We start from the raw sequence: 112,936 nt of genomic DNA, 5'->3' as shown, positions 1-112,936 counted from the left end.
CCGGCGGGCAGCAGGGCCATCTCCTCGGCCAGCAGGGCACGGTCGAGGTAGGGGGTGCCCACCTCCACCAGCTCCATGCCGCATTCGCGCTGCAGGAAGCGGGCCAGGGAGAGCTCGAGCTGGGAATCGGGCAGCAGGAACAGGCGCTTGCCCTCCAGGATCCGCCGGTGCGGCTCCACGGCCCGGCGGCCCCGCTCGATCAGGGGCTCGAGCACCGCGGTGACGTTCGCCTCCGGAATGGCGAAGGCCTCGGCGGCGGCGCGCATCCAGGCGGCACTGCCCTCCACCCCAAGGGGGTAGGGGGCGGCGATCAGCTGGGCGCCGCGGGCCATCAGGGCCCGGGCCGTGGCCGAGAGGAACGGCTGGGCCAGCAGCAGCCGGGTGCCAGGCCCCACGGCCGGCAGGTCGCGGGAGCTGCGGGGCGGCAGGCTGCGCACCCGCTCGATGCCCATGCGGGCAAAGAGGCTCACCAGGCGGTCTTCCACCGCGTCGGCCAGGGTGCCCACGATCAGGAGCTCAGAGGCGGGCGCGTCTGCCGGGTCGCCCGGGGTGCTGGCTGGGGCAGAGGGCATGAGCGGCACCATCGCCAGCAGGGCCTGGTCCTCGCCCTGGGTGAAGGTGGTTTCGATGCCGCTGCCGCTGTAGTTGAGCACCCGCACCTGGCCCGCCAGGCGGGTGTTGAGGCGCTCGGCCGCCTTGGCCAGATCGAGCTTGATCACCTCGCTGGGGCAGGAGCCCACCAGGAAGAGGGTGCGGATCTCGGGGCGGCGCTCCAGCAGGTCGGCCACGAGGCGGTCGAGCTCCTCGTTGGCATCGGCCAGCCCGGCCAGATCCCTCTCCCCCAGGATCGCGGTGCCGAAGCGCGGCTCGGCGAAGATCATCACGCCGGCGGCGCTCTGGATCAGGTGGGCGCAGGTGCGCGACCCCACCACCAGGAAGAAGGCGTCGGGCATGCGCCGGTGCAGCCACACGATCGAGGTGAGGCCGCAGAACACCTCGCGCTGGCCGCTCTCCTTGCGCAGCGGCAGCGCCGGCGGCGATGGCTTCGGCTCCATCTCCCGCTTCACCTCCTGCGCCACCTCCCGCGCCACCTCCCGCGCCGCTGAGGCGGTGGCCGCCGCCACCGATGCCGATCCACCCATGCGCAGCTCCGCTGCAGCGTTACTCACCACTGCTAAGGGAGAACGGTGCGCTTGGCAGTGCTCAGGCCGCGAAATGGGCGGGATCGGTGCGCTTTGTCATGGCGGCGCCTCCCGCGTCGCCCTCACGGCCCGGCCAGGCGCAGGTCGACGGTGCAGGGCCGCTCCGGCTGGGCCTGCCACGGGGACGCCAGAGGGAGGCTCACCGGCTCAACGGGTTCCGGGGTGAAGGCCCTGGCCCCGGCCTCGAGCCGCCACTGGGCCAGGGGCATGCGCGCTCCGCCCGTGCTGGCGCCGTCTGTTGGCTCCAGGGGCAGCAGTTGCAGCACCAGGGGCATGTGGGGCTCGATGCCGGGATGGAAGCAGGGGTAGAGGCGGCTGGCCCGGTAGCGCACCGCCAGGGGCTGGCCGGCCCGCAGCGGCAGCGGCCGGCCGTTCAGCACCAGCTGGTGATCCCTGCACAGGGCCGGATCGGTGATCAGCTCGAAGCGGCGCAGGGAGCTGTCCACGAAGCGGCTGGTGAAGCCCCCCTCCCGCGGTGTGTCGCAGATCAGGGGCCAGGGCTCGAGCGCCGGCCGCAGCTCCAGCCGTGCCGGCGCGGCCGCGGCTGGAGCTGCGGCTGGGGCCTGCCACTGCAGCAGGGCCGGGAAGCGCCAGTCCCACACCGCCCGGTAGGGCTCCGGATCCAGGGGCAGGCCGGCAGCGGCCAGGTCGGCGAGGATCGCCTCGAGGTCGGCCCAGAGCTGGCTGGGCAGCAGCATCCGGTCGTGCAGGGCGAGCCCCCAGGGCTTCAGCTGGCGGGGGCGCCGCGCCGGATCGAGCAGCAGGGCGGCCAGGTGGCTCCAGAGCAGGGCGATGGCGGCCATCCACGGGGCCCGGGGCAGCGACTCGAGCGCCCGGAACTCGATCAGTCCCAGGCATCCCGCCGGCGCCCCGGGATTCCAGAACTTGTCGAGACTGATCTCGCTGCGGTGGTTGTTGCCGGAGCGATCGGCATGGAGGTGGCGCAGGGTCTCCCCGATCAGCTGGCGCTGCTCGCCCTCGCTGGCCTCCAGCACCCGGTAGGCCAGCTCCAGATCGAACAGATCGCCCAGGGCCTCATCCGGGCGCGGCGCCTGGGATGCCGGCCCCACGCTGGAGCCGCTGAACAGGTAGGCCAGGCTCGGGTGGTGCTGGAAATAGCGCAGGATCCCCACCAGCCAGGCCGGCCTGGGGAAGAAGGGGTGATCCTCAAGATCCCGGCTGCCCCAGAGCAGGTGGTTGCCACCGCCGGTGCCCTCCTCTCCTCCCCCCGGGGTGCGCTTCCAGCTGCGCATGCCCACGGATGCCGCGGCCTCCTCCAGCAGCAGCAACCAGTCGCGGTAGTCGCTCCAGCTGTCGCACACCGGCAGGTTCACCTCCAGCACGCCGGGATCGGCGGTGAGACCCAGCACCTCCCAGCCCTCGGCCGCATCCACCGGCAGCAGCCCGCTCAGATCCGGCTGGCACAACGGCGTGCCGGTGCGGGGGCAGTGGGCCAGGGCGCTGACGGCGCGCAGCAGGGTTTCGGTGGGCTCCCGTTCCAGGGGAGGTAGGAACAGACCCCAGCCCGCGGCGCCGAAGCTGCCGCCGATCTCCAGGGTGAGCAGCTGGCAGGGCAGCGCCTCGGGGAAGTGCTCCAGGGGCAGGCGCAGCCCGGCCGGACCGGGGGCTCCGGTGAGACGGCGCTCCCCGGGGGGCAGATCCCAGTGGCCGCTGCGCCATTCCCCCAGCTCGCAGGTGAGGGGCACGGCCCAGACCGTCGCCTCGGGATGCTGGGCGTCCTCGAAGCGCAGGGGGTGCAGGGCCGCGCCCAGCCGCTCGCCCAGCCGGGCCAGCCAGGCTTCGGCGGCCGCGGCGTCGAGGGGATCCCCAACCTCGGACGGCCGCGGCCAGGGGGCGATGGGCCTGGCCTCCCGGCCGGTGACCAGCCGCAGGGCCCAGCGGGGGTTCACTTCGCCCTCATAGCGCTTGCCGCTGCAATAGAGGAGGGTGCTGCCGGGCCAGGTGCGCTGCTGGATCGCCCGGGCCAGGGCCCGCGCCATCGGCAGCTTGGTGGGGCCATCGGCCGCCACCGACCACTCCAGCCCCTCGGGCTGGTTGGGCACCAGGGTTGGTTCCCCCCCCAGGGTGAGCTGGATCCCCGCCGCCTGGAGCCGCGCCTCCGCACGCCGTGCGGCTTCATCCATCCAGGGCATCGTGGCTGCGGGGAGGGGAAGAGAGGAGAAGGTTCGGGTGAGGAGCCGGCCGACGCCCGCTCCAGCCGATGCCCGCCCCATTGTTCTGCCCAGGGATGCGGGCAGGCAAGGACCTTGGTTTAATGACGCAGCGATCCGGGACTGCGGATCCGGATCCCCATGGCCAGCTCCAGCTGGCGCCCCTGGCGCCGACGCCGCCCTCCCTCCACGCGGATCCGCCGGCCCTGGCGGGCTCCGCTGGCGCTGGTGCTGCTCGTGAACCTCGCCGCCATCGGCTACCGCCTCACCGAGGGCTGGAGCTGGGCCGACTGCTACTGGATGGTGGCGATCACGATCAGCACGATCGGCTACGGCGAGGTGCAGCCCCTCTCCCCCGCTGGCCGGGTGGTCACGGCGCTGCTGATCCTCGGTGGCGTCGTGGTGGTGCAGATCAGCATCCAGGGGGTGCTGGGGCTGTCTGAATCGGGCTATTTCCGGCGCCTGCGCGAGCGCCGCTTCCGCCGCTGGCTCAAGACCATGCAGAACCATGTGATTCTCTGCGGCTACGGCCGCATCGGCCGTGAGATCGCCGAGCAGCTCACCCGGGAGCGGGTGCCGCTGCTGGTGGTGGAGATGGACCAGGAGCGCCGGGACGCTGCGGAGGACCGCGGCCTGCCGGTGCTCGTGGCCGACGCCACCCTCGACGAGACCCTGCTGGAGGCCGGCATCCACCATTGCCGCTCCCTGGTGGCGGCCCTGCCCAGCAATGCCGCCAACCTCTACGTGGTGCTGAGTGCGCGGGGCCTGGCCCCCAACTGCCGCCTGATCGCCCGCTCCGACAGCGACGAGGCCGAACGCAAGCTGCGGCTGGCCGGGGCCGACCAGGTGGTGAGCCCCTACGTGAGCGGCGGCCGCATGATGGCGGCCACCGCCCTGCGGCCCCTGGCGGTGACCTTCATGGATCTGCTGGCGGGCAGTGACTGCGAGGTGGAGGAGTTCCGGCTCAGCAGCGATCCCCAGGCGCTGGGGCGGCTGCTCGGCATGAGCCTGGGAGAGCTGCAACTCGGCCGCCGCACCGGCGCCCTGGTGCTGGCGGTGCAGCCCGCCCCGCTCGCCAGCGAAGCCATGCGCCAGTACCGCGGCGCCAGCTACGTGCGCGAACAGCAGACCCTGATCGCCAACCCCGGCAGCGAGCACCGCCTGGCCCCGGGCCAGATGCTGGTGGTGATGGGCAGCAAGGGGCAGCTGGAGGGCGTGACCAGCCTGCTGGGGGAGGCCCTCAGCAGCGTGGACCACATGGCCGGCTGAGGGCGCGGTCCGATTCCCGGCTCAGCTCTGGGCTCAGCTCTCAGCTTCCTCGAGGATCTGGCGCTGCAGCTCGATCTGGTAGCCCTCCACCATCGCTTCGAGGGCGGCCTCCTCCTCCTCATCCACCTGCAGGGCCTCGGCGAGGGTGAGATCCGGCACCTGGGCGGTGCCGATCGCCGTGAGGGCGATGCCGAGGGAGGCGCTGTCCCGGTGCCAGATCGAGGCCGCTTCCGCCAGCTTGCTGAGCACCTCGTCGTCCACGGCCTCGCCGCTGCGCTGGGCCAGGGCCACGGCGAGCCGCCGGTCATCGAACACCGCGGCGGCGGCCAGATGGGCGGCATGCAGGGCGCCGAGGCTGTACACGGCTTCCGAGCGCAGGGTGAGCAGGCTCTTGCTCAGGGCCCGCTCCCGCACCCCCTGCCAGGGCACCGAGGGGGTGGTGTCCAGGCCAGCCGCCGGACCGTCGTCCTGGCTGTCGATCGCCGGCAGCTTGGGGTTGCCGGCGGGCAGCGCGGCGCCGGTTGTCTCAGGCCTGGCGGCGACGTTCTCCGGGTCCAGCCGCTCCCCGATCTGCCGCAACCACCGTCCCACCCGTGCGCGCATGCCCATGGCCGTCTTGCCTGCCGCTGGGCCCACTGTGGCGCCTTCCGCCGTGGCCTGCCGCGCCACAGGCGGAGACCCGCACCCCCACACCGGACCAGGTTTTGTAACGTGATGTGAACACACCGCAGCCACCCCCTTGGACTCCCTCTCCCTCAGCCGCCAGTTCGCCATCGAGTCCCATGCCCGGGCGATCGACTCCTGCGACGACATCGACGACTTGCGTGCCGTGGCCAAGAGCCTGCTGCAGGCCTGGCAGCTGCAGGCCTCGATGAGCGAGGACCTGGTGGGTCAGCTGATGGGCCTCCAGCCCCGCGTGCCCGGTCACTGACCGTGCCCGACGGGCTCACCCCGGTCGCCGCGTCTGCGGCTGACGGCCCACGGCCGCTGCCCCGCACCGGCGCCCTCAGCGGTGTTCTCGAAGCCCTGGCCTTCTTCCGCGATCCAGGTTTTGCCGAGCGCCGGTTCGATCGGCTGGGCAATGTGTTCGAGACCGTGCTGCTCGGCCAGCCGCTGGTGTTCATCCGCGGCGAGCGCGCCCTGGTGGATCTTTTCGCCCAGCCGGACGCCCTGGAGGGCTGGTGGCCCGCCAGCGTGAAGCAGCTGCTGGGCTCGCGCTCGCTGGCGAACCGCAACGGAGCGGACCACCGCGCCCGCCGCCGGGTGGTGGGCCAGCTCTTCTCGGCGTCCGCTCTGCAGCGCTACACCCCGGCGATCACGGCCCTGGTGGAGGAGCTGCGCGATGAGCTGCTGGTCTCTGGCCACCCGGTGCCCCTGGCTGCCCGGCTTCGGCGCTTCGCCTTTGCGGTAATCGCCGGCGTTGTGCTTGGGCTGGAGGGGGAGGATCGCGAAGCCCTCTTCCAGGATTTCGAGATCTGGACCCGGGGGCTGTTCTCCTTCCCCGTGGCCCTCCCCGCCAGCCCCTTCGCCAGGGCGCTGGCTGCCCGCGAGCGCCTGCTCGGGCGTCTGACGCTGGTGCTGCGCCGGGCCCGGGATCCGGGCCGGCCCGCCAGCGGCGGCCTGGATCTGCTGGCCGGAGGGGTGGATGAGGCCGGCGTTCCCCTCAGCGATCCCGATCTGGTGGAACAGCTGCTCCTGCTGCTGTTCGCGGGCTACGAGACCACCGCCTCCTCGCTGAGCTGTCTGATGCTGGCCCTGCTGCAGCATCCGGCCCAGCGGGCCTGGCTGCTGGAGGAGATCGACACGCTTCCCTGGCCGCCGGAGGACGGCAGCGGCTCCAGGGCCGTGGGCGGTCCGCGGCTCGATGCGGTGGTGCGGGAGGTGATGCGGCTGATGCCACCGGTGGGCGGATTCTTCCGTCGCGCCCGCCAGCCGCTCGTGCTCGATGGGGTGGCGGTGCCGGCCGGCCGGGTGATCCAGGTGGCCCTGGCCTCCTCCAACCGCTATGGAGCCTGCGGCCAGGAGAGTGCGCCGGAGGCGTTCCGGCCTGAGCGCCACTGCGATGGCAGCTGGACCTCCACCCTCTGGCCCTTCGGCGGCGGCGAGCGGGTGTGCCTGGGCAAGGCCCTGGCGGAACTGGAGATCCGCCTGCTCACCACCGGCCTGCTGCGCGGCGTGGAGTTCGACCTGCTGCCGGATCAGGACCTCGGCCTCGCGGTGATTCCCAGCCCGATGCCCCGTGACGGGCTGCTGGTGCGGGCCCGGCTGCGCTCAGCCCAGGGCGCCCCAGAGCACGGTGGCGGCCCCGATCAGCATCAGAGCGGCGGCCCCTAGCCGTCGCAGCGCCTCCGGTTCGCCCAGCGCCAGCACGCCGGCGCCACTGCCCAGCAGGGTGCTCAGCCGCTTGAGCGCGATCACGTGCACCACCGCCGTGCGGCTGATCGCCTCCATCTGCCACACGGTGCCCACCGCGCCCGCGAGGCCGGCCAGCAGCAGGCCCACAACAAGCACCGGGCCCGCCCGGGATGGCTGGCCCAGCGGCCGCCCTCCGGAGCGGGAGGGCAGGGAGAGGCCCAGGAGGGTGCCGCCGATCGTGAGCTGCAGTGCCATCACCCAGAGCAGGCTCCCCCCGGCCCGCACCCCGAGCTTGTCGATGCTGGCGCCCACGCCCCAGAGCAGGGCCACCAGCAGCATCCAGCGGCAGCCGGCGCTGGTCCACAGCCGCCGCAGGCCAATGGCGCCGGGCTCCTGTCGGCTCTGGCCCAGCAGCATGGCCCCCAGCACCAGCAGCCCCACCCCCAGGGCGGCCGCGGCGCTCGGATGCTCCCCGAGCACCCACCAGCCCGCCAGCAGCAGCACCAGGGGGGAGAGGTTGATCAGGGGCAGCACCAGGCTGAGGTCCTCCAGGGCCAGGGCGCGGCCATAGCCCCAGAAGGCCAGGGCGTTGAGGCTTCCCCCCAGCAGCAGCGCCGCCGCGAAGGGGGGCCAGTGCACCCCTGACCCGCCTGTCAGCATCACGGGCCCCACCAGCAGCAGGGCCGCCAGGGCGCTGCTGCTGCCGATCACCCGCAGCGTGCTCCACCCCGACCGGCGCAGAACCATGCGCAGGGCCAGGTCGCGCACGGTTTCGCCCAGGGCGGTGCCGAGGGCAAGCAGCACCCAGGAGGTGGGTCCGGCGATGGCGGTGATCGGCGAACCGGCCCCCATTGAACCAACGTCACCGGCTCGGCGTCATGGGCCGCCGCGGCCCAGGCGCTGCAATTCGGCCGCCGCTTCCGGCCCCAGGGTCACCCGGGCGGGGGCCAACGGCTGCCCTGCCCCATCCTCCAGGGGGATGCGCAGTTCCAGGGGCCAGGCCTCCCGTGGCGCGGGCCGCAGGGGCTTCCCCCGGAACTGGGCGGCTGAGGCGGGCAACGGCTGTGACGCGCCCGCCACCAGCTCGCCGCTGCTGTTGGCCAGCGTCCACACCTGTCCCTGGGCATCGGCCAGTGTCAGGGGCTCCTGGTGATCGGGCCGGAGGCCTGCCGAGCGGGCGGTGAGGCGCAGACGCCAGTCCTGGCCAGCCCCAGCCTCTCTAGCTGGGGCGTCCCCCACCGGCAGCAAGGTCAGCCCCCAGAGCTGGCCATCCCGGTCGCGCACTCTCCAGGTTTGGGGCAGGCCGTCGCCAGAGTCCAGCGCGCCAGCAGGCAGGCCCGCTCCCAGCAGCAGCAGACAGACGACGACCAGGCAGCACGACCGCCTGAGGATTTGAGTACAAAAGCGCATAGCAGCCGATGCGTCATAGACGCGTAAAACGCTAGCGTTATGGACGGAGGCGTTTCCTCGGGACGCCCACCCCACGGCGCCCACCCGTGGCTCCGGTCCCCGCGGCAGGGCCTCCCGATCCACTTCCCTGTGAATCCGATGACCACAACTCCTCTGGCGCCCCCGCGGCGCCAACCCTGGACAGCCTTCAAGGACTGGATCACCAGCACCGACAACCGCCTCTACATCGGTTGGTTCGGCGTTCTGATGATCCCCACCCTGCTGGTGGCGGCGCTCTGCTTCGTGATCGCCTTCATCGCCGCTCCCCCGGTCGACATCGACGGCATCCGTGAACCCGTGGCCGGCTCGCTGCTGAGCGGTAACAACATCATCACCGCGGCGGTGGTGCCCACCACGAATGCCATCGGTCTGCACTTCTATCCGATCTGGGAAGCCACCAGCCTTTCGGAGTGGCTGTACAACGGCGGCCCCTACCAGCTGATCGTGTTCCATTTCCTGATCGGCATCTTCTGCTGGATGGGCCGGGAATGGGAGCTGAGCTACCGGCTCGGCATGCGTCCCTGGATCGCCGTGGCCTACTCGGCGCCCGTGGCTGCGGCCACGGCCGTGCTGCTGGTGTATGCCGTCGGCCAGGGCTCCTTCTCGGATGCGATGCCCCTCGGCATCTCCGGCACCTTCAATTTCATGCTGGTGCTGCAGGCCGAGCACAACGTGCTGATGCATCCCTTCCACATGCTGGGCGTGGCCGGGGTGTTCGGCGGGGCCCTGTTCTCCGCCATGCACGGCTCCCTGGTCACCAGCTCCCTGGTGCGCGAGACCACCGAAACCGAGAGCCAGAACCGGGGCTACAAGTTCGGCCAGGAGGAGGAGACCTACAACATCGTGGCCGCCCATGGCTATTTCGGCCGGCTCATCTTCCAGTACGCCAGCTTCAACAACAGCCGCAGCCTGCACTTCCTCCTGGCCGCCTGGCCGGTGGTGGGCATCTGGTTCGCCGCCCTGGCGGTGGCCAGCTTCTCCTTCAACCTCAACGGCCTCAACTTCAACCACTCGGTGCTCGACAACCAGGGCCATGTGGTGGACACCTGGGCCGACGTGCTCAACCGGGCCGGCCTGGGCATCGAGGCGATGCACGAGCGCAATGTGCACAACTTCCCGCTCGATCTGGCCCTGGTGGAAACAGCTCCGGTGCCGTTCACGGCCCCGGCGATCGGTTAGTGGGACTTTGACCCCCACCCAGCCGAAGCTCGCTCCCAGGCCCGGATCCCGCCGGGCCTTTCTCCCTTTCCCCGCCAACTCCCCCACTGCCCTCGCCATGAACCCCGTGCTGTCCACCCTGCGGAGGGTGGGGCCGCTGATGGCCACCTCCGCCGCCCTCGCCCTGCTGGGAGCCTTTCTGTTCTGCCTGGCTCCCTCCGCCGCCCAGGCGGTGCCGGCGGAAGCCCCGGTGAACCCTGAGGTGCTCGCCAGGGCCGTGGACCAGATGGAGCAGCTCGACCGGCTGCGCATCGGCCTGGCCGCCACGCTCGAGGGCAGCACCGAGGAGCCCACCCTGGACACCATGAAGGAGGTGTGCATGCCGGTGGGCCGCCGCGCCGCTGCCATCGGCAAGGAGAACGGCTGGACCGTGCGCCAGGTGGCCACCAAGTACCGCAATCCCGACCATGCCCCCGCCAACGCCCAGGAGCGGGAGGTGATCGATCTGTTCTCCCGCCATCCCCAGATCCAGGGCCTGTGGCAACCCAGCGCCGAAGGCCAGCCCGCCGGGGTGAGCTACTACCGCCGCATCGCTGTGCAGCCCAGCTGCCTGGCCTGCCACGGCAGCAAGGACAGCCGGCCGGCCTTCGTGAAGGAGCGCTACCCCCAGGACCGGGCCTTCGACTTCAAGCCGGGGGATCTGCGCGGCATGTACGCCGTGTTCATTCCGGAGGTGGCCGAGGCCCTGGAGTCCGCCACCGGTGGCTGAGCTCCATGCCCGGGTGCTGATCGCCGGCGGGGGTACCGGCGGCATCACCCTGGCCAGCTGGCTGCGGCGGCTGCGGCCCGACCTTGAGGTGGCGGTGATCGAACCGTCGCCCTTCCACGACTACCAGTCTGGCTGGGTGCTGGTGGCCGGTGGCTTCGTGGATGTCGCCAGTACCCGGCGGCCCGAGGGCGAGGTGATCCCCGAGGGCGTTCGCTGGATCCAGGCCGCCGTGGCCGCGTTCGAACCGGATCAGAACCGGGTGCGGCTCGCTGATGGCCAGTGCGTGGGCTACGACGTTCTGGTGGTGGCCCTGGGCCTCGAACTCCAGTGGAGTGCGGTGCCGGGCCTGGCCGAGAGCCTCGGCCGCCACAGTGTGACCAGCATCTACCGCCGCGACCTGGCGGCCCACACCCGCCGCGTCCTGGAGAGCTTCAAGGGCGGAACGGCGATCTTCACCCACCCCGCCACGGCCATCAAGTGCGGTGGGGCGCCTCAGAAGATCATGCACCTCGCGGATCAGCAGTTCAAGGCGCGAAGTGGCGTAGGGGTCCGGTCACGGCTGCTCTTCTGCACAGCTCAGCCGGCCCTCTTCCCCGTGGCGGCCTACAGCGAACGGATGGTGGCCATCGCCGCCGAGCGTGGCGAGGAGGTGCGTTACCACCACGATCTTGTGGCTGTGAACGGAGCGGAGCGTACCGCCACGTTCTGCGTCAAGGAGCCGGGGAAGGTCTCGCGGGAGGCCGTCCTTCCATTTGACCTGTTGCATGTGGTGCCGCCGATGGCAGCGCCGGCGGTGGTGGCCCGCAGCCCCCTGGCCGTGAACCCCGGGGAAGGCTGGGTGGCCGTGGATCCCCGCACCGCCCAGCATCGCCGTTACGGCAATGTGTTCGCCATCGGCGATGTGGGCTCCTTCCCGACCGCCAAAACGGCCGCGGCGGTGCGCCAGCAGGCTCCTGTGGTGGCGGCCAATGTGGTGGCCGTGCTCGAAGGCCGCTCCCCGGAGTCCGCCTACGACGGCTACAGCGCCTGTCCCCTGATCACCAGCGACCACTCGGTGATGTTGCTGGAGTTCGATTACCGCCAGCAGCCGGTGAGCAGCTTTCTGGTGAATCCGGTGAAGGAGCGATGGTTCACCTGGCTGCTGGAGCGCTTCGGCTTCCCCTGGATCTACTGGAACCGCATGCTCACCGGCCAGCCCCACGAAGCCGCCTACCTGAAGCCTCTGGAGGGGATCGCTCGTCGGCTGGGTCTGATGCGCTGGCAGCGGAGCCAGCGCCCTTGAGGGCGAACAGCCCTCTTCACACCGCCGTGCCGAACAGCCGCCCCACGGCCGCGGTGAGGCCCATGGCCAGGGCTCCCCACACCACCATCCGCAGGGCTCCCTGCCGCAGCGGCGCCCCGCCGGCCCAGGCGGCCAGGGCCCCCAGCCCCGCCAGCGCCAGCAGGGCCGTGAGGGTGGTGGCGGCGGCGATCCGCGCCGCCGGGGCCAGCAGGATCGCCAGGATCGGCACCAGGGAGCCCAGGATGAAGCTGGCGGCGGAGGAGAGGGCCGCCTGCACCGGCCGGGCCCGCAGGGTCTCGGTGAGCCCGAGTTCGTCGCGGGCGTGGGCGCCCAGGGGGTCGTGCTGGCTCAGCTGGGTCGCCACCCGGAGCGCCAGTTCGCGATCGAGGCCCCGCTGCACGTAGATCTCGGTGAGCTCGGCCAGCTCCCCGGCCGGATCTTCGCGGAGCTCGGTCCGCTCGCGGGCCAGGTCGGCCTGTTCGGTGTCGGCCTGCGACTGCACCGACACGTACTCGCCGGCGGCCATCGACAGGGCCCCTGCCACGGTGGCGGCCACCCCCGAAAGCAGGATCTCGCTGCGGCCGGCGCCGGCGGCGGCGATGCCCACCACCAGGCTGGCCACGGAGATCGTGCCGTCGTTGGCGCCGAGCACCATCGCCCGCATCCAGCCCACCCGGTCGGAGCGGTGGTGCTCGCTGTGGTGGCGCCGCGCCCGGGGATGCCGTTGGGCCATGCCGCTGTCCTCAGAGGATCTGGTCGAGGAAGCGCCGGGTGCGCTGGTGGCTGGGGTTCGAGAAGAACTGCTGCGGCGGCGCCACCTCCACCACCTCACCCGCGTCCATCAGCACCACCCGGTGGGCCACCTGCTGGGCGAACCGCACCTCGTGGGTCACCACCACCATGGTCATGCCGTCGGCCGCCAGGGCCTGCATCACCTCCAGCACCTCCCGCACCATCTCGGGGTCGAGGGCGCTGGTGGGCTCATCGAACAGCATCAGCTGGGGATCCATGCACAGCGAGCGGGCGATGGCCACCCGCTGCTGCTGGCCGCCGGAGAGCTGGCCGGGAAACTTGCCGGCCTGCTCGGCGATGCCCACCCGCTCCAGCAGCTCCCGCGCCCGCCGCTCCGCCTCGGCCCGGCTGCGGCGGCGCACCAGCACCGGCGCCAGGGTGAGGTTCTCCAGCACGGTGAGGTGCGGAAAGAGGTTGAACTGCTGGAACACCATCCCCACCTCGCGGCGGATCGCGTCGATGTCGCGCAGATCGGCCGAGAGGGGGCGGCCGTCGATGTGGATGCTGCCCTGCTGGAAGTCCTCCAGGGCGTTGAAGGTGCGGATGAAGGTGCTCTTGCCCGAGCCCGACGGCCCCATGATCACCACCACCTCCCCCCGCTCCACCGTGAGGCTGGCCCCCTTGAGGGCCTGGAAGCCGTTGGGGTACCACTTGTGCACGGCCTCGGCCTGCAGGATCGGGCCGGTGGGCCCGGCAGAAGAGGGGGTGGTCATCGGGTGGAGGCGGTGTGACGGGGATCGAGGCGGTGTTCGAGGGCGCGGCTGCCCAGGCCCAGGGCGGTGCAGCAGCCCCAGAACAGCACCGCCAGGGTGAGGTACACCTCGCCGTAGTCGCCCAGGAAGGCCGGGTTGGCCATCACGGCCCGGGCGGTGCCGAGCAGCTCGAGCAGCCCGATCAGCGACAGCAGGGTGGTGTCCTGCAGCAGGGAGATGAACTGGCTCACCATCACCGGCAGGGCCACCCGCAGGGCCTGGGGCAGCACCACGTGCTGCAGGGTCTGCCGGGGGCCGAGTCCGAGGGAGCGGGCGGCCTCGTGCTGCCCCTTGGGCACGGCCGCCAGGCCGGAGCGCACCGCCTCGGCCAGGTAGGCGGCGGCGAAGAAGGTGAGCACCCAGGCGGCGCGCCACACCCGCTCGGGGGCGAGCCCTCCCGGCAGCAGGAAGCCGAGGATGTTCTGCCCCAGAAAGAGCAGGGTGATCAGCGGCGCCCCGCGCACGAACTCGATGTAGAGCACCGAGCCCCAGCGCAGCAGGGGCAGGTTGCTGCGCCGCCCCAGGGCCAGCAGCACGCCCAGGGGAAAGCAGAGCAGGATCGCGAAGCTGGCCTGCAGCAGGGTGAGCAGCAGCCCGCCCCACTCGGCGCTCGGCACCGCCCCCAGGCCGAGGCCGCCGCTGATCAGCACCATGCCGATCAGGTAAAGGGCCGGCCAGAGCAGGGCCAGGCTGCGCAGGGCCCGGGAACCCTGGCGCTGACTCAGCCCCTGCCCCAGCCGCCCGCTCAGCCAGCGCAGGGCCAGCAGCAGGGCGGCCAGGCCCGCCCAGCGCAGGCTGATGGCGGCGGAGAGCTGCAGGGCCCAGGGGGTCCAGAGGGCCAGGCCGGCGATCAGCCCGCAGGCCCAGCGGTCGGCGGCCGGCCACAGCCTGCCGCTCCGGTCGGGCCGGGGCTGGCTGCGCAGCAGGCCCCAGGTGAGGCCGGCCGCGGCGCTGAGCAGGGCCAGCAGCCACCAGAGCCGCCACTGCTGCTCCAGGGGGTAGCGCCCCACGGCGAAGAGGGTGCTGTTCAGCCGGATCACGGCCCAGTCGGTCTGGGTGAGGGCCCAGCGCAGCAGGCCCGTGAGGCCGCCGCCGATCACGCCGAGCAGCACCAGGGTGATCAGGCCATCGACGGGGGTGGCGAACAGCTCGCGGCGCAGCCGGCCGGCCAGCCCTCGCAGGGGGGAAGCCGATGGGGGGGAAGATGGTGCCATCTCAGCGCTCCCGGATCTGCACCAGCCGGTTGAGGCCGTTCATCACCGCCGAGATCAGCAGATCCAGCACCAGGTAGGCCGCCAGCAGCAGGATCACCACCTCCACCGCCCGGCCGGTCTGGTTGAGGGTGGTCTCGGCCACGGCGTAGAGGTCTGGGTAGCCCACGGCCACCGCCAGCGAGGAGTTCTTGGCCAGGGAGATGTACTGGGTGTTGAGGCCCGGCACGATCACCCGCAGCGCCTGGGGCAGCACCACGTGCCGCACGGTGGCCAGCCAGCCCAGGCCCAGGGAGGAGGCCGCTTCCCACTGGCCCGCAGGCACCGCGGCGATACCGGCCCGCACCACCTCGGCGATGTAGGCCCCCGAGTACACCACCAGCCCGCACAGCAGGGCGCCGAACTCCACGCTCAGCCGCAGGGGGGCCTGCCACACCCCGTTCACCAGGGTGGGCCCCGTCCAGCCGCCCTGGGCGAACCCGGCCAGGTAGAGCCCGGACTTGGCCAGGGTGAGCCCCGGCAACTGGAAGGCGGCGGCGCCGTTGGGCAGCGCGAGGAACACCACGAAATACCAGAACACCAGCTGCAGCAGCAGGGGGATGTTGCGCACCACCTCCACGTAGCCCCGCACCAGGCCCCGCAGCAGCCCGTTGCTGCTGAAGTTGGCCATGCCCGCCAGGGTGCCCAGCACGGTGGCGCCGATCAGGCCGCTCACCACGGCCCGCAGGGTGTTGGCCAGGCCGGCCAGCAGGGCCCGCCAGTAGGGGAGGGCGGCGTTGAAGGGAAGGGTGGTTTCGCTGATGTCGAAGCTGGCGGGCTGGCCCAGCCAGCGCCAGGTGAGCAGCAGCCCCGCCGCCGTGAGGTTGCGGATCAGGTTGCCCAGAAGGAAGGCGATCAGCACCAGCACCACCAGGGCCACCGCCGCCTGCAGCAGCCAGGGCAGCAGGCGCCGGTTCCGCCACCAGGGGATCGGGAGCGGTTGCGGGGGCAGCGCCATCAGCGGAAGGGCTGGGCGTAGATCAGGCCGCCCTGGGTCCACAGCCGGTTGAGGCCCCGCTCGAGCTTGAGCCGCGAGGTGGTGCCCACGTTGCGCTCGAAGATCTCGCCGTAGTTGCCCACGGCCCGGATCGCCCGCACCGTGAAGTCGGCGGGCAGGCCGAGCTGGCGGCCGAAGTCGCCCTCCACGCCGAAGAAGCGTCGCAGGTCGGCCAGGTTGGTGTTGGCCTTGGCCTCGGCCAGCTTGCTGTCGAGGTTGGCCTGGGTGATGCCCCACTCCTCGGCCTGCATCAGGCTGAACACGATCCAGCGCAGGGCATCGGCCCAGGCCGGATCGGCGTTGGTGGTGGCCGGTGACAGCGGCTCCTTGCTGAGCACATCCGGCAGCAGCTGGTGGTCGTCGGGGGTGGGGAAGCTGCTGCGCTTGCCGGCCAGCTGGGAGCGGTCGCTGGTGACGGCGGCGCAGCGGCCGCCCAGGTAGGCGGCGTAGGTCTGGTCGCTGGTCTGGAACTTCAGCGGCGTGTAGGGCACGTTGATCTCGCGCATCCGATCGGCCAGGTTGAGCTCGGTGGTGGTGCCGCTCTCCACGCAGATCGCCTTGCCGGCCAGGCCCTTGAGGCTGGTGATGCCGCTCTTCACCGGCGCCATCACCCCCTGGCCGTCATAGAAGGTGGTGGGGGCGAAGCTGAGGCCGTTGCCGCCGGCGGCGTCGCGGCTGAGGGTGGCGGTGGTGTTGCGGGCCAGCATGTCCACCTCGCCGCTGGCCAGGGCCGCGAAGCGCTCGCTGGAGTTGAGGTTGCGGTATTCCACCTTCTCGGGATCGCCGAGCACCACGGCGGCCACCGCCTTGCAGGTGTCCACATCGAGGCCGGAATAGCGGCCGTCGGGCTCCACGAAGCTGAAGCCCGGCAGGGTGCCCTCCACGCCGCACACCAGCTTGCCGCGGCCGGTGATGCCACTGAGTTTCGGGCTCTGCAGGCCGGAGCCGTCCTGGGGAGCGCAGGCGGCCAGGGGAATCAGCCCGAGCAGGGCCACCAGGGCAGCCCGCCGCCTGGGGCGCGCCGGCGGTTGCCAGCCGCGCGCAGCGGCGGGGACGGGGAGCGGACGGGTGGAGCCGCGCAGGGCTTCAGGCATGGCGCCGAACCTGGAGAGGGCCAGAGGTGGCGCGATCCTGTCATGGTCTGCCCTGGTGTGCTGTCTGGTGTGCTGTCAGTGGCGGCAGCCCCACGCGGGTTGGGGTGGGGGCAGGGAGGGCGGCCCGGGCCGGCTTCAGGCGGCCCCGAGCTGCTGCAGCTGGGCCTCCAGGCGCTGGCGCAGGCGGGTCTGCACCAGGGTGCAGAGGTCGTCCACCAGCTCGCTGTCGGCGTGCCAGATGGTGCGGACCCCATCGCGTTCGCAGCGCACCAGGCCGGCCCGCTGCAACTGGCCCAGCTGGCGGCTGATGTGCGACTGGGAGAAGCCCGTGGCCTCGATCAGGGCGGCCACGTCCAGCGGCCCCTGCTTGAGCTGGCAGAGCAACTGCAGCCGGGCCGGCTCGCTCAGGATCCGGAAGAAGTGGCAGTACTCCTCCAGCAGCTGGGGAGAGGGCATGGAGCCCGGGCCGGCCATGGTGATTCTCTATGAGTCTAGAAGCATTCTGCCATGGCCTTCCGCCTGCCGCCGGGGAGCGGGGCAGGCGTGCCCCGGCGAGGGCGATTGCGTTATTCCCCTCTATGCGGCTATCGTCATAGCAGTCTGCAGGGATGCCGCATGGCCGCCTCCTCCCCCGGTGCTTTCGCTCCCGCCCCCGCCCTCCTGGCTGCCGCCGCCGGTGGCGGCCCGCTGCTCTTCCGCCAGCTCTTCGATGCCGCCACCGGCACCTTCACCTATCTGCTGGCCGACGTGCCGAGCCGGCAGGGCGTGATCATCGATCCGGTGTTCGAGCAGCACGGGCGCGACCTCTCCCTGGTGCAGGAGCTGGGCATCGCGCTGGTGGCCTCGCTCGACACCCACGCCCATGCCGACCATGTCACCGGCAGCTGGCTGCTGCACGAGGCCACCGGCTGCGCCATCGGCCTGGCCGCGGCCGCCGGCGCTGAGAACGTCACCCTGCCCCTGGCCCATGGCGACCGGGTGGGCTTCGGTCAGCGCGTCCTGGAGGTGCGCAGCACACCGGGCCACACCAACGGCTGCGTCACCTATGTGCTCGACGACCACAGCCTGGCCTTCACCGGCGATGCCCTGCTGGTGCGGGGCTGCGGCCGCTGTGATTTCCAGCAGGGCGATGCCCACACCCTGTGGACCTCCATCACCCGGCAGATCTTCACCCTGCCGGAGGCCTGCCAGCTCTATCCGTGCCACGACTACACAGGGCGCGGCGTCACCTCGGTGGCGGAGGAGAAGGCCTACAACGCCCGGCTGGGCGGCAGCGCCACCGAACGGGACTTCGTGGGCCACATGGAGGCCATGAAGCTGCCCCATCCCCACCGCATCGCCGAGGCCCTGCCGGGCAACCTGCGCTCCGGCAGACCGCGGCAGCCGCAGCCGGCCGTGAGCTGGGCGCCGCTGCAGCGCAGCTATGCCGGCCTGCCGGAACTCACGCCGGCCTGGCTGGCCGCCCACCGCGCCGATGTCGCCGTGGTGGATGTGCGCACCCCCGAGGAATATCACGGTCCCGACGGCCGCATCCCCGCCAGCCAGCTGCTGCCGCTGCCGCAGCTGGAGGCCCGTGCGGCCGAACTCCCCGCCGACCGGCCCCTGGTGCTGGTCTGCCATTCCGGCAGTCGCTCGGCCCTCGCCACCCAGCAGCTGCTCAAGGCCGGGCGCCCGCAGGTGGCCAACCTGCGCGGCGGCCTGCGCCGCTGGACCGACGAGGGCTACCCGATCGAAGCCGAGGCCCCGCTGCCCGAAGCCTGAGCACCCGGGTCTGAGCACCTCTGGCCCCAGCGCCCCAGGGCCGCTGGGCCCCGATCTCTCCCCCGATCCACCCCCCTGCCTGCCTGAACCATGACCACCACCACAGCCCACACCAGCCCTTCCGGCCCCACCCCCGCCCCGGCCGCCCGTCTCTCGCCCCGGGAGCTGGCCGACCGCCTTGCCGCCAAGGCGGTGCATGTGATCGATGTGCGCGAGCCGGTGGAATACGCCAGCGGCCACATCGCCGGCAGTGTGAACGTGCCCCTCGCCCAGCTCACCCGCACGGAGCTGCCCGGCGGACCGCTGGTGCTGGTGTGCCACAGCGGCAACCGCAGCTCCCGGGGCCTGGGCCAGCTGCTGGAGCAGGGCCATCCCGCTCCGGTGATGGATCTGGAGGGGGGCATCCCCGCCTGGCAGCAGGCCGGCTTTCCCCTGCAGAGGCGGGCGGGAGCCCCGCTGCCGCTGATGCGGCAGGTGCAGATCGCCGCCGGCTCCCTGGTGCTGCTGGGAGTGATCCTCAGCCAGACGCTGGCACCGGGCTGGATCTGGCTGTCCGGCTTCGTGGGGGCGGGCCTGGTGTTCGCCGGCATCAGCGGCTTCTGCGGCATGGCGCGTCTGCTGGCGGCCATGCCCTGGAACCGGGTGAGCCTGTGAGCGAGGCCACGGGTCTGCTGCTGCTGGCCGGCGGCGGGCTGATCGGCTTCCTGCTGGCGGTGCTGGGGGCGGGGGGCTCGATCCTGCTGCTGCCCCTGCTGGTGAGCGGCGCCTCCCTGCCCACCCGCCAGGCGGTGCCGCTCTCGCTGATCGTGGTGGCCCTGCTGGCCCTGGGCAACGTGGGGCCCTACCTGCGCCGCCGCCAGGTGGTGCTCCGCCCCGGCCTGATCCTCGGGGTGCCCGCCCTGGCCGGCAGCTGGATCGGCGGCAGCCTGGTGAAGGCCGGCCTGATTCCCGAATCCGTCCAGCTGGGGCTGTTCACCCTGGCGGCGCTGGTGGCCTCCTGGCTGCTCACCCGCCGCGGGGCGACCGACCCTGACGCCCCTGCGCCGGGCGGTGCCGCCGGCGTGCTCGCCCTGGCCGCCCAGGGGGTGGTGGTGGGGCTGCTCACCGGCATCGCCGGCGTGGGCGGCGGCTTCGCGATCGTGCCGGCCCTGGTGCTGATCGCCGGCCTGCCGATGGCCCAGGCCAGCGGCACCAGCCTGGTGCTGATCGCGCTGAATGCGGGGGTGGCCCTGCTGGCCCTCGGCCACTGGCCCGCCAGTGCGGTGCCGCTGCTGCTGCCCCTGCTGGTGGGTGGTGCCGCCGGGGCCTTCGCGGGCCAGTGGCTGGCCCCCCACCTGAATGACCAGCGGCTGCGGCAGGGCTTCTCGGCCCTGCTGATCGGCTCGGCCCTGCTCACCGGCGCCGAGGCCTGGCGCCGCCATGGCCCCGTGCCCCCTGCCGCCGTTTCCGCTGCCCCATTGCCCCTTCCTGATGGACGAACGCCTGTTTCAGTTCCGGCTGCGCAGCAGCCACCCCGCTCCGGAGCGCGCCACCCGTGACCTGGTGGTGGAGTTCCTCACCCCGGACGGGACGTGGGAACCCCAGCAGCTCAGCCTCACGATGCCCGGGTTCCGCCTCAATCTGATCTCCCTGCTGCTCTGCCAGCACACCTACCTGGTGGCCAATGCCCGCGAGCGCCAACTTCCGCTGCAGCGGGTGGAGGCCAGCTTCGAAGTGGCCACCAGCAGCAGCTTGATCGTGGAGCGCGTGGCGGGCGACTTCCGCATGGCCCTCGACCCCACTGCCGGTGCCGAAGACCGCGCGCGGGTCGATGCCGAAGCGATCGCCTGGATGCAGGAGCGGATGACCCACTGCCCGATCTCGCGCAACCTGCCCGAGGGGGTGTCCAAGCGGATCGGTCTGCGGCTCGTCGAGGCCTGAGCCGGATGCCGGCCTCAGGCGTCTGACGGGGCTCAGTAGCCCGAGGAGCCCGGCGGCGGCGCGCTGGCGGGTGAGCGCTGCAGGAAGGCCGTCACCGGGATGCGCTGGCTCTGGTCGTAGCCCACCGGCAGCCAGAGGTCACCGGCGGCGGTGCCGAAGTGGATCTCCCAGTGGTAGAGGCCGAGGTAGGCCCGCGGATCCTCCTTGATCAGGGAGGCGTAGTGGAGCACGGCCCGGCCGTAGTGGTCGCTGTTGTTGTAGCCCCAGAGGCCCTTGCGGATGTCCTGCAGTCCGCCGCGGCGCACCAGGTAGCGGGCGGCCGCCTGAATGGCGTCGTGGGGGTCGCGGATGTCGCCCTTGCCGATGCCGCGCTCGCTCCAGGTGGTGGGCAGGAACTGCATCGGCCCCTGGGCATTGGCCACCGACACGCCGTCGATGCGGCCCATGCCGGTTTCCACCAGATTCACCGCCGCCAGCACCTCCCAGGCGATGCCCGTGGCCGCTTCGGCCTTTTTGTAGTGGCCGATCAGGACCTCGGGGGGCTCGGGCGCGATGATCCGCCAGGCCGGCAGGGAGGTGGGCTTGCGGCCGCCCCTGTGCATGGCCAGGAATTCCCGCCGGGCGGCGAGATGGCGATCGAAGACGCTCTGCCAGCGCGGCGGCAGCTCCCGGCGCACCTGGGCCGAGAGCTGCGGCTTGTGGGAGAGCACCCGGTAGATCACCTGCTGCTGGTGGCCCAGATCCGGCAGCTCCGCCGCGGGGGTGCCCGGGGAGCGGATGGCGGCCTCCACCCGGGCCAGCAGGGCGGCCAGCTCGCCGGGGTCGGCGGGCACCAGCGGGTAGTGGCGGCCGTCGGCGGTGCGGCTCAGCCCCGGAGCACTCGGCAGCAGGGCCGTGGTGGTGGGCGGGGCAGCCTGGGCGGGCTGGAGGTTCGGGGTTGACTCCCCAGAGGGCAGGGTGGCCGCCAGGTAGGGGTGCAGCCACGCCCCCAGCCCCCCCAGGGCCAGGGACACGCCGAGGACGATGCCGGGACGGCGATGGGCGGGCCGGGGCATGGCTGGGCTGCTGCGTGGGCCAGGCCAGGCTATGGCCCCCGGCCGGCAGGGTCTCCGGCCATCGGCCGCAGAGCAGGCGTCAGTGGAGGTCGAAGCGGTCGAGCTCCATCACCTTGCACCAGGCCGCCACGAAGTCGGCCACGAACTTCTCCGCGCCATCGCTCTGGGCGTACACCTCGGCGATGGCCCGCAGCTGGGAATTGGAGCCGAACACCAGATCCACCCGGCTGGCGCTCCAGCGCAGGGCGCCGCTGGCGCGGTCGCGCCCCTCGAAGCTGCTGGCCGCCTCGCTGGTGGGCGTCCACACCGTGCCCATGTCCAGCAGGTGCACGAAGAAGTCGTTGCTGAGGCTGCCGGGCCGCTCGGTGAACACCCCATGGCTGGAGCCGCCGGTGTTGGCGCCCAGCACCCGCAGGCCGCCCACCAGCACGGTCATCTCCGGAGCGCTGAGGCTGAGCAGCTGGGCCCGATCCAGCAGCAGCTCCTCGGCCGGCACGGCGAAGGAGCGCTTCTGGAAATTGCGGAAGCCGTCGGCCTGGGGTTCCAGCACCGCGAACGCCTCCACATCGGTGAGCTCCTGGCTGGCGTCGGTGCGGCCGGGGGTGAAGGGCACCGCCACGGCGTGACCGCCGGCGCGGGCGGCGGCCTCCACGGCGGCCGCGCCCGCCAGCACGATCAGATCGGCGAGGGACACCCGGGTGCCGTCGCCCTGGCCGGCGTTGAAGCGCTGCTGGATGCCCTCCAGCACCGCCAGCACCCGGGCCAGCTGCTCGGGCTGGTTCACCTCCCAGCCGTTCTGGGGCGCCAGGCGGATCCGAGCGCCGTTGGCGCCGCCGCGCTTGTCGGAGCCGCGGAAGGTGGAGGCGGAGGCCCAGGCGGTGGCCACCAGCTCGGGCACCGTGAGCCCTGAGGCCAGCACCTCGGCCTTGAGCGCCGCAATGGCGGCTTCCTGGATCAGGGGATGGTCCACCGGCGGGATCGGGTCCTGCCAGAGCAGCTCCTCGGCGGGCACCTCGGGGCCGAGGTAGAGGGCCTTGGGACCCATATCCCGGTGGGTGAGCTTGAACCAGGCGCGGGCGAAGGCATCGGCGAAGGCCTGCTGGTCCTGGTGGAAGCGGCGGGCGATCGGCTCGTAGAGCGGATCGAAGCGCAGCGAGAGATCGGCGGTGGTCATGATCGGCGGGTGCCGCTTCGCCGGGTTGTGGGCGTCGGGGATGAGGTGCTCCTCGCGCACGTGCAGCGCCTGCCATTGCCAGGCCCCGGCCGGACTCTTCACCAGCTCCCAGTCGTAGCCGAACAGCATCTCGAAATAGCCCCGGTCCCAGGTGGTGGGGTTGGGCTTCCAGGCCCCTTCGATGCCGCTGGTGATCGCATCGGCTCCCTTGCCGCTGCCGTGGCGGCTCCGCCAGCCCAGGCCCTGCTCCTCGAGGGAGGCGCCCTCGGGGCCCGGCCCCAGCAGATCCGGATCGCCGGCGCCATGGGCCTTGCCGAAGGTGTGGCCGCCGGCCACCAGGGCCACGGTCTCCTCGTCGTTCATCGCCATGCGGGCGAAGGTCTCGCGCACATCGCGGCCGGAGGCCACCGGATCGGGCTGGCCGTTGGGGCCTTCCGGGTTCACGTAGATCAGCCCCATCTGCACCGCCGCCAGGGGACTTTCGAGCTCGTGGGTCTCGCTGTGGCGCTCATCGCCCATCCAGCTGGTCTCGCGGCCCCAGTAGATGTCCTCCTCCGGCTGCCACACGTCCACCCGGCCGCCGCCGAAGCCGAAGGGGGTGAAGCCCATCGACTCGAGGGCGACGTTGCCCGCCAGGATGATCAGGTCGGCCCAGGAGATGCGGTTGCCGTAGGTCTGCTTGATCGGCCAGAGCAGCCGCCGGGCCTTGTCGAGGTTGCCGTTGTCGGGCCAGCTGTTCACCGGAGCGAAGCGCTGGTTGCCGGTGCCGCCGCCGCCGCGGCCGTCGCCGGTGCGGTAGGTGCCGGCGCTGTGCCAGGCCATGCGGATGAACAGGCCGCCGTAGTGGCCCCAGTCGGCCGGCCACCAGTCCTGGGAGTCGGTCATCAGGGCGTAGAGATCGCGCTTGAGGGCGGCGAAATCCAGCTGACCGAAGGCCTCGGCGTAGTCGAAATCGGCCCCCAGGGGATTGGAGGCCGGCGCGTGCTGGTGAAGGATGCCCAGGTTGAGCTGCTGGGGCCACCAGCGGCGGTTGGGGGCATCGGCGTGGGCCGTGGCGGCCCCGCCCCGTGCCGCGAAGGGGCAGCTGCTGATGGCGGTCATGCGGAAGCGGTCATGCTGGGTGGTTCAGGGGGTGGCGGTCCTGCGGATCTCTGCCCTGCGGGGGCGGTTCCCTGCTCCTCCTGGACCGTAATCAGCCCCCGCGGGACCGGGATCAGGGCGTCACATCCCTTCAGGGCGCCAGATTGGTCTGCCGCGGTGTGCCCAGCCGGATTCCGGCCTGGCGCAGGTTCTGCAGCAGGCGCAGGCGGAACTCGCGGCTCACGTCCCACTGGCGGCCGGGGGCGGTGTCGATCCAGGTGGTGATCGCCACCCCGGCGTGGCTGATGGCATCGATCCCGAGCACGGCCGGGGGCGCCAGGATGCTGGCCGCCCAGTCCGGATCCCGGTGCAGCGCGTCGCCGGTGGCACGGGTCACGGCCAGGGCCTGCACGGGGTCGGCGTCGCAGTCCACCTCCACGCTCACGTTCACCCGCGACCAGTTGCGGGTGAGGTTGTTCACCTGGGTGATGGCGCTGTTGGGAATGGTGATGAACTCCCCGGCGGGGCTGCGCAGCTGGGTGACCCGCAGGTTGAGGCTCTCCACCAGACCCACGGCGCCGGCGGCGCTGATCACATCGCCGATGGCGAACTGATCCTCCGCCAGGATCAGGAAGCCGTTCACCAGGTCGCGGATCAGGTTCTGGGCGCCGAAGCTGATCGCCAGGCCGAGCAGGCCGCCGATGGCCAGGATCGAGCTGCTGGGCACCCCCAGCACCCCCAGGCCCGACAGCACCCCCACCAGGGCGATGAGCACCACCAGCATGCCCTTGGTGGCATCGGTGATGGTGGAGAAGCGCAGCCGCAGCCTGCGGCTCTGGTCGGCGGCACCGCCCTGCACCGGATGGCGGGCCTCCCAGCGCGCCTCGAAGCGATCCAGCAGGCGTGAACAGAAGCGCATCGCCAGGGTGGTGCAGAACCACACCACCAGCAGCTTCAGCGGCAGGCCGGCGAAGTCGCGGCTGAACATGGCCAGCCCCGGAAACTGCCGCAGCAGCAGGTAGGTGCCCACGTACCAGAGCAGCAGCACCGCCCAGAACAGCAGCCACTGCAGCAGGCCCCAGCCGTTCAGACGCCGCTTGATCGGCAGGCGGTCCAGGGTGGCCTCCACGAACTGGTGGCGGCCGCGGAACAGCGCGTCGGGGCCATCGTTCCCGCCCTCCTGCGGCGGCGAGGGGGCCTCCTGCTCGGCCTGCTCCCGCATGGCCTGCAGCCTGTTCTGGAGCACCAGCTGCCGCCGGGCGATGCGCCGCTTCAGCAGAAGGATCACCCAGGTGGCCGCCACCATCGCCAGCAGGATCCGCACGAAACGCCAGAGGCTGCGCCTGAGGTTCTCCGGCTGCAGGCTGATGTCGTAGTCGCGGACTTCCTTCTCCAGTTCCCCGCGCCAGCGCTTGGCCAGCTCCTCCACCGCCACGCCATGGAAGGTGGCATCGGCGCCGGTCACAGAGGCCAGCACCATGGGGCGGGGGTGCTCCTCATCCCGCACCGTGATCACGGTGACGTTGTTGAGCCTGGCCGTCTCCACCCGCAGGCTGTCGTCCCCCATGCGCCGCTCCAGCGCCGCCAGCTCCAGCCGCGCATGGATCTCCCGGGCCCGCTGCTCCACCGGAACGGCTCCGTCCGGCGGCTGGTTGCGGTCGTAGACGGTGGGGGAGGCGATCTTGAACAGCTGCCGGCCGTCGATCGGGGAGGTCACGGCGGACACCTCGATGTCGCCGAACCGGTTCACCCCGTCCGGGATCACCCGGCCGTTGGAGCCGGTGAGGTTCTCGCCCAGGCTGATCTGGCCGTGGGCCGGCGCGACCGGCGGCAGGGCCGGCGCGAGGGCGAGCAGCAGGGTGAGCAGCGCGGCCAGGGCCAGGCTCACCACCGTTCTGGATCCGGGGAAGCAGTTCCGTCGGTGGATCGGGCGGGTCTGCACCATGCTCCGGACGCTGTTGCGGGGATGGTTGCACAGGTGGCCAGGGCGGTTGGGCAGGCTGGGGCGGTGCGCGCGCGGTTGCCATGGCGATTCGAACGGTGCTCCGCCTCGGCGATCCCCGCCTGCGCCGGGTGGCGGCCGCGGTGCCTGCCGAGGCCTTCGGCACTGCGGAGCTCGGCGCCCTGCTCGCTGACCTGCGCGACACCATGGCCGCCCGCGACGGGGCCGGTCTGGCGGCGCCCCAGATCGGGGTGCCGCTGCGGCTGGTGATCTTCGGGGTCACGGCCAACCCCCGCTATCCCGAGGCGCCGCCGATCCCGCAGACGGTGCTGATCAATCCGCTGATCACCCCGCTGGGCCCAGACCGCAGCAACGGCTGGGAGGGCTGCCTGAGCGTGCCCGGCCTGCGCGGTTCGGTGCCCCGCTGGAGCCGCATCCGCTACGAGGGGCTCGATGCCGAAGGGCGCTCCCTGAGCCGGGAGGTGGCGGGATTCCATGCCCGGGTGGTGCAGCACGAGTGCGACCACCTCGACGGGGTGCTGTTCCCCGACCGGATCGAGGACCGCACCGCCTTCGGTTTCACTGACGAGCTGGCGGCGGCGGGGCTGCTGGCGGCAGGGCTCTCTCCGCCAGAGCAATGATGGGGCCGCGCTCAGGCAGCCGGGGCCGCGGCCGCAGCGCCGCCGCCGTCGACGAAGCGGCGCAGGTTCACACCGGCGTCGAAGGCGGCGCGGTTGAGGTTGGCCTGCTGCTCCGGGCTCAACCCGTCCCAGAAGGCGTGGAACAGATCGAGCGAGGCCTTGCCCAGGCCCACCGCTCCCACCAGGGTGAGCGGCAGGGTCATCCAGGGGAACACCAGCAGCACCACCCCCAGAGCCGCACTCACCACGGCGCCCTGCTTGCTCGATTCCCACACCGTGGTGGCGATGGACTGGAGCTGGGTGGCCCGGTCGATCTCGCCGCGGCGGCGCATCGCCTCGGTGCGCATGGCGCTGAGCAGGGCCTGGTAGATCGCGTAGACCGCGATGCCGCCAAGGGTGGATTCGGTGACGAACTCGCCGCCGCCCAGGGCGGTTCCGCTGCCGTTGAGATCGAGCGAAGCCAGGCCTGCCGCCGGGGCGACTTCCCAGCCGGCGCGGGGAATGCGGAAGGGGTCCCGTTCGCGGCCCATCGGGGTGGGATGCAACTGGGCTTCAGTCTGCCCGGTTTTTCCCGCGGCGGGCCTGGCAGCAGAAAGCCCCCGGCGGGAACCGGGGGCGGGATGCTCTCATGACCTGGACCCTGCAGACGGCTTCAGCCCTCCACCTTCACCTTCACCGTGGTGTGGGTCTGGGCCTTGGGAGCCGTCACGGTGAGCAGGCCGTCGCGGTAGACGGCGTTGAGGTGCTGGGCCTCGATCGGGGTGGGGAAGCGGAAGCTGCGGCTCCAGGTGCCGTAGCGGAACTCACTGAGCAGCGGCTCCGGGCTGGCGGGCCGCTCGGATTGGGCGGGGTCGCCGCTGGAGGCCTGCCGCTGGGAGCGGCGTTCGGCGCTGATCGCCAGGGTGCGGTCGGTGGCCTTCACATCGAGGCCGTCACGATCCACCCCCGGCAGTTCGAGGATCACGGTGTAGGCGTCGGCGCTTTCGTGCACTTCAGCGGCCGGCACCCGCTCGCTGCCGTGCAGTTGCTGGGTGAGCTGGTGCTCCAGGCGGTCGAACAGGTCGAAGGGTGTGGTGGTGCGCAGGCTCAGCATGGTTCTGGTGGCGAAGGTTGGGGTTGTGGCGGGGTCGCATCGCCCCCGTGGCACAACCTTCGCCGCTGGAACATTTCTGCGGTAGCGGGTGAACCGAACGCAAGGATTCGGCCCTCACACCCATGGCCGGCATACCCGAATCTGTGGTGGTGAGAACCGATCTTCCCCGAAACAGAGCCGCCCCACAACAGAGCTTTGCCAAAACGCTTTGCCAAAACAGAGCCCGGAGCGTGGGCCCCGGGCTCTTGTCTGCTCAGCCGTGGTGCCCGTTACGGGAACGGGGCGCAGCTGCGCGGTCGGTGGATCGTCAGATCGCTGTGGATATTGGAGTTGTGGGGGCGGAGCTGCTGGCGCTGGCACCTGGGGCCATGGGTCCAGGAGGACGTTCCGTTGGAATCCGGGGCACCTGGGAGCAAGGTCGAGGACTTGCCCGTGAACGGCGCAGTGGACGGCGAAGGCTGGAGAAAAAGAGAGCGGAACTGCTCAGACAGCCTGCGACAGGCCAGGAACGTCAGTGATCCGTTGAGAGTGTTGGAGCAGGGGCCGGATCGTCAGCGCGCTCCTGCTGTCTGCTGCGGGGGGGTGTCATCCATCCGTGGAGCCTCCGAATCCCGATGTGTCCACCCTCGTTGAAGAGGCCTGGCGGGGCAATGGGTGTTTCTGCCTGTTCCCGCAGCACTCCCAGCCAGCCCCCTGATGGCCGGCAACCCGCTGCGGCAGGATGGCGGTCCGGTGCCGGGCTGTGATGTGCTGGGCCTGACGGCACTTCCAGTTGCGGCCCTGATCCAGCTCCGTGGCCCGGCCCTTCAGCCCGGCGTGTTCTCCGGCGCGGGGATCCTGCCCTTGGAGCGGGCCTTGGGCGGCGATACCCCGGTGCTCAGTTTTCACACGCTCGGCCAGGGCCAGGGCCAGGGCGGGTCGGCGGGGATGCCCGTGCGCCTCCTGCTCGACACCGGCGCCTCGTCCAGCCTGGTGTCGCCCGCCCTGGTGGAACGGCTTGGACTGGCCAGCACGGCCATTCCCCCGGCTGCCTTCGGTCTGGCCGGGGCCGGCGTGGGGTGCGGGAGCCTGATGCCGCGCCGCAGCCGGCTGCCTCCGCTGCGGCTCGACAGCCCGGGGGGCGGACACCCCAGCGCTCTGCCCACCCTGCGTGGCGCCGACGTGCTCGTGCTGCCGGTGGGCGGCCTGCCGGCCGATGTGGACGGGGTTCTCGGTGCGCCCCAGTTGCGGCAGCTGCCGTTCTGGGTGGATCCCCAGGGCGGCCGGCTGGCCTTCGGGCCAGCGGCCCTGCAGCTGGCCGCTGCAGCCTCCGGCCGCGGTGAGGCGCAGCCCACCACCCACACCCTGCGCTGGCAGCGGGGCGTGCCGCTGATGGCCCTGCCCCTCCGCCAGGTCCCGGGGCAGGGGCCAGGGCAAGCGCCAGGGCAAGGCAGCGTGCCGGCCCTGGCCGACACGGGGGCCGAGGGGCTCTTCATGACCCCCCGGCTGACGGCGACCCTGCCGGCCGTGGGGGAGAGCCGGCCCTTGCGGGTGGCGGGGTTCTGCGGCGAACAGCCGGCCAGCTGGACCCTGCTGCTCGGCCCCCACCTGATCCCTCCGGAGCGGAGCGGCGGGCACCCCCCGGCGGTGGTGGAGGCCATCACCACCACCAATCCGGTGTTCGAGACCCTCGGCGTGGAGGCGATCGTGGGGCAGTCCCTGCTGCGATTCCACCGCCAGCTCTGGCGCCTGGATGCCACGCCTCCGTCGCTGAGCCTGTGGCCCTTGCTGCCGCCGCAGCGCCGTGCCGCTGCCGTGCTTCAGCCGATCGGCATCAGCACCCGGGCGAAGCCGAGGGCGAGCACGATCTGGCGGATCGGGACCCCGAACACGGTGGAGACAAGGTCGATCGCCAGGGTTCTGAGCACGGCCGTGGAGTGTACGTCTGTGAAGCGTTGCTAAGAAACGTAACACGTCTTCTCAGGCTTGCCTCCCCTGGCTTCGCCGGGGCCGAGTCTTCAGGGCCGGCCCTGGAGGCTGCGCATGGCCACCACCTGCGGTTGTGGGAGCGACGGGGCCGAGCGCCTCGAGCGCGGCACGCTCCAGTGGCTGCTGGCGATCAACGGGGCGATGTTCCTCGTGGAGCTGGTGTTGGGCCTGTGGGGCCAGTCCACCGGCTTGATCGCCGATGCCCTCGACATGCTGGCCGATGCCGCGGTGTATGCCCTCAGCCTGCTGGCCGTGGGCCCGGGAGCCGGGCGCCAGCGCAGGGCGGCCCGCCTGAGCGGCTGGCTGCAGCTGGGGCTGGCGGTTCTGGTGCTGCTCGATGGGCTGCGGCGCTTTCTGCAGGGCAGCGAACCGATGGGGGTGCTGATGGCGGCCGTGGCCGGCCTGGCCCTGGCTGCGAACCTGGTCTGTCTGGCGCTGTTGCAGCGCCACCGCCATGGCGGGCTGCACATGCGGGCCTCCCTGATCTTCTCCACCAACGACACGATCGCCAATGCCGGGGTGATCGTGGCCGGGCTGCTGGTGGCCCTGCTGGGCAGTCCGCTGCCGGACCTGCTGATCGGCCTGGCCATCAGCCTGCTGGTGCTGCGCGGCGGCATCCGGATCCTGCGGCAGACCGCTGCTAGCACGTGAAGGCCAGCAGCCCCCTGTCCGTGACCACCACCAAGCGGATCACCATCACCGGCATCGCCATCGAGGTGCCGACCGAGCCCCCCTCGCCGGACCAGTGTCCCGTGCAGAGCAGGATCGAGTGCAGCTACGGGCTGTGGAGCATCGATGTGTGGCAGGGGGGTGAGCGCTGCGCCAGTTACGGGCCCGAGTCGTTCACCACTGCGCTGGTGCGCGCCCTGCTGCGGGAGGATCTGGGTGAGGTGACCCCCGACCAGGTGGTGCTGCGCTGGGTGGACTGAGGGTCTGCCCGACCCCGCGTCGATCTGCAAGAGTCGGCGCGGATGCGACCTTGCGGATGGCCACCAGCATGGAGGTGCTGAGCCTCTTCCCCCGCCACCTGCTCAAGGGGGTGCTGGCGCCGGAGCAGCTGGGCGGGCTGCAGGCCCTGGCCCGCACCGTGCTGGCGGAGCCCGCCCTGGCGCCCGATGCCTCGGCGAAGCTGGCCGGCCAGCTCTCGCTGCAGCGGGAGCTCGGGCCCCAGTACCCCGAGGTGGTGAGCCTCTGCGCCGACGTGCTGCTGCCGGCCTGCGAGCGCTGGATCCGCCACGTGATCGATCAGCAGCCCCCGGAGGCCCACGGCCCCTGGGCGCGGGGCCGCTACCGGCTGCAGATGATCGACATCTGGCTGAACGTGCAACGCGCCGGCGACTACAACCCCACCCACACCCACGGCGGCGCCTTCTCCGGGGTGGTGTTCCTGGAGGTGCCCCCGCAGATCACGGCGGAGCGTTTCGACGGCCAGCTCTGTTTCTACGGCCCCGAGGACTGGCACATCCAGAGCTTCCGCACCGGCATGGTCCATTACGTGGTGCCCGTGCCCGGGGAGTTCTACGTGTTTCCGGCCTGGCAGCCGCACTCGGTGGCGCCGTTCCGGGGGGAGGGCGAGCGCCTCTCGCTGGCCTTCAACGTGGTGGCGGTGCCGCCCCAGCCCGCCCCAGCCACGCCAGCGCCCGGGGGCAATGTGTCCCTGTCCACCAGCCGCCGCAAGCCGGGCGGCTTCCGCTGATCCCGGGAGCTCCGCTCAGGAGCCCAGCAGGGCCGTGCACTCCAGCCGCTCGTGGCGGATGTCGGTGAGCTGCAGCCGCAGCCGGATCGTTTCGGCCAGGTGGTCGGCATCCTCGGCCACGCCGCCGAAGCGGCCGGAGCCCCAGGTGTGCAGCCAGGGCAGACCCAGGAAATAGAGGCCCGGGCTGGGGCTCACGCCCCGGTCATGGGCGGGGTGGCCGCTGCCATCGAACACCGGCACCTCGATCCAGCTGAAATCGGAGCGGTAGCCGGTGCACCAGATCACGGCCGCAAGGGGTTCCCCGCCCAGATCGAGCTCGTCCCCGGCGCCGGCGGGGGGATGCCAGCAGGGCTCGTAGGGCGGCTCCTCCGGTGCCTCCAGCCCTGCCCGCTCGATGTAGCTGTCGATGCTGGCCCGGATGCGGGCGTACACGGCATCGGCCTGGTCGAGGCTGGCCGCCAGGTCGCCGCCGAAGCGGATGCGCTGGGGGCCGAGCTCCTGCAGCCGCCCGTGCAGCACCATGCCGTTGCTGGCATGGCGGCGCAGGTCGATCTCCCGGCCCCCGTCGCGGCCGGTGAGGTAGTGGTTGGTCTTGCCGCGCACCACCCGCGGGTCGGGGTGCTCGCTGATCGGCATGGAGTAGTAGCCCATGCGATCGAGCCAGTCCACCACGTCCTTGCCGCGGTAGCGGCGCGGCGAGCGGGGGGCCGACCCCACGCTCAGGTGCACGCGCCGCCCGGCCAGGAAGAGATCCTCGGCGATCTGGCAGCCGGACTGGCCGCTGCCTACCACCAGCACCGCTCCGGCCGGCAGCTGGTCGGGGCGCCGGTAGTCGCGGGCATCGAGCTGCAGCACCGAGGCCGGCAGGCGCTGCGCCTGGGGATGGCGCCGCGGGGTGTGGTAGCCGCCGGTGGCGACGATCACGTGGGCCGCCTCGATCGTGCCGTCGCTGGTGCTGAGCACGTAGCTGCCGCCCTGCTGGGCCAGCCGCTCCACCTGCACCCCTTCGCGCACATCGGCGCCGATGGCGGCGGCGAAACGGCGCACGTAGGCCACGATCTCGTCGCGGCCCATGAACCCATCGGGGTCCTCGCCGTCGTAGGGGAAGTCGGGCAGGCGGCACTGCCAGTTGGGCGTGACCAGGCAGAAGGAATCCCAGCGCTGCTGCTCCCAGGCGTGGGCCACGCGGTGGCGCTCCAGCACCAGGGGGCGGATGCCGCGGCGCTGCAGGCAGGCCGCCGCCGCCAGGCCGGCCTGGCCGCCGCCCACCACCACCACAGCACGCTGTTCGACCTCGTGCTGGTCGGCGGCCTGCGACTCGGGCGAAACCTGCACGGGCGGAACCAACACATCCAGGCCACCACCTTCGTTCCATCCGGAGTTGGGGCTGGTAGCCGATGCCACCGGGGGCTGGCCTGGATTTTCGTCACATCGGTCACATAAATTAAACGTGAAGCTGTGGGACGGTCGGCGCTGATCTAGCCTTGCGGCCGCCACCCTCCATGCCTGAAGTCACCCGTCCCGCCAACCAGCCGGGAGAGTTTCTCGTTGACTACGAGGAGAAGGTCTTTCCCGATGTCAAAGCGGAGCCCGGTGAGAAAGCCCTGGTCACCTTCCACACCGTGGCCTTCGAAGGTTCGATCGGCCTGGTGAACCTGCTCCAGGCCAGCCGCCTGATCACCAAGGGCTTCGAAACCTCCATCCTGCTCTATGGCCCCGGCGTGACCCTGGGCGTGCAGCGGGGCTTCCCCAAGCTCGGCGATGCGGCCTTCGACGGCCATCTCAACTTCAACGCCCGCCTGCAGAAGTTCATGGGGCAGGGGGGCAAGGTGTACGCCTGCCGCTTCGCGCTGCAGGCGCTCTACGGCCACGGCGAAGGCGCGCTGATCCCGGGCATCACGCCGATCAACCCGCTCGATGTGCTCGACATCGTGCTGATGCATCGCAAGGAAGGGGCCTTCATTCTCGACACCTGGACCCTGTGACGTCCGTTCCCTCCCGATGATGTCCATGGCCCGATCCATCACCGTTGCCGCGGCGCAGATCCGTCCGGTTCTGTTCAGCCTCTCCGGGTCCGTGGCGCGGGTGCTGGCGGCCATGGCCGAGGCGGCCGAGGCCGGGGTGGAGCTGATCGTCTTCCCCGAAACCTTCCTGCCCTATTACCCCTACTTCTCGTTCGTGGAGCCGCCGGTGCGGATGGGGGCCTCCCATTTGCGCCTCTACGAGCAGGCGGTGGTGATTCCGGGCCCGGAGATCGGGCAGATCGCCGCCGCGGCCAGCCGCCACCGCCTGCACGTGTTGCTCGGGGTGAATGAGCGGGAGGGCGGCAGCCTCTACAACACCCAGCTACTGATCGACGCTTCGGGCGCCGTGGTGCTCAAGCGCCGCAAGATCACCCCCACCTATCACGAGCGGATGGTGTGGGGCCAGGGCGATGGTGCCGGCCTGCAGGTGGTGCCCACGGCCCTGGGTCGCATCGGGGCCCTGGCCTGCTGGGAGCACTACAACCCCCTGGCCCGCTTCGCCCTGATGACCCAGGGGGAGGAGATCCACTGCGCCCAGTTCCCCGGCTCCCTGGTGGGGCCCATCTTCTCGGAGCAGACCGCCGTGACCCTGCGCCACCACGCCCTCGAGGCCGGCTGCTTCGTGGTGAGCTCCACCGCCTGGCTGGATCCGGCCGACCATGCCGCCATCACCCCGGACACCACCCTGCACAGGGCCTTCCAGGGGGGCTGCCACACGGCGGTGATCAGTCCGGAGGGCCGCTACCTGGCCGGGCCGCTGCCGGAGGGGGAGGGCCTGGCCATCGCCACCCTCGACCCCACCCTGATCACCAAACGCAAGCGGATGATGGACAGCGTGGGCCACTACAGCCGGCCCGACCTGCTGGGTCTGCGGCTGAACGCCACCCCGGCCACCCAGGTGGAGCCGACGGCGCCCGTCCTTTCGGCGGCGGTGCCCCCCCCGCTGTCCCCCCCGGACTCCCTGCCGGACGCTCTGCCGGATTCCTTTCCGCCGAGCCCTCCCGCGGCTGCGGAACCCGCGGCGGCGGCCCGGGGGAGGCAGCTCCATGGCTGAGCGCTCCGGCAGCGAGGCCTCCAGCCCGCCCCTGAGCGGCGAGCAGCTGGGCCGCTTCCTCACCGACCTGCAGGTGCAGGGGGTGGTGGACCCCGCCGTGGCCGGCAATCCGGGGCGCCGCGGCGGGGCCGGCCCGTCCGACCACCGGGCCCTCACGATCGCGGGCACCACCGTGATGGTGCCTGTGTACAACGCGGCATCCCAGGACTCCCCTTTCCAGCTGGTCGAGGCGGCCGATGGAGCCGTGGCACTCCAGGACAGGGCCGGCGGCGCCGCCAGCGCGGTGCAGCCGCCGCCGCTGCCGCGCTTCTATGACCTCAGCACCGCCGAGGGGATCCCCTACAGCGCCATCGCCCTGCTGCACGGCCGTGACGTGCTGGCCACCACCCTGCTGCAGACCTGCATCCGCTTCCGCGACCGCAGCCAGTCGTGCCAGTTCTGCGCCATCGAGCAGTCGCTCGAGGACGGCCGCACCGTGGTGCGCAAGACGCCCCAGCAGGTGGCCGAAGTGGCGGAGGCGGCCGTCCGCCTCGACGGGGTGCGCCAGCTGGTGATGACCACCGGCACCCCCAACAGCGACGACCGCGGCGCCCGCCTGATGGCCGAGACGGCCGCGGCGGTGAAGGCCCGGGTGGCGCTGCCGATCCAGGGCCAGTGCGAGCCGCCGGAGGATCCCAGCTGGTACGCCCGCATGAAGCAGGCCGGCATCGACAGCCTCGGCATGCACCTGGAGGTGGTGGAGCCCCAGGTGCGCCGGCGCATCCTGCCGGGCAAGAGCGAGCTCACGCTGGAGCGCTACTACGAGGCCTTCGCCCAGGCGGTGGCGGTGTTTGGCCGCGGCCAGGTGAGCACCTACCTGCTGGCGGGGCTGGGGGACAGCGCCGAGGCGCTGATCGCCTGCAGCGCGAGGCTGATCGACCTGGGCGTGTACCCGTTCGTGGTGCCCTTCGTGCCGATCGCCGGCACGCCGCTGCAGCACCATCCCGCCCCCAGCACCGACTTCATGGTGCAGGTCTACGGGGCGGTGGGCCGGCTTCTCGCTGCCTCCGACATCCGCGCCGAGCGGATGGCGGCCGGCTGCGCCAAGTGCGGCGCCTGCTCCGCCCTCTCCCTGTTCGAAACCGCCGCCTCCTGAGGGTCTGCGCCGCCCCCCTTGTGCCGCCCCCCTGTACTGCCCATGTTCTTCATCGATCCCAGCAGCCACGACATCGGCCGCAGCCCCAGCTCCGCCCCGGCCGCCTTCACCCCCTCGGTGCGCTGGGGCATCCCGCTGGAGGCGGAGGACTTCGAGCTCTCCCCCACGGCCAGCTCCCAGGACTTCTCCTTCCACGTGCTCGGCCCCGACTCCCGCCTGCTGCCGAGCTACTGGGACCTGCGCAGCCGCATCTTCTGCGAGGAGCAGCACCTGTTCGAGGACTCGGACCGGGACGAGCTCGATGGCCGGGCCCACCCGATCGTGGCCCTCTCCCACCACAGCGCCCGGGCCGGCGAGGCAGTGGGGGTGGTGCGGATCGTGGAGCTCAGCCCGCGGGTGTGGCAGGGCGGCCGGCTGGGGGTGGATGCCGACTTCCGCCGGCTCAACCAGATCGGCAAGGGCCTGATCTGGAAGGCGGTCACCACCGCCCACGGCTGGGGCTGTGACCGCTTCCTCGCCACCGTGCAGCGCCAGAACGTGCCCTTCTTCCGGCGGCTCCACTGGCGCGCGATCGAGGCGCTCGAGATCCGTGGCCTGCCCCACCAGCTGATGGAGGCCGACCTCAGCTACTACCGGCCGTCCCGGGAACGCCGGCCGCTCGCCCCGGCCGCATGACCCCCGATGAGCTGGAGGCCCTGCGCCTGCGGCTGAGCCGGCATCCCGGCCTGTGCGGCAAGGAGGAGATCCAGCTGCCGGCGGGCATGTTTCCGGCCCTGCCCTTTCCCGCCCTGGGGCCGGCGGCCGCCCTCGGCGACGACGCCGCCCTGCTGCCCGGCCTCAGCGGGGCGCTGCTGCTGGCCTCGGAGGGGATGGATCCGGCCCTGGTGGCGGAGGATCCCTGGTTCGCCGGCTGGTGCGGGGTGCTGGTGAACCTCAGCGACATCGCGGCCATGGGCGGCCGGCCCGTCGCTCTGGTGAACAGCCTCTGGGCCCGCGGCGAGCCCCAGGCGCGGCAGCTGCTGGCGGGGATGCGCCAGGCGGCCGACACCTTCGCGGTGCCGGTGGTGGGGGGGCACACCAACCTGCACAGCCCCTACGACGCCCTGGCGGTGGCGGTGCTGGGGGTGGCGCCCGGCCCGGTGCTCTCGGCGCGGGCGGCCCGGCCGGGCGATCGCTGCCACCTGCTGGTGAACACCCGGGGGCGGCTGTACCGCCACTACCCCTTCTGGGATGCCGCCACCCAGGCCGAGCCCGCCCTGCTGCGGCGCCACCTGGCCCTGCCGGTGCAGCTGGCGGCGGCGGGGCTGGTGCGGGCCGCCAAGGACATCAGCATGGGCGGCCTGGTGGGCACGGCGGAGATGTTCGCCGAGGCGGCGGGCTGCGGGCTGGAGCTCCAGCTGGAGGCGCTGGAGCCGCCCGCCGGGCTCAGCCTGGAGGCCTGGCTCACCTGCTTTCCGAGCTTCGGCTTTCTGCTGGCGGTGCCGCCGGAGCGGGCGGAGGAGCTGCGGCGCCGCTCGGCCTCGCACCCGGAGCTGCTCTGCGCCGACATCGGCGGCTTCCAGGCCGGCGACCCCGGCGTGGTGCTGCGGGCCGCCGGGGCGCGCTGCCCGCTGCGGCCGCCGCGGCAGCCGCTCACCGGCTTCGGGGCCCTGGCCGATCTGTGACGGTCGCCACGGCGATGCCGTCGGGATCCTGGAACGATGCCCGGCAGCTCACCGCCCCCGCTCCGTGCCCGAAGTCCAGCTCACCCTGCAGTGGCCGGATGGCTCCCGCTCCCGGCTCTATTCCCCCTCCACCGTGATCCTCGAGCACCTGCCCCCTGGGCAGCAGCTCACCGTGGCGGAGCTGGAGGCCCGTGGCCTGGCCGCCCTGGCGCAGGCCTCCGAGCGGGTGCGGGCCCGCTACGGCTTTGCCTGCACCCGCACCGACGAGGAGGCCCGCAAGCTGCAGCAGAGCGTGGCCGGCTTCAGCGCCGAGCAGCTGGTGCGGATCCAGGCGGCCTGAGCGCCGCCTAGCCACCGCCCCCATTCACCGCCCACAACCACCGCCCCACAACCGCCGCCCCACCGCTTTCCCCAACCCCCGCATGACCCCGAAGCCGCCCCTGCCCCCGTTCGATCGCGACAGCGCCATCCTCAAGGCCCGCATGGCCGAGAACGCCTGGAATTCCCGCGATCCGGCCCGGGTGGCGCTGGCCTACAGCGAAGACAGCGTGTGGCGCAACCGGGCTGAATTTATCCGCGGCCGCGACGAGATCGAGGCCTTCCTGCAGCGCAAGTGGGCCAGGGAGCTCGACTACCGCCTGATCAAGGAGGTGTGGGCCTGGCAGGGCAACCGCATCGCCGTGCGCTTCCAGTACGAGTGGCATGACGATGCCGGCAACTGGTTCCGCGCCCACGGCAACGAGAACTGGGAGTTCGATGAGGAGGGCCTGATGCGCCGCCGCGAGGCCAGCATCAACGACGTGCCGATCCAGGAGAGCGAGCGCCGCTTCCACTGGCCCCAGGGGCCCAGGCCGGATGACCACCCCGGCCTCACCGAGCTGGGGCTCTGAGGCGGGTGGCCCCGCCCCCATCCAGGTAGCGTTCTGGGTTCCCATGCTCTCTGGGCCATGCGCGGCCAGTCAGTTCCGACCACGGTCCTCCCAACTTCGAGGCGGCCTGGCGCGCCCCGCTTCCGGCGGATGGATCGGGCCATCGGTGCTGTGCTGCTGGGCCTGCCGGTGCTGCTGGCGGGCGGAGCAGTCCAGGCCCAGAGCCAGCCGGAACCCCATCAGGGCTGCCGCTTCCTGCTGCCGATCGGCGGCAGCGGCGGGCCGGTGGTGGAGAAGCGCATCAGCCCGGATGGCCTGATCCGCCGCACCAACTGGAACACCGACTTCGCCGTGGACCGGGCCTTCACCAGCTACCGGATCACCCTGCAGTCGGCCTCCAGCGATCCGGGCGTGTTTCCCACCGCGGCCTTCCTGCGCTTCACCGACAACAGCGACCTGCGCCTGGTGAACGAGAACCTCAACCTCCAGCCCCGGGAGGAGCGCCAGTTCGGGCCCTTCCCGGCGGTGCCCGGCAAGCGCACCAGCCAGGTGAATGTGCGGGTGGGATCGAGCGCGATGCCGGGCTCCACGGGCTTCAGCTACCGCGTTTCCGTCCAGGGCTGCGGCGCCTAGGCGCTGTGTTGCCCAGGCCGGCCGGGCGTTGAATGGAGGAGTGACAGCGACCTCCGCTCCCCCCCTGGTGCTCGTGCACGGCCTGCTGGACACGCCCGCCGTGTTCCGGGGCCTGAAGCGGGAGCTGGCCGGGCGGCGGGAGCCGCTGCTGATCCCGGCCCTGCCGCTGCGGCTGGGCCGCACGCCGGTGCTGGAGGCCGCCGAGCTGCTCGGCAGCCACATCGAGGCCGCCTTCGGGCGTCAGCAGCCGATCGACCTGCTGGGTTTCTCGATCGGCGGGGTGATCGCCCGCTGCTGGATCCAGCTGCTCGGCGGCCACGGGCGCCTGCGCCGCTTCATCAGCGTGGGCAGCCCCCAGCAGGGCACGCTCACGGCCCAGCCCTGGCCGGCGCGGCTGTTCCGCGGCATCGGCGATCTGCAGTGGGGCAGCGCCCTGCTGGAACGGCTCAACCGGGATCTCGACCCCCTGCGCCGGATCGAGTGCCACAGCTTCTACTCCGGCCTCGATCTGGTGGTACTGCCGGGCTGGCGGGCGGTGCTGCCGGTGGGGGCGCGCACGATGCTGCCGGTGCTCACCCATCCCCAGCTGCTGCGCGACCGGGCGGCGCTGCGGCCGCTGGCGAAGGAGCTGCTGCGGCCCTGAGCCCCGCCCGGGGGGAGTTCCTAGGCTGAGAGCCCCCAGGAGGGCAGGCCGCGATGGGATGGCTGGGAGTCTCCCTGGTGGTGCGCTGGCTGCTGGGCTGGGGCCTTGCCCTGCGGCTGCCGCAGCTGCCCGCCGCGGTGCAGGAGCCGGAGGGGCGGCAGGTGTCGCTGCTGATCCCGGCCCGCAACGAGCAGGCCACCCTGCCTCACCTGCTCACGGCCCTGGCGGGCCAGACGATCACCCCCCTGGAGGTGATCGTGGTGGACGACCACTCCAGCGATGCCACCGCCGCCATCGCCCGGCAGGCCGGGGCCGAGCACACCGGATCCCTGTCGGTCCGGGTGCTGCAGCCGCCGCCGCTGCCCGAGGGCTGGTGCGGCAAGACCTGGGCCCTCCACCACGGCGTGCTCGCCAGCCGCGGCGCGGTGCTGGTGTTCCTCGATGCCGACACCGAGCCGGAGCCCGGGTTCCTGGCCCGGCTGCTGGAGCGGCACCGCGAACTCGGCGGTCTGGTGTCGGTGCAGCCGTACCACCGCACCGAACGCCCCTACGAGCAGCTCTCGCTGCTGTTCAACCTGGTGGGACTGATGGCGGTGCCGCTCGGGCCCGGCTGCGGCGTGGCCTTCGGGCCGGCGATGGCGTGCAGCCGGGCCGACTACGACCGCGCCGGCGGCCATGCGGCCGTGGCCGGCCGGGTGGTGGAGGACTGGTTCCTGGCCCACCGCTTCGAGGCGGTGGGGCTGCCGGTGAGCGCCTTCATCGGTGCGGACCAGATCGCCTACCGCATGTACCCCGGCGGGCTGGGGGAGATGGTGATCGGCTTCGACAAGAACTTCGCCACCGCCGCCGGCGAGGTGCGCTGGCCCTGGATGCTGGCGGTGCTGCTCTGGCTCTCGGGCCTGTTCTGGGCCGCCTGGTGCCTGCCGGCGGCCCTGCTGGGCTGGCCCCTGGTGGGCGATCGCTCCCTGCTGCTGAACGGGTTGATCTACGCCGCCTTTGCCCTGCAGCTGCTGGTGCTCACCCGCCGGGTGGGCCGGTTCCGCTGGATCAACCTGGTGTTCCCCATCCCGGTGCTCTTCTTCCTGGGGGTGTTCGTGCTGGCGATCCTCAACCTGGAGCGGGGCCGGGTGCAGTGGAAGGGCCGGGTGTTCAGCACCCGCTCGCCATGACCGCTGCCCCTGCCCTGATGCCCCTGCTCAGCTCGGTGGGCTACTGGCTGCTGCTCTCGCTGCTGGTGGGGGGTGTGGCCAACCGGCTGCCGCCCGCCTGGCTGGCCTGTCCGCCCCTGCGCCGTGCCGGCCCCGCCGTGCCGGGCATCCGCCGCTGGAAGCGCTGGATCCCGGATGCCGGCCCGGCCCTGCCGGGGGGCGTGCGCAAGGCCAGCCTGGTGCAGCGGGATCCGCAGGCGCTGGAGCGGCTGGCCCTGGAATGCCGCCGGGCCGAGTGGGTGCACTGGCTGCTGTGGGCGGGCTGGATTCCCACCCTGTTCTGGTTGCCGCTGGCGGGGGTGGTGGTGAATCTGCTGTTCGCCACTGCCGCCAACCTGCCCTGCCTGCTGCTGCAGCGCCACAGCCGCCGCCGCGTGCAGGCGACGCGGGAGCGGCTCAGTCGGGGATGAGGGTCTCCTCCAGCTCGAGGGCCACCGCCTGGCCCGGGTCGTCGGCATGGCGGGCCACCACCAGCCGGTGGCGGCCGGCTTCCACCACGAAGGCATCCCGGGCGGCATCGAAGCAGGCGAGCTGGCGCAGGGGGATCACCAGCGCCACGCTGCGCTCCTCCCCCGCCTCCAGCGGCACCCGCGCGAAGGCCACCAGGGTGCGGGCCGGCCGCTCCATCAGCTCCCCCGGGGGCTCCAGGTACACCTGCACCACCTCGGCCGCGGACCTGGCCCCCTCGTTGCGCACCTGCAGGCGCAGCTCCACCCGCAGGCCCGGCTCCGTGCCTCTGCGGAGCACGGCCTCCGGAGCGCCCAGGTGGAAGCGGCCGTAGCTGAGCCCGAAGCCGAAGGGGTAGGCCGCGGGCCGGCCGAGCCGCTGCAGCAGCCGGTAGCCGTGCCAGAGGTCGTAGCGCACCCTGGGTGCCCGCGGCTCGAACGAGGGCAGATCCGCCCCCTCGCGGGGCAGGCTGAAGGGCAACCGACCGGAGGGCGACACCGCGCCGAACAGCACGTCCGCCAGGGCATGGCCCCCCTGCTCGCCCGGATACCAGAGCAGCAGCAGCCCCGGCACCAGGTGCCGCCAGGCCTCGCAGAGGATGGCGCCGCCGCCCATCAGCACCACCACGGTGCGCGGATTGGCGGCCGCCACGGCTCGGATCAGGGCCACCTGATCGGCGGGCAGGCACAGGTCGGTGCGATCGCCGGCAGCGAAGTCGCCCCGCACGGAGGGGGTGGCATGGCTGGTGAGCCAGGCGAGCAGATCCGCCACGGGCTGCCACAGCCGGCGCCGCAGGCGGGGGCCGAGCCGGCGCTCCAGCCACTGCGGCGGCGGGATCAGCCGCAGGATCGGGGCGATGTCGCCCGGGTGGATGTGCTCCCCCTCCAGGCTGCTGTCCAGCCCCACCACCACCACGGCCGCCTCACAGCGGGCCGCCAGGCCGGCAGCCGCCGCCGGGTTGCGGCCGTCGCCATGGTGGAGTGCCAGATCCGGCCGGGCCGCCCGCAGGCCCTGCAGCGGCGTCACCACCGCGCCGGCGGGCGGCCGGGTGTCGGAGGAGCCCCGATCGCCCAGGTTTTCGTCCTGGGCGAGGCGGCCCAGCACCGCCAGGGAGCCGAGCTCGCCGAACGGCAGCACGGGTTGGCCGCCGGCCACGGGCTCGTTGCGCAGCAGCACGAAGGATTTCTGAGCCGCCTCCCGGGCCAGGGCCCGATGGGCGTCGCAGCGGCGCAGGGCGGCGGGATAGGAGCCGCTGGGGAGACGCAGTTGCAGGCGCAGCTGCCGCGCCACCGCGTCGTCGAGGCGCTCCAGGGGCACGGCCCCGCTGGCCAGGGCCTCGGCAACGCAGCCGTGCAGCACCATCTGGAACGGCATCTCCAGGTCGAGACCCGCCTGCAGGCCGGCCACGCCGTCGCGCAGACCGAAGATAAAGTCGGTCACCACCAGCCCCTGGAAGCCCCAGCGGCGCTTGAGGATGGCCGTGAGCAGCTCCGCGTGTTCGCCGCACCAGATCCCGTTCACCCGGTTGTAGGCGCTCATCACCGAACCGGCGCCGGCGGCCACGCAGTCGCGGAACTGGGGCAGGTAGAGCTCGTGCAGCACCCGGGGGCTGGCCTCCACATCCACCAGGAAGCGGGAGCTGTCGATCGAGTTCAGCGCCAGGTGCTTGACGCAGGCGATGGTGTGCCGCTCCAGGCCGCGGGTCATGGCCGCGCCCAGGGCGCCCACGTGCTGCGGGTCTTCGCCGTAGGTCTCCTGGGCCCGGCCCCAGCCGGGGTGGCGCAGCAGGTTCACGCACACCGCCGCCACCCAGTTGGCGCCGAAGGAGCGGGCCTCGCGGGCGATCGCCTCGCCGATCCGCTCCTCGAGATCGGCATCCCAGCTGGCACCGCGGGCGATCGCCACCGGGAAGGTGGTGGCGCCGCCCTGGAGCACCACCCCGCGCGGACCATCCACGAACTGCAGCCCCGCCAGCCCCAGCCGCGGCACCACGCCCGCCGGCCAGGGGTGGCGGTGGGAGGCGTCGTGGAGGGCGATGTCGGCCATGCCCGACCAGAAGGGCGTGGAGCCGCTCAGCAGATCGAGCTTCTCGGCGGGGGTGAGCTGGGCCAGCAGCTGCTCCACCCGGGCCTCCAACTGGGCCTTCCCCCGGGCTTCCACCGGGTCCGGTCTGGGGTCCGGAGTGGGGTCGGGGCCCCGGGGTTGCGTGGTGGTGTCCATGCTGGGGCGGCGATGGCTGGGCCCTGAGCGGCCAGGAAGGAAGGCGCCCCGTGGGGGGCGCCTTTGCACCGGTTGCGGAGGGTCACCCGGGCGAACGGGTGTGCTCCGGTCGGGTGTCTGCAGGTGAGGGTCAACCTGTCGGGGGCCTGGCAGGCAAGGACATGCAGGAGTTACGGCGCTGGGGAGAGATGCTCGAGGCTTGACCTCCGCAGCTGTCAACTCCGCCCGGGTGATACAGCCCGGGGGTTCAAGGAACGGGAGACAACAGTGGCGTCTGGCTGATCAACAACGGTGCGATGGCGTTCGCGCTGCGCCAGCGGCACCTGCGCTGGTGGGTTTCATCCAATCGCACCTCCATGGCGGGCACCGGCTCGGGCAGAACCTGGCCGGACTCTCAAGGAGGAAGAGGGCGGCCCGGAGGCCGTGCCTCCCCTCAACTTCAACGTACGCCTCCCGGCTGCCAGCGGCGCACTCCAGGCGTTCCTGTTTCCGTACCGCCAGGCGATGGAGCAGCTCAGGCATAAAGGCCTATTGCCCTCGCCGGGCCGGCGGACGATGCTGTGCACATCGGGATTCGGAGGTTCCAGTCCATGGAAGACACCCCCCCTGAGCAGCTGAAAGGAGCGAACTGACGTTCGGACCCTGCTCCAACAATCTCACCTGATTTCCGGTTTCCCCGGCGCCTGTCCTCGTCGCCGTCCATTGCACCGTTCACGAGCAGTTTGTACAACGAGAACGCGCCCGCGCCCGTTCTCGAGCCACGCTCCCAGGTGCCCCGGACCCAGCGGGAAGCCCCACTCGAGCCATGGCCCCAGGTGCCATCGCCAGGCAGCTCCGCCAACAACTGAAGACTCCGCAGATCTGGCCATCAAGATCTGACGATCCGATCGATCGCCAAGGCAGCCATCCCAGGGGCCGACCCCGCTGATGACCTGTACCGCGAAGCAAAGCCCGGGGCCTGCGCCTCGGGTTTTGTTCTGTCTGGGTTTCTCTCTGGGATTTTCTCTGGTTTCCGTCTGGGAATCGGTCCGGGTGTCGTGATCATGCAGCGCGTGCATTGCTTCCGAAAGTTCCTGCCGAATCGCGCAGAATGACCCCGCCCAAGGTCGAGGCGACGGCGACCTCACGTCTAGCCTTGCTGCCAGCATTTCTGCCGTGGTTGGGAGATGGCCACGTTTGATTTCTCGCGGGTTCGCAGTAGCGGTGTGTCCACAGCTGGGCGTGTGTCTGCCCTGCCGCGCGTGTCTGATCTTGTGGTGAGGTCTGTATCCAGATCCCGGGTTGTGGCTTCTGCCAGGGTCGGGCTGCCGGGCTTCTCCTCCATCAGGGCCCTGATCACGATCTCCGGGCGCTTCCAGTACTCCGGAGGGGATCTCAGCGGCGGTGTCGTGTCCGCTCTGGGCTACAGGCTCGATCGCCTGGGCAGCTTCTCGATCCGCGGGCTGCAGCTGGGTGTAGCGGAGCTGGCTCGCCTGGGTGGCTCGGTGTCCGGTGTCCAGGCCCTCTGGCGCCGGATGATTGAGGGCGACGACACCATCATCGGCTCCCGCCAGAGTGACTGGCTGCTCGGCTCCGCCGGCGACGACCTCATCCTCGGCGGCCCCGGCAATGACCTCATCAACGCCGGCACCGGCTTCAACCGCGTCACGGGCGGCCTCGGCGCCGACACCTTCGCTTTTCAGATGGGCGCGGGCTTCACGGAGGTCACCGATTTCCGCCCCGGGGTCGACCGGCTTTCCCTGGCCGGCCTGGGCCGTGTGACCTCGAGGCGGCAGGGCAGCACCTGGCAGCTGTTCTCCGGCGCAGACCTGGTGGCCGAATTCAGGGGCACGCCCACGGATCCGCTGGCGGCCTGAAGGCAGCCGCTTGGGGGGTCAGCCCGGATTCCAGAGCCGCAGGCCGTGGTGCCGCCGGCGAACCTCCACCACCTCGCCCCAGGTGCGGAAGGGAGGCGGGGGCAAATAACACCCCTGCTGGGGGTCGTAGGCCCCCGCCATGCCAGTGATCACCGCCATGGCATCGGTGGCGGCGGCCTTGACGCCGTCGTCGGTGCAGCGGGCGCCGCCGTAGAAGTCGTTGCCTGGCCAGGACACGTGATCCCAGGCCACCAGGCTGTAGAGGCGGCAGGCGCTGAAGTCTTCCGCGCTGACCTCAGCCTCGGGCCCGGCGTAGGCGGAGGGGGCGCAGAGCTGCGGGATCGGCTGGTTGCCCGCTGCCTTCGAGGGCCGCACCTGATAGAGGAGGCCGTGAATCCACTCCCGGCTGTTGGCGCATGCGCTCCAGGGATCGAAGTGGATGGCCCGGATGTGGGGCAGCTCCTGGCCGGCCTCCTGCAGCAGGGTCCGCAGCACCCGCTCCAGCAGCGGTCCCAGCTGGCCGCGGAAGGGGCCCGCGAACTGGCCGCAGCCCAGCCCCGGCACGGTGATCAGCGCCGAGCGCGGCGCGGCGGCATCGGCGTTGATCCAGCGCAGCAACGGCAGCAGGCGGCGGCGGTAGAGCCCCAGCAGGCCTGCGGGCGAGAGGTCGCCGCGCCCATCCACCACCTCGCGCCAGTCGGCGGGCTCCTGGCCCTGATCGTTGCGCAGCAGGGCACCGGCCACGAACACGAGCGTGGCCGGGAAGGGCCGGGGGTGGGCCACCGGAGCGGTGTGGTCGCCGTTGTCGAACACCGTCACCGGCAGCGCCATCGAGCAGTCGCCCAGCAGGCCCAGCTCGGCGAGGGTCCAGTCGGAACCATCGCCGGCCACCTCGCTCTCCGCGAAGATCCGCGGCCGGCGGGTGTCGCAGAGCAGGCCGAGCAGCTCCAGGGGGGTGAGCTGGTCCAGCTGCCGCGCCTGCCCCTGCCCCAGCCCCTGCAGTTGTTCGGCCAGCAGCACCCCGGGCTCGGCGGCGCCGGCGATCAGCGCCTCGCGGTACCTGGCCGCGCGCTCGAGAGTGTCGGCGGGGATGATCGGGGTGCAGCCGCTGGAGCTGCTGCGGCGGTGGGCTGCCATCAACCTTCAGTGCAGCTCCAGCCAGCCGCGCAGCGCCAGATCCAGCTCGTGCAGCGGCTGGAGCTCCAGTTGGCCCACCAGCTCGCCCACGGCCTGGATCGGCACCGTGAACAGCTTGTCCACCATCAGCTGCGAGGGCTTGCGCAGGCCATTGTGCGGCGTCGGTGCCACGGGGATCCGCACCAGCGGGGCATCGATCAGGGTGCTGGTGAGGGGGCAGAGCGTGACGCTGGGATGGGCCTGCAGCCAGCGGTCGGCCTGCACCACCAGCGCCGGCCGGGGCCTGCCGGAGTAGGCGCCGGGGCTGGCCACGGTGACCACGGTGCCGCGGCGCAGGGCGAGGCGGGTCATGCCGTCCAGTCGCTCCAGTCGGGCAGCTGCTCACTCCAATGCCGGTGCCCCTGCGCCGCCAGCTGCTGCGATTGCCTGCGGGCCTCGTCGCCATCGTCGTGGCGCATCAGGTACTGGCTGATGGCCTCGCGGATGCAAGCACTGCGGCTCTTGCCCAGTTGGCGCGCCAGCTGGTCGAGTCGCCGCTCCACCTCGGGGTCGACGCGCACACCGATCACCATGGCGGCGTACGTACAACGATTTGTGCAACAGCCTAGGAGGGGAGGCTGGTCAACGGGAGCTCAGGGCGTGCTCAGGGCGTGCTGCCCGGCTTGTGGATGCCGTCGAGGCGCATCACCACGGGCGGCTGCAGAGGCTGGAGCTGGCCGGCGGTGGCCTCGAGCAGGGCCACCAGGAGGGTGATCAGCAGGATGTAGTCGCGCAGGTGGGGATCCAGCACGCCCTGGGGGGAGGGGTGGGGTTCCCCCTTGGCGTTGGTCACCTCCCCGAGCAGCGGGATCTGGTACGCCTCACCACCGATCAGGACAGGTTCGGGCTTGGGGGCGTAGGGGTACCCCAGGGCCTCGCATAGCGGTTGGAAGAACAGCTCACGCTGAAGCCGCAGGCGCTCGGCGGGATCCGCCGTGATGCCCAGCTCCGCCTCTCGCAGCTTCTGCCAGGGTTTGCGCAGAGCCTTGAACAGCGCCTCTGGTGTGGAGACATCGGCAAGGGGATCGGCCTGGAGTTGAGCCGTGGCCTCCTCCGCCCAGCGTTCACGCACCTTCTTGATGTCGTTCGTCAGCACACTCTCGAGGTAGTGGGCGGAATAGAACTCGTTGGCGTTGCTGATGCCGGGGAGGGCCATGGTCAGGGTTTGCGAAGCGTGAGCAGGGATGTGATCGGGTCGTTGATGAAGGTTTCGATCGCTGTGGCATGGGCCAACAGAATCCGTACCATCTCCGCCGTACTGGTGTTACCCACCACCAGCCAGACCACCTTTGGTGGAGCACCTCGCAGGAGGCTCATGCCGCGAAAGTCATCGTCTTTGGTGACGATGGTGTAGCCGTTCTCGGCAGCGAATGTCCAGATCTGCTGATCGCTCTGGCCTTTCAGCTGGACGTCGCGAACATGCACGCTGCTTGGAAACACCTCAGAGAGCGCAGGGGCCAGTCGAGGGCTCAGATTCTCATCCAGCAGGAAACGGCTGCTCACCGCGATGGTCAAGCCACGGTGAGCTCACTGAGCCGCTTCTCGCGCTCAGCGGCGTAACGCAGCACGGCTTGGATGTGCTCAGCTTGCAGATCGGGAAAGTCCGCCAGGATCTCCTCCTGGCTCATGCCGCTGGCGAGGTACTCGAGCACATCGGAAACGCTGATGCGCGTTCCCGCTACGCAGGCTTTGCCGCTGCGCACGCCTGGGGTGCAGGTGATCAGGGGAGTGGGGGAGCTCATCGTGTCACGGCTGGGGAGGAGGGTGTCAGAACGCTATGCAGGGTGAGGGGCGAGGCATGGTCAACTGCTGTTGCGGTGCAGCACGGCCACCACCTTCAGATAAGGGGCGGGTTCAATGGTCATCACATCATTCACAAAGCGTTCGTGATCGTCGAAACGCACGTCGATCGCCTTCTGCTGGGCCAGGCGCTGCTTCTCCTTGATCTGCTGCGGTCGCTGATCCGCCGCGAAGCTCAGCTGCAGCTGCTCCTCCTGGCGGCCTCGCAATCGCTTCAGACGCTCGCGCTGGGCCTGCAGCTCCGGTTGCATGCGGGCGGTCCAGCTGTCCCCGCAATCGCGCAGGTATGCATTGGCCCGCTGCACCGCAAACGGAAGCTGCTTGGCCAAGTGAATCGGGATGGCCGCCTTGGGGTTGGCGTAGGCCTTGCGACCCAGCTGCAACCGTTCGGCCACCGCCGCGAACGGCTCCACGGCCACCACATTCAGCCCCGATCCTGCGAAGCGCACCGCCACCCACTCCTGCACCACCGGCATTCCTTTCTGGTTGGGGATCGTGCCCTGAAACACCATCAGCACCTCTCCAGGGTCCAGGCCATCGCTGAGCTGGAGCACCGGTGCGCAGTGGCGTGGATAGGCGATCTGGCCCCGGTCCGCCAGCCAGTCCACCACCGGGTGCAGATCCCACAGGTATTCCAGCTCGGGCCGGGTGGCGTCCTGCCGGCGGCTCTGCTCGAGAGCCCGCTGCAGGGCCGCCACCTCGGTGGAGAGGACCAGGCGTTGGCCGGGGGGCGGCTGCAGTTCATGGGGGTAGCGGCCGTAGCGGCGTTGCAGGTCGCTCGGCGGCGTGATCTCCAGCCGCTGGTGCTCCTGATCCGCTTGCAGATCGAGCTTCTCGCCGCGGCGCTCCATCTGCTCGGCCACCGCCTCCAGGGCCGACTCCACGTAGCTCCAGAGGCTGGGGAAGAGGCTGAAAGGTGCACGTTGCTGCACCTGCGGCGGCGGTGGGGCAGCGGCGTCACCGTGAACGGATGAGCCGCTGCCGAACAGCTCCTCGAACAGGTTGTCGCCCCTGCCCTGCTCCAGATAGGGCCTGGCGTTGGCCTCCATCCGCTGCTCCAGCACGTCCACCATGCCGCTCTCCCATGCCCGGCTGATCTCCTCTTCCTCGCTGGCTGCGTCATAGACACCCAGGAACACGGCCGGATCGCCGATGTTCTGCTGGGCCTGTTCGTCCTTGCGCTTCAGCAGCCGCAGCACCTTCTCGGCATCGCCCATCCCCTCGCTGCGGGAGCAGCTCAGCAGGTAGCGGATCTGGGGCTGCTGGCTCTGGCCGTAGCGATCGATGAGCCCGTTGCGCTGCTGCAGCGTCATCAGCGACCAGGGGATATCCACATGCACCAGCCGGTGGCTGAGGTAGTGGAGGTTCAGGCCTTCGGAGGCCACCTCCGTAGCCACCAGGATCCGCACCGCCTTGTTCTCCTGGGCGAACTGCTCCACCACCTTGGTCTGCTCCACATCCGGCATGGCGCCATCAAGCCCCACCACCGCGCCCTCGGGCAGGCCCAGATCCGCGGCCAGGTGCTGCAGCAGGAAGCGCTGGGTTTCGCGCCGGCCGGTGAACAGCACGATCCGGTCCCTGGGATCCTGGCCGCTCCAGCCCCAGTCGGCACGGATCAGCTGCAGCAGGCGCTGGTATTTGGAGAAGTCGGCCGGGCCGATGGCGGCCAGCAGGGGTTCGAGCTCCTGCAGAATCGCTGCGTCGGCGGGGGCCGGTGTGGGAGCCACCGCCAGCCGCTTGAGCCGGTTGCGCACGGTTTCCAGCGCCGCCATCGGGCTGGAGAGCAGGCTCTTGATCAGGGTGGTCTTGAACAGCTGGCCCGCCTTGGCCTTGGCGTCGCTGTCGGGGAGCTTGAGGTCTTTGAGCAGGGCGAACACCCGCTCCTCCCTCCCGCTGGCCGGGCACTCCACATCGGCGCTCTCCCGTTCCTTCACGCTGCTGCGCAGGTCGGCAATCACGTCCTTGCGGAAGCGCCGCACGTAGAGGTCCTTGATGTCGTCTTTGGTGTAGTGGCTCGGATCGGCGATGGCCGTGGGATCGAGCATGTTCATCAGGCTCGCGAAGCTCTCCGGCTTGCCGTCGTGCGGCGTCGCCGACAGCAGGATCAAGGTTTCCGACCGGGTGGCCAGGCGTTCGGCCAGCCGCGCCCTCTGGCTTTTCTGAGCGCCGCGGGCCCGCTCTGCCACGTTCTGGCACTCATCAATCACGATGATGTCCCAGCCGGCGTTATCGAGATAGAAGCGGTAATCGCGGTCGTTCTTGAGCGTATCCACCGACACGATCGCCTTGTCGTAGTAATGAAAAGGGTTCTGATTGGTAGGGATCTGCTCGCGGATCCGCTGGATGCCCACCGAATCCAGCCGCACCAGCGGGATCGAAAAACGGGTCCAGAACTCCTTCTGAAACTGCACCAGCATGCTCTTGGTGGTGACCACCAGCAGGCGCTTCCCCCGCCCGCGCCGGATCAGCTCGCTGCAGAGAATGCCGCACTCCAGCGTTTTCCCCAGACCCACCGCATCGGCGATCAGCAGCCGCTGGCGCGGCATCGCCAGCGCCTTGGCCGCCGGTTCGAGCTGGTAGGGCAAGGCATCCATGGCCGCCCGATGCCCCACCACCAGGGCGCCATCGGTGGGCACCGTCCGGCGCAGATGGGCCTCCAGGAACAGCAGGCTGTCGCGGTAGCGGGGCGACGGGTCGCTCACCAGGGCCGTGTCTTCCGGCTGCAGCACCTTGAAGCTGCCAGCGGCCTTCTCCACCTCCACCAGGAAGCGGGCCTCCTTCTCCCGCAGGAACGGCGACACGCCCACCACATCCACCACCTGCTGGCCGTCGGAGCTGCGGCCCAGGCTGCGCACCAGCCATTCGGCGCTGCGGCACTCGATGCGGGCCCCGGGGGCGAGAACGGATTCGGGCATCAGCCTCTGGCCTGTGTGCCTGGGGGCGTGGCCTTGCAAGGCATCGTCCGGGCAGTGCAAGCAACTCACCCCACTTTGGGGCTGCTGCCCACCCTTGGGAAGCACACCCCCTGCGGGCAGCCGGGAAATCACGACTCCGATGCACCAGGCGCATGGCCCTGGGCACCGTTGCGCACCAACCCCGCCTGCTCCGCCACCAGCCTCGCCAGCTCCGCCAGCACCCCCTGCCCCCGCCACCCCGCCGGCAGCACCAGCAGCACCGGCAGGCTGAGCGGATGGGGCAGCGGCAGCCGCTGCAGGGTCTGCCACCAGCCGGGGGGTTCCAGGGCGGGCAGGGGCATGGCCAGGGCTGAGGCCTCCAGCTGGCGGCGCCACTGCTCCGGGCTGTGGCTGGTGTTGCCGGCGGTGATCAGGCGCAGGCCCCGCTCCTGCAGGGCGCGCTGCAGGCCCCGCGCCACCCCCCGGTGGGGCACCAGCACCGGCGGCGGCTTGGCGTGGTTGCCGGCCGGCGCGGCGGTGGCCAGGCTGAGCGGCAGCGCGCCCAGGGGCAGCAGCTCCAGCTCGCGGCGGTCGACCCCATGGCCGTCGAGCTCCGCCGCGGCCGGCAGCTCCAGGCCGGAGACCAGGGCCCCATCCAGCACCCCCTGGCGCACCAGCTCCAGCCAGGTGTCGGCGGCGCGGAAGCGGGGCGGGGCGGGCAGCAGCTCGGCGCAGCCCGCCAGCAGCGGCTGCAGGAACAGATCCGCCCCAAAGCGGGCCACGCCGGCCTCCAGGCGGTGGGCGCGGCAGCCCAGCCGCAGCAGCCGCATCGCCGTGGAGGTGCCGTAGCAGCAGCCCACGCGGCGGCGGCGCTGGGGCACGAAGGCGAAGTCCGCCGCCAGGGCGCGGTAGCGGCGGCTCACGGTGGGCTGGCTCAGCCCCACGTGGCGGGCGGCCTCGGTGGTGGTGCCGCTCAGCTCCAGCAGATCCAGCAGGCGGATGTCCTGCAGCAGGGCCGGCAGGCGGTAGGCGGCGGCGGGCGGGGGCTCGTCGGGAACGGAGAGGGGCACCGGAGGAGGGTGGGCGCTGCTGACAGCTTCCGGCCGGCGCGGCGTTTCCGGGCGACAGCTCGTGCGAACGAGCACGACCCGCCGCGGCCATCGGCGCTGCGTCTGGCGCCCTGGCTGCTCCTTCGCATGAGAATTCGCCAGACAGCAAGCGGCCCCCTGGCCCGGTGAGCAGACTGCGCCGATGCCCTCCCCTTCTCCTGCCGGCGCAGCGGCGTCCCCGCCCTCGCGGGCAGTGGCTCCCCTGCGCTGCCATCTGCTGATCGGGCCGCCCGCCAGTGGCAAGACCACCCTGGCCCGGGCGCTCGCGCCCCTGCTCAGCGGCCCCGGTGACCCAGCGGCGCTCGTCCTCTCCACCGATGCGATCCGCGCCGAGGTGTTCGGCGATGCGGCCGTGCAGGGCCCCTGGCTCGACATCCAGCAGCGGCTGCATCAGCGCCTCCGTGAGGCGGTGGCCGCCGGCATTCCGGTGATCGTGGATGCCACCCATGCCCGCCGCCCCTGGCGGCTGGCGATTACCCAGGCCCTGGCGCTGCCCGCGCCGGTGGAGTGGATCGGCTGGTGGCTCTACACCCCCATGGCCACCTGCCTGGAGTGGAACACAACACGCCGGCGCCGGGTGCCCGAGCCGGTGATCCGCGAGATGGCGGCGGCCCTCGCCGATCCGGTGTTCGGGCCCTCCCGCGCCGAGGGCTTCGCGGCGGTGGTGGCGGTGGTGCCCACCCATCAGCACGCGCTGGAGCCGCTGCTGCGCGATGAGCTGGCCCGGCTGGACCGGCGCATCCGCTCCGCCCGCAACCGGGAGCGCCATCTCGAGCTGCACGGCTACTCGCGCCTGCTCGATCTGGAGCGCCTGCTGCATCTGCTGCGCCTGCTCAGCACCCACCCCGGCCTCGAGGCCGCCGATCCGGCCAGCCGCGGCGCGCTGGAGGCGATCGTGAGCCCCTTGCCTGAGGGGGATCTGGCCGACCGGGCCGCGGTGTTCCTGCGCCGGCTGCACGGCGAGTGCTACGGCGATGCCGCCGCGATCCGCAACGATCTCGCCTGGCTGGCGGCCAACGGCCTCTGCGACGCCGGGCCCGGGCGCAGCCCGATCCGGCTGGCACCGCCGCCCGATCCCCGCCATGCGGCCAGCGGCGCCCTCGGCGGCGTGAACGGCGGCTACCCCACCCCGGGCGACGGGCCGGTGTTCCAGCGGCTGTTCACCCTGCTGCGCCACCTGCTGCAGCAGCCCTTCGACCATCAGGCCGGCCGGCCCCTGCCCGAGCACCTGATCGAGCGCACCGGCGCCATCCCCGGCGCCTATCTGTCCGGCGAGGCGGCCACCCTGCGCAAGGACCTTGAGAAGCTGCTCACCCCCTACGGCTTCCGCTCCCGCAACGACAACGTGCGCCACGGCTATGCCCTCGGCACCGCCCTGCTCTCGGCCCACCGGCTGCGGGAGGTGCACGCCGTGGTGAGCCAGGCGGCCGGGCGGCTTGAGGATCCCAGCGCCCAGGACCTGCTGGCCGAGCTGGAGCAGCGGCTGCAGTGGGGCGGCATCGGCCTGGATCGGCAGGCGCCGGTGCGGGCCTTCGCCAACCGCTCGATCGTGAGCGGCGCCCTGGTGCGGCCCGACTGCCTCGCCGCCGAGCGCCAGGCCGAGCGGCTCGAAACCGCCATCGTGGAGCGTCGGCGGGTGGTGCTGGAGCGCTACAGCGCCGCCGGCACCTTCGCCGACAGCCCCAGCGGCCTTCTGCTGGTGTGGCCCCTGCAGATCCTCTTCCACAACATCGGCTGGTACCTGGTGTACGAGGACGACAGCGTGGGCCGGGAGGAGGGTCTGATCCGCACCGAGCGGCTCGACCGGCTGGCCCTGCGCCGCAGCGAGGGGGGCAATCGCCGCGAGGACGGGCCCCACCATCGGGCGCTGGCGCGGCTGGCCGCGTTGCTGCACCACTGCGGCGGCATCTACTTCGGCGACAACCTCGAGGCCCAGCTGCGGCTCTGCAGCGCCAGTGCGTCCGTGCGGGCCCGGCAGCTCACCACCCTGCGCTTCTGCTGCCAGGGCTGGAGCTTCGCCTTCATCCGCGAGGGGCTGCAGCGCTACCCGATCGAGCACACCCGCTTCTCGCGGCCGCTGCCGGGCGACAGCTGGTGGCACCACCCCAACGCGCCGCACCGGCTCGATCCCGGCCCCGCCACAGACACCCACCCCTACCCGGTGGAGCTGGACCTGCCCAGCTGGACCGTGGAGCGCGACATCGACCTGCGCAACTGGCTGTTCGGCTTCGGGGCCGGCATCCGCATCGAGAGCCCGGCGGCGCTGCGGCAGGAGCACATCACCCGGCTCCGGGAGGCGCTGGCGGTGTATGGGGAGCAGGGCTGAGCAGCGCCTGTGTTTCACAGGCAGTACTTCTCCACAACCCAGCGCACCTTGCCGGGCTTGGTTTCCATCCACAGCGCCTCGTGTTCCATGGGCTGGCCTGAGCGGCCTGAAGACCGCAGGCTGTTCCTCAACGACTCCATCTGCACAGGCCCCAGGGGCATAGCGCTCTTGGCGATGCCAAGGGGTTGCCCCTCGCCGTTGTTGTGCTTGCAGTCCTGAGCCGCATGCACGAGCTCGTGCCAGAAGGTTTCTTCGATGGCGTGGTGCGGCTGGGGGCGCGAGATGATCCTCTCCGTGCTGATCGAGAGCTCAGACTTCGGGAAGTCATACCAGCCGTAAATCTCCTTCTGGCGGCAGATCGGTGCGTCTTCCCGGATGCGGATGTGCCGCGCCATCCGGCGGTAGAAGGCCACCGTGTCGTCGGAGAGGACTTCGAGAAACACCATCGTCGTCAGCGGTCTGCGTCCTGCTGAAGCCATGGTGCCGGGCTGCGGCACCTGGATCAGGGAGCTGGTGCGAATGACCAGATGCAGCTCTCAGTCTTGCGGAATCCGGCCCTCTCAGCGGCGCCCGTGGTTGGGGCTGTGCAGGTGGCCGCCGCAATGGCCGATCACCACCTGGCCAAGCTCGTCATCCCAGGCGAAGTGAATGCGCAGGGTGCGGTTTGTTGAATCCTTGATGCCGATCTTCAGGTGCTGCCACATCACCACCTCCTTGCCGTTGTAGGTGAAGGTGCGGCTGCGCCGGCCTCTCCAGTTGCGCTCGATCGTGCTCGACTCCCGCGCCGCATAGCTGGCGCCCAGCGCCTCTCCGGCGATCCGATCGGGGGCGCCATCGAGCTTTCTCCGCCGGTACTCCGTGGCCAGCAACCAGAGCAGATCGAACAGCTGATCACCCAGCTCGAAGCCGGCGGCCGCATCGGCCGATTTCCAGGCGCTCTCCAGCACCAGCAGATGCCCCGGGCAGAGCTGTTCGCTCACCAGCTCCAGGCAGGTTCGGGGGGAGAGCCGCTCCGCTTTCACCAGCTCCCGCCTCCCGCAGGCGGCGGCTGGCGCGGGCGATCGGGATGGCGATCTGCACCCGGAAGGCATCGCGCCGCGAGGTGGTGGCCAGCCCGCTCACCACGGCCTCCAGGCCGGTGGCGACCTCCGGCACCTCCTCCACGAGCAGGGCGGCCATCGATCGGGGGATGTAGCCGATCGCCTGCTGCTTCCACTCCACCGCCACGGCCTTGGCATCAAAGGCGTTGCCGGGCTCGTGGCGCAGGGTGAGCGGATCGCCGATGGCGATGCCGAGGGCCATCTTCCCGGCCGCATCGCTGAGCCTGTAGGCCAGGAAGGTCTGCAGGATCTCGGCACTGCTCTGCTGCTGCCGCCGGCGCCGGGCGGCCTGCCGCTCCGCCGAGGCGGCGTTGTCGAGATGCTGCAGGCTGCGGAAGAGGTGGCCTTTGGGGGGCCTCGGACAGCCAGGCTCGACCGGGTCGACTAAGCTGGTTGAGCAGAGCGGATGCGGGTCCTGATGCGTCAGGTGAACATGCACGAAGCCAAGACCCACCTCTCCCGCCTGGTGGAGGAAGCGGCTGCCGGTGAGGCGTTCGTGATCTGCAAGGCCGGCCGTCCGATGGTGCGTGTCACCGCCCTCGATGACGCCGGCTCCGCCCCACCTCCGCGGCGGCGCCTGGGTCTGCTGCAGGGCCAGTGCCAGGTGCCCGATGACTTCGACCGGATGGCGGCCGCGGAGATGGCCGATCTGTTCGAGGGCCTCGAGCAGAGGGGCTGAACCCACCCATGCATCTGCTGCTCGACACCCACCTGCTGGTGTGGGCCATGGGATCACCGCAGCGGCTGCCCGCCGCTCTGGCCGGGATGCTGGAAGACCCGCGCAACACGCCGGTGTTCAGCGTGGCCAGCCTGTGGGAGCTGGTGATCAAGCAGGCCCTGGGGAGGCCTGACTTCACCGTGCAGCCGGCCGTGCTGCGCCGTGCCCTGCTGGAGGGGGGCTGGCAGGAGCTTGGCATCGAAGCCCGCCATGCCCTGGCCGTGGCGCAGCTGCCGCCCCTGCACCGCGACCCGTTCGACCGGATGCTGCTGGCCCAGGCCACAGCCGAAGGCCTGCTGCTGATCACGGCCGACAGCCAGCTGGCGGCCTACCCGGGGCCGGTGCGGTTCATGGCTGCTGGATCCCCATGACGCCATCCCCTGGCAGCTCCAGCCTGGCCGCCCCCTTGAGCGTGCGGCTCCGCTCCGGATCACAGGTGAGCAGGATCACCTGCAGCCCTTGCCCGGCCGCCGCCTCCAGCATTCGGTACACGCCCAGCTGCCGCTCTGGGTCGGAGTAGGCGAAGGCGTCGTCGAACACCACCGGCAGGCTGCCGTCGTAGGCCTCCGCCAGCACCTCGGCCATCGACAGCCGCAGGGCCGCCGCGAACTGCTCGCGGGCGCCGGTGCTGAGCACGTCGAAAGCGAAGGCGGCCTCGCTGCCCCGGCGCCACTCCAGCTGGGTGAAGCCGCGGCGGGCGTCGTAGGCCAGATCGGACCGGGGCGCCTCGGGGAACACCGCCGCCAGATAGGTACCGATCCGCTCGGTGATCGGCGCGGTGTATCGGCTGGCCATGGCGTTCTGCTCCTCCTCGAGCAGCTGGCGCAGCAGGGTGAGCAAGGCGGCCTCCTTGCTCAGGCGCTCCTGCTCCTGCAGACAGCTCTCGAGCCGGGCCTGCTGCTGCTCCAGCTCGGCCTGCAGATCCCGGCGGCCATCGCCGTGCAGAAGGGTTTCGGCGCGGAGGCGGGCGTCGCTGGCCTCCCGCTCCTGCTGCTCCAACGCGGCGATCTCGCTCAGCAGCTGCCGGTCCCGGGCGGCCAGGCGCTCGGGATCCAGGACCGCCAGCTCGGAGCGGAGGGCAGCCAGGTGGGCCTCGAGCTCAGCCTTGCGATGGCTCAGCTCTCCGATCCTCAGCTCCAGCGCCTCGGCGGAGCCGCAGCGCTTCAGGATGGTGTCGATGCGGGTGCGGGCCTCCAGCAGCTGCTCGCGTCCGGCCTTGAGCGCCTGCTCCAGCTGCTCGATCGCAGCCTTCAGCTCGTCCACCGCCTGCTCCGCCCGCTGCAATGCGGAGCGCTGCCCATTTTCTTCCCTCTCCGCAGCGTCGCGCTGCTGGCGAGCCGTCTGCAGCTCCTCGCTGAGTTGGGCGAGGTGGGCGGAGGCATCCAGCGCCACGGCCTCGTCGTCCAGGGGCTCAGCGGGCAGGGCCTCGAGCTGCTCCTGCAGGGCCTGCAGCTGCTGCTGGAGGGCGGCCTGATCCTGGGGACCGCGCTGTTCCAGCAGCCGTTCCCGTTCCGCCACCAGGTCGCTGCGGCGCCGCTCGGCCGTGGCCGCCTCCTCCACGGTGGCCAGCTTCCAGCGCGCCAGCTCGCTGGCAAGAGCTGCCCGCGCCGTGTTCAGCTCCTCCCGGGCGGTTTCGATCGAGCCGCCGCCCCCTGGCAGCAGCCGCAGCTCCACGCCGTCGCCCACCCGCACCACCCCGGGCTCGGACAGCAGGCGGCGCTCGCCGGTGGCCAGCGGCTCCCCATCGAGCAGCACCGGCTGGGCGGGGTCAGCGCGCACCAGTTCGATGCCGGCCGCCATTGCCTCCAGGCGCGTCTGGGCGGTGCTCTGGCGCTGCTGCAGCCGGCGCAGCTGCTCCACCGCGTTGGCATCCATGGGCGGCAGCAGGGCGATGTCGCGCTCCAGCTGCTCCAAGCGGCCCTGCAGCTGCTCGGCGGCCGCCAGCTGGCCCCGCAGGCCCTGGAGCCGCACCAGCAGGCGCACCCGGTTCAGCCGCTGCTCGATCGCCTGGGCCGCCCGCTGGCTGCTGGCGCGGGCCTGCTGCAGCGTCTCGAGCTGGGCGCGGCCCTGATCGCGGGCGGCGATCAGCTCGGGCTGGCGGCCCTGGAGTTGCCCGAGCTCCTGGCTCTGGGGGCCCTGGGCAGCCTCGAGCTCCTGGGCCTGTGTCAGCAGCTGCTTGAGCTGGCGCTGGTCCTCGAGTGGCTGGTGCAGCTCCGCTGCCACCGCCGCGAGCGCCGGCTGCTCCTTGTCGATCTGCCCCTGCAGCTCCCGGCAGCGCTCCAACCCAGCCCTGAGGGCCGCTCTCTGCTGCTGCCGCCCGGGCAGCTCGTCGGCGATGCGGGCCAGGGTGGCCGCGGCGGTTTCGTAGGCGTTCTGATCGCGCTCCTGGTCAGCGATCAGCTCCTTCACGGCCTCCAGATCGTCCTGGGCTTCGATGGCGGCCCTCCGGGCTGCGGCCAGGGCGGAGGCCTTGCGCACCTGGGGGGCGCGGCTGGCGCCACCGGCGGTGTACACCTCCTCCCAGCGCTGCTGGATCGAATCGCGCACGGCCTGATCCAGGGCCGATTGCACCCCGATGCCGGCGCCGGCCTGCAGCCGTTCCACCAGCCGGTCGTGGTCGTAGGCGTCGGTGGAGAGCTCCAGCGGGTTGGTGCTGGAGGACCCCTGCCATACCCACAGGTGCCCCCAGCGCTCCCTGAGCTGATCGGCGGCGCCCCGGTTGCGGGCTACGGCGGCGGTGCCGAGCAGCTCGGCCAGCCGCTCCTCGGCGGCATCGCCCTGGAGGCTGCGGCCGCGGCTGTCCTGCAGCGACACGCTGCCGCGGGTGCCGGCGAAGCGCTTGCGCAGCGTCCAGGCTTCGCCGCCGCTCTCGAACACCAGCTCCACGTCGGGGTCGGCCATGAACGGATCGGTGCGAATGCCCTCGAGCAGCGCGCCGCCGGTCTTGGCAGGCAGGAACAGGGCGCGGTGCAGGGCCTCGGCCAGAGTGCTCTTGCCGGACTGGTTGGGGCCGGCGATCACCGTGAGGCCTGGATCGAAGCTCACCGCCAGATCGCGGTGGAGGCGGTAGTCGCGCAGGCGGGCGGAGTGCAGTCGCATGGGGAGCTCGGTGGCGGGGGGCAGTCAGGTCGGCGTGGGTTTGGACTTCAGGCGTTCACACAGGCGCGGTGCAGCTCCCGCAGGGCCATGCGGGCCAGTTCTCCTTCCTCCTCCCCGGCTTCTGCCATCTGCTGCAGCCGCTGCGCCACCCGGGCCACCAGGGGATCCCCCGCCCGCTCGGTGAGCTGCCGCAGCTCGGCCGGATCGGGGGCCACGCTGGTGCGATCGCGCAGCTTGAGGCGCAGCAGGCGGGCCTCGAGGCGCTGCAGCAGATCCTGCAGCCGGCTGGCGGCGGCCAGGCTGAGGCTGCCCTCGAGCTCGAGCAGCAGCAGATCCTCGTTGCTGCGGGGGCCAATCGCATCGCGGATGCGCTGCTCCAGGCGGTCCAGGTCGTCGTCGCTGGAGAAGCGATGCGCGATCTGGTGCCAGCGGATGCCGCCGGTGGCCACCGGGAACACCTCCGGCATGGCGCTCCGCTCCACCTGCACCACCAGCACCTGGCCGGAGCGGTAGTCGGCGGCGCGGGGGAAGCGGTCCATCTCGTGGCAGCCGGCGTACCAGGCGCGGGGCCCCACCTGCTTGAGGCCGTGCCAGTCGCCCAGGGCGACGTAGTCGATCTCCCCGGCGGGCAGGGCCGCCAGGTCGATGCGGTTGGTGGGCACCGGCGGGTTCTCGTCGTCGGTGTCGCCGCTGTCCTCGCTGCCGAAGCCCTGAATGGAGCCATGGGCGAGCACGAGGCGAGGCGCCTCAGACCAGGGGGAGAGGTCGAGGTTGCGCAGCCAGGCGGTGGGATCCACCGACTCCGCCTTGCGCAGCAGCGGGCAGGGCAGCACCACACCGGTGGGCAGGCCGATGGCGCTCAGCTCAAAGGGGTGCCGCTCCAGGAGCACGTGGAGGTTGGGTGCCAGCTGCTGCCGTTCTTCGCGGAAGTAGCCCTCCTGCCAGAGGCTGCCCGGACCGCCGTGATCGTGGTTGCCGGGGATCACCAGCACCGGCAGCTCCAGGGCACCGATGGCGCTGCAGGCCGCCGACACGTCGGCGCGGGTGGGCTGGTGGGAATCGAACAGATCCCCCGCCACCAGGATGAAGGCGGCGCCCTGCTCACGGGCCACGGCGCCCAGCCGGCGGATGGCGTCCAGACGCTCGCGGCGCAGCTGGGCGCGCTTGTCGCCATCGGCGACCCGGGCATAGGGCTTGCCGATCTGCCAGTCGGCGGTGTGGAGGAAGCGGAGCATCGGGTGGGTATGGAGTCTGAATGGGGAGTGCTGTGGGCGAGGCTCTGAACGTACGCAGCTGGAGCGCGGGTTCTGAAGATCTACGTGCGAATGACAGCGGAATCAGTCGATTCCGAAGCGTGGCGTCGACCTAGCCGATCAACCGACACAACCGGCTGAGCCGCTGCACGTTCTGGATGCTGCTGCTGATGCCGGTGGTCAGCTCGGGGGATCCCACCACGATCGAGAGACACCGGGCGCGGCTAATCGCCACATTGAGGCGGTTGGGATCCAGCAGGAAGTCGATGCCCCTTGGGGCGGCGTCGCCATCGCTGGCGGTGAGCGAGTGGATCGCCACGGGCGCCTCCTGGCCCTGGAACCTGTCCACAGTGCCCACCCGTGCCTTGCTGCCCAGGCGCCGCTGCAGGCGGTTCACCTGCAGGTTGTAGGGGGCAGTGACCAGGATGTCCTCGCCGCTGAGAACGCCGTCGCAGGTTTCCATCTGGCCGTTCACCAACCTGGCTCTCTGGTAGGGCCTGCCCAGCAGCTGTTCCACCAGGGCGGCGATGTGGTCCACCTCTTCATCGCTGAGGGTGCTGTTGCCGCTGTGGGCCACCGGCTCGAACACCAGACCCTGCTGCGGCCCCTTCCAGAGCACCCGGTTGGCCGTGTTGGCCGGGGATGCCTGCAGCTGGCCCGCATAGAACAGTTCCGACACCACGGCGGTGAGCGATGGCGGCATGCGCCAGCTGGTGGCCAGGAACACGCCCCGATCGGGCGGCACCACGGCGTGCTCCTGCATCACGTAATCGAGGCACGACAAGCCGCTCTCGCCCGGGTGGGCGGCCCGGTTGGGCTGGGAGAGCTGCTGCTGGTCGCCCACCAGCAGGATGTTGCGCGCCACGCGGCTCATGTAGAGCAGGTGGCTGAGCGACACCTGGCCGGCTTCATCGATCACGAGCAGATCGAAGGGGGCGCCGTCGTAGGCCTCCTTCACCAGGGTGTAGATCGTGGCGCCGAGCACATCGGGACTCCCGGGCAGATCCTTGGCCTTGAGGGCTTGAACACGGGTTCCAGCCAGGGCCTTCACATCGCTCTTCTCACTGGAGCTGCTGGCCGCCTTCACCACCAGCGCGGAGGAGCCGCGGCTGTCCAGCTCGCCTTGAACCTTCTTCAGCACGTTGTTGATGGCGGCATTGCTGTTCGAGCTCACGGCAACGCGCTGCCCTGCGGCCACCAGCTGGGCGATGACGGCACCGGTCACCGTGGTTTTTCCGGTGCCGGGCGGCCCCTGCAGGGACACACCCACGCCATCGGCCTGCTGGAGGAAGGCGCTGAGTTCAGCCGCGGTGCTGGCCGGGTTCTGCCGCACCCGTTCATTGAGGGCCACCAGCTCGGGCACGGATCGCCGCTCCAGCAACTGCAGCAGGGCCGGCGGCAGGGGCTGGCGCTCGAACACCCAGCCCTGGGCCAGGCGCACCAGATCCTTGAGCATTGTGCGGTAGATCAGTTTCGGCATCAGCACCAGATCGGCCTGATCGGGCAGCTGGCCTCCGGGCAGGTTGACGATCCTGGCCAGCGAAGTTGGTGACGCCTTCAGGCTGACCTGATCGATCCTGGTGTCGTCGAGCAAGCCTGCAGCGCTCCAGGTCTTGCCATCAGCCAGCGCCAGCGGCTCCAGCGGCTGGAGATGCTCGCCGTCGCGAACCAGAGGGATCACCGCAAAGATGGGATGGCGGCCCTCCTTGGCGGCCAGCTTCAGCGGCTGGTCGGCATCGAACCGGTAGTGGAAACCCAGTGAGCTCTTGATGGGGCCCTTGCCCTCCAGCCGCGCCCCGGCGATCACCTCGCTGTCGTTCTCCCGCTCGTCGGGTGTCATCTGCAGGCGGTGGAAGAACTCCCACCACTCCACCTTTCCTTCGCGCTCGTGGAAGTTGATCAGCTGGCCCAGCAGCCGCTGCACGCGCCAGCTCAGACCCCGCGGCCCCATGGCTTCTTCATCCTCGAGAAGGTCCGGCAGCTCGCCCTGCAACTCGCGGGCCGCCACCTCGAGATCCCTTTCGAAGGCCTGGGTCTGGACGTCGGCGTCCTCCCCGTTGTTCTCCCTCGCGGTTGAGCCCCACCGGTTGGCCCGGAAGGGAATCTGCCTCAGCTCCGGCAGCCCCAGCAGGAAGCGGTGCAGGCCTTCGGTCACCTGGCAGTCCTTTTCGTTGTAGTCCTGCAGCGCCTGCAGCAGCGGGCTCCGGCCGGGGGCCTTCCCTGGCACCCCTGGCTCGCCGGACTTGCGCCATTCGGCGTACTGCACCACCGAATCGGCCGCGCTCTCCACCTCGCCGCTGTGGCCCTCGTCGTAGAGGCGTTCCACCTTCTTGATCGAATAGCTGGGTGCGCCCACCAGCAGGCCGTTGCGCACGATCGGATAGAGGTCCACCAGCAGCTCCTCGCGCAGCCACTGATCGATCCGGGCCTGGTGGATCTGGTGGCGCGAGGCCAGGTTGCCGAGCGCCGTTTTCTCGTAGCTGGCGTAGTGGTAAACGTGCAGATCGGGGTACCGCTGGCGGCGCTCCTCCACCCAGGCCACGAACTTGTCGAACGCCCGTTTCTCCTCGGCGGGGGTGTGGGCCCACCAGCCCTGGAACGCCAGCTCCCCAGCGGCGTTGCGGTAGCAGGCACCGAACAGGTATTCGAGCTTCTCGCCCGTGATCGGATCCGGGTAGCCCTCCATGTCGAACCAGATGTCGCCGGCATCCGGTGCCGGCAGCATCGCCAGGCCGCGGGCCTGCTGCTCCCGCGGCCGCACCTGGAACGCCGGCCGGCCATCGCTGCGGGTTTCGCTGGCGATCTGGATGCGGGCCTGATCGCGCAGCCGCTGCAGTACCGCCGCATCCAGGCCGGGCACCGGCTCACCGTCGGCTGAGGCCGCCAGGGCGTCGATGGTGGTGAGGCCGGCGGCGCGCAGTTTGTCGCGCTGGCTCTGGCGCATCCCGGCCACCAGGATCAGGTCGCGCTTGCGCTCCAAGCGCTCCTGGATGAACGGCTCCCACAGGCCGTGATCGCCGGGGGCATCCTCCGGTTCCAAGCTGGGATCGAAGCCGGCGCGGAAATCGCGGTAGCGCTGGCGCAGCTGCTCATACCAGCTCCAGAACTCCTGGCTGGCGTAGGTGCGGAACAGCTCGCCGCCCTTCTTGCCCCCCAGGTAGAGCCTGAACTGCTCCGGCCGCGACCCCAGGATCGGCGTGAGCAGCTCGCAGTAGGCGCAGGCCTGCACCAAGTAGATCGGCTTGGGATGGCTGGAGAGCTTGCACTCGATCGGGATGTAGCTCCAGGCCCCCAGCGCCGAGGGTTGCTCGATCCGCTCCAGCAGATCCGCCGAGCCACGCATCTCGCCGTTGCGCAGCGAAGCCTGCCAGATGTAATCGGCCCCTGACCGCATGGCCGCCAGGGTGGCCGCGTAGTCGGAGTCGTCCTGTTGGCCCCGCAGCTTGGCGACCGTCTTGCCGCGCTCCTCCAGCAGGGCGATCAGCACCTCCTCATGCTTCAGACCGGCGACTTTGAGCAGGTCATCGAGGGCCTTCGCCTTGGGACGCGGCGCCCGCTCGGGATCGGTGGCGTGCACCTCCTCCCACCAGGCGCCGATTACGGGGCTGCGGCTGAACAGGGCGAGCTGGGAGGGGGTGATCAGGCGGTCGCGGCTGGCGGGCATCGAGGCGGTGATGACGGGGTGGATGGTGATGGGATTGGCGTTGGGAAGGGATCAGTCGAGATCCACGCTCTCCAACAGCAGCCGGGCCCGCATTAGCCGGTCGGCATCGATGGCCCAGGCCACGATCTGGCTGTGCTTTGCATCGGCGTCATCCTGCATCTCCTTCACCACGCCGTCGTGGAAGTCCTCCAGTCGACGCACCAGGATCAGGGCGATCTGTTGATCCTCAGCGGCGCTGGTTTCCAGCGTGCCGATCAGATCCAGCACCTGCTTCAGCTTGGGGTTCTGCTCGCGCTCGGGCTTCTCGGGGCGGGTCTGCCTGTTCTGCATGGCGATCAGTTGCTGGGGGGTGTTGGGGATGCCGGCAGCCAACGGCCCAGCGGAGTGCTCAGCAACCATCTCGGGATGAACGCCGGTCTCGGGATCCAGGGGCTGACCGCCTTGGAAGCGGTAGCGGCCGAGGGGACGGCGCGGCTGATTGGGCTGGGTCATGGCTTGTCTTTCGCGATGCCCGTAGCTTCGCGGCGATGCCGCTCGAGCGCTGCTTCTTCGTGCGATAGACCAGCGCAACCCCGAATCAAGGTGCGAGGCGTCGCCCTTCAGAAGTGGGCGTCAAGCTGCTGCTGTTGCTGCTCAAGTTCGCGGCGACGGGCCTCCATCTGGCCCCTCAGCCGAGCAGTGTCGTCACTCAGGGCCTGCCAGCGCTGCGCCAGCACCTCCAGTTGCTGCTGCGCCAAGGGCTCATGGCGGGCTGACGGTTCCGGTGGGCACGGCGGCGGCTCCTGCTCCAGCTGGCGCACCACGGCCTTGAGCTGGCGGCGCAGGTTGTGCTGCAGCCCCCGGCCGATACCAGGGAGGTCGGCGATGCGCTCAATCCGGCAGTAGAGCTGGTCACCCCGCACCAGCCCATGCCGCTCCAGCAGTGCCAGCCGCCCTTCGGCGAATCCCTGTACCCGCCAGCTGCGGATCGTCTGGTTCGCCAGTTGCTCCAACAGCCACCACTCCCGCTGCGACGCCTGATCGATCTGCAAGGCCGCCGCTTCAGCCACGGCGGCCACGTTCAGATCGGCCAACTGCTGGAGCAAGTCCCGCCGCAGCTGCTGCAGCCGGGTTGCCCCCTGATCCCAGTCTGCGCAAGCTTTCCACCAGTTCACAGGGAACACGCCACATCCGTCGGCCCCAGGCTTCCGGTCAGAGCATCGGGCTCAGGGATTAGCCAGCATCGTCACCACAATGAGCGCAGCTGGCGGGGACCGTCGAACTCGCACAAGAAGATGTTCCGCCAGTGCGACATGCCCAGTTGACGACCGGTCAGCGGAATCATCTCTGATGGCAGCAGTCCTGCCTTGAGGTGGGCATCAACATTACCGCCCTGGGCGTCATGCTTTCACATGCCCTTGGGAGTTTGCTGGCTGAGGAAGTGGATCACGTCCCCATGCACACTGTCGTCCCAGTCCTCCTGGATCATCACTGCGGCTGTAGCGCCATGGGCGTAGAAAGGCACCAGGCCGTCGCTGATGCCGCTGCGCCGAACAACTGAACTGACAGCATCGGTAATGCGCACCAGCTGCTAGTTGCGGCTGGTGGGGAAATGCAACAGATGTCGCCTCGCGAGGGCAAAGGCAAGGAGATAACACCATCCATGCTCGCCGCCACCCGAGCTGGCGTGCATGTGAATGCATATATTACGCCTGTCAAAATAACATCTCAGCCTGTCTTTGCCAATGTTGCCTTGGAAAGAAGTGATTAATCCTTTAGCGGTCATTGGAAGTGATGATCACCAAGCATGTATCTCTTTATGCTTACACGCATCCTTGGCAGATTAAGACACGCACGGAGAGTGGGCAAGGCATCTGAGAATCGTTCCGAATGCATCTCTGCCAAAGAGAGAATGTCATGCATTTCATTGGCCCTGATGCCGTCACAGAGCAAATGGTGATGGATAAAGCAAATTAAGGCCTTGTCTTTGTCATTTAACTGCTCAAAACTATCCACACCTCCTACGTAGCTGGCCGGGAAACTTCGTTCGCAGGCCTTACAATAGTACTCAATTACGTGAAGGAAAGCATCGAGCATGCCCTGTACGTGTCTCTCGGCCTCGATGTATTCAGGAGTTTTTGGAGTAAGGCCAACATACCACCGATCAGAAAGGCAGGGCATAAGTCCGATCTTCAGTCTTGCCCGACTATAACGGATACGCTACCCAGTTGCAATTACTAGAGTGCTGGGGTATTGTAGTGCTTGGCTGACGGCACTTTCATCCCATCGCCTTGCAAGATCTGTGTGGCTCTTTTTTTCCGACGCATTTCTCTCCATTGTCGCTGACAAAGCAGAACCGACCAATGATCGCTTGCTTGTTCGAGCCCGTAGAGAGGGCCATATCGAGCGTGTCTTTCCAGAGGCTGAGGTCTTTAGTGTTGAAGGGGCTGATTATTCGTTCCGTGCATGGCTGCCGCGTGCTCGAGTGGCACAGGCCTGCCTGGAACAGGTGCAAGCAATTGATTACGTGAATTTCAAGGATTCAATTAGTGATTCTGACTATCACGATGCCGCAATGGACGCGTGGCTCGCAATGTACCGCTATCAGGGTAGCCGTCAAGCCTGAATATCCTCTTGCTACTAGGTTTATATTGTTTTTGCCTTTTGCTGTCCTGCGCAAGGATACGCAAGCAATAGTGAGAGATTGGCAGTTGTGTCAAGTGTAAGAGTCTCACGGGATTAAGGAGAGGCGTCCCCGGTTTCATTGGCATCGGTCAGGGGCTCACCTGGGTGATGTGTATGACGTGGACCCCGGAAACCGGTCCAGGGTGAATGAGAGTCATCAGCCGGCCAGACTGGGCCGGGGACTCCAGCATGAAACGCACCAGGCACACAGCGGAGCAGATCATCCGCAAGCTCAAGACCGCCGAACAGCTGATCGCCCAGGGCAAGACCGTCGCCGATGTCTGCCGCGTCATCGAGGTGACACAGCCGACCTATCACCGCTGGAAGCAGCAGTACGGCGGGATGCAGGCCGAGGAGGCCCGCCGGCTGACGCAGCTGGAGAAGGAGAACGCCCGGCTCTAGCCGAAGGCTTCTCCGCAGGAGTAGAAGCTGTTGGCAGAAGCCGAGCTGGAAAAGGCGATGCTCAAGGATCTCGCCGAGGGAAACTTCTGAGCCCGGAACGCCGTCGCAGAGCCGTCGCGGTTCTGCGTGAGCGTTACCGGGCCTCTGAACGCCTGGCCTGCCGTGTTGTGGGGCAGCACCGGAGCACCCAACGAAATCCCGGCAAGGTTGTCGGCATTGAAGAGGCCAAGCTCCGCCATCGCCTCCGCGAAATCGCAGCGGAGCACATCCGCTGGGGCCGCCGGATGGCCTACCGGCTGCTCAGGCGGGAGGGCTGGACCATCAATCACAAGCGCGTGCAACGACTCTGGCGGGAGGAAGGCCTGCAGCGGCCGACACCCAGAAAGCGAAAGCGGGCACGGCCCGCTGACGGCTCGGTGCGGCGTCACCGGGCTGAGCATCCCCACCAGGTGTGGGCCATGGACTTCCAGTTCGATGCCACAGCTGATGGCCGCTGTCCCGTGTCAATCAGGTTGAAGGGTGGCGTCAATCAGGTTGACCGGTGAGCGGCACCGGTTTTGCCCCTGCTGCAGGCCTGAACTGCCGATGAGGACTGGATCGTGACCAGGCATGTCGCGGCGCGTCAATCTGGTTGGTTGCGCGGGGAGATTGCCTCGACAGGTGGGCCAGTTGTCGCGTCGCCGCCCTGGTCTTGGACGTCTGGGCCGCTGATGCCGGTGATCGTGCCGGTGCTGACGCCCGCGTCAATTACGTTGGCGGGTCGCTGGAATCGCTGGAAACCCTTGCAGCAGCTGCCTTCTGCCGGTAGCTCTCGCCCTTGATGCCGATGATGTGGCAGTGGTGCACCAGCCGGTCCACCGCTGCCACGGTCATGGAGCCGCTGGGGAAGATGTCGTCCCACTCGCGGAAGGGCTGGTTGCTGGTCACCAGCAGTGATTTGCGCTCGTAGCGGTGGCAGATCAGCTCGAACAGCACCGAGGTCTCCAGCTCGCTGCGCCGCACGTAGGAGATGTCGTCGATCACCAGCAGGGCGTAGCGATCGAGCTTCTGCAGCATCGCCGGCAGGTCGTAGGCCGCCTTGGCCTTCTGCAGCAGCTGCACCAGCGTGGTGGCGGGGAAGAAGCGGCAGACCTGGTCCTGCGCCACCATCGCCATCGTGATGGCAATGGCCAGGTGGGTCTTGCCCACCCCGCTGGGACCGAACAGCAGCAGGTTTTCCGCCTGCAGCAGCCAGGTGGTCTGCCGCGCCAGGCTCTGGAGCTCCTGCCACTGGCGGGGATCGAGGTGCTGGTGGTCAAAGCCGTCGAGGCCCTTCTGCCAGGGGAGATGGGCACCGCGCAGCAGCCGCTGCTGACGGGCGGTCTGCCGCTGTTCCAGCTCCTGCTCGCAGAGGGCGTAGAGGAACTGGCCCGGGCTCCAGCCCTGGGCCTCAGCCTGCTCGGCCAGCGGCTGCCAGTGGCTGCGAAACCGCGCCAGCTTGAGTTGTTTGAGCAGCAGCGGCAGGGCCGCTTCCACCGCCTGTGAGCGCGGCAGCGGGGACGAGGTGGTCATAGGAGGCCAGCAGGTGTTGGGGAATGACGGGATCGGGGAGGCTCGGGCAGCGGGGCGGCACGCGAAAGCGCTGCTGCAGAGCCGAGAGGGACAGGGACTGGCGGCGCTGGGCCTGCTCCAGGAAGGCGAGCACCAACTCAAACGAGGCCACCCGCACCGCCACATACAGGGCCTCCGCCATCAGCCGGGCCGCACCGTCACGCTCACCGCCGGCCAGCAACTGCTGCCAGAACTCCCACCAGCGCTGATCCGGGAACAGGTGGCGCTGGTAGCGGCAATGGAGCAGGGCCCGGGGCTTGGCCCGCAGGCCATCGATCAGGTGCTCCAGATCGATGCACCAGGCCCGCTTCTCACCTGCGGCGCCATAGGCGCGCGGGAGCTGGCAGACCCAGCCGCTGCCCAGGAACACCACCAGCCGGTCGTGGTGCAGCCGCACCGTGACCTGACGGCCGATCAGGGTGGGCGGCACCGAGTAGATCACCTGCCTCACCTCGATCGTGCTGGTGCTCCGCACCCGCACCGTGAGCCGCTCGTAGTCGGCAAAGCGGAACGCCGGCAGAGGGGCCAGATGCTCCAGCTCCTGCTCGTAGCGCCGTTGCCGGGGGGCGTTGAGGGCGCTGAACACCTCAGCGAGAAGCTCGCCGTATTCGGCCGGCTCCTCGAAATCACAGCTGCCGCGCAGGATCAGCTTCTGCTCCAGCCGCCGTTTCACATGGCCGTTGGGTCCCTCGACGATGCCGTTCTCGTGGGCCACACCCCGGTTGTTGCGGCTGGGGGACAGGCCGTAGTGGGCACACAGGGCCTGGTAGCGGGGGGTGATGTCGAGGGCGTAGCTGCCATCCCGGTTGCGGCTGGCGGCCGAGAGCCGATCGGTGCGCAGCTCTCTGGGCACCCCACCGCAGGCGGCCAGGGCGTTCTGCAGACCCTCGGAGAGGGCCACGAAACTCTCTCCGCCGTGGACGATCTGCCCGTAGGCCCAGCCGCTCCAGGCCAGGCGGTAGTGAAAGAGAAGGTGGGGGAACGGTTGTCCGCGCAGGGTGATCGCCACCCGTTTCACCCGGGTGAAGTCGCAGAAGCCGATCTCGCCGGGCTGGTAGGCCAGCGGGAACATCACCTCCGGCGCCGGGCCATGCAGTGCCTTCCACTGCTGTACCCGCCGCTGCAGGGTGCGTTTCACCGAACTCCAGTCCTGATCAGGCTTTTGCTCCTGCAGGTGCTCCAGCAGGGTGGTGGGCGTGAGCGCTGGATGGCGCTCCAGCAGCGGCAGTAAGAGTGGTTCCCAGACCTCCGCCAATGGATCGGGTCGGCGCCTGGTGCGGGGCTTGGCGGCTTTGGGTTGGAGGCGGCCTGCATCAATGCGGTGGGCACTGCTCACCGAGATGCCCGCCGCTGCGGCAGCCACCTCCTGGCGGCTGCCGGCTCGTCGTTTGGACATGTAGGGCCTCCTGAGAAAGTGAGCCGCGGGCAATGCGCACCACAATGAGCCTGCCCGGGCGACCTCTGAGTGATCCTCAGGCCCCGCTGAGCTGACAACTCAGCTCTCTGCTGCTGGAGCTCAGAGCCCGTGCGGCGGAGACCAAGAGTTGCCAGCAGAGCACAAAATAGAGACAAAGAAGCTCCAGGAGCTTCTGGAGGTTCATGACCAGGACATTCATCGCGATGGATGAACCCTGTGTTGCCGGCAGTTTCTCTCGGATCAATCCCAATCCATAGCGACGCTTGCCTTGACCGATCTTGCCTTCAACAGCATTGCGCCGCCTTTGATCATCAACGAACTGCCGCCTCTCGGCTGCCACCAACTCCGGATCATTCTTCGGGCGACCAAGACGAGGCCCACTCAGCCGAATGCCGTGACGCTGGCAGAATGCCCGATTTGATCTTGTGCGGTAGATCTGATCAGCGCAGATCACCTCCGGATAGCAGCCGTATCGACGACGATAGGCTTGGGCCTGAACTTTCAGATCTTCCCCTTCGTTGTAGGGGTCAAAGCTCAGCCGATCCAGGAAAGCAAATCCTTCATCGGTGACAGAAAGTGAGATCTTGGCGCCGAACTCAACATTGCACCTCGCCTTGCCGCGAACAATTGGCCTGATGTGCGCTTGACAGAGGCTGACGATGCGAGCGGGAATACTTCTGGTGTCTGAGCGATAGAGAATGTTCTGCTGGCGGACCAGCTCACTGACAACCAACAGCTTCTGATAGGCATGCCGCCCAGCCGCCAGAAGGCTTGCGCCACAGGCTGTCAGGGCGTCAATGTTGGCAAGGTTGCGCTTGAGATGCCCAAGCTGTTGCTTGATCGCTTTGCGGATCTTGAGAAACCGAGGGCGTTTTTTCTTGGCCACGGCGAGGAACTGCTGCCTGGCCTGCTTCCGATGCGTTCGTGGTTTGTGACCAAAGGACTCTCTGACCTGCGAATACATGGCATCGATCAGAGTCTCGGTGAGCTCTCGGCCTTCATTGAGCAGCGAGAGATCCGTTGGATGCCGAATATCTGCCGGAACGCATGTCGCATCAATCAGCAGTGACCCCTGATTTGGCCGTGGCGTTTTGGATTCAATCTTCTGATCAGCTGCGCTCCCGGCTCCGCCTCCATCGCTGCTGTCGTGCTCATCAACTGCAGACGAACGGATCACGTTCAGACCGTGACGCACGATTCGTTCATTGCAGTCATTCACGACCGAATCTGGCAGCCGCTTCCGGAAGTACACCATCATTGATGGGTCAAACGGAGCCGAGTACTGAAATGCCTCCAGGCCGATGAAGAACTGGAGATAGGGGTTCTCTTTGATTTGCTCAACCAGTTCTTCATCAGTCAGCCCCATGCGGGCCTTGATGATCAGGGCGCCCAGTGCCATGCGAAATGGCTTTGCCGGGGCGCCAAAGCCCTTGCAGAACTGAGCTGCATAGTCACCTTCCAGCTCATCCCATGGGATCAGCTCAGCCAGCTTGATCCAGCGATTGTCACCAGAGAGCTTTCCTCCAAACGGCAGGAAGAAGTCCTCGAACGAGAGCTGATCACGATGCTCACGTCGGTACATGTGGAAAACTCTGGGCGGCTTTTGGGCGCAAACGAGCCCAATCTCGTACATTTTAGCCGAGAAAACTGCTCACATCCATTGCGCTGCAGTGGATGTGGCTTTTCTCAGGAGGCCCCATGTACAGCGCAATCTGTTGAGCGGTGAGGGGAGCAGGCATGGCCCGGTGCCCTGCGCATGGCAACCGGATTCAGCAGACCCCCTCAGAAGCGGTCAACCAGATCGGCGCGACCCCTCAACCAGATTGTCGCCGGACAGCCGCAGACTCAAGTTCCTGAACGTGATCGACGAGCACAGCCGCCTCTGCCTGGCGATCCGGGTGGGCAGGCGCTGCAAGGCCAAAGACGTGGTGGCCGTGCTGGAGGAACTCACCAGCCTCTACCCAGCACCGGCGTTCATCCGATCGGACAACGGCCCGGAGTTCATTGCGCAGGCCCTACGGGACTGGTGCGAGGCCAGCAGCGCCACCAGCACGGCCTACATCGCGCCGGGATCCCCATGGGAGAACGGATTCGCAGAATCCTTCAACGGCCGCTTCCGCGATGAATTCCTCAACACCGAGCTGTTCACTACAGCCCCGGAGGCGCAGATCCTGGCCGATCGCTGGCGATGGGAGTACAACTCACTCAGGCCGCATTCGGCCCTCCAGGGGCGTACGCCCCTGGAGGCAGCTCAACAAGGAGCTGCAGCATGACCATGACCACCCACTCTCATAAGGACTGGACCGATAAAGGGGGTCACGTCATGTAGAGCCGGCGATAGACGCAGCCTGCGAAACCTGCGCGACAGTTGTCAACCCGATAAGTGAGCGGGGTTGATGAAGTCGGGGTGGGGGCAGGAACCCACCACTACCGGATGGGATTTGTATGATTCCTATCCAGGCTCGATCATCACGTAGGTTTTCTCTGTCACTTCGAATTCATTCTTGCCCCATGTGCGCTTGACAAAGTCAAGCCCTTTGTCGAACGTGACGAGATAAGATGAACGATCAGCACATACAATCTTCAACGTGCGTGCATGCTCAAGCTTTGGACCTGGCATGTTGTAGTTACGCCAACGCAAGCGGAAGTTCGGATAATCTCTAAGCTGAAGCTTAATTGCTTCTTGCCGCGAGAGGTCGTTGCCACCGAGAAACTCTTCTCTTAACTGGTTGGTATGGATAGTGATCTGACTTTCCTTCTTGAGCCAGGGCCCATCTAGTAGCTCCACAAGCATTAGTGCATAATGCCCTCTCTGATTTTCGAAATAGCGATCAGAGTAATCCGCTGATGCCAGCACTTTATCTTTTAAGACGTCCGACAAGCCCATCATGGTACGAAGATCATCAATGCCGTAGGAATAGCTGGTGGGCTTAAAGCGGAAGACCCTGGTTCCAGGATCCTCCAGCTGTGAGGAAGATACTTGCTTGCTTGATTCTGCCAGAGACTGGATCTTCAGGTATGCATCACCAACTCCCTGCTGACTCCTTGTGATGATACTTCTTGGCTCTCGATCAGCGAGAGTCAACATCTGGCCTGCCACAGCATTGGCAGATCCATGACCAAGGCAAAACATCTCCAAAGAAGAATCAGGATTATGATAAAGGTCTAGGTAGCCAGAGTCGATCCAATCGGCCAGCTTGCGCCGAGTGAACTTGCTGGCAGTATTCCCCTCATTGACTGGAAGAGCATTAAGAACACAGAGTACTGGCTGATCATTCTCCTTATGAGAGTCTATTGCCCGTTCGAGCATGCTCATCGAAAGGAAGCCTTTGAGATCCCTAAGTGCAAAAGCCGTGCCTTGACGTGCTGTTGCAACATACTGAGTCAGAAGCTCTGGCAGTTTTTCGACATCAAAGTAGCTGGAGTGACGTGCGAAAGAACGTTGGAACTGATCTGGGCTCAGCTCACCGACGATTGGCTCCAGGTATCGACGAACAAGATGGCGATCCAAGTCAGCGTGAAAACTCTGGTTCGAATAAGTACGCAAGCAGTTGTAACAGCTAGCGCCACACGAACAGGAACTGACCAGTTGAAGGGTACGCTTGAGCACATCATCAAACATCTCGGCAATCTTCTTGCTGTGACCGGCTCCAGACGCCACGTTGTCATAGATAACAATCTCGGCAGCGTTAACGTTATGTTCTACAGGGCGAAACAGGCCATCAAGCTCCGACCGATCGATATCAATGACATCAGAAGCAGCAGCGAGCAAGGCGTAGGTCAGCGAGCGCCAGAAACTGGACCCATCGGGATCGACCTCGTCAGTCGCCTCCTCATCCTGGGAAACGGAATCAACGCTGTTTCCTGATTCGATATTCATGAACTTGCCAAGGAGGGGAGGCAGATTCGCTTCCTCGGTAAAGCGGAGTTTTAAGAAGTCACTGCGAAACTGATGTGCAAGATGCAAAAGTAAAGGATTGCCCGTGCAAACCTTACCAGTGATGGGATTTGAATGCTCCATCTTCTGAAAAGGCTGTTTACCACGAGAGTTCTTCCCACATTTACTCTTAATCTGCGAAGACAGATCCAGGCCGCAGAATTTACATAGTCTGTAGCCACTCGTTGCAAATGAACCGGATCGACCTCGAGGTCCTTGGTTGGATAAAAAGAAGACTCCTGACCTGCTAGTTACCAGCTTATAAAACTTACTCGGCTTAATAGCCGTCAGATCAAGATCCTGGTCCGATTGTTCCTGGGCAAGGAAGACCTGAGAGGTCGGCTGCCGCAATGGTTTTCTGAACGGTGTAATCTTGGGAGTCTCTGACCAGTTGGTGCTGAAGGATCGAGGGATCACATAGGCTCTTCCAACACCTGCCTTGCCTTCCTTGACCTCAGCTCCGCAAACACGACATTCCAAGTCACCGGCTTGATTTTCAAGGTGCTTTTTAATATCAGCCTGACTGCTCTTGTTGACAAATACATTGCATTGGTCACAGACCCAGTAGTATCTCATTGCTAGGTCAATGGGGCGCACGACAGCAACCGACCGATGGACGCGGTCATCAACGACGACGTCTTGGCCTGGTGCATATTCCGTAAGGGCCATGCGACGGTCGCGCTGCAGACGATGGCCTCCGATACCTCCCACCCATGTGTCGTTTCGCTGCGTCAGCAGCTGAACAACATCGATTGGGAAGCCGTAGATCGGAAGAATGCTGGCCTGAGCCAGAACATCATGAAGCTTTAGCGCACGGATTTTTTTAAGTTCGCTTATGATCGCACTACGAGCCTTGCTAAGACGATCAGACTTAATCGCTGATTGTTTATCAATGCGGTCACGCACTTCCTTCCACTCTGAAAAGACATCGGCATAGTTTCTTACTTGGCCGTTCCAGTCCGCCACTTGCTCGTCCGCAAAACGCTCAGCTTCTTCTCTTAAGCCGATAAGAATCTCCTGCTCAGAATTCTCACTTCCTAGAAGTCCCAGAATTTTTTTGCAGTAAGTCTTGGCTTCGTTCCCACCAAGCCAAAGATGCAGTTTGGCGTAGTAGGCGGAGAGTTGCTTGCTTTCAACTTCAACCGGCTCTTGACTATCCAAGTCAGGGAGTCCAAGAAATTCACCAACGGTTAGGTCTTCTGTACCTAGTTGATGACTAAACCGTAGAAAATGTCCGATCAACTCGGCCTGTGCATGGCGTTTGGATATGGCATAGTTGCCAATATCCAGACTAGGAACCTTGTTTGATCCGGCAATCAGGTGGCGAGGCTGTTCGAAGAAATAGCGATCGTGAGGGCGACGCTGACCGTACATCACAGTGACCGCTAACCCATCCGCTCGACGGCCCGCTCGTCCGGCCCGCTGCTGGTAATTGCTGACGAATGGAGGAAAGTTTCGAAGTGCCACAACCTGCAGCTCGCCGATATCTACGCCGAGCTCAAGGGTCGTTGAGGAACTCAGCAGATTGATCTCGCCAGATCGAAAGCGATTTTCCCGTTCTGACAGTTCTTCAGGTTGTAGTTGAGCGGTGTGCTCTTCAGCTGTCAAGGAGATGGGCCGACGTTGAATCAGTGAAACATAATGCTGCTTGACCAGATTTCCATTTTTACGCTCCCTCAAAGACCCCTGGCATTTATGGGCTGGGCAGAGAAAGGCGTTTGGAGTGCGGCTGACCTCCAACAATCTCAGTCCTGGCTTGTGGAAGATTTGCTTGCATTGAGGACATTCATACCAATCGACTTTTGATGCTGAGAGGCTGTTTTGTCTCCATGCCAATTGGTAGCCTTGGCCTGGGTAAATAACAAGCAATCCACATTCAACAAGCGCGTCAAAGAGTTCACTCATCGTTTCGCCGCTGGGTATATGACCAAGACCCTTCTCAACTAGTCGAACAATCCTGTTCTGGACCTGGCTCCACTGTCCATCCTTATTCTTCCTTGGCTGGAATGAGATGATGTCTCTTTCATTCGTCAGCTTTGCCTTTTTAAGAAATACTCGGGGCTGCCCCCTGTTGCCTAAGATTCCTGGCCGACCGGCCTCGTCTCCGCCTGTCTCGCTGTAATAGTTCGAGGCATCCTGGATATCCACTGCACCCAATAGTCTGATCTCATCCGTCAGCCCAAAAAGGAAGACCTCGGCCCACTTTCGACTCCATTCCTCGTCCCAACCCAATATTGAACAAGTCTGGTCGATAAGCTGATCTGGTATGGCATCAAGATGACAGGCCACTAGCCCAAGGGCTTCCATGGATGTCCTCCTCGCTGACGGCAAACCAAACTCACAGAGCAACACCTCGCGAGCTCTCCTTGCCGCTAGTTTGTCGAGGTCCTTGCCCGCTCTGTTCAGCCTTAGATGTTGATTCAGTTCATTACTGGCATAGCTCTTATGATGAAGCTCAGGATCTCGATCGGGATGGGGGATGGAAGCCGCTCTGAGTAGCTGTCTTAATTCTTCCTCAACTTCTGTGATCGTGGCTGATTCATCAGTGGCCACTCTTAAGAAAGCTTTCCAGATACTCTGGCGATACAGAAACTCCGTATGCGAGCGTTGAAAGTCTGAGGCAAAGTAAGCCGCATCCTGGCGGCCATCTGAAAAAGTGAGAATCTTCGAATCTGGCTTTTCAATCTTGTCTGATTCCCCGTCAGTCGTGCTTGCAGGACGATGATTAGTCTCGCTGAGGAGATCAAACAAACGGTCAATGACCACAGACAATGGCGCATCGGTAAACGACGTGAAACGGCTCATCCAGTTCTGCCGAAGCCTCCTGGCACCACAGCCCGGGCAGCAGTTCGGAGATGGATCAATACCCTCTGCATCAGGCTTAGCCTTAGGTTTGACATACCTGTACAGCTGAAAGGTGTCCGCCGACAGAAACCTCTCCTTCTTTGAAGCCCTTGCTTCTGTTTCAATTACTTGCCACTGGCTGTTATCGTCCGCGATCAGAATAGGCTTTAGCTGATAGCCGCCATTCAAGGTAATGAGTTTCTCCAAAGCTGTGGGTTCCTCATCGCCTTCATCCTCTTCACCTGTTTCTTCATCGCTGCTCAAGAGTTGCCTCGGGACGGGAGTCAGAAACAAAATGCTCTCATTCTCCTCGATGTTCTCAATCGCGCGCGGCACCTCAGCTAGAATATTGCCTTTGCTTATGGCGAGAGAATAGACTTCACCGCATTTTCGGCACGAGGATAACTCCAAGACTGGACCTTCGCAGGATTCGCAGTGCGTGCGCCGATCTAGATACAGCCTTCCATAACCCATGACATTTCGGGTGTTTTCATCGCTTGCAGGAGCACCTGGACAACGGGGATTGATACATGCAAATAGTCCCTCCATGCTTCGGTAGAGAAGATGCAAGCGAACGGGAACAAGCGGTTGTTCATCAGGTCTGAGCCGTGCACTGGTCACGAGCTGGACCAGATTGGAGAGTGCTTTCAAAACACGGGGCAGCTCCTTCGGTTCCACATCCCCGTCCAGTGAACGAGGAATCGACCACAACTCAGGGCTTGTTGCGACTTGGGTCCACGGCAACGGCCCGTTGCCAAGAACCTTCATTAAGCGACGAATATGGGGATGACCTGCGAGAGCGTGCCAAAGGAACACGTGTACATCATCCCCAGCTTCCTTGAGCGCAGTTTGTATTTGCACCGAGGGAACAAACTCCTTAAGAGCTTTTGAGGCAGCCTCTACGGATTCATAGATAGATCCAACATCAAGAGACTCATAGTGTTCATACAGCTCTTCGTCGGGACATGTATCCACTTCGTAAGTAAGGCCGAAGCGCTTGTCTGGGCTAACTCTGGTGCCCCAGACCAGATGCTGTTCGCTGAAGGGCTCATCAAAAAGCTGCGAGGCAAAGCTGCAGACTTTCTGCTTGATCCCCGGCTGACGTGGATCACCTAAGGAAGCACTGGTAGCAATGGCTTGTATTTTTCCACTTGCATCAATTCCCATTGACAGCTTGAAGCGCCGCAGCAACATCGCCACTTCTGTCCCGGTTGAACCGCTGTAGGTATGTGCTTCGTCCAGAATCAGCATGCTGAAATGCTTGGATGACTCGAAGATATCCCCTCTTTCTTTTGGCCGCATGAGCATATGCTCAAGCATCGAATAGTTCGTGATCAATATCTGGGGAGGTGTCCTCCAGATTTCCTCTCGTGAAATGGCCTGAACGCGCATCACCCTCGTTGCGGCTTGTTCAACAAGCTCGACGGGGGGAAGACCTACTATCCTCTTCCTTTCAGATTCATCGAAGAGAGAGAGCAGTTCTTCACGGTCCGTTCCCATCAGCTCACGTCGCAGTGCTTCCTCAGCTTTGCCATGAGTTTTTTCAGTACGACTTGTATAGAAGCCAAATCGAATCAGATTTGGGCCTTGATCTTGTTTGCATAACAGCTTCCGCAGCCTTTTGACTTGGTCGTTGACCAAGGCATTCATCGGATAGAGAATCAACGCTTGCATGCCTGGGCGAGGATCCTGGAGCAGGCGCTGCAGCATTGGGATCAGGAAGCATTCCGTCTTACCCGAGCCGGTTCCTGTCGCCACAACGATGTTTGCATGATTCTTGACAGCGGCTACGACGGCTGCCTCCTGATGCGCGTACAACGGCCGGTCAGCTTCGAACAGCTGGAGCATCCTCTGATCGAGGAGACCTTCGTCCGACAACTCCCGAAGGGTCTTTCCAGCCTCATAGGGTTGGTTTCCCTCCAGGTAGGGATCCTGAGAAATTGTCCCCGGTTGCCTCAGTAGCTCCTCAAACCCGCGCCTGAGAGCAGCGTCGTTAATCGGGTAGGCAGCAATGAGATAGTCAACCAGGCTGTCCCTGGTGGTGGTGGCTGAAGAGACTGCGTCGAGGGGCATTGGTGGAGTGGCGGGAGCTGAAGGGATGGATATTGTTTACGCCAGCGGCTTGTTAATTCCTAGCTTTGTTTCAAGCAGTTTCGCGAATAAGTCTTTGTGCTTGAATCGGACTTGCATATACCTTGGGCGTCTATCACCGCTGTCGCTCGTAAACTGGGTGTCCGGAATTCTTTCAGTGTATCTATCAATCAATGCACGATAGGCGCTTGGTAATTCGTTTCTGATATGGGCTGGGATAGGCCTATCGAGATCAAGTAGTCTTGACTCATTTCGGTCAAGATCAATACGGTACGACGCAAGCATTGCCTGATCCTTGCTCAGCTTATACAGGCAAGCTGCTGTCTCCCAGAAATACGTTACGTCGTATTTTCGAGTGAGGAATGAACTCGCTCTAGCTCGGCGAAGCTGACTCATCTCACTTGGAAGAGCTACATCAGAATTGACCCAACGGCTTGCGAAGAAATCCTTACGCCGTGGAATATAGACTTCCAGATCTCCCCGAATATCTTCGTCACAAGCCTGCTCTGACATCGATAGCTCTATTTCAGTTGGCAGTGCGGGTTCGGGAAGGAACTGAAACAGCATGTCCTCCGTTTGCACAGCTATTCCTCTCGCTTCAAGGATTTCTCTGGATTCCCCAGCGGTCTTGGCAGTCTCTATCAGCCGAGTATCTATATCACACTCAGCATCAAGGAGCTCAACAACTGTAGTGAAGTAGGCTCGGTCGCCAACATACTTAGCACGCAGTGGCGCTTCACTCTCGATGATCAAACTGGGGGCGCCCATTCTGTACGACTTTCGACTCTCACCACTTGAGGCGATCTCAAATTCGCTTTCAAGAGCCTCAAGCTGTTCAATGACTCGCTCCCTCAACCCTTTTTCACCTACAACTTCTTGATCTGGTGGAAGAAGCGCTTCAATGTGAGTACAGATCTGCCAGTATGTCATCCCAAGACAGTGACTAGGATCATCGAGCTTGCGAGCACTCGATAAGAGTGTGACAATAAGCTGCTTTATTTCGGATGGCCTCATTCTCTTCCCCTCTTCCACTCAGCTCTGAAATCAAGGCCCGACTTTTTCGCAGTTGAGCCAACTAATGAATCCATCCCAGCACGCAACTTGTCTTTATCTTCATTATCAAGACTGGGAAGACTGATTCTGTGAAAAACAAACCGTCTCCCTGGAGCACGTTTTGTATCGGGGTACTCTACCGTTCTTCGTTCTAAGTGCCCAAAACTATCCTCCATCAGAGCTTCAATCTCTACGGCCAGCATGTCTTGGACCTTTTCGCTTCTCATGCCATAGACGACAATCTCAAGCATGTCAACACTTCTTCTTTTTTTTGCTGGAGCTTTAGTTGATGTAGCAGTAGATGGCGCTGTGGCTTGGGTTAATTGTTGGTCAACTCTGATTGTTGGCCCGTTAAGCACGCCCAATTGGTATTGGCAGATAAACCCCTGTCTCTGAATTGAGAAAATTACTGATTCTCTCGATAGCAGATACGGTTCGAATGCAGAAATGGGGATCTCGCAGCTGCCTGAGCTGTTTGCTGAAAGTACTCGTGAGTAATTCTCCTCATCCCCGGCCAGGCGCACGCGAATCTTTTCATGTGGCCACAGGCCAATTATCAGCCAATCGGCATTCCAGAAATCATGAGACTCCTGAAAAACCAAGGGTGAAACATCTCTCTCAATATCTAGCACTTTCAATATATCTTTGAATCTGTATTTGGCTTGCAATGATGCTGGCTTAAGTATGCGGATATCGGGTTGTTCGGCAATCATGATATTTCTGGACCATTTTCGCGTCTTTGTGCTTGTGTTTTCAAGATAAGATACACGAACCGAATAGAGGCCTGGACTGGCAATGAGTTTTCGTGCCCCTGCTTGCTGCCAGCCTTCGGTAGAGGGCACCTGAATAAATCCGATGGGCATATAAAACTCGTCATCTTCTATTTTAACAATCTCAATCTGTGCATCTGTGACTGCAGGTGGAAGCCATAGTTCTGGGTTCTCTGCCAGCATAACGAATCGATTGGCTTGCCCTGGGAGACTCAATCCTTTGAGAACTGGCTTGCTGTTAGGTTTGCCAGCGCCAGTGTTGACCCAGCAAATATCACACTTCTCGCCTTGGGCATTGGCAAGAGAGATTGTTCCAGGCTTCTCTGGTGGGCCCGTCTTTGCCAGCAGAAAAAGGCGCCATTCTCCTAGTTTTGACACTCTTATTGGCTCCTCAGTTTCTTCTACAATGCCGTCCGAAAGATCAACATCCCAACTACGTCTGACCAGAAGAGACAAGCTGCATCCAATCAAAGCTCCATCCTTGATGATTTCGTTTGTCTCGGAATCAAATAGGATATAAGGCTTGCTATTTATCAGGCCCTCACATCTCCACTCAGCAAGGACCGCGTTATCAAGGCCTTCGTGCCGAAGCGTTAAAACATATTCTTCGCCTTCTTCTGCAATCTTCACCCGTAGCTCTGGGATGATCAGATCCTCTTGTTTGCCATCAATATCAAGCTCGCCAATAACTCGCGGCGTTTTCTCCTTGGTTTCAAGCGTGATTGCGCAGTATGTCTTGTGGCTGAGGCGTCTTGCCTTCTCGATGGCAACTGATTGACTGGGAACAACCATCTCGAGATAGCAGTCCTCGTCGTCTAGATGAAGCACTACCCTCGGAGGGATGTCTCTTAGTCCCTTGGTTTGTCTCTTTTGCTCTGATTGAACTTGACTTGATCCTCCCGCTTCAATCTCCCGTCGAATGATCGCCGATAGCCATTCCTCTGGTTGGCTACCTTTCTGTAAAAGATCAATCTGCTGCTTGAGTGCAGCTGTGAATTCAGGGGTGAAGCCACCTTGATAATTGATACTAGAAATAAGTTGCAAGTCGACGCTCTTCTGCGAAGTCTGCGCCTTATCCACTCTCCCTAGGATGTCATGCAACCTCTTGCGATCAGAGCGACATGGAAATGACAGCTTCCAGGAATGCGAAATAATAGACCGTCGGGGGTCTGTTCTTGGTAAGACTAGTCTTCTGTGGGCATGGGCGTCAAAAATATCGTCTCTATCAAGCCATTTTGAGAGTCGTACCCAGGCGGCCGGGAGATTCCTGCTAAGAAACTGAGTTTCATTGGCACCATACACATCATCTCGCTCATAGCGTCTGTGAAACTCACCCTTCTCAAAGGGGGATGGGAAGCCCTGAGCAATAAGGCATGTCGTCCACAGGAAGGCAAAATATCTTGGCGGACCAGGTTGCTTGTAGTCCCATGTCTCTAATCTCTTGATGAGAAGCCGCGCAGGCGACAATCCACGATTAAAAGAGAACTCGCGCACGCGGTCCACAAGGGCCTGGGCTATAGCGGCGGGATCGGCCTCTCTGTCGCCCGTTACGAAGGCAAGGTCTTCTTCCGTTGACGGAATCCCCTGGCTGCTATTCTCGTTTGCCTTTTGAACAAAGCAATAATCAAGGAGCTTGATATTCCAGTGCTGTTCTGACCAGTCAGACCAGTGTTCCGGGATCCCTCTCAGGTATGGCGCAAACGGTTCGGCCGGTTCAAATTCCCCATCCAGGTCAGCTTCTGTCAGCTCGTCTTCGGACTGCTCGACTGCTTCTCCCTCTCGCTCAAGCCTTCTTAGCCTCGCTAGTTCTCGACGCTCTTCTTTTTCTTCTTCGCGAGACATTCTCCTCGTAATCCCTTTGCTCGGAGGCGTTTGGGAAAAGCTCCCTGAGGCAGCATCAGGCCTCGCATCTGCCTCGGCACGCTCTTCGAGTTGACGGCTCGCAGTGAGATCCAGATCTGGCATTACCCAGACCTCGGCTTCCAGTCGGGCCTTCTCGGCGGCGGCCTCCCTGGCCTTCCGTTCGGCCTCCTTCCGTTCAGCCTCCTCACGCTGAGCCTTGGCTTCGGCTTCCAGTCGGGCCTTCTCGGCGGCGGCCTCCCTGGCCTTCCGTTCGGCCTCCTTCCGTTCAGCCTCCTCACGCTGAGCCTTGGCTTCGGCTTCCAGTCGGGCCTTCTCGGCGGCGGCCTCCCTGGCCTTCCGTTCGGCCTCCTTCCGTTCAGCCTCCTCACGCTGAGCCTTGGCTTCGGCTTCCAGTCGGGCCTTCTCGGCGGCGGCCTCCCTGGCCTTCCGTTCGGCCTCCTTCCGTTCAGCCTCCTCACGCTGAGCCTTGGCTTCGGCTTCCAGTCGGGCCTTCTCGGCGGCGGCCTCCCTGGCCTTCCGTTCGGCCTCCTTCCGTTCAGCCTCCTCACGTTGAGCCTTGGCTTCGGCTTCCAGTCGGGCCTTCTCGGCGGCGGCCTCCCTGGCCTTCCGTTCGGCCTCCTTCCGTTCAGCCTCCTCACGCTGAGCCTTGGCTTCGGCTTCCAGTCGGGCCTTCTCGGCGGCGGCCTCCCTGGCCGCTCTCTGTGCCTTTGCCTCCGCTTCGAGACTTGACTGCTCAGCAGCGCTCTCTTCCTTCGCTTTCCGCTCGGCTTCTGCTTTTTCTGCGTACGTGGAAAGAAGGTTTGCTCTTAGTTCTGAAATCTTCTTCCTGTCAGACGAAATCGGTAATCTGATCCTCTCAATTCGGAGTAGCTGATCTGCAATTCTTGTCTTGAGCCGATCTCGCCGTTCTGGCGATGTGATCCGGTAGGTAAGTTCATCAAATATTCCGAGGAGCCTGAAGGTTTCTGATGCGGAGGATGACTCATCTATTAGAGCCTCCAGATCTTCTAGGGAAGCCTTTAAGAAAGGCCGTTTGCCTGATGAAGTAATGAATTGATACAGCAATCTGCCCAGGCTCCTAAGGCTCACCGGTCTCATGGCTCCTCTTGGCTAGTGGACGTCTCTGCACCTGCCGGTGGCAAGTCCCATGCCCAGCTGCCCGCGCATGCCAGTTGGCTGAGCAACGCCAACTGGGGTCGGGAGGTGGGGTCCGCATCCCCAAACCTCCGCAGCATCCGGAACAGGGGCTTGGTGGGATCGAGGCCGTGTAGGGCAGTCAGCCGGCAGGCTGTTTCCTTGCGCGAGGCGAGGGTGCGCTTGCCAAAAACGTTCTCGTCCACGATTGCAGCTCGGTGGGTGCTCTGTCTGAGCAGGTTGGTCAGTGACAAGGGGTGTGGGGTTCCTTCGATTTCGTGGACAGCGATCAGGGGGACACAAGGGTGAGTGTACGAGCGGCGATGAACTGCTGCCTGTAGTCGATCGGACATAGATAGCCGGTCGTTGAATGAAGGCGTTCGCAGCTGGAGTAACCCTCGATCCAGAAGTCCAGATCCCACCGAAGCGGCTGAGGGCTGATCAGTTCCCTGCGGTTGTCGTCGAGCTCCAGTTCCAGCTTTAGGGTGGAGAAGAATCTCTCTACCACGGCGTTGTCCCAACAACAGCCCTTGGCGGACATCCTGCAGACGATCTTCTTCCCACTGAGCAGATCCTGGTAGTCGATGGCCCGGTACTGGCTGCCCTGATCCGTGTGAATCAGCAGCTGCTCGGGCTCCACATGCCGCTGGCCGAGGGCTCAGTTGAGTGCCTCGACCACCAGAGCGGCATCCATCATCTGATCGAGCTTCCAGCCGACCACACGGCGGCTGAACAGTTCTATCCACACCGCCAGGTACCGCCAGCCCGCTGTGGTGCGGATACAGGTGATGTCGCCCGCCCAGCAGCGGTAGGGGGGGCGGGGGCTGGAAGTCCTACTGCAGCAAGTTCTCCGCGACCCCAGAGCCGCCTCTGCTGCCGTTGCGGCAGGGCCGGAACGCCTTGCGGGTCCTGGCTCTCAGTTCCGCACCCGTTCAAACCAGTAGTCGAACAGGGCCTTCTGATCGGCGCCATTGAGCGGTGCGGCCACGGGGCGTTGCCAGGCGGATGGGGTAGTGAGGTTAGGGCGATCCAAGGGGATTCACCTCAAGGCTTGCGCCCACCATTGCCCGTACCACGGGCGGCGCAGCGTTCCAGATGCAGGATGCGCTGGGCATGACGATCGAGCTGGGGGCTCCACACGGGTTCACCGGGTTGCACCGGTTGCACCTCAGGTTCTTTGGAACCAGCCAAGTCTGCGGGGGGTGAGGTCTGGGTGTCCGGCTGGGTATCCAGCGTGGCCACCAGCAGCAGCACGAGCACCAGTTCGGCGGCGAGAGGGAGGTCGATCATCGGGATGGGAGGTGGTCTATCTGGTGGATGTCGTCATGCTGGAGCGGCTGGCTGGAGCTGAATCACTTCTCCTGCGAAAGACCACTCCTCCAAGTTAGCCGGGCGCCTAGTCCGCCGCGCCCAGCCGGGCCTTCTCGGCCGCCTCCTGGCGGATGGTGTCCAGGCGGGCCTGCAGCGGCTGGTTCACCTGGCCGAGGGTGAGACCGCTCATGCCCATCAGCTCCATCATGAACTGATTGGCCGGCACGTTGTTCCGGAAGCCCACCACGGCGTTCTGCAGGTGGCCCGAGCCGTCCCCATGGGTCACGGTGAAGCTGTAGTCGTGCGTTTTGGCGCCGAAGCCCAGTAACCCCGGGATGCCGAACAGCACGGTGGTGGCCACGCCCAGGCCCACATCTGTCTTGCTGCCCGAGCCGCCCTGCGACCAGGAGAGGATCTGCTCGCGGGGGATGCTCTGGCCCGGAAGATTCAGCGCCCCGTTGGCGATGGTCACGGTGCACTCCTGCCCGCCTGCGCACAGGGCCTGGTACACCCCGGCCATGGCTGGAGCGGCCTGAAGCGCCACCCCGGCGAGCAGGGCGCCGGCCCATCGGCGGCGGTGGCGAAGCAGCTCCATGGCCGCTGGTCATCCAGGTGCCTCCGCATCCTGGAGGTCTCCCTGCGGCCACGGGGCTGCACCGCAGATCTCGCGGGGCAGGCCTCTGGTGATTCGCATGAAGAGCCGGGGACTGCCCGCCCGATCCCCCCATGCTTGGAGCAACCCACGGCAAAGCGTTGACACCTGCACTGCAAGCGTCTATGATTAGGCGCATGGTTCCTGCCTCTCCCCCTCCCGCGTTCGACGCCGATGGCCTCTACGGCCTCGACGCCCTGCTGGCCGCCGCGGGCGAGCGGCTGGGGGAGGAGATCAGCGCCCGCACCGTGCGCCTCTACGCCACCCAGGGCCTGCTCGACCGGCCGGGCCGCACAGGCCGGCATGCGGTCTACGGCCAGCGGCAGCTGCTGCAGCTGCTGCTGATCCGCAGCCTGGCCCGGCGCGGCCTCAGCCTCTCGGCGATCGCGCCCCTCTGCGCCCTTCCGGACGCCGAGATCGCCCAGCAGCTCGCGGAGGTGGAGGCCACCGATCCCGAGCTGGCCGAGCGGGAGGCCTTCCGCCAGCCCGCCCTCGACTATCTCCGCAGCCTGCGCCAGCCCCCTTCAGCGCCCTCCGACCTTGACGACGCGGTGACCCCGGTGGAGTCGAGCCGTTCGCTGTTGCCGCTGCTCGGGGCTCCCGTGGGCCGGCGCAGTGAATCCGAGGGCGCTGCCGCGGCGGTCAGCCGGGAGGCCAGCAGCCGCTGGCATCGCTTCACGCTGATGCCGGGGGTGGAGCTGCACCTGCGCGACGGCGTGGTGCTGCCGCCGGCCGGCCCGCGCCGCCGCCAGTGGCTGCATCGCCTGAGCGAGCGCCTGGCCGCCCTGCTCGACCCCGAGGACGGCTGAACCTGACTCCCTCACATTCTTCGTTCCTCACCCTCTGCGCCCCGAGTCCCTCAACTCCCGCCCCTTGCATGTCCACTCCGATGACCCAACCCACCCTCCGCTTCCGTCCCCTGCTGCCTGCCGTGGCCGGTGATGCCGCCAGCAGCCTGGATCTGGTGATCACCGTGGCCACCCCACCGCCACCCCCGGACGATGCCGCCGCACCCCGCCGGCCGCTGAACCTGGCCCTGGTGATCGACCGCTCCGGCTCGATGAGCGGCACCAAGCTCAGCCATGCCCGCAAGGCGGCCCGCTTCCTGGCCGGCCAGCTCACCGCCGCCGACCGGCTGGCGATCGTGAGCTTCGACGACGAGGTGCAGGTCGTGATGCCGTCGCGGCCCGCCGGCGATCCCCAGCCCTTCATCGCCGCCATCAACACCATCCGCAGCGGCGGCTGCACCGCCCTGCACGACGGCTGGCTGGCCGGGGCCCAGCAGGTGGCCGAGCAGCTCGAGCCGGCGGCGATCAACCGCGTGCTGCTGCTCTCCGATGGCCAGGCGAACCAGGGCCTCACCCACCGCGGCCAGATCGCCGAGCAGGTGGCCGGGCTGAGCCAGCGGGGCATCAGCACCAGCGCCTTCGGGCTGGGCAGTGGCTTCGACGAAGACCTGATGGGCGCCATGGCCGCCGCCGGGGGCGGCACCCTGGCCCACATCGAGAGCCCGGCCCAGCTGGCCGATCTCTACGCCAGTGAGCTGCGCGGCCTGGCGGGCACGGTGGGCCGGCAGGTGAGCCTCGGCATCCGCGCCAAGCACGGCGCGCGGGTTGCGGACGTGCTCAACGACCTGCCGCGCACCAGCTACGGCAACCATCAGCTGCCGGCCCTGCGGCTGGGCCAGGAGCTGGCGGTGGGCCTGCGGCTGCAGCTGCCGGCCTGGGTGCCGAACCAGGAGATCGCCAGCGTGCGGCTGGCCTGGGATGCTCCGGGCGAGGCCCGGCGCCAGACGCTGATCGAGCACCTCACCCTGCCGGTGCGCTCGGCCGCTGATCTGGCCCAGCTGACGCCCGATGCGGCGGTGGCCGAGGAGCTGGCGCTGCTGCAGGCCAACCGCGATCGCCGCCGGGCGCTTGAAGAGCTCGACCGTGGCGACTGGCTGGCGGCGGACCGCACCCTCTCGGCCGCCCATGCCGCCCTGGCCGCCCTCTCCCCCACGCTGCGCACCATGAAGGAGCTGCAGCTGCTGGAGCGCAAGCGGGATCTGCTCAGGAACGACCGCAACCGGGCCCGCAAGGGTCTGAGCCGGGAGTCGCTGCGCTCCAGCCTGCAGGTGTGGGACGACGACGGCGATGCCAGCTGAGCGGGTGGTGGCGATCGGCGATGTGCACGGCTGCGCCACCCTGCTGGAGCAGGAGCTCCAGCCCCATCTCCACAGCGGCGCCGAGCTGATCATCCTGGGGGACCTGTTCGACCGGGCCCCGGAGCCCGGCGGCGACCTCCGGGTGCTGGAGCGGGTGCGGCAGCTGCAGCAGGAGCCCGGCCGCCACGGCCTGGCCGGGGTCACGGTGCTGCGGGGCAACCACGAGCAGATGCTGCTCGATCTGCTGGAGGCTGAACGCGGCGGTGATCGGGCCCGGGCCGCCGCTGCCAGGGGGCTCTGGCGCAGCAACGGCGGCGACCCCGGCTTCCTGCCGGCGGCCCGCGAGCACCGCCGCTGGCTGGAGGCGCTGCCCCACACCGCCATCCGCGGCCGCCACCTGTTTGTGCATGCCGGCGTGAGGCCGTGGGTGCGGCTCGAGCGCCAGAACCCCGACGACCTGCTCTGGATCCGCCGCCCCTTCCTGGAAGCGCCCGAGCACGGCCTGCCCTACACCGTGGTGCACGGCCACACCTTCCGGCCCGACTTCCGCATCACCCGCCTGCCCCACCGCATCGGCATCGACACCGGCGCCTACTGCAGCGGCCGGCTGACCGCCCTGCCCCTGACCCCATGACCTTCCGCTTCCGCCGTTCCGCCCGCCTCGGGCCGCTGCGCTTCAACTTCGCCCGGAGTGGGCTGAGCTCGATCTCGATCGGCGGGCCCGGCGCCTCGCTGAACGTGCCGGTGGGCCGCTCGGGAACGCCCCGCACCACCGTGGGGCTGCCGGGAACGGGCCTGAGCTGGAGCCTGGAGCACCCGGCCGGCCCGGCGGCTGGGTTGCCCAACAGCCGCCGGCTGCGGCCCGGCCAGCTGGAGCGGCTGCGGCTGTCGCTGCTGCAGACGCTCCAGCAGGAGCTGTTCGGTCCGGGCAGGCCCGGCGAGCGGCTCTGGAGGGAGGGTCGGCTCAGCCGCCTGCTGGCGGACGACCGCCTCAGCCCAGCCGCAGCCGGCCTGCTGGCGGTGATCGAAACCCCCGAGGCGATGGAGGCCTACCTGCTGCGCTCCCGCAGCCAGGACGATGCCCGGCGCCGCGCCCAGCGCTGCATCCAGGCCGTGGAGGAGGCGTGGCGGCTGGCCGGGGTGCCGTGAGCGGCCGTCACAGCACCCGCAACGCCGCCTCCAGCCCCTCCGTCACCGCCGCCAGAAAGGGCAGATCGAGGGTGTCGATCGTGTCGCTCATCTGGTGGTAGTGGGGGTTGCGCATGAAGGAGGTGTCGGTGACCATCACGGCGTCGTAGCCGCGGTCCCAGAAGGGGCTGTGGTCGCTGAGGCGCACGTCCGGCAGGGCGCGGCCGGCATCCGGCACCGGCAGCATCTTGGTGGGCACATGCCGGCCCAGGCGTTGTGCCAGCCGCGGCAGGGTGAGCGCCATGGCGGGGCTGGCATTGCCCACCAGGGCGATGAAGTCGCCGCGATCGCCATAGACGAGGCGCATGGCGGGGTGGGGATAGTCCTGTTCCTCGGCGGTGTAGCCGAGCATCTCCAGACTCACCATGAGCTCGAGCGGTTGCCGGCGATGGCGCAGCTCCCGGGCGAGGGCTTTGCTGCCGACCATGCCCCACTCCTCCTGATCGAAGGCCACCAGCCACACCGGCCTGCGGGGGGGCTCCGCAGCCCAGCGGCGCGCCAGCTCCAGCAGGGCCGCCACGCCGGTGGCGTTGTCGTCGGCACCGATCGACTGCAGCGGGCCGTCGTAGTGGGCGCCGACCAGCAGGGGATCGAGCTCCGCGTGCTGACCCGGCAGGCGCAGGATCAGGTTGACGCCCGCATCGGTGCCCTCCTGGAAGCGGTGCTGCTCCACCGGGCCGCAGCTGTGGAGCTCCTCGAGCACGTAGGCGCGCACACTCATCAGCCCAAGCGGATCCCAGCGGGCGTGGCGGGGCCGGGCGAGCTGCACGAGGTGGGCGAGGAGGCGCTGCTGAGGTTCTGTGCGCATGGACATGCCGAGCTCACGGGTTGGTGATCCGCCGGGTTGTCCCTGCGGACGCAGTGCTGATGGATCCAGCCTGGGACCTCAGTGCTCTCGCTGGGAACTCTCCTGGCGCCTCACCCTTTCCGGCTTTAGCAGAGGCTGGATGCCCATCAGGACGCCATCGCGATGGTGTTCGCCGCTCCAGCGCAGCTGTTCGGTGAGGGGAGAACTGGAGGATGCGGGCGGCCACCTGCTCAGCTTGGAGCTGCTGGGCCCATAGGTTGAAGCTCCTGTTCCCTGCAGCCCTGGGCCGCTGGTGTGATGCCTGCTCTCCTCCAACCCCGTTCGCTGGCCCTTCTGCTGGGCGGTGCCGTTCTGGGTCTGCTGCTCAACCACGTGCTGGCGGCGGCCGGGGTCATGTCGGGGGGCAGCTGCCTGCCCCTGCGGGCGCTTGTCTGGCCCCTGGCGGCCGTGGCGATCGCCGCCCTGCTGGCCCAGGCGCTGGTGCTGGTGGCACGGCTGGGCATCCGGGTGGAGATCTTCACGCGCAGCCCGGTCGACATCAGCACCCGGCGCGCACCGATTCAGGCCCAGGTGACCCGGGTGCGGCTCTGACTGGAGGCCAGGTTGGCGGGCCGGCACGGCCTGGTTGGCGGGCGGGTGCGGCCTGGTTGGGCCCTTCCCGAGGATGCGGTGAGATTCCTGCCAATGTGAATCCATGTCATCCTCACGTTCTGCCGGGCTTGTTGCTTGCCAGCGAATCCATAGAGAGATCTTGCCGCCTCGGTTGTGCTGATGATTCGTTCCCGAGCCAAGGGTTGTCTGGTGGCCACTGTGATGGCTGTGTCTGCCCTCATTGTTCCTTCCCCTTCTGCGGCAGCATGCCGTGATCTGGTACAGGGTGATCCTTACTTCAAAAACTGGTCACGCTGCTGCGATGCGCGCGGTGGCAGCAACTGGACAAGGAGGAGCACCGGCAAGACGAGCTGGTATTCCAAAACCTGTGCTGACTACGGCGTGCAAGATTCAGCCAGCTCGGCAGCTCGGCCGGTGTGTCGAGCGCTTCGGCCAGGGGATCCGTATTTCAACAGCTGGAGGCGTTGTTGTGATGAAGGCACCGGCAGCCGCTGGTGGAAGCGGTGGGGTGGTGACGATGAAGGAACGCTCTACGGCAAGGACTGCCGTGGCTATGGAATCGACCCATAGCCATCGCCATGGCGGTTCCGCTCTGTTGCTCTTTCCTCGCCCGGTCCAAGACCCCGCGCAGCCCCAGCTGCCGACCGTTCACCGGTTGATCAACCGTGGACCAAGGTTTCAGGCTTCAGTGCCAGCAGCAATGGGTGCCTGGCGTCATGGGCGCGATCAGGGTGCCGCAGCGCGTTCGGTGACCCTGGCCGCACTCCGGTTGGAGCGCTGGGAACGACGGAACTCCCAGGGCCGGGTGATCCCCCCGGGCACCTGCCAGGCGCCGCGGCGGCGCCGGCTGGCCCTGGATTCGGCCTCCTCGTACGCCCTGGCATCGCACTGGTGCAGGTAGCGCCGGTAGACGAAGGCCTGGCCGTCCTCCACCAGCGCCAGCCCGAGATTCACCTCGCCGATCACCTCCGCCACCAGGCGCCCGTAGCGGTCGGTGCTCTTCACCAGCAGCCGCACGGGAGCCCCGATCGGCAAGCGGTTCTGCAGCGCGTTGCGGGCCTGCGCACCGTGGGGCCGCTGGGCCAGTTCGGGGGCGTCGATGCAGGCCAGCCGCACCGTGAGGGTGGTGCCGCTGCGGCGCACCCGAATCGTGTCGCCGTCACCGATGGACAGCACCGTGGCCTGCCGGGGCTGGCCGGCTGCGCCGTCCGGCAGCGAGAGCCCCAGCAGCAGCACCAGATGGGGCAACAGAGCTCTGGGCATCGCTGCAGCGGCTGGAGAGAGCCAGATTGGAATGAAGCCCGCTCTGCAGGGATGCTGCGTGACGCCTGACCCCGTTTCCTCCCCGTCTGACCCCGCGCTGCAGGCGCCCGTGGAGAAGACCGTGGAGAAGACCGCGGGGAAGCCAGCGGTGTGTGGCTCGATCGTGCTGGCGGCCGATGAGCCGGCGGCCCTGGCCTGCTTCTACGGGGCCCTGCTGCAGGTGGAGCCGCAGCAGGGGCTGAGTGCCCGTCACTGGCGGCTGCCCTGGCCCGCCGGCGGACTGCTCGAGTTCTATGCCCCCTCCCGCAGCCGGCCCCAGCCCCGCCAGCCGGGCCGGCTGGCCCTCTGCCTGCAGCGCTCCGCGGCCGGAGCCGACCCCGTGGCGGTGCTGGAGGCGTGGATGGTGCAGGCCCTGGAGCTGGGGGCCGTGCCGCTGCTGCCGCCCGTGCGCGAATCGTTCGGAGCCGAGGCCTGGCTGCTCGACCCGGAGGGCAACCGGCTGCTGCTGCTGGTTCGCTGAAGGCCGGCCGGCCCGACCCGCCGCCGCCCGCCTTCAGACTCCACGAGACTCCAGGGCCCGCCCCGCACAGGGCCCGCACCGCACAGTGCCCGTGCCGCCCATGCCCACCATCGAATCGGTTGAGCTGCTGCTGCTGGTGGCCGCGGTGGTGGCCATGGCGGCCCGCCGCCTGCGGCTGCCCTACAGCGTGGGCCTGGTGCTGGGGGGCATCGCCCTGGCCTGGCTGCCCTTCGGGCCCAGCCTGGTGCTGACGCGGGAGCTGATCTTCAACGCCTTCCTGCCGCCGTTGATCTTCGAGGCCGCCTTTTACATCGCCTGGCCGTCGCTGCGCCGCGACCTGCCGGTGGTGCTCACCCTGGCCACCGCCGGGGTGGTGCTCTCGGCCGGCGTCACCACGGTGGGGATGCACGTGCTGGCCCACTGGAGCTGGCCGGCCTCCCTGCTGTTCGGCGTGCTGATCTCGGCCACCGATCCGGTGTCGGTGATCGCCACCTTCAAGGAGGCGGGCGTGCATGGCCGGCTGCGGGAGCTGGTGGAAGCCGAGAGCCTGCTCAACGACAGCACCGCCGCCGTGGCCTTCGGCATTGCCATCGCCTTCGCCAGCGGCGCGCCGATCACCCCGCTGGGCACCTTTCAGGTGCTGGCGGTCACGGTGGCGGGCGGCGTGGCCTGCGGTGCCCTGGTGGCCGCGGGCGTGCTGGCCCTGGCCGGCCGCACCGAAGACCCCCTGGTGGAGATCACCTTCACCACCGTGGCGGCCTACGGCTCCTTCCTGCTGGCGGAGCACCTCGGCGTGTCGGGGGTGCTCGCCACCCTCACCGCCGGCATCCTGCTGGGCAACATCGGGCCCCTGGGCGCCATCTCGCCGCAGGGCCGCGAGGCCGTGCAGTCGTTCTGGGACTATGCCGCCTTCGTGGTGAACTCCCTGATCTTCCTGCTGATGGGGATGCTGGAGGCCCATCAGAACTTCAACCGGGTGCTGCTGCCGATCGGCATCGCCATCGCCCTGGTGATCGCCGGGCGGGCCCTGTCCACCTACCTGTGCTGCAGCGTGTTCCTGGGTTCACCCCTGCGGGTGAAGGCCAGCCACCAGCACGTGCTGGTGTGGGGCGGGCTGCGCGGTGCCCTGGCCCTCGCCCTGGCCCTGGGCCTGCCCACCAGCCTCCCCTACCGCGATGCGGTGGTCACCGTGGCCTTCGCCGTGGTGGCCTTCTCGGTGATCGTGCAGGGGCTCTCGATCACGCCGTTGATGCGCGCCCTGGGGGAGATCGGGCCGGCCGCCCCCGAGCCTGCTGGCGCCGGCGGCCTGGATGCCGGCCTGTAGGTCGGCTGGGGACAGGGGAACAGGCCTGGATCAGGCCTGGATCAGCGGGCGGATCTGGTCGGCCATGGCGCGGCCCGGCCCATCGGCCGTCACAATCTCGATCCTCTCGGCAGAGTCGACCCCCAGATTCAGTTCCACGGCCCGTTGGATCTGCTCCAGCTCCCAGATGGAGCCCCGGGACACCGCCGACGTGGTGCCCAGCAGGCGCAGCAGGGCAATCCCCACCACATCCACCGCCACCCGGTCCGTGCCGGCGAGCATCACGTCGGCCCGGGCGAGCGTTCCCCGGTCGGGGCCCCCGTCCACGAAGGCTTCCACCCCGTCGAGCAGCACCAGGGCCGGCGCATAGGCCTGGTTGATCTCGGCGATCATCCGCCGCTGATGGGGGGAGGAATGCAGATCGCCCATGTAGTTGTGGGCATCGCCCGGAACGGTTTTCGCCACCAGGCCCACGCTGTTCTTCAGCGACAGGGTGAACTGCCCACCGAAGCGATGGGTCTTGAGGCAGCAGGTGCTCACCACGGCGCCGGCGTCAAGGGCGGGCCGGGCGAAGGCGTAGCCCCGGGGCCAGTGGGTGCCCTCCGCAGGCACCTGCAGCCACTGGTTCCGCTCCAGTTCATCGAGCACCAGGGCCCGCAGGCCGAGGCGATCCGCCAGGCGGAACACCCCCTTGCTCTCCATGGCGGCGCGGGAGTCGGCCATGCCGGAGCGATCCCCGATCGTGATCGTGCCGGCGCCAGCCTTCTGCAGATCCCGCACCAGGGCCTCCAGCAGCACTGGATCCGTGGCGGCGGGCGCTGGATCCGCCGTGTTGAAATTCGGTTTGAGGAACACGCTGTTCCCCTCCAGCCCCGTGGGCTGCAGCAGATCGAGGGCCTGGTGGGTCCCGGCGGCCCGATCCTGCGTGCGGATCAGCGCGACCCGACTCACCCCTGGGGCTGGCCGAGCAGCTGGCCCAGCCTGGGATGGGGCGGAGCTGCTGACCGGCGCCCCGACGGACCCGGAGGAGGAGCCGGCCTTGCAGGCCACCGAGAGTGCCGCACCGCCGGTGGCCAGCCCGGCGAGCCTGAGCAGTCGGCGTCGGCTCCAGCTCTGCAGAGGATCGGAAGGGGGCATGGACAGGCGCACGCGGCCCGGTCCATCAGCTGCCGGACGTGCAGGTTCACTATGGCCCCGCTGAGGCTGGCTGGGGTGGCTGGCCGCGGGGCCGCCGCATCCGCCAGGCTGGCCATCCCGCCCTGCTCCCTTTCCGTTCCATGCACCCTCGCGTTTCGGGCCAGGCCCTGCTGGCCTGCCTCACCTCCCTGCTGCTGGTGCTGGGCCTCGCGGCCCCCGCCTGGGCTGAGTTCACGCTGCCGCCGCTCCCCTATCCCGCCGAGGCGCTGGAGCCGGCGATCGACGCCACCACCATGACCCTCCACCACGACCGCCACCACGCCGGCTACGTGGCCAAGTTGAATGCGCAGATCGACGCCAATCCGGCTCTGGCGAACCTCAGCCTGGAGGCGCTGCAGGGCCAGATCTCCCGCTTTCCCGAGGCGGTGCGCAACAACGGCGGCGGGCACTGGAACCACAGCCAGTTCTGGGCCGTGATGGCACCGGCGGGGCAGGGCGGCGAGCCGTCGGCTGCGCTGCTGGCGGCCATCGAGGCCAGCTTCGGGTCGCTGGAGGCGATGCAGGGCCAGTTCAACCAGGCGGCGGCCGGCCGCTTCGGTTCAGGCTGGGCCTGGCTGATCCGCCGGCCCGATGGGCGCCTGGCGATCACCAGCACCCCGAACCAGGACAACCCGCTGATGGACCTGCCCGGCCTTGAGCGGGGCACACCGCTGCTGGGGCTCGATGTCTGGGAGCACGCCTACTACCTCAACTACCAGAACCGGCGGCCTGACTACATCCAGGCCTGGTGGACTCGGGTGAACTGGAACGAGGTGAACCGCCGCTATGGCGCTGTGGTGGCGGCGGCTCCAGGATCCGTGAGCCAGGGTCTTCGCCAGACCAGTTGACTCAGCTTGACCGATCGCCATCGCCACATTCTCCCCACCAGCTGTCAGGGAAGGGCCCACGGCTGTGCAACCAGGGTCGCAACAGATCCAGACGGGCCTGTACGTCGTCAAGCTGGCCCAGATGACTGAGGAGAGGCTGATCAATCCACCGAAGATCCTCTGGCTGCTCTGTTGTGTTGTTACCCGCTTCGTGCTCTGACGCTCGCAGCCACTCCGCGTGCACTGTGAGCTGCCGGCAGACCGCCTGGCGCACCGCAAAAGGCAGATCCAGCAGCGCCCGCTGGCAGCCTGGTTCGATCGGCCCTGAGTCGCTACTCGAGTCCATAGGGGTCGGGCGGGTCAGGGCTCGCGCCAGGCCAGTGACGAGCGACTGGCTATGTTCCAGATAGCTGTAGTAGTACTCCAGCAAGTTGAAGACGGTTGTGATATATCCAGCCAGGGTGGTGACTGCTGCTGCCGGGCACACGCCCTGCTGTGCTGAGTTGCCATCCTGGATCTTGCTCTGACAGCACGTGCACTGCGCCCCTGGTGTCAGATTCAGCAGGATCCTGCCCTGAAGTTGATCCTGGCCGGGCTTGCGGCTGTACCAGGAGCCCGGGGCCTCGACCCGCCCATCAAGGACCCGGCTTGGGGCATAGAAGTGGAAGCCCTCGATCCAGAGTGTGGTGGGCAGATTCGTGGCCATTTCGCAGATCAGAGGAATCCATGAGTACTCCTTTGGCACCCGCTCGGGGCTGATTCTGCAGTTCTCCAGCACCTGCTGCTCCGTGATCTCTGGGGCATGCAGCGCCGCTTCGAGCATCGAAGCAACGTTCGTGACGAGCTGGTGGATGGTGTGGCTGATGACCTCGCAGCAGGGAGCTTCTGTATGGCCTGATCCCACCCGCAGGGCTTCAAAGAGTACGTCCCAGAGCTGCGCCGCCTTGATGAGCTTGAGTCTGTCGATCAGTTGATCCAAGTCCTGATCACCTGGATTTGGTAGGTTTTCATCCTTGACTGCTTTCCAGATTTTCCACAGACACGGATCATCGCCCGACTCCATGGTGTCGCCGCGAACACTGCCTCCGCCTTCCTGCTGCTGCTTGATCAGGCGGGCTGCCACTCGGGCGTGACGCACCTTCCGCATCACCGCCGTCTCGCGATAGGCTTCCTCCAGATTGTCGTTGAGAGCATTGAATGTCTGCACTGGCAGCGTGATCAGCTCGGATGCATAGTCCGGGTCAGATTCGGCGCCTTGGATAAGCTCGAAGACCATATTCCTGACCAAGTGAGGAGTGGCCTGATGGATCTTCTTGCTGCGGCCTCGCTTCTCTCGCTCATCATCATATTTGCTCTGGAGATAGCCGTAGGTAAGCGCGCGTGTGCGCTTGAGGTAGCCGCTGAACATGGGCACTGGCTGGCTTGCTCGCTGCAGCCAAAGGTTGGATTTCAGTGTTGCCAGCAGCCCTGGCTCTGCAAGAACCAAACGCAGTGTTGCGCCCATTAGCGCCCTGGTATCACTTCTCCCGCGCTGCCTGACAAATCCATCCGTGAAGCCTAACGATAGCAACATGGTGGAGACACTGTTGCGCAGAAAAGCCCACAGAACCAAGCCCAAGAGCACAAGGACGAGGAATGCCCATGGAATCCATTGCTTGATTGCTATGATGATCAGAGCAGTAAGAATTGCAATCCAGTACAGTAGTCTTAATGGATTGCTGCGGCGAACTGTGGAGTTGGTCCGTTTCTGTGCCGCGTTGTAAAAGCTTAGTGATGGCTGGATATTGTCGACATCCGTGGCGATCACCAGGAACAGATCATCATACCGATCTGCTGAGGATTCTCTTCGTTCGGTGGGCTGTTTTTTGCTGTCCAGCAACGTACGGATATCCTCCACACTGGCGAGGCCGAGATTGTCGTAGAGGCCGCCATCCAGCAATCCCAAAGCCTGTTGTCTCTCGCACACCTCGGAGCTGGCAAAGGCGGCCTTGGCTTTTTCGCCTCCTCGGTGAGGCGAGAAAAAGTCGCTGGGGAAGACCATCGGCTCCAGACCTACTGGGAAGGCGTGGGAGGCGGCCACACAATCGGCTATGCGCAGCAACTTGGTGAAACGGTATAAGTCTCGGGTGGGATTGCGGTAGAGCCTTGGTGTGAGGATCCACCTGCCCACCACAAAGGCCACATCATTGCCGTCGTCAAGTTGGTGCTTCTGCAACCCAAAGCGAAACAGATTCAGGCTGCTGATGTCGGTCGCGTTGAAGAAGGCATAATCGGGAGAAAATCGCTCATTGGAGAGCAGGGCCTGGATTCGGTCGCTTCCCATCAACGCCTGCTCGCCCAGCAGTCTCGTGAACAGATCATCATTCGACTTGGCGGCTGCCTTGATCAGTTTCCTGTTCTGAACTAACCAGGAGAGATGGACGAATTCTTGTGCCATCTTCTCCGTAGAAAGATGGCTCAGAAACGGAGTGAAAAAGCTGTCGTAAAATGATGCTTCCTGATCATCATGCTTGCAGGTGGGATTCGTCCGTGCTGCGCCCGCCTTGGCGCACAGATAGGCACCCAGGGCGATGCTTCCACCCGATACGCCTGAGAGCACCGCTGTCTTGTCCAGGAGCTCCAGATCCTTGAGCAGTGCCAGAGTGCCCAGTGAGAAGGCCGCCGCCCGGTAGCCGCCGCCTGAAAAGGACAGCCCCAGAAAGCGCTTCACGGGCTCTCCCTGGCTTCGTGCTACTTCCAATTGTCGCCTGCTCTGAGTTGAAAGTTGGAGTTGAACGGCGGGCTCTTCCTGCAGGATGGCCCGATGTCCAGGGCATAGCCAGAGCTGAGTGACTTGGCAAGCCCTGCGACCCCTAGCTTTCACTGCCGCATGACATTCGGGGCGGGTGATCAACGGGAGCTTGTGTGGCTGATCAGCCGAATCGAGCACTCTGGTGGTTGGACCTGATGCTCTTCCTTGCAATCCCTTTGGGGTCGGCAGACCGCGGTGATCAACCCAGTGGGGGCTGGGCAAGGGAGAGGCTCATGCCCCCGCATGGCTCAGGACTTCAGGGCTGCGGCCACATCTGAGAGCCGCAGCACCAGGGTGTTGGGATCGGTGGGTGAGGGATCGAAGCCCGTGTGGAGATCGAAGGCCCTTGCGGCGGGGGAGATGGCATGCCCCAGGATCCCGCGCACCCCGATCTGCTCGCTGGCCTGGAGAACCCGCTCGAAGGCATCGGCCAGAGGGGCGAGGGTGATGCCATGTGCCTGTACACGGCGGCAGACCGCCAGGCGGGCCAACAGCACCACTGGAATGGAATCCGGCATGTTGCGGCGGAACTGGCCGCTCTGCCGTGTTCATCACCGCTACGCGGAAGGGTTCGCCTACGCCAGGAACCTGCTGCAGTGGGTCTCGAAAGCCCATCAGGGCATGGTCACCGCCGCGCTGCGCTCGGTGTTCGCCCAGGAGAAGGCCGCTGAGATCGAGGCCCGCTGGGATGACCTGGCCAGCTCCCTGGCGGAGCGTTTCCCCAGGGCGGCAGACCTGATGCTCGAAGCCCGGGAGGACGTGCTCGCCTTCCGCCACTTCCCAGACCAGCACTGGCGCAAGGTCTGGAGCACCAACCTGCTCGAGCGGGTGAACGAGGAAATCAAATGCCGCACCCGCCTGGTGGGTGCGGTGCTGCTGGAGCAGGGCGAGCACTGGCAGCTCGAGGGCCGGCAGGTGAAACAGAACGCCCCGGATCACTGGTATCGCCAACAACCAATCGCTTGCCCCGACGAAAGACTTGACAAGTCAATCGTCCGGGTTCATCGTGAAACAACGAGGCGCCCACGCACCACGCGAATGACCGCCCGTCATTCACTTCTGTTCACTATTGAATCAGGGTAAACGGGCCTCGGGAATTACACCTCGCAAAGGGACATGGCTGATTTTGGCTGGCTGGTCGAGCCAGGCGACGAAGATAAATGGGGTCCGCAGGAGCTACAGGCCACATTCATAACCCCGTTCAAGCTGGACTTCCGCCACGAAGCCTTGTATTCGGCCGATGTGGAGATCACGTTGATCAGCAAGGGCGTGGCCCAGGCCGAGCTGCTGAAAACTTATTCGAAGCTCAATCTCTGGGATGTCAGGACCTACCATGCTAATTTTTATAATCCCTTCGTCGCGGCTTTAGAGGTGAAGATCCAGGTATACAGTTGGAGCTTCTTCCAGCGCCACCTCTTCTCTACAGAGACTGTCCCGGCGACTTCTGGCTCGATCTGCCGCAAGATCTGGGGAACCGTATTCAGCCGCCACTACGGTGCTTGCTAGGACTTTGTGAATGTAGAGCAGCAGCCCGCCAGACACGGCAAAAGCCAAAGCTGATCTGATCTCTTCGGCTCTGTTCTTCTACTGTGAGTACCCCCGTCGACGTGGGCTGATTCACCCATTGCCGCTTTAACTGGGGCTATGGTGCTTCATCCGGTGGTTGTGGCCAGCGCCTGCTGCTTTGTTCACTTATGCGTGAACAACTTGAGCAAGTAGTAGGTGGTAGCGAGCAGGTGCCATTCACTACTCACCTTCTCCAGCCGTCTCAGCAGGAAGCGCCGCTGGGGTTCCCCCGATTTCAAGGACAAGTCGATAGGGGTCACGCCATGACCATCAGACTGTTCATCGATGAGCAACCTCACCAAGACCCGGCGCCGGTTCACGGCGCAGAAGAAGGCGGAGGCCGTGGACCTCTGCCTGCAGGAGGGCCTCTCCTGCAATGCCGTTGCTGAGCGGCTCGGCCTTCCTTCCAGCAGCCTGGCCCGCTGGGTGCGTCAGGCCCGCATTGATCGCGGCCAGGCCGGCCCCCGCGACCAGGGCCTGCTCAGCAGCGAGGAGCGCGCTGAGCTCAACCGGCTCCGCAAGGAGAACCGGGAACTCAGGAGGGAGAAGGAATTTTTCAGGCTGGCGGCAGCGCACTTTGCCAAAGAGCAGCTGCCGCCGAGAGGTTTCGCCTGATCGATCAGCTCGCTGATCAGCACTCGGTGGCCTGGCTGTCCCGGCAGCTGGGTGTGGCCCGCAGCGGCTTCTACGCCTGGCGGCAGCGGCAGGAGGCGCCGGGAAAGCGGGCGGCCGAGAACGCCCGGTTCACCGCTGAGATCCAGACGGTGTTCGGCGAGCACCGGGGCTTCTACGGCTCTCCTCGGATCCACCAGGAGCTGCGCGCTGCAGGCCATCCGGTGGGCCGCCACCGTGTCGCCCGACTCATGCAGAGGGCTCGGCTCAAGGCCAGGACCCGCAAGCCGTTCCGGCCCTGCTCCAAGGCCGGCGGCGGGACTGCTGGGGTGGTGGAGAACCTGCTGGAGCAGGACTTCCTGCCCCCGGCTCCCAACCGCTGTTGGGCGGGCGACATCACCTCTATCCGCACCACGGCGGGCTGGCGGTATCTGGCCGTCTGGATCGATCTGTTCAGCCGCCGTGTCGTCGGCTGGAAGCTCGATCACCGCATGGATGCTGCCTTGGTGATCGAGGCCCTTAAGAGTTTGCAGAAAAAATCTCGTCGCGAGGCGAGTTCTCCCCCTCCGTGACCCAGCCAGCTGGTCATGGCGAGGCGATTATTGGAATGACTCAGGCTCGCTGTGAGTCCCTGATCCTCGGGATTGGTACCTCGCTCGACGCTGAATCTCCTCGCAGGCTCCCATCTCTGGAGAACGGCCTGTTCATGCCATCGCCTCCACAGGCCTGAGCAGGTTGCTCAGGCGGATCAGGTTGTAGGCGATCACATGCAGTCCGAACATGGCACTGACATTGGCCTGGCCGCGCAGCTTGAACTGGCGCAGGCCGCCGAACTGCTTGATCCAGCCGAAAACCTTCTCGATGCCGCGGCGTGCATGGATCGACTTGGCATAGCCCTCATGGCGAGTGGTGCGGCCATCGATGGCGGAGCCGCCGGAGCGTCCTGCGTTCTGGGCGACATGCGGGGTAACGCCGATCCGTCGCATCTCTGCGACGAATCCATGGGTGTCGTAGTTCTTGTCAGCACCGATGGTTTTCTGGTGGTGCCCGGGGAGATCGGCGGCCATCTCCTTGGCCGCATCCCGTTCGCCGTAGCCGTCAGCCTGGGTCACCCGGCAATCCACCACCAGGGCATGGCGGTTGTCCATGAGCACATGCCCCCGGTAGCTGGGCAGGGCCGGGTGAACATTCGACTTGCGGGCCAGAAGAGCGTCGGGATCCGTGCCGGAGCGATGGGTCTTGTTGCTGAGACGCACCCCGCGGAAGTCGCCCTTGGCCCGCTTCCTGCCATCCTTGGCCGCCCCGAATCCCTCGCCAGGGCCTGATGGCGGAGGCGGCGGGTCATCCTCTCCGTCGATTCGCTCCAGGGAGGCATGTGAGGCCCAGGCTTGGAGCAGGGTGCCATCGACGGAGAAGTGTTCATTGCTGAGCAGCGGTTTCACCTCCGGTGCCGCCATCAGCTTCTCCAGGAACCGGCCCATCAACTGCTCGTTGAGCAGCCGCTCACGATTCTTGGTGAACGTGGTCGGATGCCAGATCGGATCGTCAGGACTCAAGCCCACAAACCAGCGGAACAGCAGGTTGTAGTCGAGCTGCTCCAGCAGCAGGCGCTCCGAACGGATCCCGTAGAACGCCTGCAGCAGTGAGGCCAGCAGCAATTGCTCAGGCGGTATCGATGGCCTGCCTTCTGAGGCATAGAGATGGCAGAAGGTGGGATTGAGGCGATCGAGAGCCTGATCCGCCAGCTTGCGAATCCGCCGCAGCGGATGGCCGGCCGGAATCCGCTCCTCGATCGAGACGTAGGAGAACAGTGAGCCTGTGCGCTCCTGCTGACCACGCATCAAGCCTGAGGCGGATACTCCATTTTCGCAGGGGTGGGCGGGTTTTTCAGCGAACTCTTAACAGGGCGCTCGGCCACCGGCAGGTGGAACCGGAGCTGCTGCTGCTGCACACGGATCAGGGCAGCCAGTACCGGGCTACCGACTACCGAGTCCTTCTCAAAAAGCACGAGATCAGCTGCAGCATGTCCGCCAAGGGCTGCTGCTGGGACAACGCCGTGGTGGAGAGCTTTTTCTCCACCCTGTAGCCGAAGGCTTCTGCGAAGCAGTAGCTGGAACTCGACCTCGATGACAACCGAGAGGAACTGGTTTCACCCCAGCAGCTGCAGCGTGATCTGGCCTTCTGGATCGAGGGCTACTACAACCGCGAACGGCGCCATTCAACGATTGGCTACATCAGTCCAATCGACTATGAGCAGCAGTTCATTGCAGCTCGTAGACTCAACCCTGTGAACCCCTGATCGGTGTCCACGAAATCGTGGGAACCCCATGGACAGCGAAGAAAGAAAGTGGCTCGACGGTGTGGTCGTTCAACCATCTCACGGCTGATAGGTGTGGATCGGGAAACTCTTTGGCGATCCAGACGACTATCTTTGCTTCCAGGCCTGCGAGGTAGGTCAGGATCTGGCCAAGGTGATTGTGATCGGTTATTTCAAGTTGGTTCTCTATCAGTATGAGGCCGTCGTCTTGGGGGTTCCTTGCCAGGATGTCAGCAGAAAATGTTGATACGGATACTTCTTGCCCTTCTAGCTCTAGCGGTATTCCGATGGCTTGAGACAGGCGATCCAGATTTTCGGCAAGCCATGGGGTGAAGCTGTGTGCCTCGTGTGACCAAGCCTCTCGGAGATCCACAGACTCCAATGTGCCCAGATTATTTGTAGGGCTTGTCATCTCGATGCCTGGCTGGGGCCGAGTCACTTGATGGGTCCATGATACAGCTTGCAGGTTGCGGGTTCCTGTCTCACAAGTTGCCTTGAGCTTCAACCATCTCCTTGATGCCCCTTAGCAGTTTGCGTATCCAGTCTGTGTCGATGTAGCCCATTCCTCCGCTATGCCGATCACGTCGGGCCTCAAATAAAAGGGCGCAGCGCATCTCGGTGAGGGTCTTGGCCGATTGTTCATTGGCAAGTTCGGCACATGCTTTAAATGAGCCCGCTTCTTCATAGCCGTTAATCGTATGAGCGAAGTCGAACCACTCATTCAGATCTCCATCGGGATCTGGGATGTCATAGGGCTTGAGTTTGTCGTTGGGTATCTCTTTCATGGTTTCTGTGGCTGCTTTGCTATCCGATCAAGATTGCAGGCAGGATGTGATGTCAGATTTCAACAAATAGCCTATCCGCCACCAGCCTCTGAAAGTGATCGCTGATCTGCTTGGCACGCCAGGGCTGTGACACCAGCCAGCCGGCTTCGAAGTTGTGGCGCTGGGCTGCCTCACTGAAGTTGGCGCTGGTCACCAGAGCGCTGGCGCGGTCGGTTTCGGCGTCGGCGATCACAACCTTGGCGTGCTGGCAGCAACGCTCGGCAGGCCCGCTGAGCAGTCTCCGGTCAACGTAGGCCCGAGGCTTGGCTGGCCAGGGCCACACCTCGGCATGGAACCAACGGCGGATTGCGGCCAGGGGATCAGAGCCAAAGCCCTCAGCGATCTGAACGGGGTGGAAGAACAGATCTACGCGCTGCAGGTCCTCCGACTCCAGGCGCAGGGCGATCGACTCCAGCAGCCCACGGAACTCACACGAGAGCCCGATGTTGTAGGTGGCGATCAGCAGGCTGGACCGGGCGCGTCGGATCAATTGGTCCACCGTGGCGAAGGTGTCGGCCGTCTTGGCGTGGAGGGGCTCAGGGCCTGACCACACAAAGCTCCAGGCATCGCGCTCCCGTTGCAGGGACTCCTGCTGATCGGCCAGCTGGTCCAGCACCAGCGCCATCAACCGTGGATGGCCGCCCTCGCGTGTCATCGCCACCAGGAAGGGTTCGAGCTGGCCGCGGCCGTCAGCGTTCAGCCCTGCCAGCACCCCCTGCCAGCTGGTGGGCACATAGCTGAGTTGCCGCAGGGAGGCCGCGACAGCTCTAAGAGTTCGCTGAAAAACCCGCCCACCCCTGCGAAAATGGAGTATCCGCCTCAGGCTTGATGCGTGGTCAGCAGGAGCGCACAGGCTCACTGTTCTCCTACGTCTCGATCGAGGAGCGGATTCCGGCCGGCCATCCGCTGCGGCGGATTCGCAAGCTGGCGGATCAGGCTCTCGATCGCCTCAATCCCACCTTCTGCCATCTCTATGCCTCAGAAGGCAGGCCATCGATACCGCCTGAGCAATTGCTGCTGGCCTCACTGCTGCAGGCGTTCTACGGGATCCGTTCGGAGCGCCTGCTGCTGGAGCAGCTCGACTACAACCTGCTGTTCCGCTGGTTTGTGGGCTTGAGTCCTGACGATCCGATCTGGCATCCGACCACGTTCACCAAGAATCGTGAGCGGCTGCTCAACGAGCAGTTGATGGGCCGGTTCCTGGAGAAGCTGATGGCGGCACCGGAGGTGAAACCGCTGCTCAGCAATGAACACTTCTCCGTCGATGGCACCCTGCTCCAAGCCTGGGCCTCACATGCCTCCCTGGAGCGAATCGACGGAGAGGATGACCCGCCGCCTCCGCCATCAGGCCCTGGCGAGGGATTCGGGGCGGCCAAGGATGGCAGGAAGCGGGCCAAGGGCGACTTCCGCGGGGTGCGTCTCAGCAACAAGACCCATCGCTCCGGCACGGATCCCGACGCTCTTCTGGCCCGCAAGTCGAATGTTCACCCGGCCCTGCCCAGCTACCGGGGGCATGTGCTCATGGACAACCGCCATGCCCTGGTGGTGGATTGCCGGGTGACCCAGGCTGACGGCTACGGCGAACGGGATGCGGCCAAGGAGATGGCCGCCGATCTCCCCGGGCACCACCAGAAAACCATCGGTGCTGACAAGAACTACGACACCCATGGATTCGTCGCAGAGATGCGACGGATCGGCGTTACCCCGCATGTCGCCCAGAACGCAGGACGCTCCGGCGGCTCCGCCATCGATGGCCGCACCACTCGCCATGAGGGCTATGCCAAGTCGATCCATGCACGCCGCGGCATCGAGAAGGTTTTCGGCTGGATCAAGCAGTTCGGCGGCCTGCGCCAGTTCAAGCTGCGCGGCCAGGCCAATGTCAGTGCCATGTTCGGACTGCATGTGATCGCCTACAACCTGATCCGCCTGAGCAACCTGCTCAGGCCTGTGGAGGCGATGGCATGAACAGGCCGTTCTCCAGAGATGGGAGCCTGCGAGGAGATTCAGCGTCGAGCGAGGTACCAATCCCGAGGATCAGGGACTCACAGCGAGCCTGAGTCATTCCAATAATCGCCTCGCCATGACCAGCTGGCTGGGTCACGGAGGGGGAGAACTCGCCTCGCGACGAGATTTTTTCTGCAAACTCCTAAGCGTTTCAGCCGGAAGCTTGAGGGCCATCAGGAGGCTCCCGAGTTGATGAAGCTCCAGAAGCTCAGATCATCGGCGTCGTCCACCACCGCCACCGTGCGGCTCACCAGGGCCCGATCAAGGAACTCATTGCGCTGCTCACAGGAGGTTTCGGCGATCAGCTCACAGCCGTGGCAGGCCGCGCCATGGGTGGGCCGGATGTCGAAGGGGTGGTTGGGATCGTGCTCGGAGCAGAACGGATCGTTGCTGCACAGCTGCCCCCGCTCGAAGGCCCGCTCCAGGTAGGGCACGATCCGCTTTCCGGCATCCACAAGGCCGCCCAGGGTTCCCTCGGACCCCGAGCTGCTGGTGAGCAGCAGGATGCCGTAGCCGATCTCCGCGTTGGCGTAGATCCGCTCACGGATCGAGCTGGCGCCATAGCCACACTCCAGCGCCATCTCGGTGATCAACAGATGGCTGAGGCTGTGCAGCAGGAGGTAAGGCGCTCCGGGGAAGGGGAACTGCTCGGCATCCAGCCCCCGCGACTTGAGCCAGTCGTTCTCGAAGGCCTGGCTGAACTGGCCGGCGCGGCTAACCACAGCATCGCTGGCCGCCCAGGCCTTGATCGTGGCCGGCTCGAACTCGATGAAGATGCCCTCCCCCTTGTTCTCGGCCGCCGGCAGCCAGCGCAGATCGTTGGCCAGGGGAGCGCGGCGGTTGGCTCCGGTGGTGTCGATCGGCAGCCCGCCCAGGCTGCTGGTGCGCGGTGTGAAGCGAGTGAAGCCCACCAGAGCCTGCACCTCCCGCAGTCGCCGCACCAGCAGCACCCGGCGGATGGCCCGCTGAAACCAGGCCGGTGGATCCGGCGGTGACCACACGCTCGCCTCGAACAGGCTGTCCTCCGCCGTGCTGGAGACCCCCTCCATCGGGCCCACCAACAGCCGCAGTTCCTCGTCCTTCGGTTGGGGCATGTCGCCGCTGCTTCCGCCGCGAAGGGCTTCGATCGCCTGCCAGAGCGCCGCGGGCTCCACGCCTGCGAAAGCGCTCTTGAGCCGGGGGTTGAATTTCAGCGCCGCTGCGATGTCGTCCTCAGCCTCAATGCCTTCCAGCTCATCCTTGAGTTCGGTGACCCGCTTGGCCAGGGCGCCGGCCTCCTCCGGCAGGGAGATCACCGAGATCGTCTCGCTGAAGTAGGCGTTGGTGGCCGATCGCACCAGCAGGCGGTTCAACGTGGGTTCGCCATCGGTGAGGCAGCGCTCCTGATCACGGCTGTAACGCCCCAGCCAGGGGGTGTGCCCCTGGCAGGTGCCGAGAGCCTTGGTCTCGGGGATCAGGGCATCGGCGAGCTTGCGGGTGACGCCACCCTCCGACTGCACGAAGATCTGGGTGAAGTCGTTACCGGTGCCGGCCTCCAGCAGATAAAGCCGTTCGTCGTTCTTGCAACCGAACTGGTTGAAGCAGAAGTCGCGCCAGCGGATGTCGCTGAGGTGCCCGTGCGGGCACGCCATCACGAAGCGCACCGGCACCAGCGCATGTTCGCCGTCGGCGTCCTTGTACTTCTTCCAGTCCTTGATGCAGCTGTCGTTGAAGTGCACCAGCAGGCGGGCCCTGCATGGGATGCCGAAGGCCTCGCGGTCGGGCAGCTTCTTCTGCACTACCGACCACTCCGGAAACCGCAGCGCCTTGATCGAGCCGCTGATCTTCTTCAGGGGATCCACCTCCTTGGGTGGGGTGCGCAGATCCACCCGCGCCGCGCCGGTGGCCTGCCGCGCCAGGCGGAGCAGCCGGGGTTCATGGATCTGATCGCAGCCGCGGTCGTTCCAGAAATCGAGCCCGCCGATCAGCACCGCGTAGTCGGGCAGATCCACCATGGCGCCAGGGCCAGCAAGCTGCAGCACCTGGCTCTGGCGCACTTCTCCCAGGGGCGGTGGTGCGGATTGGCGGCGGCTGCTCGGCGGCATGGTTCAGCTAGTCCTCAGCGGTGATCTCTTCCCGGAAGTTCACCAGCCGGATCGGCACCGCGGGCTCCACATCGCGCAGGCTCCAGTTGGTGGTGAACTGCTTGTAGCCGTCGCTGGCATAGAGCGTGTCGTTGTCCAGGGGGGTGTGCAGCAGGCCGGCGCCAGCGCCCTTGTCCTCATAGGTCCAGTACTGGAGTTTGACCTCGGGTTGCTGGGTGAGCTTCCACCAGGCCTCCATCAGATCGATCACCTGATCACGCACCTCCGTGGGCAGCAGATGGCTGTGGCCATCGTCGGCAGCGCCGGAGGCCATGCAACGGCTCTGCAGGGCCGCGGCGATCTGCTCCTTGATCTGCTGCAGCGCGTCAGCGGCCATCGCCCCCTTGGCCGGCGCCAGCCGGGCATCGGTGTGACGGGCCATGGCCACCACCACCCCAGGCAGGCCGCGATCAAGCGCCCGGCTGGCGAAGGGGGTGCAGCTGGTGGCTTCCACGTGCCGATAGAACGTCTGGTGCCAGTAAGGGAACAGCTCGAAGTGGGAGCGATCCCGGGGGCGGTTGGGGTTGAGCAGCACCAGGACGAGGCCCGGCTTGTTCTCCTCAGGATTCCCGCTCAGTTGCCGGCCCACCCGGCTGGTGGCCTGGATGTACTCGGCGGCCGTCTTGGGCTGGTTGAGCACCACCATCAACCCCAGCCGGGAGATGTCGAGGCCCACCGAGATCATGCTGGTGGCCAGGGCCACATCCAGGCGTTCCTTGTCGACGTAGGGCTTGGAGAGGCGATCCTTGGTGGCACTGATCTGTGCTGTGCTCACCCGCGAGGTGAGCTCCTCGGGCATGGCGGGCCGGCTGCGGCTGGCAAAGGGGTTGTCGACGCCCTCCATCGGCAGGGCCCGGTTGCTGGCGAATGCCTCCAGCTGGGCGCCGAGTTCGTCCTCGAGGATGCTGCGGGTGACCCCCAGCTCCTTGAGGTTGGAGAAGTAGCCCAGCAGCGTCATGTAGGGATCCGCCGGGTTCCTGGCTCCCATGCCCTTGTGGTCATCCCAGGCCTTCTGGGCCGCGGCCATCAGGCCGAGGTAGCTGCGCAGCAGCACACCCTTGAGGTTGCGGCCCGGCGCGGAAAGGCCCACATAGAGGCGGGCCTGGTTGGGGTCTGGCTCCGTGCGGGAGAAGAAGTTGTCGCCCCGCTCAGGACCAGGCGGCGGGAACACCCGGGCCTGGCCACGGCCGAACAGGGCCCGGATCTGGGCTTCCGCCCGGCGCACCGTGGCGGTGGAGGCAATGATCTTGGGCGGTGGCGACTCGGACGTGGGCCGCATCAACCGTTCGATCACCGCCTCGTAGAGGCCGGCCAAGGTGCCAAGGGGGCCGCTGATCAGGTGCAGCTCGTCCTGAATCACCAGCTCAGGCGGCAGCAGCCGGCCGTGGGGGATCGTCAGGCCCATGGCCTTCTCGGCCGGGCCCCAGAAGCCCGCTACTGCTCCCCCTGTGGGTAACTGGTAGTGGCTCACGTTGCCGAACAGGGCCGAGGTCTTCCCCAACCAGGGCAGGGCGGCGAACTTGTCGATTGTGGCGATCAGGAAGCAGGGCAACCGCCGATAGATCTGCTCATCTACGGCGAGCACCGGCAGCGGCACATCCTTGTGGAAGGGGCAGGGGCCCATGTGGGTGAACTCCTGGCGATCCTCAGGAACGATCGGCTCTCGGCAGTAGATCTCCAGCCGATCAGGCTTCTTGGGGGGAAGGAGCTTGAAGCCTTCCGGCCGCAAGGGCCGATTGCACCAGGGGCAGGTTTCGATCGGGATGGGTCTCTCGCCGCCCCGCTTTGTCCAGCGGTTCAGCACCGCGTGGGTGCACTTGTCATCGGAATCGCCAGGCCCGCCGAGCTTGTTGGGGGTGGCGGCCTTGCCCACCCACATGCCGATCTCGAACGGCCACTCCCCCAGCAGGAAGCGATCGCCGGCCTCGGCCCGCTTGAGGCGCTCCAGCTCCAGGGCGCAGATCAAGGTGGCGGCGCGGCCCAGCTGATCGAGGGTGAGCAGGCGCAGGGTGTAGCGCATCAGCACGGTGACACCCGCCGATTCGATGCCGGGATGGGCCAGGCGCCGGTGCACCAGCGTGAAGGCCGCCAGGCCCAGATAGGCCTCGGTCTTGCCGCCACCAGTGGGGAAGAACAGCAGCTCTACCGTCTCGCGATCCAGCCGGCCGCGTTCGGTATCGGGCTGGGCCAGACCCGGCAGGTTCATCAACACGAACGCCAGCTGGAAGAACCGCCAGCCGGGCGTGCGGGTGCCGGGCTGCTTGCCGATCCGCTCCGGTGGCACCCTGGCGCTGAAGGCCGAGCGCTGGCGCTGGGCCCGGGCCATCACCAGGTTCATGGTGCGGAAGGCTTCGCGCACCAGCGGATCGGCGAGCAAACGGATGCCGGCCTCGATACGATCGGCACAGTCCTGGGCCTGGGCGCGCAGCTGCTTGGCCGTGTCGTTCTGATCCTTCTCGCTGATGGGGTGCTTGGGTTGCTGGGTGATCCAGCCCCGGTAGGCCGTCACCATCGGCAGGAGCTTGGCGATGATCTGCTCGCTCTGGGCCAGATCCGCCAGAGCCTCCATTCCCATCGGCACGTTGGCGGCCGTCGCCGGCGGTTCCGGCAACACGCGCATCACCTCGGCCGTGGGCAGCCAGGTGGTGGTGAGTGTGAAGGCGCGATCCGGCCGATCCTCGTGGATACCAGCGGCGATCACGGCCACGTTGTGACCGCTGGCAAAACAGAAGTCGCGTCGATACTGCAGGGCCGCGAGCGCTTCATCGCTGTCCTGGTTGGCAGCGCTCTGCAGCGCGTCCCGGCGCGGCGGGAAGCCCTGGGGGCAATGGAGGCTCAGCTCAGCCTGGAAAGCCGTGAAGGGATCGCGGTAGCGAATCTGGTTGGCCCTGGGCGGCTCGCGCTTGTTCAGCAGAAACAGCGACACCGAGAGCTGATCGCTGGGATAGCCGAGTTTCTTCGGGGCTGTCCGGGCAATCCAGCGCAGGCACAGGCCTTCGGGGTTGGCCTCCAGAGGGATGTCGTAGCTGCTGCCGGGGCCGGCGATCACGAAGCTGTGCTGCACCCGTTGAGGCGTGCGCAGCCAGTGCCTGGGCTCTTCTCCGTCGGCGGGCGGGGTGTAGTCGCCCCAGCTCACGGTGGCCTCCAGGGTGGAGCCCCGCTCCAGGATGAAGCTCATTCCCAGGGACGACGGGAACCAGGTGCGGCGCTTGTTGGCCTGGGCCAGCGAGTCGTTTGCGTCTTCGTCGGGCTCCTTCTTCTCCAGCCGAATGGAGGCGTCATTGCTGGGTTCCTCTCCCGCCTGATCGGCGTTGGAGTCCTCTCCCGGCTCGGGTGGCCGTCCCGCTTCCTGTTGGAACTTATGCGGCACCAAAAAGCCCGTGGTGTACCAGACCGACGGGGGCTGGCTGAGCTGTTCATGGCGCCGGGCCACGTCCTGCCAGCCGGGGCCGATCAGATCGCTGCGCAGGGCGGCGACCAGCTGCTGACGGATCTCGGCGGAGGTGGCCATGGGGGCATTGTGGTGGCCCCATGCACCGGGGGCAGCTTATGGGCATTTATGGCTCAGCCATAATTAGTGAGCTGCCGTAGTTCCCCCTAAGCCATGGCCGCCGTCTTCCGCCGTCCCGCTCTGGCCTCCGAGCTGGCGGGCCGGCTGCTGCGCCCTGGAGTTCTCGACGAGGGCCTGCGCTCAGGCCTGTTTCTCTCAGGGCTGCGCCGCACGGGGAAAACCACCTTCCTGCGCACCGACCTTGTGCCGGAACTGGAAGCTCAGGGTGCGGTGGTGATCTACGTGGACCTGTGGAGTGACATCAAGGCCAGCCCAGCCGCGCTGGTTTATGCCGCCGTCCGCCGCGTGCTGAAGGAGCTGGCGACTCCGGCCTCGGCGCCGCTGGCCCGGTTGCGACGGCTCAGGGGGCTTGAGCTTGGCGGAATGGGCTTTCGCTTTGGGTTCCAGTTGGAGCAGCTGGGAGAGCCCGGTGGCGCCAGCCTGGCTCAGGCGCTCACGGAGGTGGTGGATCAGGCCAAGGGTGATGTGGTGCTGATCGTGGATGAGGTGCAGCAGGCGATCACAACCGAGGAGGGCAATCAGCTGTTGCTGGCCCTCAAAGCCGCCCGAGACGCCATCAACCCCAGACCGGAGACGCCAGGCCACTTCCTGTTTCTCGGCACCGGCTCGCATCGAGCCCTTGTGGGTGAACTGACCGCACGACGCAACCAGGCGTTCGCCGGGGCCACCTCGCTGCCTTACCCCGTTCTGGATCAGGACTATGTGCGCCATGTGCTGCAGCGGTTGCAAGACGACGCTGTGCAGGCCCTGCCATCGGAGGAGACGGCTTGGAAGGCCTTCCAGACCCTGGGCCATCGGCCTGAGGAGTTTCTGCGTGCCCTGCAGCAACTTCAGCTCAGCAGCCGTGGTGACTCGGACTTGGAGCCGGATGAGCTGTTGCCGGTGATTGCCGCCACCCTGCGCGGCTCCGCCGCAGACCTGGAGTTGCAGAAGGTGGAACAGCTCGGCGGGTTGGCCATGGCGATCTTTGAGCGGGTGGCCCGGGAGGAGGGCCCAGCCAGGGGTCTGTTCTCAGCCGAAGCGGCCGCGGCCTACGGCGAGGCGATCGGCCGGGAGGTGCGGGTGGAGGAGATCCAACCGGTGGTGAACGAACTCCTTGGAGACAATGTGCTGATGCGGCTGGGCCATGGCCTCTACGGGGTTGCCGATCCCTTTGTGCAGGAGATCTGGAGGGAGCGGCAGCGCTGATCCTGGATTGCGAAGGCATGGCGGCTGCACCAGCCTCCGGAGAGTCCGCCAGTCGACAAAGGCCCGCCCACGCCCCGAACACAACGTCAAGCCATCTTCTAATTTGAAGCAAGTTTGAAGTTCATCAGCCCTTGCCCACCCGGCTGCCCCGCAAGCCCCCTCCCCTCAAGGAGCTGCTGAAGCACTGCGGCGACCTACGGGAGACGCTGCGGCTGCTCGCCGGTCTCGCAGGCGAAGCCAGTGGTGATCGCTACCTCCACTGGGATGAGCTGCGCTATCGCACCCCGCCTGAGGGGCTGAGCCATGAGCAGTGGTGGCTGGCGGAGAAACTCTCCAGGCGGCCCACACCCCTGCCACTGCTGGCCGCTGACGGCCAGGCCTTCTGGTTCTCGCAGCCGCTTGTGCTTCAGCAGGCGCTGCACCAGATCGATATGCAGGCCGGGGCGAGCGTGATGGCGCCCGAGGCCGTCACCACCCGGTCGACGCGGGATCGCTATCTGCTGAGCTCACTGATGGAGGAGGCGATCACCTCCTCGCAGATGGAGGGCGCTTCCACCACGCGGGATGTGGCCAAGGCGATGATCCGCAGCCGCCGGCCACCGCGCGA

General features: G+C 67.2%; 105 protein-coding genes and 2 pseudogenes (2 of these 107 only partly in view). 51 read left to right on the top strand and 56 right to left on the bottom strand.

Translation table 11 applies throughout. The features are described from left to right. Positions 1-1,055: the 5' portion of a ferredoxin:protochlorophyllide reductase (ATP-dependent) subunit N gene (locus CBM981_RS04755; protein WP_087069203.1), read on the bottom strand. The gene continues 238 nt to the left of window position 1, outside the view; only the first 1,055 of its 1,293 coding nucleotides appear in the window; it begins with the start codon at positions 1,053-1,055; its stop codon lies beyond the left edge, outside the window. Positions 1,056-1,264: 209 nt separating this feature from the next. Then, on the bottom strand, positions 1,265-3,436 hold the full coding sequence (locus tag CBM981_RS04750) for a transglutaminase family protein (RefSeq protein WP_087067472.1): 2,172 nt from the start codon (positions 3,434-3,436) through the stop codon (positions 1,265-1,267). 78 nt (positions 3,437-3,514) lie between these two features. Between CBM981_RS04750 and CBM981_RS04745 the strand changes: the two genes are divergently transcribed. Further along, positions 3,515-4,642, top strand: coding sequence for a TrkA family potassium uptake protein (locus CBM981_RS04745; protein WP_087067471.1), 1,128 nt, complete (start codon positions 3,515-3,517; stop codon positions 4,640-4,642). Positions 4,643-4,675: 33 nt separating this feature from the next. On the opposite strand, the gene CBM981_RS04740 is transcribed toward CBM981_RS04745, so the two are convergent. Next, positions 4,676-5,251 carry a hypothetical protein gene (locus CBM981_RS04740; protein WP_157665335.1) on the bottom strand — a complete coding sequence of 192 codons (576 nt, stop codon included), beginning with the start codon at positions 5,249-5,251 and terminating at the stop codon, positions 4,676-4,678. A gap of 130 nt (positions 5,252-5,381) precedes the next feature. Between CBM981_RS04740 and CBM981_RS04735 the strand changes: the two genes are divergently transcribed. Both CBM981_RS04735 and CBM981_RS04730 read left to right on the top strand, forming a co-directional pair. Next, entirely contained in the window at positions 5,382-5,573 is a 192-nt protein-coding gene (locus CBM981_RS04735) for a hypothetical protein (RefSeq protein WP_087067469.1), read from the top strand. A 2-nt stretch (positions 5,574-5,575) separates the two neighbouring features. Then, positions 5,576-6,976, top strand: coding sequence for a cytochrome P450 (locus CBM981_RS04730; protein ID WP_087067468.1), 1,401 nt, complete (start codon positions 5,576-5,578; stop codon positions 6,974-6,976). Here the strand turns inward: CBM981_RS04730 and CBM981_RS04725 are convergent. Then, the gene (locus CBM981_RS04725) at positions 6,914-7,849 is read right to left on the bottom strand and encodes an EamA family transporter (RefSeq protein WP_087067467.1); all 936 of its coding nucleotides are present in this window, start codon (positions 7,847-7,849) and stop codon (positions 6,914-6,916) included. The two genes, CBM981_RS04730 and CBM981_RS04725, sit on opposite strands and share 63 nt — an antisense overlap. 24 nt (positions 7,850-7,873) lie before the next feature. After that, positions 7,874-8,281 carry a DUF3122 domain-containing protein gene (locus CBM981_RS04720; RefSeq protein WP_225867537.1) on the bottom strand — a complete coding sequence of 136 codons (408 nt, stop codon included), beginning with the start codon at positions 8,279-8,281 and terminating at the stop codon, positions 7,874-7,876. 264 nt (positions 8,282-8,545) lie between these two features. Between CBM981_RS04720 and psbA the strand changes: the two genes are divergently transcribed. The 3 genes from psbA to CBM981_RS04705 all read left to right on the top strand — a co-directional run bounded on the left by psbA (position 8,546) and on the right by CBM981_RS04705 (position 11,655). After that, entirely contained in the window at positions 8,546-9,625 is a 1,080-nt protein-coding gene (gene psbA / locus CBM981_RS04715) for a photosystem II q(b) protein (protein ID WP_087067465.1), read from the top strand. Positions 9,626-9,722: 97 nt separating this feature from the next. Next, on the top strand, positions 9,723-10,373 hold the full coding sequence (locus tag CBM981_RS04710; protein ID WP_172820817.1) for a DUF3365 domain-containing protein: 651 nt from the start codon (positions 9,723-9,725) through the stop codon (positions 10,371-10,373). Next, positions 10,366-11,655 carry an FAD/NAD(P)-binding oxidoreductase gene (locus CBM981_RS04705; RefSeq protein WP_087067464.1) on the top strand — a complete coding sequence of 430 codons (1,290 nt, stop codon included), beginning with the start codon at positions 10,366-10,368 and terminating at the stop codon, positions 11,653-11,655. The genes CBM981_RS04710 and CBM981_RS04705 overlap by 8 nt, the downstream gene beginning before the upstream one ends. A 16-nt stretch (positions 11,656-11,671) precedes the next feature. Here the strand turns inward: CBM981_RS04705 and CBM981_RS04700 are convergent, their stop codons facing one another. The 6 genes from CBM981_RS04700 to CBM981_RS04675 all read right to left on the bottom strand — a co-directional run bounded on the left by CBM981_RS04700 (position 11,672) and on the right by CBM981_RS04675 (position 16,996). After that, complete coding sequence (locus tag CBM981_RS04700; RefSeq protein ID WP_087067463.1) at positions 11,672-12,388, bottom strand: VIT family protein; 717 nt, start codon at positions 12,386-12,388, stop codon at positions 11,672-11,674. A 10-nt stretch (positions 12,389-12,398) separates the two neighbouring features. After that, positions 12,399-13,160 (bottom strand): amino acid ABC transporter ATP-binding protein, encoded by a 762-nt coding sequence (locus CBM981_RS04695; protein WP_087067462.1) that lies wholly within the window; start codon positions 13,158-13,160, stop codon positions 12,399-12,401. After that, the gene (locus tag CBM981_RS04690; protein WP_087067461.1) at positions 13,157-14,413 is read right to left on the bottom strand and encodes an amino acid ABC transporter permease; all 1,257 of its coding nucleotides are present in this window, start codon (positions 14,411-14,413) and stop codon (positions 13,157-13,159) included. The genes CBM981_RS04695 and CBM981_RS04690 overlap by 4 nt, the downstream gene beginning before the upstream one ends. A 1-nt stretch (position 14,414) precedes the next feature. Next, on the bottom strand, positions 14,415-15,407 hold the full coding sequence (locus CBM981_RS04685; RefSeq protein ID WP_087067460.1) for an ABC transporter permease subunit: 993 nt from the start codon (positions 15,405-15,407) through the stop codon (positions 14,415-14,417). Then, positions 15,407-16,441: an amino acid ABC transporter substrate-binding protein gene (locus CBM981_RS04680; protein ID WP_172820929.1), complete on the bottom strand. Its 1,035-nt coding sequence runs from the start codon at positions 16,439-16,441 to the stop codon at positions 15,407-15,409. The genes CBM981_RS04685 and CBM981_RS04680 overlap by 1 nt, the downstream gene beginning before the upstream one ends. Before the next feature lie 234 nt (positions 16,442-16,675). Further along, positions 16,676-16,996 (bottom strand): helix-turn-helix transcriptional regulator, encoded by a 321-nt coding sequence (locus CBM981_RS04675; RefSeq protein ID WP_172820816.1) that lies wholly within the window; start codon positions 16,994-16,996, stop codon positions 16,676-16,678. A 159-nt stretch (positions 16,997-17,155) separates the two neighbouring features. On the opposite strand from CBM981_RS04675, the gene CBM981_RS04670 reads away from it, so the two are divergent. The 4 genes from CBM981_RS04670 to CBM981_RS04655 all read left to right on the top strand — a co-directional run bounded on the left by CBM981_RS04670 (position 17,156) and on the right by CBM981_RS04655 (position 20,221). Continuing rightward, a complete protein-coding gene (locus CBM981_RS04670) occupies positions 17,156-18,301 on the top strand; it encodes a rhodanese-like domain-containing protein (protein WP_087067457.1) in 1,146 nt (381 codons plus the stop codon). A 90-nt stretch (positions 18,302-18,391) separates the two neighbouring features. Beyond that, on the top strand, positions 18,392-18,955 hold the full coding sequence (locus CBM981_RS04665) for a rhodanese-like domain-containing protein (RefSeq protein ID WP_087067456.1): 564 nt from the start codon (positions 18,392-18,394) through the stop codon (positions 18,953-18,955). After that, entirely contained in the window at positions 18,952-19,839 is an 888-nt protein-coding gene (locus tag CBM981_RS04660; RefSeq protein ID WP_087067455.1) for a sulfite exporter TauE/SafE family protein, read from the top strand. Before CBM981_RS04665 ends, CBM981_RS04660 begins: the two co-directional genes overlap by 4 nt. Beyond that, positions 19,772-20,221, top strand: coding sequence for a hypothetical protein (locus tag CBM981_RS04655; protein WP_087067454.1), 450 nt, complete (start codon positions 19,772-19,774; stop codon positions 20,219-20,221). Before CBM981_RS04660 ends, CBM981_RS04655 begins: the two co-directional genes overlap by 68 nt. Positions 20,222-20,253: 32 nt before the next feature. Here CBM981_RS04655 and CBM981_RS04650 read toward each other — a convergent pair whose 3' ends face one another. From CBM981_RS04650 to CBM981_RS04640, 3 genes are all read right to left on the bottom strand, one after another. Next, the gene (locus CBM981_RS04650) at positions 20,254-21,276 is read right to left on the bottom strand and encodes a transglycosylase SLT domain-containing protein (RefSeq protein WP_087067453.1); all 1,023 of its coding nucleotides are present in this window, start codon (positions 21,274-21,276) and stop codon (positions 20,254-20,256) included. Positions 21,277-21,355: 79 nt separating this feature from the next. Further along, on the bottom strand, positions 21,356-23,551 hold the full coding sequence (katG, locus tag CBM981_RS04645; protein ID WP_087067452.1) for a catalase/peroxidase HPI: 2,196 nt from the start codon (positions 23,549-23,551) through the stop codon (positions 21,356-21,358). 130 nt (positions 23,552-23,681) lie between these two features. Beyond that, positions 23,682-25,475, bottom strand: coding sequence for a mechanosensitive ion channel family protein (locus tag CBM981_RS04640; RefSeq protein ID WP_087067451.1), 1,794 nt, complete (start codon positions 25,473-25,475; stop codon positions 23,682-23,684). A gap of 80 nt (positions 25,476-25,555) precedes the next feature. Between CBM981_RS04640 and def the strand changes: the two genes are divergently transcribed. Beyond that, positions 25,556-26,113 (top strand): peptide deformylase, encoded by a 558-nt coding sequence (gene def / locus CBM981_RS04635; protein ID WP_087067450.1) that lies wholly within the window; start codon positions 25,556-25,558, stop codon positions 26,111-26,113. An 11-nt stretch (positions 26,114-26,124) separates the two neighbouring features. On the opposite strand, the gene CBM981_RS04630 is transcribed toward def, so the two are convergent. Together CBM981_RS04630 and CBM981_RS04625 are read right to left on the bottom strand one after the other, a co-directional pair. Next, the gene (locus tag CBM981_RS04630) at positions 26,125-26,643 is read right to left on the bottom strand and encodes a hypothetical protein (RefSeq protein ID WP_087067449.1); all 519 of its coding nucleotides are present in this window, start codon (positions 26,641-26,643) and stop codon (positions 26,125-26,127) included. Between the two features lie 122 nt (positions 26,644-26,765). After that, the gene (locus CBM981_RS04625; protein ID WP_087067448.1) at positions 26,766-27,206 is read right to left on the bottom strand and encodes an Hsp20/alpha crystallin family protein; all 441 of its coding nucleotides are present in this window, start codon (positions 27,204-27,206) and stop codon (positions 26,766-26,768) included. A gap of 696 nt (positions 27,207-27,902) precedes the next feature. Here CBM981_RS04625 and CBM981_RS04620 point away from each other — a divergent pair. The 4 genes from CBM981_RS04620 to CBM981_RS04605 all read left to right on the top strand — a co-directional run bounded on the left by CBM981_RS04620 (position 27,903) and on the right by CBM981_RS04605 (position 30,870). Continuing rightward, positions 27,903-29,147: a retropepsin-like aspartic protease gene (locus tag CBM981_RS04620; RefSeq protein WP_087067447.1), complete on the top strand. Its 1,245-nt coding sequence runs from the start codon at positions 27,903-27,905 to the stop codon at positions 29,145-29,147. An 81-nt stretch (positions 29,148-29,228) separates the two neighbouring features. Beyond that, the gene (locus tag CBM981_RS04615; RefSeq protein WP_087067446.1) at positions 29,229-29,825 is read left to right on the top strand and encodes a cation transporter; all 597 of its coding nucleotides are present in this window, start codon (positions 29,229-29,231) and stop codon (positions 29,823-29,825) included. Between the two features lie 20 nt (positions 29,826-29,845). Continuing rightward, on the top strand, positions 29,846-30,103 hold the full coding sequence (locus CBM981_RS04610; RefSeq protein ID WP_157665334.1) for a hypothetical protein: 258 nt from the start codon (positions 29,846-29,848) through the stop codon (positions 30,101-30,103). A 68-nt stretch (positions 30,104-30,171) separates the two neighbouring features. Next, positions 30,172-30,870: a putative 2OG-Fe(II) oxygenase gene (locus CBM981_RS04605; RefSeq protein ID WP_087069201.1), complete on the top strand. Its 699-nt coding sequence runs from the start codon at positions 30,172-30,174 to the stop codon at positions 30,868-30,870. 15 nt (positions 30,871-30,885) lie between these two features. On the opposite strand, the gene CBM981_RS04600 is transcribed toward CBM981_RS04605, so the two are convergent. Beyond that, a complete protein-coding gene (locus CBM981_RS04600) occupies positions 30,886-32,205 on the bottom strand; it encodes an MSMEG_0569 family flavin-dependent oxidoreductase (protein WP_225867536.1) in 1,320 nt (439 codons plus the stop codon). 167 nt (positions 32,206-32,372) lie between these two features. Here CBM981_RS04600 and CBM981_RS04595 point away from each other — a divergent pair, with 167 nt between their 5' ends. The 11 genes from CBM981_RS04595 (at position 32,373) to CBM981_RS04545 (ending at position 40,510) form a co-directional block, all read left to right on the top strand. Continuing rightward, positions 32,373-32,855, top strand: a complete 483-nt coding sequence (locus tag CBM981_RS04595; protein WP_087067444.1) for an MSMEG_0572/Sll0783 family nitrogen starvation response protein — start codon at positions 32,373-32,375, stop codon at positions 32,853-32,855. 25 nt (positions 32,856-32,880) lie between these two features. Beyond that, the gene (locus CBM981_RS04590; protein WP_087067443.1) at positions 32,881-33,948 is read left to right on the top strand and encodes a Nit6803 family nitrilase; all 1,068 of its coding nucleotides are present in this window, start codon (positions 32,881-32,883) and stop codon (positions 33,946-33,948) included. Then, on the top strand, positions 33,941-35,083 hold the full coding sequence (locus tag CBM981_RS04585; protein WP_172820815.1) for an MSMEG_0568 family radical SAM protein: 1,143 nt from the start codon (positions 33,941-33,943) through the stop codon (positions 35,081-35,083). The genes CBM981_RS04590 and CBM981_RS04585 overlap by 8 nt, the downstream gene beginning before the upstream one ends. A 42-nt stretch (positions 35,084-35,125) precedes the next feature. Then, the gene (locus CBM981_RS04580) at positions 35,126-35,758 is read left to right on the top strand and encodes an MSMEG_0567/Sll0786 family nitrogen starvation N-acetyltransferase (protein ID WP_087067442.1); all 633 of its coding nucleotides are present in this window, start codon (positions 35,126-35,128) and stop codon (positions 35,756-35,758) included. Continuing rightward, positions 35,755-36,747 carry a sll0787 family AIR synthase-like protein gene (locus CBM981_RS04575; RefSeq protein WP_087067441.1) on the top strand — a complete coding sequence of 331 codons (993 nt, stop codon included), beginning with the start codon at positions 35,755-35,757 and terminating at the stop codon, positions 36,745-36,747. The genes CBM981_RS04580 and CBM981_RS04575 overlap by 4 nt, the downstream gene beginning before the upstream one ends. A 64-nt stretch (positions 36,748-36,811) precedes the next feature. Continuing rightward, positions 36,812-37,087 (top strand): MSMEG_0570 family nitrogen starvation response protein, encoded by a 276-nt coding sequence (locus CBM981_RS04570; protein WP_087067440.1) that lies wholly within the window; start codon positions 36,812-36,814, stop codon positions 37,085-37,087. 82 nt (positions 37,088-37,169) lie between these two features. Then, positions 37,170-37,637 carry a nuclear transport factor 2 family protein gene (locus CBM981_RS04565; RefSeq protein ID WP_087067439.1) on the top strand — a complete coding sequence of 156 codons (468 nt, stop codon included), beginning with the start codon at positions 37,170-37,172 and terminating at the stop codon, positions 37,635-37,637. 129 nt (positions 37,638-37,766) lie between these two features. Beyond that, complete coding sequence (locus CBM981_RS04560; protein WP_087067438.1) at positions 37,767-38,249, top strand: hypothetical protein; 483 nt, start codon at positions 37,767-37,769, stop codon at positions 38,247-38,249. A gap of 40 nt (positions 38,250-38,289) precedes the next feature. Beyond that, positions 38,290-38,892: a triacylglycerol lipase gene (locus CBM981_RS04555; protein WP_225867535.1), complete on the top strand. Its 603-nt coding sequence runs from the start codon at positions 38,290-38,292 to the stop codon at positions 38,890-38,892. A 53-nt stretch (positions 38,893-38,945) separates the two neighbouring features. Beyond that, positions 38,946-40,061 carry a glycosyltransferase family 2 protein gene (locus tag CBM981_RS16080; protein WP_087067437.1) on the top strand — a complete coding sequence of 372 codons (1,116 nt, stop codon included), beginning with the start codon at positions 38,946-38,948 and terminating at the stop codon, positions 40,059-40,061. Further along, positions 40,058-40,510 carry a hypothetical protein gene (locus CBM981_RS04545; protein WP_172820814.1) on the top strand — a complete coding sequence of 151 codons (453 nt, stop codon included), beginning with the start codon at positions 40,058-40,060 and terminating at the stop codon, positions 40,508-40,510. The genes CBM981_RS16080 and CBM981_RS04545 overlap by 4 nt, the downstream gene beginning before the upstream one ends. Here the strand turns inward: CBM981_RS04545 and CBM981_RS04540 are convergent. Then, positions 40,497-42,767: a beta-glucosidase gene (locus CBM981_RS04540; RefSeq protein ID WP_087067436.1), complete on the bottom strand. Its 2,271-nt coding sequence runs from the start codon at positions 42,765-42,767 to the stop codon at positions 40,497-40,499. The two genes, CBM981_RS04545 and CBM981_RS04540, sit on opposite strands and share 14 nt — an antisense overlap. Before the next feature lie 1,283 nt (positions 42,768-44,050). Here CBM981_RS04540 and CBM981_RS04535 point away from each other — a divergent pair. Beyond that, positions 44,051-44,623, top strand: a complete 573-nt coding sequence (locus CBM981_RS04535) for a hypothetical protein (protein ID WP_172820813.1) — start codon at positions 44,051-44,053, stop codon at positions 44,621-44,623. An 18-nt stretch (positions 44,624-44,641) separates the two neighbouring features. On the opposite strand, the gene CBM981_RS04530 is transcribed toward CBM981_RS04535, so the two are convergent. The 8 genes from CBM981_RS04530 to CBM981_RS16075 form a co-directional block, all read right to left on the bottom strand. Further along, a complete protein-coding gene (locus tag CBM981_RS04530; protein ID WP_087067434.1) occupies positions 44,642-45,760 on the bottom strand; it encodes a hypothetical protein in 1,119 nt (372 codons plus the stop codon). A gap of 6 nt (positions 45,761-45,766) precedes the next feature. Beyond that, positions 45,767-46,111, bottom strand: a complete 345-nt coding sequence (locus CBM981_RS04525; RefSeq protein ID WP_087067433.1) for a type II toxin-antitoxin system PemK/MazF family toxin — start codon at positions 46,109-46,111, stop codon at positions 45,767-45,769. Beyond that, entirely contained in the window at positions 46,108-46,332 is a 225-nt protein-coding gene (locus tag CBM981_RS04520; protein WP_087067432.1) for a ribbon-helix-helix protein, CopG family, read from the bottom strand. Before CBM981_RS04520 ends, CBM981_RS04525 begins: the two co-directional genes overlap by 4 nt. 71 nt (positions 46,333-46,403) lie before the next feature. Further along, a complete protein-coding gene (locus tag CBM981_RS04515) occupies positions 46,404-46,955 on the bottom strand; it encodes a hypothetical protein (protein WP_087067431.1) in 552 nt (183 codons plus the stop codon). A 2-nt stretch (positions 46,956-46,957) separates the two neighbouring features. After that, a complete protein-coding gene (locus CBM981_RS04510) occupies positions 46,958-47,314 on the bottom strand; it encodes a DUF5615 family PIN-like protein (RefSeq protein WP_225867534.1) in 357 nt (118 codons plus the stop codon). Then, positions 47,311-47,541, bottom strand: coding sequence for a DUF433 domain-containing protein (locus CBM981_RS04505; RefSeq protein ID WP_087067430.1), 231 nt, complete (start codon positions 47,539-47,541; stop codon positions 47,311-47,313). The genes CBM981_RS04510 and CBM981_RS04505 overlap by 4 nt, the downstream gene beginning before the upstream one ends. Positions 47,542-47,601: 60 nt before the next feature. After that, entirely contained in the window at positions 47,602-50,514 is a 2,913-nt protein-coding gene (locus tag CBM981_RS04500) for a DEAD/DEAH box helicase (protein ID WP_087067429.1), read from the bottom strand. A 128-nt stretch (positions 50,515-50,642) separates the two neighbouring features. Beyond that, entirely contained in the window at positions 50,643-51,563 is a 921-nt protein-coding gene (locus CBM981_RS16075; protein WP_087067428.1) for an AsnC family protein, read from the bottom strand. A 181-nt stretch (positions 51,564-51,744) separates the two neighbouring features. On the opposite strand from CBM981_RS16075, the gene CBM981_RS04490 reads away from it, so the two are divergent. Further along, positions 51,745-53,928, top strand: a complete 2,184-nt coding sequence (locus CBM981_RS04490) for an AAA family ATPase (RefSeq protein ID WP_087067427.1) — start codon at positions 51,745-51,747, stop codon at positions 53,926-53,928. Between the two features lie 14 nt (positions 53,929-53,942). On the opposite strand, the gene CBM981_RS04485 is transcribed toward CBM981_RS04490, so the two are convergent. The 3 genes from CBM981_RS04485 to CBM981_RS15205 form a co-directional block, all read right to left on the bottom strand. Beyond that, positions 53,943-54,425: a hypothetical protein gene (locus CBM981_RS04485; RefSeq protein WP_157665333.1), complete on the bottom strand. Its 483-nt coding sequence runs from the start codon at positions 54,423-54,425 to the stop codon at positions 53,943-53,945. 63 nt (positions 54,426-54,488) lie between these two features. Next, a complete protein-coding gene (locus CBM981_RS04480) occupies positions 54,489-54,908 on the bottom strand; it encodes a hypothetical protein (protein ID WP_157665332.1) in 420 nt (139 codons plus the stop codon). Next, entirely contained in the window at positions 54,820-55,467 is a 648-nt protein-coding gene (locus CBM981_RS15205; RefSeq protein ID WP_157665331.1) for an HIRAN domain-containing protein, read from the bottom strand. The genes CBM981_RS04480 and CBM981_RS15205 overlap by 89 nt, the downstream gene beginning before the upstream one ends. Between CBM981_RS15205 and CBM981_RS04465 the strand changes: the two genes are divergently transcribed. After that, positions 55,462-55,707, top strand: a complete 246-nt coding sequence (locus CBM981_RS04465; RefSeq protein WP_255376842.1) for a type II toxin-antitoxin system Phd/YefM family antitoxin — start codon at positions 55,462-55,464, stop codon at positions 55,705-55,707. The two genes, CBM981_RS15205 and CBM981_RS04465, sit on opposite strands and share 6 nt — an antisense overlap. An 8-nt stretch (positions 55,708-55,715) precedes the next feature. Continuing rightward, positions 55,716-56,117: a type II toxin-antitoxin system VapC family toxin gene (locus CBM981_RS04460; RefSeq protein WP_087067422.1), complete on the top strand. Its 402-nt coding sequence runs from the start codon at positions 55,716-55,718 to the stop codon at positions 56,115-56,117. On the opposite strand, the gene CBM981_RS04455 is transcribed toward CBM981_RS04460, so the two are convergent. From CBM981_RS04455 to CBM981_RS15795, 6 genes and pseudogenes are all read right to left on the bottom strand, one after another. Further along, complete coding sequence (locus tag CBM981_RS04455) at positions 56,095-58,845, bottom strand: AAA family ATPase (protein ID WP_087067421.1); 2,751 nt, start codon at positions 58,843-58,845, stop codon at positions 56,095-56,097. The two genes, CBM981_RS04460 and CBM981_RS04455, sit on opposite strands and share 23 nt — an antisense overlap. A gap of 47 nt (positions 58,846-58,892) precedes the next feature. Further along, complete coding sequence (locus CBM981_RS04450) at positions 58,893-60,080, bottom strand: DNA repair exonuclease (protein WP_087067420.1); 1,188 nt, start codon at positions 60,078-60,080, stop codon at positions 58,893-58,895. A 130-nt stretch (positions 60,081-60,210) separates the two neighbouring features. Next, on the bottom strand, positions 60,211-63,762 hold the full coding sequence (locus tag CBM981_RS04445) for a TM0106 family RecB-like putative nuclease (RefSeq protein ID WP_087067419.1): 3,552 nt from the start codon (positions 63,760-63,762) through the stop codon (positions 60,211-60,213). Between the two features lie 51 nt (positions 63,763-63,813). Continuing rightward, the gene (locus CBM981_RS04440) at positions 63,814-64,254 is read right to left on the bottom strand and encodes a hypothetical protein (protein ID WP_087067418.1); all 441 of its coding nucleotides are present in this window, start codon (positions 64,252-64,254) and stop codon (positions 63,814-63,816) included. A 107-nt stretch (positions 64,255-64,361) separates the two neighbouring features. Then, the gene (locus tag CBM981_RS04435; protein ID WP_087067417.1) at positions 64,362-64,847 is read right to left on the bottom strand and encodes a hypothetical protein; all 486 of its coding nucleotides are present in this window, start codon (positions 64,845-64,847) and stop codon (positions 64,362-64,364) included. Positions 64,848-64,987: 140 nt separating this feature from the next. Then, a pseudogene (locus CBM981_RS15795) lies at positions 64,988-65,326 on the bottom strand (secondary thiamine-phosphate synthase enzyme YjbQ). Between the two features lie 717 nt (positions 65,327-66,043). Between CBM981_RS15795 and CBM981_RS04425 the strand changes: the two are divergent. From CBM981_RS04425 to CBM981_RS04415, 3 genes are all read left to right on the top strand, one after another. Next, the gene (locus CBM981_RS04425) at positions 66,044-66,367 is read left to right on the top strand and encodes a hypothetical protein (protein ID WP_087067416.1); all 324 of its coding nucleotides are present in this window, start codon (positions 66,044-66,046) and stop codon (positions 66,365-66,367) included. Positions 66,368-66,615: 248 nt separating this feature from the next. Further along, positions 66,616-66,828 carry a transposase gene (locus tag CBM981_RS04420; RefSeq protein ID WP_157665330.1) on the top strand — a complete coding sequence of 71 codons (213 nt, stop codon included), beginning with the start codon at positions 66,616-66,618 and terminating at the stop codon, positions 66,826-66,828. Positions 66,829-66,995: 167 nt separating this feature from the next. Next, positions 66,996-67,373, top strand: coding sequence for an IS3 family transposase (locus CBM981_RS04415; RefSeq protein ID WP_157665329.1), 378 nt, complete (start codon positions 66,996-66,998; stop codon positions 67,371-67,373). A gap of 202 nt (positions 67,374-67,575) precedes the next feature. Here CBM981_RS04415 and istB read toward each other — a convergent pair whose 3' ends face one another. The 3 genes from istB to CBM981_RS04400 form a co-directional block, all read right to left on the bottom strand. After that, positions 67,576-68,343 (bottom strand): IS21-like element helper ATPase IstB, encoded by a 768-nt coding sequence (istB, locus tag CBM981_RS04410; RefSeq protein WP_304441605.1) that lies wholly within the window; start codon positions 68,341-68,343, stop codon positions 67,576-67,578. Next, positions 68,258-69,814, bottom strand: coding sequence for an IS21 family transposase (istA, locus tag CBM981_RS15790; RefSeq protein ID WP_087067414.1), 1,557 nt, complete (start codon positions 69,812-69,814; stop codon positions 68,258-68,260). Before istA ends, istB begins: the two co-directional genes overlap by 86 nt. A gap of 76 nt (positions 69,815-69,890) precedes the next feature. Beyond that, positions 69,891-71,417 carry an IS5 family transposase gene (locus CBM981_RS04400; protein WP_225867339.1) on the bottom strand — a complete coding sequence of 509 codons (1,527 nt, stop codon included), beginning with the start codon at positions 71,415-71,417 and terminating at the stop codon, positions 69,891-69,893. Between the two features lie 250 nt (positions 71,418-71,667). Here CBM981_RS04400 and CBM981_RS04395 point away from each other — a divergent pair. Beyond that, positions 71,668-72,108: pseudogene (locus tag CBM981_RS04395) on the top strand (integrase core domain-containing protein); the annotation flags it as partial. A 179-nt stretch (positions 72,109-72,287) separates the two neighbouring features. Here CBM981_RS04395 and CBM981_RS15200 read toward each other — a convergent pair. From CBM981_RS15200 to CBM981_RS04350, 7 genes are all read right to left on the bottom strand, one after another. Next, positions 72,288-78,689 (bottom strand): DEAD/DEAH box helicase, encoded by a 6,402-nt coding sequence (locus tag CBM981_RS15200; protein ID WP_157665327.1) that lies wholly within the window; start codon positions 78,687-78,689, stop codon positions 72,288-72,290. A gap of 36 nt (positions 78,690-78,725) precedes the next feature. Continuing rightward, a complete protein-coding gene (locus CBM981_RS15195; protein WP_157665326.1) occupies positions 78,726-79,637 on the bottom strand; it encodes a hypothetical protein in 912 nt (303 codons plus the stop codon). Positions 79,638-79,717: 80 nt separating this feature from the next. Continuing rightward, positions 79,718-83,491 carry a hypothetical protein gene (locus CBM981_RS15190; protein ID WP_157665325.1) on the bottom strand — a complete coding sequence of 1,258 codons (3,774 nt, stop codon included), beginning with the start codon at positions 83,489-83,491 and terminating at the stop codon, positions 79,718-79,720. A gap of 325 nt (positions 83,492-83,816) precedes the next feature. Continuing rightward, entirely contained in the window at positions 83,817-84,167 is a 351-nt protein-coding gene (locus tag CBM981_RS04365; RefSeq protein ID WP_087067410.1) for an integrase core domain-containing protein, read from the bottom strand. A gap of 18 nt (positions 84,168-84,185) precedes the next feature. Beyond that, positions 84,186-84,281, bottom strand: a complete 96-nt coding sequence (locus tag CBM981_RS16165) for a hypothetical protein (RefSeq protein WP_369801687.1) — start codon at positions 84,279-84,281, stop codon at positions 84,186-84,188. A 290-nt stretch (positions 84,282-84,571) separates the two neighbouring features. Continuing rightward, positions 84,572-84,817 carry a hypothetical protein gene (locus tag CBM981_RS04355; protein WP_087067408.1) on the bottom strand — a complete coding sequence of 82 codons (246 nt, stop codon included), beginning with the start codon at positions 84,815-84,817 and terminating at the stop codon, positions 84,572-84,574. Positions 84,818-84,923: 106 nt separating this feature from the next. Next, complete coding sequence (locus CBM981_RS04350; RefSeq protein ID WP_087067407.1) at positions 84,924-85,433, bottom strand: hypothetical protein; 510 nt, start codon at positions 85,431-85,433, stop codon at positions 84,924-84,926. A 194-nt stretch (positions 85,434-85,627) separates the two neighbouring features. Between CBM981_RS04350 and CBM981_RS04345 the strand changes: the two genes are divergently transcribed. From CBM981_RS04345 to CBM981_RS04330, 4 genes are all read left to right on the top strand, one after another. Beyond that, positions 85,628-86,299: a MerR family transcriptional regulator gene (locus CBM981_RS04345; RefSeq protein WP_157665324.1), complete on the top strand. Its 672-nt coding sequence runs from the start codon at positions 85,628-85,630 to the stop codon at positions 86,297-86,299. 80 nt (positions 86,300-86,379) lie between these two features. Beyond that, positions 86,380-87,636, top strand: coding sequence for a VWA domain-containing protein (locus CBM981_RS04340; protein WP_172820812.1), 1,257 nt, complete (start codon positions 86,380-86,382; stop codon positions 87,634-87,636). Beyond that, a complete protein-coding gene (locus CBM981_RS04335) occupies positions 87,626-88,270 on the top strand; it encodes a metallophosphoesterase (RefSeq protein ID WP_087067404.1) in 645 nt (214 codons plus the stop codon). Before CBM981_RS04340 ends, CBM981_RS04335 begins: the two co-directional genes overlap by 11 nt. After that, entirely contained in the window at positions 88,267-88,785 is a 519-nt protein-coding gene (locus CBM981_RS04330; protein WP_087067403.1) for a DUF4236 domain-containing protein, read from the top strand. Before CBM981_RS04335 ends, CBM981_RS04330 begins: the two co-directional genes overlap by 4 nt. Before the next feature lie 7 nt (positions 88,786-88,792). Here the strand turns inward: CBM981_RS04330 and CBM981_RS04325 are convergent, their stop codons facing one another. Then, positions 88,793-89,632 (bottom strand): M20/M25/M40 family metallo-hydrolase, encoded by an 840-nt coding sequence (locus tag CBM981_RS04325; RefSeq protein ID WP_087069193.1) that lies wholly within the window; start codon positions 89,630-89,632, stop codon positions 88,793-88,795. A 297-nt stretch (positions 89,633-89,929) separates the two neighbouring features. Between CBM981_RS04325 and CBM981_RS04320 the strand changes: the two genes are divergently transcribed. Further along, a complete protein-coding gene (locus tag CBM981_RS04320; protein ID WP_225867533.1) occupies positions 89,930-90,223 on the top strand; it encodes a hypothetical protein in 294 nt (97 codons plus the stop codon). 747 nt (positions 90,224-90,970) lie between these two features. Here CBM981_RS04320 and CBM981_RS04315 read toward each other — a convergent pair. Next, positions 90,971-91,507: a thermonuclease family protein gene (locus CBM981_RS04315; protein ID WP_087067402.1), complete on the bottom strand. Its 537-nt coding sequence runs from the start codon at positions 91,505-91,507 to the stop codon at positions 90,971-90,973. A 58-nt stretch (positions 91,508-91,565) separates the two neighbouring features. On the opposite strand from CBM981_RS04315, the gene CBM981_RS04310 reads away from it, so the two are divergent. Both CBM981_RS04310 and CBM981_RS04305 read left to right on the top strand, forming a co-directional pair. After that, entirely contained in the window at positions 91,566-92,027 is a 462-nt protein-coding gene (locus tag CBM981_RS04310; RefSeq protein ID WP_225867532.1) for a VOC family protein, read from the top strand. Between the two features lie 100 nt (positions 92,028-92,127). Further along, positions 92,128-93,351 (top strand): sodium:proton antiporter, encoded by a 1,224-nt coding sequence (locus CBM981_RS04305; RefSeq protein WP_087067401.1) that lies wholly within the window; start codon positions 92,128-92,130, stop codon positions 93,349-93,351. A 30-nt stretch (positions 93,352-93,381) separates the two neighbouring features. Here the strand turns inward: CBM981_RS04305 and CBM981_RS04300 are convergent, their stop codons facing one another. After that, positions 93,382-94,467 (bottom strand): DUF362 domain-containing protein, encoded by a 1,086-nt coding sequence (locus tag CBM981_RS04300; RefSeq protein WP_087069190.1) that lies wholly within the window; start codon positions 94,465-94,467, stop codon positions 93,382-93,384. Positions 94,468-94,607: 140 nt separating this feature from the next. On the opposite strand from CBM981_RS04300, the gene CBM981_RS04295 reads away from it, so the two are divergent. After that, positions 94,608-95,354, top strand: a complete 747-nt coding sequence (locus tag CBM981_RS04295) for a superoxide dismutase (RefSeq protein ID WP_087069189.1) — start codon at positions 94,608-94,610, stop codon at positions 95,352-95,354. A 1-nt stretch (position 95,355) separates the two neighbouring features. Here CBM981_RS04295 and CBM981_RS04290 read toward each other — a convergent pair whose 3' ends face one another. After that, positions 95,356-98,043: a patatin-like phospholipase family protein gene (locus CBM981_RS04290; protein ID WP_087067400.1), complete on the bottom strand. Its 2,688-nt coding sequence runs from the start codon at positions 98,041-98,043 to the stop codon at positions 95,356-95,358. Positions 98,044-98,372: 329 nt separating this feature from the next. Then, positions 98,373-98,642, bottom strand: a complete 270-nt coding sequence (locus tag CBM981_RS04285) for a hypothetical protein (RefSeq protein WP_197686667.1) — start codon at positions 98,640-98,642, stop codon at positions 98,373-98,375. On the opposite strand from CBM981_RS04285, the gene CBM981_RS15785 reads away from it, so the two are divergent. From CBM981_RS15785 to CBM981_RS04265, 4 genes are all read left to right on the top strand, one after another. Further along, the gene (locus CBM981_RS15785; protein WP_369801686.1) at positions 98,572-99,207 is read left to right on the top strand and encodes a transposase; all 636 of its coding nucleotides are present in this window, start codon (positions 98,572-98,574) and stop codon (positions 99,205-99,207) included. The genes CBM981_RS04285 and CBM981_RS15785 overlap by 71 nt on opposite strands. A 33-nt stretch (positions 99,208-99,240) precedes the next feature. After that, complete coding sequence (locus CBM981_RS04275) at positions 99,241-99,630, top strand: hypothetical protein (RefSeq protein WP_087067399.1); 390 nt, start codon at positions 99,241-99,243, stop codon at positions 99,628-99,630. Between the two features lie 345 nt (positions 99,631-99,975). Beyond that, positions 99,976-100,305 (top strand): transposase, encoded by a 330-nt coding sequence (locus CBM981_RS04270; protein WP_087067398.1) that lies wholly within the window; start codon positions 99,976-99,978, stop codon positions 100,303-100,305. After that, on the top strand, positions 100,242-100,874 hold the full coding sequence (locus CBM981_RS04265; RefSeq protein WP_157665508.1) for an IS3 family transposase: 633 nt from the start codon (positions 100,242-100,244) through the stop codon (positions 100,872-100,874). Before CBM981_RS04270 ends, CBM981_RS04265 begins: the two co-directional genes overlap by 64 nt. 132 nt (positions 100,875-101,006) lie before the next feature. On the opposite strand, the gene CBM981_RS04260 is transcribed toward CBM981_RS04265, so the two are convergent. Further along, the gene (locus tag CBM981_RS04260; RefSeq protein ID WP_087066680.1) at positions 101,007-102,143 is read right to left on the bottom strand and encodes an IS5 family transposase; all 1,137 of its coding nucleotides are present in this window, start codon (positions 102,141-102,143) and stop codon (positions 101,007-101,009) included. Positions 102,144-102,226: 83 nt separating this feature from the next. Here CBM981_RS04260 and CBM981_RS15780 point away from each other — a divergent pair, with 83 nt between their 5' ends. Then, positions 102,227-102,388: a hypothetical protein gene (locus CBM981_RS15780; protein WP_225867531.1), complete on the top strand. Its 162-nt coding sequence runs from the start codon at positions 102,227-102,229 to the stop codon at positions 102,386-102,388. A 24-nt stretch (positions 102,389-102,412) separates the two neighbouring features. Continuing rightward, positions 102,413-102,601: an IS3 family transposase gene (locus CBM981_RS16160; protein ID WP_369801685.1), complete on the top strand. Its 189-nt coding sequence runs from the start codon at positions 102,413-102,415 to the stop codon at positions 102,599-102,601. On the opposite strand, the gene CBM981_RS15185 is transcribed toward CBM981_RS16160, so the two are convergent. From CBM981_RS15185 to drmC, 3 genes are all read right to left on the bottom strand, one after another. After that, positions 102,582-103,031, bottom strand: a complete 450-nt coding sequence (locus CBM981_RS15185; RefSeq protein ID WP_172820809.1) for a hypothetical protein — start codon at positions 103,029-103,031, stop codon at positions 102,582-102,584. The two genes, CBM981_RS16160 and CBM981_RS15185, sit on opposite strands and share 20 nt — an antisense overlap. 70 nt (positions 103,032-103,101) lie before the next feature. Next, on the bottom strand, positions 103,102-103,404 hold the full coding sequence (locus CBM981_RS04250) for a hypothetical protein (protein WP_087067395.1): 303 nt from the start codon (positions 103,402-103,404) through the stop codon (positions 103,102-103,104). Between the two features lie 52 nt (positions 103,405-103,456). Next, entirely contained in the window at positions 103,457-104,257 is an 801-nt protein-coding gene (gene drmC, locus CBM981_RS04245) for a DISARM system phospholipase D-like protein DrmC (protein WP_255376852.1), read from the bottom strand. A gap of 14 nt (positions 104,258-104,271) precedes the next feature. On the opposite strand from drmC, the gene CBM981_RS04240 reads away from it, so the two are divergent. Then, complete coding sequence (locus CBM981_RS04240; protein ID WP_087066680.1) at positions 104,272-105,408, top strand: IS5 family transposase; 1,137 nt, start codon at positions 104,272-104,274, stop codon at positions 105,406-105,408. Positions 105,409-105,620: 212 nt separating this feature from the next. Here the strand turns inward: CBM981_RS04240 and drmB are convergent, their stop codons facing one another. Beyond that, positions 105,621-107,531 (bottom strand): DUF1998 domain-containing protein, encoded by a 1,911-nt coding sequence (drmB, locus tag CBM981_RS04235; protein ID WP_087067394.1) that lies wholly within the window; start codon positions 107,529-107,531, stop codon positions 105,621-105,623. 7 nt (positions 107,532-107,538) lie between these two features. Further along, positions 107,539-111,081 carry a DISARM system helicase DrmA gene (drmA, locus tag CBM981_RS04230; RefSeq protein ID WP_087067393.1) on the bottom strand — a complete coding sequence of 1,181 codons (3,543 nt, stop codon included), beginning with the start codon at positions 111,079-111,081 and terminating at the stop codon, positions 107,539-107,541. Positions 111,082-111,174: 93 nt separating this feature from the next. Here drmA and CBM981_RS04225 point away from each other — a divergent pair, with 93 nt between their 5' ends. After that, positions 111,175-112,329, top strand: a complete 1,155-nt coding sequence (locus tag CBM981_RS04225; RefSeq protein WP_087067392.1) for an AAA family ATPase — start codon at positions 111,175-111,177, stop codon at positions 112,327-112,329. Between the two features lie 131 nt (positions 112,330-112,460). Further along, positions 112,461-112,936, top strand: partial view of a Fic family protein gene (locus CBM981_RS04220; RefSeq protein WP_225867529.1) — the start only. The gene runs 850 nt beyond the window's last position; only the first 476 of its 1,326 coding nucleotides appear in the window; the start codon lies at positions 112,461-112,463; its stop codon lies beyond the right edge, outside the window.

Origin of the sequence: Cyanobium sp. NIES-981, from assembly GCF_900088535.1 — a bacterium.
In the GTDB taxonomy this organism is placed as follows: domain Bacteria; phylum Cyanobacteriota; class Cyanobacteriia; order PCC-6307; family Cyanobiaceae; genus NIES-981.
Note: the sequence above shows the minus strand (reverse complement) of the source record. Positions and strands in the feature narration are given on the sequence as shown.

Coding starts and splice junctions, on each gene's coding strand:
- CBM981_RS04750 (WP_087067472.1), bottom strand. CDS start 3,436: ATGGGGCGGGCATCGGCTGGAGCGGGCGTCGGCCGGCTCCTCACCCGA.
- CBM981_RS04745 (WP_087067471.1), top strand. CDS start 3,515: ATGGCCAGCTCCAGCTGGCGCCCCTGGCGCCGACGCCGCCCTCCCTCC.
- CBM981_RS04740 (WP_157665335.1), bottom strand. CDS start 5,251: ATGGGCATGCGCGCACGGGTGGGACGGTGGTTGCGGCAGATCGGGGAG.
- CBM981_RS04725 (WP_087067467.1), bottom strand. CDS start 7,849: ATGGGGGCCGGTTCGCCGATCACCGCCATCGCCGGACCCACCTCCTGG.
- psbA (WP_087067465.1), top strand. CDS start 8,546: ATGACCACAACTCCTCTGGCGCCCCCGCGGCGCCAACCCTGGACAGCC.
- CBM981_RS04710 (WP_172820817.1), top strand. CDS start 9,723: ATGAACCCCGTGCTGTCCACCCTGCGGAGGGTGGGGCCGCTGATGGCC.
- CBM981_RS04700 (WP_087067463.1), bottom strand. CDS start 12,388: ATGGCCCAACGGCATCCCCGGGCGCGGCGCCACCACAGCGAGCACCAC.
- CBM981_RS04695 (WP_087067462.1), bottom strand. CDS start 13,160: ATGACCACCCCCTCTTCTGCCGGGCCCACCGGCCCGATCCTGCAGGCC.
- CBM981_RS04690 (WP_087067461.1), bottom strand. CDS start 14,413: ATGGCACCATCTTCCCCCCCATCGGCTTCCCCCCTGCGAGGGCTGGCC.
- CBM981_RS04685 (WP_087067460.1), bottom strand. CDS start 15,407: ATGGCGCTGCCCCCGCAACCGCTCCCGATCCCCTGGTGGCGGAACCGG.
- CBM981_RS04675 (WP_172820816.1), bottom strand. CDS start 16,996: ATGCCCTCTCCCCAGCTGCTGGAGGAGTACTGCCACTTCTTCCGGATC.
- CBM981_RS04670 (WP_087067457.1), top strand. CDS start 17,156: ATGGCCGCCTCCTCCCCCGGTGCTTTCGCTCCCGCCCCCGCCCTCCTG.
- CBM981_RS04665 (WP_087067456.1), top strand. CDS start 18,392: ATGACCACCACCACAGCCCACACCAGCCCTTCCGGCCCCACCCCCGCC.
- CBM981_RS04655 (WP_087067454.1), top strand. CDS start 19,772: ATGGACGAACGCCTGTTTCAGTTCCGGCTGCGCAGCAGCCACCCCGCT.
- CBM981_RS04650 (WP_087067453.1), bottom strand. CDS start 21,276: ATGCCCCGGCCCGCCCATCGCCGTCCCGGCATCGTCCTCGGCGTGTCC.
- katG (WP_087067452.1), bottom strand. CDS start 23,551: ATGACCGCCATCAGCAGCTGCCCCTTCGCGGCACGGGGCGGGGCCGCC.
- CBM981_RS04640 (WP_087067451.1), bottom strand. CDS start 25,475: ATGGTGCAGACCCGCCCGATCCACCGACGGAACTGCTTCCCCGGATCC.
- def (WP_087067450.1), top strand. CDS start 25,556: ATGGCGATTCGAACGGTGCTCCGCCTCGGCGATCCCCGCCTGCGCCGG.
- CBM981_RS04630 (WP_087067449.1), bottom strand. CDS start 26,643: ATGGGCCGCGAACGGGACCCCTTCCGCATTCCCCGCGCCGGCTGGGAA.
- CBM981_RS04625 (WP_087067448.1), bottom strand. CDS start 27,206: ATGCTGAGCCTGCGCACCACCACACCCTTCGACCTGTTCGACCGCCTG.
- CBM981_RS04620 (WP_087067447.1), top strand. CDS start 27,903: ATGGCCGGCAACCCGCTGCGGCAGGATGGCGGTCCGGTGCCGGGCTGT.
- CBM981_RS04615 (WP_087067446.1), top strand. CDS start 29,229: ATGGCCACCACCTGCGGTTGTGGGAGCGACGGGGCCGAGCGCCTCGAG.
- CBM981_RS04605 (WP_087069201.1), top strand. CDS start 30,172: ATGGAGGTGCTGAGCCTCTTCCCCCGCCACCTGCTCAAGGGGGTGCTG.
- CBM981_RS04595 (WP_087067444.1), top strand. CDS start 32,373: ATGCCTGAAGTCACCCGTCCCGCCAACCAGCCGGGAGAGTTTCTCGTT.
- CBM981_RS04590 (WP_087067443.1), top strand. CDS start 32,881: ATGGCCCGATCCATCACCGTTGCCGCGGCGCAGATCCGTCCGGTTCTG.
- CBM981_RS04585 (WP_172820815.1), top strand. CDS start 33,941: ATGGCTGAGCGCTCCGGCAGCGAGGCCTCCAGCCCGCCCCTGAGCGGC.
- CBM981_RS04580 (WP_087067442.1), top strand. CDS start 35,126: ATGTTCTTCATCGATCCCAGCAGCCACGACATCGGCCGCAGCCCCAGC.
- CBM981_RS04575 (WP_087067441.1), top strand. CDS start 35,755: ATGACCCCCGATGAGCTGGAGGCCCTGCGCCTGCGGCTGAGCCGGCAT.
- CBM981_RS04565 (WP_087067439.1), top strand. CDS start 37,170: ATGACCCCGAAGCCGCCCCTGCCCCCGTTCGATCGCGACAGCGCCATC.
- CBM981_RS04560 (WP_087067438.1), top strand. CDS start 37,767: ATGGATCGGGCCATCGGTGCTGTGCTGCTGGGCCTGCCGGTGCTGCTG.
- CBM981_RS16080 (WP_087067437.1), top strand. CDS start 38,946: ATGGGATGGCTGGGAGTCTCCCTGGTGGTGCGCTGGCTGCTGGGCTGG.
- CBM981_RS04545 (WP_172820814.1), top strand. CDS start 40,058: ATGACCGCTGCCCCTGCCCTGATGCCCCTGCTCAGCTCGGTGGGCTAC.
- CBM981_RS04540 (WP_087067436.1), bottom strand. CDS start 42,767: ATGGACACCACCACGCAACCCCGGGGCCCCGACCCCACTCCGGACCCC.
- CBM981_RS04530 (WP_087067434.1), bottom strand. CDS start 45,760: ATGGCAGCCCACCGCCGCAGCAGCTCCAGCGGCTGCACCCCGATCATC.
- CBM981_RS04525 (WP_087067433.1), bottom strand. CDS start 46,111: ATGACCCGCCTCGCCCTGCGCCGCGGCACCGTGGTCACCGTGGCCAGC.
- CBM981_RS04520 (WP_087067432.1), bottom strand. CDS start 46,332: ATGGTGATCGGTGTGCGCGTCGACCCCGAGGTGGAGCGGCGACTCGAC.
- CBM981_RS04515 (WP_087067431.1), bottom strand. CDS start 46,955: ATGGCCCTCCCCGGCATCAGCAACGCCAACGAGTTCTATTCCGCCCAC.
- CBM981_RS04505 (WP_087067430.1), bottom strand. CDS start 47,541: ATGAGCTCCCCCACTCCCCTGATCACCTGCACCCCAGGCGTGCGCAGC.
- CBM981_RS04500 (WP_087067429.1), bottom strand. CDS start 50,514: ATGCCCGAATCCGTTCTCGCCCCCGGGGCCCGCATCGAGTGCCGCAGC.
- CBM981_RS04490 (WP_087067427.1), top strand. CDS start 51,745: ATGCCCTCCCCTTCTCCTGCCGGCGCAGCGGCGTCCCCGCCCTCGCGG.
- CBM981_RS04465 (WP_255376842.1), top strand. CDS start 55,462: ATGCACGAAGCCAAGACCCACCTCTCCCGCCTGGTGGAGGAAGCGGCT.
- CBM981_RS04460 (WP_087067422.1), top strand. CDS start 55,716: ATGCATCTGCTGCTCGACACCCACCTGCTGGTGTGGGCCATGGGATCA.
- CBM981_RS04455 (WP_087067421.1), bottom strand. CDS start 58,845: ATGCGACTGCACTCCGCCCGCCTGCGCGACTACCGCCTCCACCGCGAT.
- CBM981_RS04450 (WP_087067420.1), bottom strand. CDS start 60,080: ATGCTCCGCTTCCTCCACACCGCCGACTGGCAGATCGGCAAGCCCTAT.
- CBM981_RS04445 (WP_087067419.1), bottom strand. CDS start 63,762: ATGCCCGCCAGCCGCGACCGCCTGATCACCCCCTCCCAGCTCGCCCTG.
- CBM981_RS04440 (WP_087067418.1), bottom strand. CDS start 64,254: ATGACCCAGCCCAATCAGCCGCGCCGTCCCCTCGGCCGCTACCGCTTC.
- CBM981_RS04420 (WP_157665330.1), top strand. CDS start 66,616: ATGAAACGCACCAGGCACACAGCGGAGCAGATCATCCGCAAGCTCAAG.
- istA (WP_087067414.1), bottom strand. CDS start 69,814: ATGTCCAAACGACGAGCCGGCAGCCGCCAGGAGGTGGCTGCCGCAGCG.
- CBM981_RS04400 (WP_225867339.1), bottom strand. CDS start 71,417: ATGTACCGACGTGAGCATCGTGATCAGCTCTCGTTCGAGGACTTCTTC.
- CBM981_RS15200 (WP_157665327.1), bottom strand. CDS start 78,689: ATGCCCCTCGACGCAGTCTCTTCAGCCACCACCACCAGGGACAGCCTG.
- CBM981_RS15195 (WP_157665326.1), bottom strand. CDS start 79,637: ATGACATACTGGCAGATCTGTACTCACATTGAAGCGCTTCTTCCACCA.
- CBM981_RS15190 (WP_157665325.1), bottom strand. CDS start 83,491: ATGAGACCGGTGAGCCTTAGGAGCCTGGGCAGATTGCTGTATCAATTC.
- CBM981_RS04355 (WP_087067408.1), bottom strand. CDS start 84,817: ATGATCGACCTCCCTCTCGCCGCCGAACTGGTGCTCGTGCTGCTGCTG.
- CBM981_RS04350 (WP_087067407.1), bottom strand. CDS start 85,433: ATGGAGCTGCTTCGCCACCGCCGCCGATGGGCCGGCGCCCTGCTCGCC.
- CBM981_RS04345 (WP_157665324.1), top strand. CDS start 85,628: ATGGTTCCTGCCTCTCCCCCTCCCGCGTTCGACGCCGATGGCCTCTAC.
- CBM981_RS04340 (WP_172820812.1), top strand. CDS start 86,380: ATGACCCAACCCACCCTCCGCTTCCGTCCCCTGCTGCCTGCCGTGGCC.
- CBM981_RS04335 (WP_087067404.1), top strand. CDS start 87,626: ATGCCAGCTGAGCGGGTGGTGGCGATCGGCGATGTGCACGGCTGCGCC.
- CBM981_RS04330 (WP_087067403.1), top strand. CDS start 88,267: ATGACCTTCCGCTTCCGCCGTTCCGCCCGCCTCGGGCCGCTGCGCTTC.
- CBM981_RS04325 (WP_087069193.1), bottom strand. CDS start 89,632: ATGCGCACAGAACCTCAGCAGCGCCTCCTCGCCCACCTCGTGCAGCTC.
- CBM981_RS04320 (WP_225867533.1), top strand. CDS start 89,930: ATGCCTGCTCTCCTCCAACCCCGTTCGCTGGCCCTTCTGCTGGGCGGT.
- CBM981_RS04315 (WP_087067402.1), bottom strand. CDS start 91,507: ATGCCCAGAGCTCTGTTGCCCCATCTGGTGCTGCTGCTGGGGCTCTCG.
- CBM981_RS04305 (WP_087067401.1), top strand. CDS start 92,128: ATGCCCACCATCGAATCGGTTGAGCTGCTGCTGCTGGTGGCCGCGGTG.
- CBM981_RS04300 (WP_087069190.1), bottom strand. CDS start 94,467: ATGCCCCCTTCCGATCCTCTGCAGAGCTGGAGCCGACGCCGACTGCTC.
- CBM981_RS04295 (WP_087069189.1), top strand. CDS start 94,608: ATGCACCCTCGCGTTTCGGGCCAGGCCCTGCTGGCCTGCCTCACCTCC.
- CBM981_RS15785 (WP_369801686.1), top strand. CDS start 98,572: ATGCCATGTGCCTGTACACGGCGGCAGACCGCCAGGCGGGCCAACAGC.
- CBM981_RS04285 (WP_197686667.1), bottom strand. CDS start 98,642: ATGCCGGATTCCATTCCAGTGGTGCTGTTGGCCCGCCTGGCGGTCTGC.
- CBM981_RS04275 (WP_087067399.1), top strand. CDS start 99,241: ATGGCTGATTTTGGCTGGCTGGTCGAGCCAGGCGACGAAGATAAATGG.
- CBM981_RS04270 (WP_087067398.1), top strand. CDS start 99,976: ATGAGCAACCTCACCAAGACCCGGCGCCGGTTCACGGCGCAGAAGAAG.
- CBM981_RS04260 (WP_087066680.1), bottom strand. CDS start 102,143: ATGCGTGGTCAGCAGGAGCGCACAGGCTCACTGTTCTCCTACGTCTCG.
- CBM981_RS15185 (WP_172820809.1), bottom strand. CDS start 103,031: ATGACAAGCCCTACAAATAATCTGGGCACATTGGAGTCTGTGGATCTC.
- CBM981_RS04250 (WP_087067395.1), bottom strand. CDS start 103,404: ATGAAAGAGATACCCAACGACAAACTCAAGCCCTATGACATCCCAGAT.
- CBM981_RS04240 (WP_087066680.1), top strand. CDS start 104,272: ATGCGTGGTCAGCAGGAGCGCACAGGCTCACTGTTCTCCTACGTCTCG.
- drmB (WP_087067394.1), bottom strand. CDS start 107,531: ATGCCGCCGAGCAGCCGCCGCCAATCCGCACCACCGCCCCTGGGAGAA.
- drmA (WP_087067393.1), bottom strand. CDS start 111,081: ATGGCCACCTCCGCCGAGATCCGTCAGCAGCTGGTCGCCGCCCTGCGC.
- CBM981_RS04225 (WP_087067392.1), top strand. CDS start 111,175: ATGGCCGCCGTCTTCCGCCGTCCCGCTCTGGCCTCCGAGCTGGCGGGC.